The organism is Antribacter gilvus (assembly GCF_003946865.1).
Taxonomy (GTDB): domain Bacteria; phylum Actinomycetota; class Actinomycetes; order Actinomycetales; family Cellulomonadaceae; genus Antribacter; species Antribacter gilvus.
Genome location: NZ_QXTH01000002.1, coordinates 171878 through 287220, shown reverse-complemented (window position 1 = coordinate 287220; position 115343 = coordinate 171878). Strand labels below are relative to the sequence as shown.

General features: G+C 71.1%; 107 protein-coding genes and 2 pseudogenes (2 of these 109 running past the window's edge). 86 read left to right on the top strand and 23 right to left on the bottom strand.

Features of this window, described 5'->3' with window-relative positions:
• Window positions 1-38 carry the beginning of an acyltransferase family protein gene (locus tag D1350_RS04865; RefSeq protein ID WP_164545030.1) on the bottom strand. It extends 1120 nt beyond the left edge of the window, so 38 of the gene's 1158 nt are visible here — the first part of the coding sequence; its start codon is at window positions 36-38; the stop codon falls past the left edge of the window.
• A 147-nt stretch (window positions 39-185) separates the two neighbouring features.
• Here D1350_RS04865 and ahcY point away from each other — a divergent pair, with 147 nt between their 5' ends.
• From ahcY to aroA, 4 genes are all read left to right on the top strand, one after another.
• A complete protein-coding gene (ahcY, locus tag D1350_RS04860; protein ID WP_125774423.1) occupies window positions 186-1751 on the top strand; it encodes an adenosylhomocysteinase in 1566 nt (521 codons plus the stop codon).
• A gap of 187 nt (window positions 1752-1938) precedes the next feature.
• Window positions 1939-3375: a sensor histidine kinase gene (locus tag D1350_RS04855; protein WP_125774422.1), complete on the top strand. Its 1437-nt coding sequence runs from the start codon at window positions 1939-1941 to the stop codon at window positions 3373-3375.
• Window positions 3376-3383: 8 nt separating this feature from the next.
• Entirely contained in the window at window positions 3384-4043 is a 660-nt protein-coding gene (locus tag D1350_RS04850) for a response regulator (RefSeq protein ID WP_125774822.1), read from the top strand.
• 64 nt (window positions 4044-4107) lie between these two features.
• Window positions 4108-5430 (top strand): 3-phosphoshikimate 1-carboxyvinyltransferase, encoded by a 1323-nt coding sequence (aroA, locus tag D1350_RS04845; RefSeq protein ID WP_125774421.1) that lies wholly within the window; start codon window positions 4108-4110, stop codon window positions 5428-5430.
• Here aroA and D1350_RS04840 read toward each other — a convergent pair.
• Together D1350_RS04840 and D1350_RS04835 are read right to left on the bottom strand one after the other, a co-directional pair.
• Window positions 5379-6515: a glycosyltransferase family 4 protein gene (locus D1350_RS04840; RefSeq protein ID WP_125774420.1), complete on the bottom strand. Its 1137-nt coding sequence runs from the start codon at window positions 6513-6515 to the stop codon at window positions 5379-5381. The genes aroA and D1350_RS04840 overlap by 52 nt on opposite strands.
• On the bottom strand, window positions 6512-7441 hold the full coding sequence (locus D1350_RS04835) for an alpha/beta fold hydrolase (RefSeq protein ID WP_125774419.1): 930 nt from the start codon (window positions 7439-7441) through the stop codon (window positions 6512-6514). The genes D1350_RS04840 and D1350_RS04835 overlap by 4 nt, the downstream gene beginning before the upstream one ends.
• 147 nt (window positions 7442-7588) lie before the next feature.
• Here D1350_RS04835 and D1350_RS23575 point away from each other — a divergent pair, with 147 nt between their 5' ends.
• Genes D1350_RS23575 through D1350_RS04825 form a run of 3 tightly spaced genes read left to right on the top strand, consistent with a single transcriptional unit; the run spans window position 7589 to window position 9884 of the window.
• Window positions 7589-7726, top strand: a complete 138-nt coding sequence (locus tag D1350_RS23575) for a hypothetical protein (RefSeq protein ID WP_164545028.1) — start codon at window positions 7589-7591, stop codon at window positions 7724-7726.
• Window positions 7727-8677, top strand: coding sequence for a DMT family protein (locus tag D1350_RS04830; RefSeq protein WP_125774418.1), 951 nt, complete (start codon window positions 7727-7729; stop codon window positions 8675-8677).
• 46 nt (window positions 8678-8723) lie between these two features.
• The gene (locus D1350_RS04825; RefSeq protein WP_125774820.1) at window positions 8724-9884 is read left to right on the top strand and encodes a glycosyltransferase; all 1161 of its coding nucleotides are present in this window, start codon (window positions 8724-8726) and stop codon (window positions 9882-9884) included.
• Between the two features lie 58 nt (window positions 9885-9942).
• On the opposite strand, the gene D1350_RS04820 is transcribed toward D1350_RS04825, so the two are convergent.
• The gene (locus D1350_RS04820; protein WP_125774417.1) at window positions 9943-10770 is read right to left on the bottom strand and encodes an RDD family protein; all 828 of its coding nucleotides are present in this window, start codon (window positions 10768-10770) and stop codon (window positions 9943-9945) included.
• A gap of 92 nt (window positions 10771-10862) precedes the next feature.
• Here D1350_RS04820 and D1350_RS04815 point away from each other — a divergent pair, with 92 nt between their 5' ends.
• The 40 genes and pseudogenes from D1350_RS04815 to D1350_RS04620 all read left to right on the top strand — a co-directional run bounded on the left by D1350_RS04815 (window position 10863) and on the right by D1350_RS04620 (window position 55803).
• The gene (locus D1350_RS04815; protein ID WP_125774416.1) at window positions 10863-11852 is read left to right on the top strand and encodes a stage II sporulation protein M; all 990 of its coding nucleotides are present in this window, start codon (window positions 10863-10865) and stop codon (window positions 11850-11852) included.
• Between the two features lie 137 nt (window positions 11853-11989).
• Window positions 11990-13339, top strand: coding sequence for a DUF7544 domain-containing protein (locus D1350_RS04810; protein ID WP_125774415.1), 1350 nt, complete (start codon window positions 11990-11992; stop codon window positions 13337-13339).
• An 8-nt stretch (window positions 13340-13347) separates the two neighbouring features.
• Window positions 13348-14040, top strand: coding sequence for a DUF4129 domain-containing protein (locus D1350_RS04805; RefSeq protein ID WP_240643884.1), 693 nt, complete (start codon window positions 13348-13350; stop codon window positions 14038-14040).
• On the top strand, window positions 14037-15290 hold the full coding sequence (locus D1350_RS04800; protein WP_240643883.1) for a DUF4350 domain-containing protein: 1254 nt from the start codon (window positions 14037-14039) through the stop codon (window positions 15288-15290). Before D1350_RS04805 ends, D1350_RS04800 begins: the two co-directional genes overlap by 4 nt.
• A gap of 20 nt (window positions 15291-15310) precedes the next feature.
• Entirely contained in the window at window positions 15311-16285 is a 975-nt protein-coding gene (locus tag D1350_RS04795) for an AAA family ATPase (RefSeq protein ID WP_125774413.1), read from the top strand.
• 15 nt (window positions 16286-16300) lie between these two features.
• The gene (locus D1350_RS04790; protein WP_125774411.1) at window positions 16301-17635 is read left to right on the top strand and encodes a DUF58 domain-containing protein; all 1335 of its coding nucleotides are present in this window, start codon (window positions 16301-16303) and stop codon (window positions 17633-17635) included.
• 28 nt (window positions 17636-17663) lie between these two features.
• Window positions 17664-18344 carry an MtrAB system response regulator MtrA gene (gene mtrA / locus D1350_RS04785; protein WP_125774409.1) on the top strand — a complete coding sequence of 227 codons (681 nt, stop codon included), beginning with the start codon at window positions 17664-17666 and terminating at the stop codon, window positions 18342-18344.
• 13 nt (window positions 18345-18357) lie between these two features.
• Window positions 18358-20127 carry an MtrAB system histidine kinase MtrB gene (gene mtrB / locus D1350_RS04780; RefSeq protein ID WP_240643882.1) on the top strand — a complete coding sequence of 590 codons (1770 nt, stop codon included), beginning with the start codon at window positions 18358-18360 and terminating at the stop codon, window positions 20125-20127.
• The gene (locus D1350_RS04775; RefSeq protein ID WP_125774407.1) at window positions 20124-21881 is read left to right on the top strand and encodes an LpqB family beta-propeller domain-containing protein; all 1758 of its coding nucleotides are present in this window, start codon (window positions 20124-20126) and stop codon (window positions 21879-21881) included. Before mtrB ends, D1350_RS04775 begins: the two co-directional genes overlap by 4 nt.
• 93 nt (window positions 21882-21974) lie before the next feature.
• On the top strand, window positions 21975-22694 hold the full coding sequence (locus D1350_RS04770) for a ComF family protein (RefSeq protein WP_125774405.1): 720 nt from the start codon (window positions 21975-21977) through the stop codon (window positions 22692-22694).
• A 279-nt stretch (window positions 22695-22973) separates the two neighbouring features.
• Window positions 22974-23633: a ribosome hibernation-promoting factor, HPF/YfiA family gene (gene hpf / locus D1350_RS04765; RefSeq protein ID WP_125774403.1), complete on the top strand. Its 660-nt coding sequence runs from the start codon at window positions 22974-22976 to the stop codon at window positions 23631-23633.
• Between the two features lie 99 nt (window positions 23634-23732).
• Window positions 23733-24980 (top strand): winged helix-turn-helix domain-containing protein, encoded by a 1248-nt coding sequence (locus tag D1350_RS04760; protein ID WP_240643881.1) that lies wholly within the window; start codon window positions 23733-23735, stop codon window positions 24978-24980.
• 36 nt (window positions 24981-25016) lie between these two features.
• Window positions 25017-26768 carry a cation:proton antiporter family protein gene (locus D1350_RS04755; protein WP_125774401.1) on the top strand — a complete coding sequence of 584 codons (1752 nt, stop codon included), beginning with the start codon at window positions 25017-25019 and terminating at the stop codon, window positions 26766-26768.
• A gap of 92 nt (window positions 26769-26860) precedes the next feature.
• A pseudogene (gene secA / locus D1350_RS04750) lies at window positions 26861-29360 on the top strand (preprotein translocase subunit SecA); the annotation flags it as partial.
• Between the two features lie 35 nt (window positions 29361-29395).
• Window positions 29396-29830: an SEC-C metal-binding domain-containing protein gene (locus tag D1350_RS24960; protein WP_476692384.1), complete on the top strand. Its 435-nt coding sequence runs from the start codon at window positions 29396-29398 to the stop codon at window positions 29828-29830.
• 173 nt (window positions 29831-30003) lie between these two features.
• Window positions 30004-31293 carry a homoserine dehydrogenase gene (locus D1350_RS04745; protein WP_125774397.1) on the top strand — a complete coding sequence of 430 codons (1290 nt, stop codon included), beginning with the start codon at window positions 30004-30006 and terminating at the stop codon, window positions 31291-31293.
• Window positions 31290-32450, top strand: a complete 1161-nt coding sequence (gene thrC / locus D1350_RS04740) for a threonine synthase (RefSeq protein ID WP_240643880.1) — start codon at window positions 31290-31292, stop codon at window positions 32448-32450. Before D1350_RS04745 ends, thrC begins: the two co-directional genes overlap by 4 nt.
• Before the next feature lies 1 nt (window position 32451).
• Window positions 32452-33423: a homoserine kinase gene (gene thrB / locus D1350_RS04735; RefSeq protein ID WP_125774810.1), complete on the top strand. Its 972-nt coding sequence runs from the start codon at window positions 32452-32454 to the stop codon at window positions 33421-33423.
• A gap of 386 nt (window positions 33424-33809) precedes the next feature.
• Window positions 33810-35741 carry a transcription termination factor Rho gene (rho, locus tag D1350_RS04730; RefSeq protein ID WP_240643910.1) on the top strand — a complete coding sequence of 644 codons (1932 nt, stop codon included), beginning with the start codon at window positions 33810-33812 and terminating at the stop codon, window positions 35739-35741.
• 190 nt (window positions 35742-35931) lie between these two features.
• Window positions 35932-36147 (top strand): 50S ribosomal protein L31, encoded by a 216-nt coding sequence (gene rpmE, locus D1350_RS04725; protein ID WP_125774393.1) that lies wholly within the window; start codon window positions 35932-35934, stop codon window positions 36145-36147.
• 111 nt (window positions 36148-36258) lie between these two features.
• The gene (gene prfA, locus D1350_RS04720; protein WP_125774391.1) at window positions 36259-37347 is read left to right on the top strand and encodes a peptide chain release factor 1; all 1089 of its coding nucleotides are present in this window, start codon (window positions 36259-36261) and stop codon (window positions 37345-37347) included.
• Entirely contained in the window at window positions 37340-38254 is a 915-nt protein-coding gene (prmC, locus tag D1350_RS04715) for a peptide chain release factor N(5)-glutamine methyltransferase (protein ID WP_125774389.1), read from the top strand. The genes prfA and prmC overlap by 8 nt, the downstream gene beginning before the upstream one ends.
• Window positions 38255-38258: 4 nt before the next feature.
• Window positions 38259-38924, top strand: a complete 666-nt coding sequence (locus D1350_RS04710; protein ID WP_338068134.1) for an L-threonylcarbamoyladenylate synthase — start codon at window positions 38259-38261, stop codon at window positions 38922-38924.
• Window positions 38921-40087 carry a glycosyltransferase family 4 protein gene (locus D1350_RS04705; protein ID WP_125774387.1) on the top strand — a complete coding sequence of 389 codons (1167 nt, stop codon included), beginning with the start codon at window positions 38921-38923 and terminating at the stop codon, window positions 40085-40087. Before D1350_RS04710 ends, D1350_RS04705 begins: the two co-directional genes overlap by 4 nt.
• Window positions 40080-40544, top strand: a complete 465-nt coding sequence (locus D1350_RS04700) for a Cg1360 family ATP-synthase-associated protein (protein ID WP_164545027.1) — start codon at window positions 40080-40082, stop codon at window positions 40542-40544. The genes D1350_RS04705 and D1350_RS04700 overlap by 8 nt, the downstream gene beginning before the upstream one ends.
• Before the next feature lie 236 nt (window positions 40545-40780).
• Complete coding sequence (atpB, locus tag D1350_RS04695; protein ID WP_125774385.1) at window positions 40781-41578, top strand: F0F1 ATP synthase subunit A; 798 nt, start codon at window positions 40781-40783, stop codon at window positions 41576-41578.
• Between the two features lie 125 nt (window positions 41579-41703).
• On the top strand, window positions 41704-41943 hold the full coding sequence (gene atpE, locus D1350_RS04690) for an ATP synthase F0 subunit C (protein WP_125774383.1): 240 nt from the start codon (window positions 41704-41706) through the stop codon (window positions 41941-41943).
• Window positions 41943-42545: a F0F1 ATP synthase subunit B gene (locus D1350_RS04685; RefSeq protein ID WP_125774805.1), complete on the top strand. Its 603-nt coding sequence runs from the start codon at window positions 41943-41945 to the stop codon at window positions 42543-42545. The genes atpE and D1350_RS04685 overlap by 1 nt, the downstream gene beginning before the upstream one ends.
• Window positions 42545-43360 (top strand): F0F1 ATP synthase subunit delta, encoded by an 816-nt coding sequence (locus D1350_RS04680; protein ID WP_125774381.1) that lies wholly within the window; start codon window positions 42545-42547, stop codon window positions 43358-43360. Before D1350_RS04685 ends, D1350_RS04680 begins: the two co-directional genes overlap by 1 nt.
• Window positions 43361-43414: 54 nt before the next feature.
• Window positions 43415-45043 carry a F0F1 ATP synthase subunit alpha gene (gene atpA / locus D1350_RS04675; RefSeq protein ID WP_125774380.1) on the top strand — a complete coding sequence of 543 codons (1629 nt, stop codon included), beginning with the start codon at window positions 43415-43417 and terminating at the stop codon, window positions 45041-45043.
• 3 nt (window positions 45044-45046) lie between these two features.
• On the top strand, window positions 45047-45952 hold the full coding sequence (locus tag D1350_RS04670) for a F0F1 ATP synthase subunit gamma (protein WP_125774378.1): 906 nt from the start codon (window positions 45047-45049) through the stop codon (window positions 45950-45952).
• 72 nt (window positions 45953-46024) lie between these two features.
• On the top strand, window positions 46025-47509 hold the full coding sequence (atpD, locus tag D1350_RS04665; protein ID WP_125774376.1) for a F0F1 ATP synthase subunit beta: 1485 nt from the start codon (window positions 46025-46027) through the stop codon (window positions 47507-47509).
• Between the two features lie 94 nt (window positions 47510-47603).
• Window positions 47604-47867 (top strand): F0F1 ATP synthase subunit epsilon, encoded by a 264-nt coding sequence (locus tag D1350_RS04660; RefSeq protein ID WP_125774374.1) that lies wholly within the window; start codon window positions 47604-47606, stop codon window positions 47865-47867.
• Window positions 47868-47876: 9 nt separating this feature from the next.
• Window positions 47877-48296 carry a DUF2550 domain-containing protein gene (locus D1350_RS04655; protein WP_125774372.1) on the top strand — a complete coding sequence of 140 codons (420 nt, stop codon included), beginning with the start codon at window positions 47877-47879 and terminating at the stop codon, window positions 48294-48296.
• 47 nt (window positions 48297-48343) lie between these two features.
• Window positions 48344-49039, top strand: a complete 696-nt coding sequence (gene nucS / locus D1350_RS04650) for an endonuclease NucS (protein ID WP_125774370.1) — start codon at window positions 48344-48346, stop codon at window positions 49037-49039.
• 48 nt (window positions 49040-49087) lie between these two features.
• A complete protein-coding gene (locus D1350_RS04645) occupies window positions 49088-49846 on the top strand; it encodes a TetR/AcrR family transcriptional regulator (RefSeq protein ID WP_125774368.1) in 759 nt (252 codons plus the stop codon).
• Entirely contained in the window at window positions 49843-51291 is a 1449-nt protein-coding gene (locus tag D1350_RS24050; protein ID WP_206074421.1) for a YndJ family transporter, read from the top strand. The genes D1350_RS04645 and D1350_RS24050 overlap by 4 nt, the downstream gene beginning before the upstream one ends.
• A 9-nt stretch (window positions 51292-51300) precedes the next feature.
• Window positions 51301-52551, top strand: a complete 1251-nt coding sequence (locus tag D1350_RS04630) for an N-acetylglucosamine-6-phosphate deacetylase (RefSeq protein WP_125774366.1) — start codon at window positions 51301-51303, stop codon at window positions 52549-52551.
• 124 nt (window positions 52552-52675) lie between these two features.
• Window positions 52676-55168: a beta-glucosidase family protein gene (locus tag D1350_RS04625; protein ID WP_125774364.1), complete on the top strand. Its 2493-nt coding sequence runs from the start codon at window positions 52676-52678 to the stop codon at window positions 55166-55168.
• Entirely contained in the window at window positions 55165-55803 is a 639-nt protein-coding gene (locus D1350_RS04620) for a DUF624 domain-containing protein (RefSeq protein WP_125774362.1), read from the top strand. The genes D1350_RS04625 and D1350_RS04620 overlap by 4 nt, the downstream gene beginning before the upstream one ends.
• 122 nt (window positions 55804-55925) lie before the next feature.
• Here the strand turns inward: D1350_RS04620 and D1350_RS04615 are convergent, their stop codons facing one another.
• From D1350_RS04615 to D1350_RS04595, 5 genes are all read right to left on the bottom strand, one after another.
• Complete coding sequence (locus D1350_RS04615) at window positions 55926-57671, bottom strand: type 2 periplasmic-binding domain-containing protein (protein ID WP_125774360.1); 1746 nt, start codon at window positions 57669-57671, stop codon at window positions 55926-55928.
• A 40-nt stretch (window positions 57672-57711) separates the two neighbouring features.
• Window positions 57712-58731 (bottom strand): carbohydrate ABC transporter permease, encoded by a 1020-nt coding sequence (locus D1350_RS04610; protein WP_164545026.1) that lies wholly within the window; start codon window positions 58729-58731, stop codon window positions 57712-57714.
• Between the two features lie 9 nt (window positions 58732-58740).
• Complete coding sequence (locus D1350_RS04605; RefSeq protein ID WP_125774358.1) at window positions 58741-59679, bottom strand: ABC transporter permease; 939 nt, start codon at window positions 59677-59679, stop codon at window positions 58741-58743.
• Between the two features lie 399 nt (window positions 59680-60078).
• Entirely contained in the window at window positions 60079-61083 is a 1005-nt protein-coding gene (locus tag D1350_RS04600) for a LacI family DNA-binding transcriptional regulator (RefSeq protein WP_125774356.1), read from the bottom strand.
• Window positions 61084-61094: 11 nt separating this feature from the next.
• The gene (locus D1350_RS04595) at window positions 61095-63968 is read right to left on the bottom strand and encodes a glycosyl hydrolase family 95 catalytic domain-containing protein (RefSeq protein ID WP_125774354.1); all 2874 of its coding nucleotides are present in this window, start codon (window positions 63966-63968) and stop codon (window positions 61095-61097) included.
• 152 nt (window positions 63969-64120) lie between these two features.
• Here D1350_RS04595 and D1350_RS04590 point away from each other — a divergent pair, with 152 nt between their 5' ends.
• The 13 genes from D1350_RS04590 to D1350_RS04530 all read left to right on the top strand — a co-directional run bounded on the left by D1350_RS04590 (window position 64121) and on the right by D1350_RS04530 (window position 80937).
• Window positions 64121-66298: a beta-galactosidase gene (locus tag D1350_RS04590; protein WP_420807798.1), complete on the top strand. Its 2178-nt coding sequence runs from the start codon at window positions 64121-64123 to the stop codon at window positions 66296-66298.
• Entirely contained in the window at window positions 66295-68598 is a 2304-nt protein-coding gene (yicI, locus tag D1350_RS04585; RefSeq protein ID WP_125774352.1) for an alpha-xylosidase, read from the top strand. The genes D1350_RS04590 and yicI overlap by 4 nt, the downstream gene beginning before the upstream one ends.
• Window positions 68595-70022, top strand: a complete 1428-nt coding sequence (locus D1350_RS04580; protein WP_125774350.1) for a GH1 family beta-glucosidase — start codon at window positions 68595-68597, stop codon at window positions 70020-70022. Before yicI ends, D1350_RS04580 begins: the two co-directional genes overlap by 4 nt.
• Window positions 70023-71510, top strand: coding sequence for a serine hydrolase domain-containing protein (locus D1350_RS04575; protein WP_125774348.1), 1488 nt, complete (start codon window positions 70023-70025; stop codon window positions 71508-71510).
• Between the two features lie 188 nt (window positions 71511-71698).
• Entirely contained in the window at window positions 71699-71941 is a 243-nt protein-coding gene (gene nrdH, locus D1350_RS04570; RefSeq protein WP_125774346.1) for a glutaredoxin-like protein NrdH, read from the top strand.
• 110 nt (window positions 71942-72051) lie between these two features.
• The gene (gene nrdI, locus D1350_RS04565; RefSeq protein WP_125774344.1) at window positions 72052-72501 is read left to right on the top strand and encodes a class Ib ribonucleoside-diphosphate reductase assembly flavoprotein NrdI; all 450 of its coding nucleotides are present in this window, start codon (window positions 72052-72054) and stop codon (window positions 72499-72501) included.
• 38 nt (window positions 72502-72539) lie between these two features.
• Window positions 72540-74660, top strand: coding sequence for a class 1b ribonucleoside-diphosphate reductase subunit alpha (gene nrdE / locus D1350_RS04560; protein WP_125774798.1), 2121 nt, complete (start codon window positions 72540-72542; stop codon window positions 74658-74660).
• 17 nt (window positions 74661-74677) lie between these two features.
• On the top strand, window positions 74678-75658 hold the full coding sequence (gene nrdF / locus D1350_RS04555) for a class 1b ribonucleoside-diphosphate reductase subunit beta (RefSeq protein WP_125774342.1): 981 nt from the start codon (window positions 74678-74680) through the stop codon (window positions 75656-75658).
• Between the two features lie 363 nt (window positions 75659-76021).
• Complete coding sequence (locus D1350_RS04550; protein ID WP_125774340.1) at window positions 76022-77329, top strand: tyrosine-type recombinase/integrase; 1308 nt, start codon at window positions 76022-76024, stop codon at window positions 77327-77329.
• 92 nt (window positions 77330-77421) lie between these two features.
• Complete coding sequence (locus tag D1350_RS04545) at window positions 77422-77649, top strand: excisionase family DNA-binding protein (RefSeq protein ID WP_125774338.1); 228 nt, start codon at window positions 77422-77424, stop codon at window positions 77647-77649.
• Window positions 77650-77793: 144 nt separating this feature from the next.
• The gene (locus D1350_RS23570) at window positions 77794-78357 is read left to right on the top strand and encodes a hypothetical protein (protein ID WP_164545025.1); all 564 of its coding nucleotides are present in this window, start codon (window positions 77794-77796) and stop codon (window positions 78355-78357) included.
• 17 nt (window positions 78358-78374) lie between these two features.
• Entirely contained in the window at window positions 78375-78782 is a 408-nt protein-coding gene (locus tag D1350_RS24865; protein WP_125774336.1) for a relaxase domain-containing protein, read from the top strand.
• Between the two features lies 1 nt (window position 78783).
• The gene (locus tag D1350_RS04530) at window positions 78784-80937 is read left to right on the top strand and encodes an AAA family ATPase (protein ID WP_164545024.1); all 2154 of its coding nucleotides are present in this window, start codon (window positions 78784-78786) and stop codon (window positions 80935-80937) included.
• Between the two features lie 145 nt (window positions 80938-81082).
• On the opposite strand, the gene D1350_RS04525 is transcribed toward D1350_RS04530, so the two are convergent.
• Complete coding sequence (locus D1350_RS04525; RefSeq protein ID WP_125774332.1) at window positions 81083-81907, bottom strand: hypothetical protein; 825 nt, start codon at window positions 81905-81907, stop codon at window positions 81083-81085.
• A 389-nt stretch (window positions 81908-82296) separates the two neighbouring features.
• Between D1350_RS04525 and D1350_RS04520 the strand changes: the two genes are divergently transcribed.
• Window positions 82297-83199, top strand: a complete 903-nt coding sequence (locus tag D1350_RS04520; RefSeq protein ID WP_125774330.1) for a hypothetical protein — start codon at window positions 82297-82299, stop codon at window positions 83197-83199.
• A gap of 221 nt (window positions 83200-83420) precedes the next feature.
• On the opposite strand, the gene D1350_RS04515 is transcribed toward D1350_RS04520, so the two are convergent.
• From D1350_RS04515 to D1350_RS04500, 4 genes are read right to left on the bottom strand one after another with little or no spacing between them, the layout of a single operon-like run.
• On the bottom strand, window positions 83421-83753 hold the full coding sequence (locus tag D1350_RS04515) for a hypothetical protein (RefSeq protein WP_125774328.1): 333 nt from the start codon (window positions 83751-83753) through the stop codon (window positions 83421-83423).
• Window positions 83750-84613, bottom strand: a complete 864-nt coding sequence (locus D1350_RS04510; RefSeq protein WP_240643879.1) for an HAD family hydrolase — start codon at window positions 84611-84613, stop codon at window positions 83750-83752. Before D1350_RS04510 ends, D1350_RS04515 begins: the two co-directional genes overlap by 4 nt.
• Window positions 84610-85011, bottom strand: coding sequence for a hypothetical protein (locus D1350_RS04505; RefSeq protein WP_125774326.1), 402 nt, complete (start codon window positions 85009-85011; stop codon window positions 84610-84612). Before D1350_RS04505 ends, D1350_RS04510 begins: the two co-directional genes overlap by 4 nt.
• Window positions 85008-85277, bottom strand: coding sequence for a hypothetical protein (locus D1350_RS04500; RefSeq protein ID WP_125774324.1), 270 nt, complete (start codon window positions 85275-85277; stop codon window positions 85008-85010). Before D1350_RS04500 ends, D1350_RS04505 begins: the two co-directional genes overlap by 4 nt.
• Window positions 85278-85473: 196 nt before the next feature.
• Between D1350_RS04500 and D1350_RS04495 the strand changes: the two genes are divergently transcribed.
• The 3 genes from D1350_RS04495 (at window position 85474) to D1350_RS04485 (ending at window position 88103) form a co-directional block, all read left to right on the top strand.
• On the top strand, window positions 85474-86565 hold the full coding sequence (locus tag D1350_RS04495) for a helix-turn-helix domain-containing protein (RefSeq protein ID WP_125774322.1): 1092 nt from the start codon (window positions 85474-85476) through the stop codon (window positions 86563-86565).
• Window positions 86566-86581: 16 nt separating this feature from the next.
• The gene (locus D1350_RS04490; protein ID WP_125774320.1) at window positions 86582-87166 is read left to right on the top strand and encodes an HD domain-containing protein; all 585 of its coding nucleotides are present in this window, start codon (window positions 86582-86584) and stop codon (window positions 87164-87166) included.
• A 130-nt stretch (window positions 87167-87296) separates the two neighbouring features.
• Window positions 87297-88103, top strand: a complete 807-nt coding sequence (locus D1350_RS04485; RefSeq protein ID WP_164545023.1) for a class I SAM-dependent methyltransferase — start codon at window positions 87297-87299, stop codon at window positions 88101-88103.
• 223 nt (window positions 88104-88326) lie between these two features.
• Here the strand turns inward: D1350_RS04485 and D1350_RS04480 are convergent, their stop codons facing one another.
• The 3 genes from D1350_RS04480 to D1350_RS04470 are packed head-to-tail and all read right to left on the bottom strand — an operon-like array spanning window position 88327 to window position 90889.
• Window positions 88327-89121 (bottom strand): ABC transporter permease, encoded by a 795-nt coding sequence (locus D1350_RS04480; RefSeq protein ID WP_125774316.1) that lies wholly within the window; start codon window positions 89119-89121, stop codon window positions 88327-88329.
• On the bottom strand, window positions 89118-89933 hold the full coding sequence (locus D1350_RS04475; protein WP_125774314.1) for an ABC transporter permease: 816 nt from the start codon (window positions 89931-89933) through the stop codon (window positions 89118-89120). The genes D1350_RS04480 and D1350_RS04475 overlap by 4 nt, the downstream gene beginning before the upstream one ends.
• Window positions 89930-90889: an ABC transporter ATP-binding protein gene (locus D1350_RS04470; RefSeq protein WP_206074420.1), complete on the bottom strand. Its 960-nt coding sequence runs from the start codon at window positions 90887-90889 to the stop codon at window positions 89930-89932. Before D1350_RS04470 ends, D1350_RS04475 begins: the two co-directional genes overlap by 4 nt.
• A 312-nt stretch (window positions 90890-91201) precedes the next feature.
• On the opposite strand from D1350_RS04470, the gene D1350_RS04465 reads away from it, so the two are divergent.
• The 11 genes and pseudogenes from D1350_RS04465 (at window position 91202) to D1350_RS04415 (ending at window position 101234) form a co-directional block, all read left to right on the top strand.
• Complete coding sequence (locus tag D1350_RS04465; RefSeq protein ID WP_125774312.1) at window positions 91202-92008, top strand: glycosyltransferase; 807 nt, start codon at window positions 91202-91204, stop codon at window positions 92006-92008.
• Window positions 92009-92130: 122 nt separating this feature from the next.
• Window positions 92131-92598: an AAA family ATPase gene (locus D1350_RS04460; RefSeq protein ID WP_125774310.1), complete on the top strand. Its 468-nt coding sequence runs from the start codon at window positions 92131-92133 to the stop codon at window positions 92596-92598.
• Window positions 92591-93592: an ATP-grasp domain-containing protein gene (locus D1350_RS04455; RefSeq protein WP_125774308.1), complete on the top strand. Its 1002-nt coding sequence runs from the start codon at window positions 92591-92593 to the stop codon at window positions 93590-93592. The genes D1350_RS04460 and D1350_RS04455 overlap by 8 nt, the downstream gene beginning before the upstream one ends.
• Window positions 93589-93870 (top strand): PIG-L deacetylase family protein, encoded by a 282-nt coding sequence (locus D1350_RS04450; protein ID WP_125774306.1) that lies wholly within the window; start codon window positions 93589-93591, stop codon window positions 93868-93870. Before D1350_RS04455 ends, D1350_RS04450 begins: the two co-directional genes overlap by 4 nt.
• A 442-nt stretch (window positions 93871-94312) precedes the next feature.
• Window positions 94313-94825: an NUDIX domain-containing protein gene (locus D1350_RS24860; RefSeq protein ID WP_125774304.1), complete on the top strand. Its 513-nt coding sequence runs from the start codon at window positions 94313-94315 to the stop codon at window positions 94823-94825.
• Window positions 94815-95738 (top strand): nucleoside hydrolase, encoded by a 924-nt coding sequence (locus D1350_RS04440; RefSeq protein ID WP_125774302.1) that lies wholly within the window; start codon window positions 94815-94817, stop codon window positions 95736-95738. Before D1350_RS24860 ends, D1350_RS04440 begins: the two co-directional genes overlap by 11 nt.
• Window positions 95735-96574 carry a glycosyltransferase family 2 protein gene (locus tag D1350_RS04435; protein ID WP_125774300.1) on the top strand — a complete coding sequence of 280 codons (840 nt, stop codon included), beginning with the start codon at window positions 95735-95737 and terminating at the stop codon, window positions 96572-96574. The genes D1350_RS04440 and D1350_RS04435 overlap by 4 nt, the downstream gene beginning before the upstream one ends.
• Window positions 96571-97395 carry an HAD-IIB family hydrolase gene (locus tag D1350_RS04430; RefSeq protein WP_164545022.1) on the top strand — a complete coding sequence of 275 codons (825 nt, stop codon included), beginning with the start codon at window positions 96571-96573 and terminating at the stop codon, window positions 97393-97395. Before D1350_RS04435 ends, D1350_RS04430 begins: the two co-directional genes overlap by 4 nt.
• Window positions 97396-97397: 2 nt before the next feature.
• On the top strand, window positions 97398-98597 hold the full coding sequence (locus tag D1350_RS04425) for a glycosyltransferase (protein ID WP_125774296.1): 1200 nt from the start codon (window positions 97398-97400) through the stop codon (window positions 98595-98597).
• 534 nt (window positions 98598-99131) lie between these two features.
• Window positions 99132-99962: a DUF3800 domain-containing protein gene (locus D1350_RS04420; protein WP_125774294.1), complete on the top strand. Its 831-nt coding sequence runs from the start codon at window positions 99132-99134 to the stop codon at window positions 99960-99962.
• A 285-nt stretch (window positions 99963-100247) separates the two neighbouring features.
• Window positions 100248-101234 (top strand): annotated as a pseudogene (locus tag D1350_RS04415) (aldo/keto reductase).
• A gap of 83 nt (window positions 101235-101317) precedes the next feature.
• Here D1350_RS04415 and D1350_RS04410 read toward each other — a convergent pair.
• Both D1350_RS04410 and D1350_RS04405 read right to left on the bottom strand, forming a co-directional pair.
• Window positions 101318-102505 (bottom strand): damage-control phosphatase ARMT1 family protein, encoded by a 1188-nt coding sequence (locus tag D1350_RS04410; protein WP_240643878.1) that lies wholly within the window; start codon window positions 102503-102505, stop codon window positions 101318-101320.
• A gap of 53 nt (window positions 102506-102558) precedes the next feature.
• The gene (locus D1350_RS04405) at window positions 102559-102816 is read right to left on the bottom strand and encodes a hypothetical protein (protein WP_338068133.1); all 258 of its coding nucleotides are present in this window, start codon (window positions 102814-102816) and stop codon (window positions 102559-102561) included.
• Between the two features lie 241 nt (window positions 102817-103057).
• Between D1350_RS04405 and D1350_RS04400 the strand changes: the two genes are divergently transcribed.
• Window positions 103058-103300 carry a DUF433 domain-containing protein gene (locus D1350_RS04400; protein WP_125774290.1) on the top strand — a complete coding sequence of 81 codons (243 nt, stop codon included), beginning with the start codon at window positions 103058-103060 and terminating at the stop codon, window positions 103298-103300.
• Between the two features lie 127 nt (window positions 103301-103427).
• Here D1350_RS04400 and D1350_RS24045 read toward each other — a convergent pair whose 3' ends face one another.
• Complete coding sequence (locus tag D1350_RS24045; protein WP_206074419.1) at window positions 103428-104315, bottom strand: tetratricopeptide repeat protein; 888 nt, start codon at window positions 104313-104315, stop codon at window positions 103428-103430.
• 127 nt (window positions 104316-104442) lie between these two features.
• Here D1350_RS24045 and D1350_RS04390 point away from each other — a divergent pair, with 127 nt between their 5' ends.
• The 7 genes from D1350_RS04390 (at window position 104443) to D1350_RS04360 (ending at window position 111387) form a co-directional block, all read left to right on the top strand.
• On the top strand, window positions 104443-104637 hold the full coding sequence (locus D1350_RS04390; RefSeq protein ID WP_125774288.1) for a hypothetical protein: 195 nt from the start codon (window positions 104443-104445) through the stop codon (window positions 104635-104637).
• Between the two features lie 5 nt (window positions 104638-104642).
• The gene (locus D1350_RS04385) at window positions 104643-104852 is read left to right on the top strand and encodes a hypothetical protein (protein ID WP_125774286.1); all 210 of its coding nucleotides are present in this window, start codon (window positions 104643-104645) and stop codon (window positions 104850-104852) included.
• Between the two features lie 50 nt (window positions 104853-104902).
• Window positions 104903-106888 carry a thioredoxin domain-containing protein gene (locus tag D1350_RS04380; protein WP_125774284.1) on the top strand — a complete coding sequence of 662 codons (1986 nt, stop codon included), beginning with the start codon at window positions 104903-104905 and terminating at the stop codon, window positions 106886-106888.
• A gap of 148 nt (window positions 106889-107036) precedes the next feature.
• Window positions 107037-107678 carry a hypothetical protein gene (locus tag D1350_RS04375; RefSeq protein ID WP_125774282.1) on the top strand — a complete coding sequence of 214 codons (642 nt, stop codon included), beginning with the start codon at window positions 107037-107039 and terminating at the stop codon, window positions 107676-107678.
• A gap of 75 nt (window positions 107679-107753) precedes the next feature.
• On the top strand, window positions 107754-110315 hold the full coding sequence (locus D1350_RS04370; RefSeq protein ID WP_240643877.1) for an ATP-binding protein: 2562 nt from the start codon (window positions 107754-107756) through the stop codon (window positions 110313-110315).
• A gap of 90 nt (window positions 110316-110405) precedes the next feature.
• Window positions 110406-110657 carry a DUF4242 domain-containing protein gene (locus D1350_RS04365; RefSeq protein WP_125774278.1) on the top strand — a complete coding sequence of 84 codons (252 nt, stop codon included), beginning with the start codon at window positions 110406-110408 and terminating at the stop codon, window positions 110655-110657.
• A gap of 181 nt (window positions 110658-110838) precedes the next feature.
• Window positions 110839-111387, top strand: coding sequence for a hypothetical protein (locus D1350_RS04360; RefSeq protein WP_125774276.1), 549 nt, complete (start codon window positions 110839-110841; stop codon window positions 111385-111387).
• A gap of 52 nt (window positions 111388-111439) precedes the next feature.
• On the opposite strand, the gene D1350_RS04355 is transcribed toward D1350_RS04360, so the two are convergent.
• Window positions 111440-111961 carry a phosphoribosyltransferase gene (locus D1350_RS04355; protein WP_125774274.1) on the bottom strand — a complete coding sequence of 174 codons (522 nt, stop codon included), beginning with the start codon at window positions 111959-111961 and terminating at the stop codon, window positions 111440-111442.
• A gap of 95 nt (window positions 111962-112056) precedes the next feature.
• The gene (locus tag D1350_RS04350; protein WP_125774272.1) at window positions 112057-113046 is read right to left on the bottom strand and encodes an FKBP-type peptidyl-prolyl cis-trans isomerase; all 990 of its coding nucleotides are present in this window, start codon (window positions 113044-113046) and stop codon (window positions 112057-112059) included.
• Between the two features lie 138 nt (window positions 113047-113184).
• Here D1350_RS04350 and D1350_RS04345 point away from each other — a divergent pair, with 138 nt between their 5' ends.
• From D1350_RS04345 to D1350_RS04335, 3 genes are read left to right on the top strand one after another with little or no spacing between them, the layout of a single operon-like run.
• A complete protein-coding gene (locus D1350_RS04345; RefSeq protein WP_125774270.1) occupies window positions 113185-113484 on the top strand; it encodes a hypothetical protein in 300 nt (99 codons plus the stop codon).
• Window positions 113485-113497: 13 nt separating this feature from the next.
• Window positions 113498-114241, top strand: a complete 744-nt coding sequence (locus D1350_RS04340) for an alpha/beta hydrolase (protein WP_125774268.1) — start codon at window positions 113498-113500, stop codon at window positions 114239-114241.
• Between the two features lie 42 nt (window positions 114242-114283).
• Entirely contained in the window at window positions 114284-115078 is a 795-nt protein-coding gene (locus D1350_RS04335) for an alpha/beta fold hydrolase (protein ID WP_125774266.1), read from the top strand.
• A gap of 81 nt (window positions 115079-115159) precedes the next feature.
• Here the strand turns inward: D1350_RS04335 and D1350_RS04330 are convergent, their stop codons facing one another.
• Window positions 115160-115343: the 3' end of a coiled-coil domain-containing protein gene (locus D1350_RS04330; RefSeq protein WP_125774264.1), read on the bottom strand. The gene runs 1373 nt beyond the window's last position; only the last 184 of its 1557 coding nucleotides appear in the window; its start codon lies beyond the right edge, outside the window; its stop codon occupies window positions 115160-115162.

Below are 115343 nucleotides of genomic sequence, written 5' to 3'. Positions count from 1 at the left end.
TCGATCAGCGGGAGTCGGGTCTGCGCGGAGAACTTCACCCGATTCAGTTTAGGTCACAAAACGATAACGACGCCAGGCGGCTGACGTCTCGGTAGGCTGGGGGTGCGCACCACCCGTGCGCATCGAGCGCGAACGGGAGCCCCCAGCGCCGCACGACATGACACCCACGATCTCTGAGGAGAAACATGTCCACGACGTCGACGGCCCCCGCACCGAACGCGGCGGGCACGCCCGGTTTCGACGAGGCTCCGGGCCGCTACAAGGTGCGCTCGCTGGCCCTCGCCGAGGCCGGCCGCCACCAGATCCGCCTCGCCGAGCACGAGATGCCCGGCCTCATGGCGCTGCGTGCCGAGTTCGGCCCCTCGCAGCCCCTCGCCGGAGCCCGCGTCGCCGGCTCCCTGCACATGACGGTGCAGACGGCCGTGCTCATCGAGACGCTGACGGCCCTCGGTGCCGACGTGCGCTGGGCGAGCTGCAACATCTTCTCCACCCAGGACGAGGCCGCCGCCGCGATCGTGGTGGGCCCGGGCGGCACGCCCGAGGACCCGCAGGGCATCCCGGTCTTCGCCTGGAAGGGTGAGAGCCTGGAGGAGTACTGGGACTGCACCGAGCAGATCCTCGTCTGGCCGAACGAGGACGAGGGCGCTGCAGTCGACCGGCTGGGCCCCAACATGATCCTCGACGACGGCGGCGACGCCACGATGCTGGTCCACCTGGGGCTCCAGTACGAGCGCGCCGGCGTGGTGCCCCCGGACACCCTGCCGGGCGAGCCCGACCACACGCACGAGATGAACGTGGTGCGTGAGCTGCTGCGCCGCGCGCTCGCGGCCGACCCGCTGCGCTGGACCGGCATCGCCCAGGCGATCCAGGGCGTCACCGAGGAGACCACCACGGGCGTGCACCGCCTGTACCAGCTCGCCGAGACGGGCGAGCTCCTGTTCCCGGCGATCAACGTCAACGACTCGGTCACCAAGTCGAAGTTCGACAACAAGTACGGCATCCGCCACTCCCTGCCCGACGGCATCAACCGCGCCACCGACATCCTCATCGGCGGCAAGGTGGCGTTCGTCGCCGGGTACGGCGACGTGGGCAAGGGCGCCGCGGAGGCGTTCCGCGGCCAGGGCGCTCGCGTCATCGTGTCCGAGGTGGACCCGATCTGCGCGCTCCAGGCGGCGATGGACGGCTTCCAGGTCGCCCGCATCGAGGACGTCGTGGGCCAGGCGGACTTCTTCATCACCACCACCGGCAACAAGGACGTCATCACCGCCGCGCACATGGCGGCCATGAAGGACAAGGCCGTCGTGGGCAACATCGGCCACTTCGACAACGAGATCGACATGGCCGGCCTCGCCGACCTGCCGGGCGTGACCTGCACCGAGATCAAGCCGCAGGTGCACGAGTGGATCTTCCCGGCCGACGGCGCGCGCGCCGAGCGGTCCATCATCGTGCTGTCCGAGGGCCGCCTCCTGAACCTCGGCAACGCGACGGGTCACCCCTCGTTCGTCATGAGCAACTCGTTCTCGAACCAGGTCATCGCGCAGATCGAGCTCTGGCTCGACGCGGCGAAGCCCGAGGCTGAGCGGGAGTACGAGCGCCAGGTGTACCGCCTGCCCAAGGTCCTCGACGAGAAGGTGGCACGCCTGCACCTCGACGCCCTCGGGGTCCGGCTCACCGAGCTCTCGAAGAGCCAGGCCGACTACATCGGCGTCCCGGTCGAGGGCCCGTACAAGCCGGAGCACTACCGGTACTGAGGTTCCCGGCGAGGTCCGCTTCGAGAACGCCATCAGGTATCGCTCCCGCACCGGGGGCGGTACCCGATGGCGTTCTCGAAGCGGACCCGTCGGCCGCCCCGACAGGACAGGCCACGGGGGACATCCCCCCTGCAAGGCGGCGGACCCCACCCTGGGCGGCGACCGGCCCAGCGGGAAGACTGGCGGCATGACCTCGACCTCCGCGTCCGCGCCGCCCGCAGGCGCCGTCCCACCCGCCTCTGCCTCGCCCGCCGTCCCACCCGCCGCCACCGCACCGCCCGTCACCGGACGGCAGACCGTAGCCCCCGAGCCCGTCGGCTTCCTGCGGGCCCCCCTCGCGCGCCGCACGTGGTCGGAGTACGGCTACCTGTGGCTCGTGCTGCTGCTGGCGCCGTTCGCCCTGACGTACACGCTGTTCACGGTGTCGTTCTCCGCGGGGGTCGCCGTCACCGTCGTGGGCCTGTTCGTGGGCGGGGCGCTCGTCGTCGGCGCCCGGGGCTGGGGGGCGGTGTACCGCGGCCTTGCCCGCAGCCTGCTCGCCACCGACGTGCCGGACCCCGTCCCGTTCCGCCGGGGCCGCGGCTTCTGGCGGGCGATCGGCTCGATGGTCGGCGACGCGGCCGGCTGGCGCGCCCTCCTCTTCGGGTTCGTGACCTTCCCCGTCACCCTCGCGGGGTTCGTCCTCAGCACCACCTTCCTCGCCGTGTCGCTGGGCGCGATGACGCACTGGTTCTGGTCGCGCTGGCTCCCGCTGCAGGAGGCGACGGACGGCACCCTGCACCGTGGCGCGCAGTTCGGCACCGACTGGTTCGTGGACACCCCCGAGCGCCAGGCGGCCCTCGCCGGCGCCGGCCTGGTGCTGCTCTTCGTGTGGCCGTGGGTCCAGAGGGTCTTCGTCGAGCTGCTGCGTCTCCTGACGACGGCGCTCCTGGCCCCCACCGCAGCGAGCCTGCGGGTCGCAGACCTGGAGCGCTCGCGCGCCGGCGCCGTCGAGAACGCCGACTCCCGCCTGCGCCGCATCGAGCGCGACCTGCACGACGGCACGCAGGCCCGCCTGGTCGCCGTCGCCATGCAGCTGGGCGAGGCCAAGGAGCACCTGCGCGACGGCGGCGACCCCCGCCAGGCGGCCGAGCTCGTGGACGTGGCCCACGCGTCGGCCAAGGACGCGCTGACCGAGCTCCGGGAGCTGGCGCGCGGCATCCACCCGCCGGCCCTCGACAGCGGCCTGGGCGTGGCCCTCGAGACGCTCGCCGCCCGGGCGCCCCTCCCCGTCGCGGTGCAGGTGGACCTCGGCCCCGGCGCGCGGCTCGCGCCGGCGCTCGAGTCGATCGCCTACTACTGCGTGGCCGAGCTCGTCACGAACGCCGCGAAGCACGCCCGCGCCTCGGTGGTGGACGTCGTCGTGGAGTGCCTCGACGGGAGCCTGCAGGTCCGCGTGACCGACGACGGCGAGGGCGGCGCCGCCGTGACCACCCCCGACGCCGACGGCCGCCGCTCGGGCCTGGCCGGCCTGCGGGAACGCGTGGGCACCGTGGACGGCACGCTGGACGTCTCCAGCCCGGCCGGAGGCCCTACGGTGGTCACCGTGACCCTGCCGACCACGACCCGCCCCGGCCGCCCGTGACGGGAGCCCTGCGCGTCGTCGTCGCCGAGGACTCCGCGGTCCTGCGCGACGGGCTCGTCGCCCTCCTGGGCCGCCGCGGCCACGAGGTGGTCGCGGCGGTGGCCGACGGCGACGCGCTGGTCGCCGAGATCACGCGGCTCGCCGCGTCGGACGCGCTGCCCGACGTCGTCGTGGCCGACATCCGGATGCCGCCCGGCTTCTCCGACGAGGGCCTGCGCGCCGCCCTGGAGCTGCGGACCCGGCACCCCGGGCTGGGCGTGCTGCTCTTCTCCCAGTACGTCGAGACGCGCTACGCGTCGCGGCTGCTGGCCGGGGGAGCGGCCGGCGTCGGCTACCTGCTCAAGGACCGGGTCGCCGAGGTCTCCGACTTCATGGACGCCCTGGCCCGCGTCGCCGCGGGGGAGACGGTCCTCGACCCGGAGGTGGTGTCCCAGCTCCTGGGGGCCTCCCGGTCCGACGACGGCCTCCTCCGCCTCACCCCGCGGGAGCGCGAGGTGCTGGGACTGATGGCCGAGGGCCGGTCCAACGGGGCGATCGCGGAGCTGGTGCACCTGTCGTACGGCGCGGTGGAGAAGAACGTCGCGTCGATCTTCACCAAGCTGGAGCTCGCGCCCGACGCCGCCGACCACCGCCGCGTGCTGGCGGTGCTGCGCTACCTCGGGGCCTGACCCCAGGTCTCACGATGCGAGCGGAAAACATCCGGACCGGCCGCGATGCCATCCTCGGAGCACCATGAGGAACCACAACGAGCACGTCACCGTCTCGGCGATGAGCGACCCGGCCGACGGGTCGGTCCGCGTGCCCGGGAGCAAGAGCTTCACCAACCGGGCGATCATCCTCGCGATGGCCGCCGACGGCGTGAGCACCCTCACCGGACCCCTCGAGAGCGACGACACCCGCTACGGGCTGGCGGCCGCACGCGACCTCGGCTGCGAGGTCGACGTCGGCGCCGGGTCTGTGCGGATCCACGGCGTGGGCGCCCGGCGCCCCGTTCCCGAGGCCACGCTCTACGTCGGCTCGGCGGGGACGGTCGCCCGCTTCCTGCCCTGCCTGCTCGCCTTCGGGGACCCCGGTACGTGGCGGCTCGAGGCGAGCCCGCAGATGACGGCACGGCCCATGAGCGGGCTGCTCGACGCCCTCGCTCACCTCGGCGGACCGGTCGTCCCCGTGGGCGAGCCGGGTCGTTACCCGCTCGAGGTGCGCGGCGGGAAGACCGTGGGGCGGGAGCTCCGTGTGGACGGCAGCATCTCGAGCCAGTACCTGAGCGGCCTGCTCCTCAGCGCGCCGCTGCTCCCCGAGGGACTGCGGGTCACGACGGAGGGCAGCGTCGTCCAGTCCGCCTACGTGGACATGACGATCGACTGCATGCGGCACTTCGGCGCCGAGGTCTCGGGCACCGGCGACCTGGCCGTGATCGACGTGGCGCCCACCGGCTACCGCCCCGCGGACCTCGACGTCGAGGCGGACGCGTCGACCGCCTCCTACTTCGCCGCGCTCCCCGCCGTGGTGGGCGGGCAGGTCACGCTCGAGAACCTGGTCCGCGGGAGCCGGCAGCCGGACACCCGGTTCGTCGAGATCGTCGAGCAGTTCGGGTGCGACGTCGAGTGGCTCGGCGACCGCGGCGTGCGCGTGACCCGGCCCCGGGGGCTCGACCTCCTGCGCGGCGGCGGCGACCTGGACCTGCGCGACTGCTCGGACGTCGCCCTCACGGTGGCGGCGATGGCAGTGTTCGCCGACGCGCCGGTCACCGTCCGCGGCGTCGAGCACATCCGCAGCCACGAGAGCGACCGGATCGCCGCCATGGCCACGGCGCTCCGGGCGATGGGGATCACCGTCGACGAACGACCCGACGGGTGGCGCATCCATCCCGGCTCCCCGCGCTTCGCCGAGGTCACGACCCACGACGACCACCGGGTGGCGATGTCGCTCGCCCTCGTCGGGCTGGGCGGCGACGGCGTCGGGCTGGACGAGCCCCGGTGCGTCGACAAGACCTGCCCGCAGTTCTACGACCTGATCGCCGGGCTCGGCGCCGAGGTCCGCTGGGACGAGGCGTAGCGGCGGGGGGCGCGGGGACGCGCGCCCACCTCGGTCAGCACCTCCGCGAGCACCCGCGCCGACGTCGCCCAGTCGAACAGGGCGGCGCGCTCCCGCGCGACGGCGGAACGGCGGTGCCACTCCGCGTCGTGGTCCAGGGCGCGGACCGCGCTCGCGAAACCCTCGGCGTCGTCCGGGCCGACGTACGCGCCCGCGTCACCACCCACCTCCCGGAACACCGGGATGTCGCTCACCACCACCGGCGTGCCGAGCGCCATGGCCTCCACCAGGGGGATGCCGAAGCCCTCGTCGCGCGACGCCGAGACCAGCGCCGTCGCACCCCGCAGGACCTGCCGGTACTCCTCGTCCGTGGCGCCGTCGTGGAACACGAGGCGCCCTGGCCCCGCGAGCGCCGTGAGGCGCTCGCGGTCGGCCGGCGCGACGCGGCTCATGAGGTGGAGCTCGTGGCCGGGCAGCAGCGCCGCCGCCCGGGCGAGGGTCTCCACGTTCTTGTACGGCATGAACGAGCCCATGTAGACGAGCGCGCCCGTGCGCGGCGCCCGGGGGAGCGAGGCCTCCGCCGCGGGCACGGGGTCGGCGGCGTTCGTCACGACCGTGACCGGGCGCCGGGTGAGGCGGTGGCGGGCGATGAGGTCCTGCGTGGTCCGCGAGACGGTGACGACGTGGTCGGCGCGGTCCAGGAGGAGGCGCTGCGGCCACCACGCGAGGTGGAACAGGCGCCACAGGACCCGGACCGGCGCCGGGAGGTCCCGGGGCGGCGTCGGGTTCCGGTAGTAGATGAGGTCGTGGAGCGTGAGCACCAGGCCGTAGTCGCGGCCCCAGGAGCCCATGGTCTGCATGGGGCTGAACACCACGTCGGGACCGAGTCGCCGCACCTGCCGTGCGACGAGTGGCTCCCGCCAGCTGGTCGGGGCACTGACCAGGTGCCAGGGGAGGTCAGGGAGGTGCGCGAGCTGGCGCTCGTCGCTGACGAGCAGCTCGACGGGCGTCAGCCGGGCGAGCTCGGTGACGAGCCCAGCGGTGTAGCGGCTGATGCCGTCGTGCCGGCCCACCCGGACGTAGCGGCAGTCGACGAGGACCTTCATTGCGGGAGCCCTTCGACACGCCGAAGACCCTCGACGAAGCGGGTGAATTCTCGGGCCACCTGGTCGGGCGTCTCGTAGTGGGTCAGGTGCCCCACACCGGGCAGCATCACGAGGCGCGCGTCGGGGAAGAGGCCGAGCAGCGCCTGCTGCCCCTCGGGCGGCGCCAGGTCGTCGCGGTCGCCGGCGACGAGCAGCGTCGGCACGGCGACGTGCGGCGCGGCCGAGGCGACGTCGCCCGACATCGACGCGTCGAAGGCCTCCAGCAGCGCGTCCCGGTCGGCGAAGCCGGAGAAGTACCTGTCGTGCTCCTCGTGGATCCAGCGACGGAGGCTGCTGTCCGGGGTGGTGGCCATGAGGATGCTCGCCACCCGGGTCAGTACCGGGTGCCGCAGCATCCAGCTGCCCGCCCGCTCGGGCAGCCGGCCCGCCAGGTGGTGCAGCAGCACGGTGCCGCGTGTCGCGATCCTCCGCCGGCCGGCGAGCGCCGACGTGGCGATCGGGTTCACCAGCACGAGCGCCCTCACCGGCGGTGCCGTGGGGGCGGCGAGCGTGGCGGCCGCCACGATCGACCCGAAGGAGTGCCCGGCCAGCACCGCGTCGCCGTCGGGCGCCACCGCGGCCAGCAGCGCGCGCGCCCAGGCGGCGTACCCCGCGACGTCGTGCGCGCCCTCGGGCAGGCACGGCGAGGCGCCGAAGCCCGGCAGGTCGGGGACGACCACCTGGAGGCCCGAGAGGTGGGCGACGATCGGCTCCAGGCCGTGGTGGTCACCGCGGTAGCCGTGCAGGAACACGACCCGCGGCGCGTCGTCGGGGCCGTAGACCCAGAGCTGCGTCGGCACGCCGTGGAGCACGACCTCGTCGCGCCGGACGGGAGTGCCGGCGACGAGCGACGCGTACGGGGAGGGAAGGGCTGGCTGGCGTGGCATCGCCGCCGAGCCTAGCCACCGCGTCGACCTCCTGGGGTCATCCGGAGGGCTGAGACGTCCCCCGAACGAGAGTCGGGGGTTGACCCCGAGGAGTTCGGGGGGACAACCCGATGTACGTGGACGGCCGGGACCTGCCACGGTTGGTCCATGACCACACGCAGCGCCATCGAGCGCCCACCCGAGGACGTCACCTCCGGTTCACCGGACGGTCACTCGCTGGTCTGCTACGGGCGTGTAATGTCCGCCGACATGAGGCCCCACGCCGACCTCCTGCCGGACAGCTGAGTGGGCGACGCGACCTGGGGCCACAGCGCCGCCATCCTGCTCGCCCTGCTGGGCGCCGCGTGCTTCGCGGTGTCCTCGGCGTTGCAGCACCACGCGGTGCGGGCCGGGCACCCGGACGGGCCGGACCATCCCGGTGCGTCCGCCGACGCCGGCCGTTCCGGCCGGGCCCTGACGATGCGCCACCTGATCCGGATCATGCGGCGGCCACGATGGCTCGCCGGGCTGGGGCTCGCGGGCGCCGGCACCGTGGTCCACGCAGTGGCGCTCCTCCTCGCCCCCCTGCGGGTGGTGCAGCCGGTCGGGGTCCTCGCCGTCCCGCTGGCGGTGCTGATCTCCGCGGCACGCTCCGGCCGCCGGCCTGCCGTCGGCGTGGTGGTCGGCGCCGTGGTCAGCATCATCGGGGTCGTCGTCTTCGTGGTGGCGTCGGCCGGCTCCGCGGCCAGCCACTCGCCCACCGGTGGGGCCACGCTCGTGGCGGGCCTGTGCGTCGCCGCAGTCGTGGCGCTCCTGACCGTGGTGGGCCTCGCCCGCTCCGGGACGGTGCGGTGCGTCGCGCTCGCCATGGCGGGCGCCTCCGCCTTCGGCCTCGTGTCGGCCCTCGTCCGCGCGGTGTCGCAGTCGGTGGCCGCGGGCGACGTGGGGATCTTCGACCTGCCGGTGCTGGGCGCCGCCGCGGGCCTCGTCGCCTCGCTCGCGGTGGGGGGCTGGCTCGTCCAGCACGCCTACCACGCGGGCTCGCCCGAGGTCGTGATCGCCTGCCTCACCGTCGTCGACCCCATCGTGGCGGTCGTCCTCGGCGCCGTCCTCCTCGGCGAGGGCACCGCCACCCCTCTGGCGACCTGGGCCCTCCTCGGCGGGGCGGCCGTCGCCGCCACCGCCGGTGTGCTCACCCTTGCCCATCACCACCCCGACGCCGTCGCCGCCCGCGCGGAAGCCGCCGTCGCCGTCTGACCCGTCCGTCCCTCCAGAACCCAACCTCGGGAGTACCCCCGTGAACATGCTCCGGATCCTCGTCGGCGCAGAGACCTATCCGCCCGACGTGAACGGTGCCGCACGCTTCGCCGGCCGCCTCGCCACCGGGCTCGCCGCCCGCGGGCACGACGTCCACGTCGTCGCACCGTCGCCCACCGGACGTCCCGGCGTCGAGATCCTGGACGGCGTCACCGTCCACCGCGTGACCTCGAAGCGGTACCAGCCCCTCGAGGCCCTCCGGCTCTGCATGCCGTGGGACGCCGCGCGCGAGACGGCCGAGATCATGGAGCGCGTCGACCCCGACGTGGTGCACACCAACGGGCACCTCTCCGTCGGGCGCGGCGTCGTGAACGCCGCCCGCCGCACCGGCCGGCCGGTCGTGGCGACGAACCACCTGATGCCCGAGAACATCGTTGGCTACCTACCGTTCCCGGACTTCGTGCGCGACGCCCTCGGCCGGTGGATGTGGCGTGACCTCGGCCGGATCTACTCCCGCGCCCAGGTCATCACCGCCCCCACCCCGCGGGCCGTCGACCTCCTCGTCGAGCGTGCCGGGCTCACCCAGGCCTTCGCCGTCTCCAACGGCATCGACACCGAGCGGTACCGGCCGCGGCCGCACGCCCCCGCGGCCGAGCCCACCGTCCTGTTCGTGGGTCGCCTCGACCCCGAGAAGCGCGTCGACGAGCTCCTCCGCGCCGTCGCGATGCTGCCCGACGGCGTCCGTGCTCGCCTCGAGGTCGTCGGTGACGGGGTGAAGAGGGCCGAGTGGACGGCGCTCGCGGCGAGCCTCGGCATCGCCGACCGGGTGATCTTCCGGGGCCACGTCACGGACGACGAGCTGCTCGAGGCCTACGCCCGCGCCGACCTGTTCTGCATGCCGGGCGTCGCCGAGCTGCAGAGCCTGGTGACGCTCGAGGCCATGGCGGCCGGGCTGCCGGTGGTGGCGGCCGACGCGATGGCGCTGCCCCACCTGGTCCGCCCGGGCGCCAACGGGCAGCTGTACCAGCCGGGCGACGTCGCGGAGCTGTCCGGCCACCTGACCGAGCTGCTCACGGACGTGGCCCTGCGTGAGCGGTACGGCGCCGCGAGCCGCGAGATCGTCGCGGTGCACGCCATCGACGCCACGCTCGGCACGTTCGAGGCGATGTACGAGAAGGTGCTGGACCGGGAGCCGGTCGCGCACTGACCTTCCGCCGAGGTAGTGCCTTCGTCCGACGAAGGCACTACCTCGGCGGTGGGTGGGCTCAGTCCCGCGGGTCCGGGACCGCGTAAGGGAGCCGGTGCAGCAGCACCGCCTGCTCCTTGGCCCGGTTCTGCTCGCGCTGGGCCGACGCCCACTCGCGGTCGCGGCGCTCGGCGAGCACCGCGTGGAGGAACGCCTCCGGGTGCGTGCCGGGCGGCGGCCCCGGGGCGACGTACCGCTCGACACGGGCGGCGAGGTCGACGGCGAGGCGCGCGCGGGACGGCGTCGCCAGGCGGTCGGCGCGGCCGAGGAGCCGGCGGGCCGCGAGGGCCAGGCCGTCCGGCAGGCGGCGCATGTCGGCGGTGTGCGCCCAGCCGGCGAGGTGCGGCGGCATCACCACCGGGGCGGCCACCTGGCGAGCACCCCGGACGCGGATCGCGTAGGTGCCCGCGACGATGTCGCCGAGCCGCTTGCCCCGGTGGTTCGTCAGCGACACCAGTGCTGCGAGGCCCCCGAACGTGGCCCACAGCTCCATGAGTCCCACGAGAGCGCGGACGAACGCGTGCCGGAACCGGACCGGACCGCCGTCGTCGCGGACCACGCGGATGCCCGCGGCGAGCTTGCCGAGGGACCGGCCCCGGGACAGCGTCTCGATGGTCGTGGGGACGCCGATCGTCACCGTCACGGTCAGGACGACGTAGACGATCAGCCCGGCGTCGGTGCCCATCACGACCTCCGGGAGCAGCCACTCGCCGGTCACCAGGACGAAGACCAGCAGGGTGACGCCGATGACGACGAAGTCGAGCAGCCCGGCGAGCGCGCGGGTCACGAACGAGGCGGGACGGGCGTCGAGCACCACGCCCTCACCGATGAGGATGCCGTCCTGCACGTGCGCCTCCTGTTCCTCGCCCGGCGCGGTCCGGACGCCCGGGTCGACGACGGCGCGCCCGTCGCGCGCCCACGTGTGGCAGGGTATCGGCCGTGGACCTCGACGCCTTCACCGCCGTGCACGACTCGGAGTGGGCGCGCCTGCGCGAGCTGTCCCGGCGTCGGCGGCTGGACGGCGCCGAGTCCGACGAGATCGTGCGCCTCTACCAGGCCGTGGCCACGCACCTCTCCACCGTGCGGTCCACGGCGCCCGACCCGGTGCTCGTCACTCGGCTGTCCGACCTCCTGAACGGCGCCCGCACCCGGATCGCCGGTGCGCACGAGCCCGCCTGGCGGGACGTGGTGCGCTTCGCGACGGTGTCGGTCCCCGCGGCGTTCTACCGCATCCGCTGGTGGATCCACGGCGTCACGGCCGCATGCCTCCTCGTCGCCGTCGTGGCCGGGTTCTACGTCGCCACCGACGCCGAGGCGTTGCAGGCGATGGGGCCGCCCAGCTACCAGGAGGAGTACGTCGAGACGGCGTTCGCGGATTACTACGACCCCGGCGCCGGGTTCGCCGGGGTGGTGTGGACCAACAACGCGTTCATCGCCGCGATCTGCATCCTGACGGGGATCACCGGCGTCTACCCGCTGTGGATCCTGTTCCAGAACGCCGTCATGGTGGGCTCGATCGGCGGCATGATGGCCGCCCACGGCGAGCTCGACCTGTTCCTCCAGCTCATCACGCCCCACGGCCTCCTGGAACTGACGGCCGTCTTCGCCGCGGGGGCTGCGGGGATCCGCCTCTTCTGGGCGATCGTGGACCCGGGGCCGCGCAGGCGGCTGGACGCCGCGGCGCAGGAGGGGCGCGCCATCATCACGCTCGTGGTGGGCCTGGCCGCCGCGCTCCTGGTGTCCGGGCTGGTCGAAGGGTTCGTCACAGGGTCGACGATGCCGTGGTGGCTCAAGATCGTGATCGGTGCGGTCGTGCTCGCCGCGTTCTGGGCCTACGTCTACATCCTCGGCCGCCGTGCTGTCGAGGCGGGAGCCACCGGCGACCTCGATGCGCACGAGGCGGGCGAGGTGGCGGTGACGGCCGGCTGAGCCCGTTCGGGCACGCCGCACGCCTTGCCGGGGGTGCGCGCCCGCTGTCACCTGGACGTACTAGGGTTGCGGCGACAGGCACCCGGCGCTCCGCGCGCGGGTCCTGGAGGCCTTGACACCAGCACCGGAGCGAGCCCATGACGACGCCCGACACCGCACCTGACCAGCCTGCACCCGACCAGCGCGGGACCGGGTGGGGCGAGCCGCCGCGCTACGGGCAGTACGCGCCGGGCCACGACGCGCAGTCGGCGGGCGCGCAGCCTCCCGCGGCGCCGTCGGCGTACGGGCAGCCGCAGTACGGCCAGCCGGTGGACGGCCAGCCGGTGGACGGGCAGCCGCAGTACGGCGAGCCCGGTGCACAGCCTGGTGCGGCGCAGCCCAGCCCCGCTGGACCGGCCTACGGCCAGCCCGGGTACGGCCAGCCGCAGTACGGCCAGCCCGGGCACGGCCAGCCGCAGTACGGCCAGTCCCAGTACGGCCAGTCCCAGTACGGCCAGCCGCAGTACGGCCAGCCAGTACAGGGCGTCGCCAGCCCGTACGGTCCCGCGGGGCCCGTGGCCGACAAGCCAGGCATCGTGCCGCTGCGCCCGCTGTCGCTGGGTGAGATCTATGACGGCGCCTTCAGTGCGATCCGGCACAACCCGGCGGTGGTGCTCGGCCTGAGCGCGATCGTGATCATCGTGGCTGCCATGCTCGGCTTCCTGCTCGGCCTGCCTTTCACCGCCATGGTCTCGGACCTCTTCTCCAGCCTCGACGACGAAGACCTCGGCGGCCTCGAGGACATGGTCGGCTTCCTGTACACGAGCGGGATCGGGGCGAGCCTCACCCTCGGCCTCGCGGCGCCGGTGGTGAACGGCATCGTCACTCTCTCCGTGGCGCAGTCGGCCATCGGGCGCAAGATCGGAGTAAGCCAGGCGTGGCGCCAGGTGCGACGCCGGGCCTGGTTCCTCATCGGGTTCTCGCTGCTCCTGGGCCTCGCCTTCACCGTCGTCCTCGTCGTGGTCATCCTCCTCGCCGTCGCCGCGGTCGGCCTGGACGACAGCGGCGCCCTCGCCGGGATCCTCGTGGTCGTCTCCATCCCGGCGTTCCTGGTGCTGACCGTCTGGCTGGGCGTCCGGACCGGCCTGGTCCCTGCCGCCCTCGTCCTCGAGGGGCGCCCGTTCTGGGAAACGGTCCGCCGCGTCTGGGTCCTGACGCGCGGCAGCTTCTGGCGGCTGTTCGGCATCTACCTGCTCGCGTACGTCGTCGTGTACTTCCTGGGCCAGGTGATCGCCGGCGTGCTCGGAGGCCTGGCGGGCGTGCTCTTCGCCGTCGGCAGCGCCGAGGGTGGTGGGATCACCTACGGCGTGGCCATCGTCGCCGCGTACGCCCTGCAGCTCCTGCTGCTCGGCGGCGTCGTAGCCCTCCAGTACATCGACCTGCGCATGCGCCGGGAGGGCCTGGACGTCGAGCTCGCCGCCGCGGCCTCCGAGACCGCGGACCGGTGAGACCCGGCGTGATCCGCCTCGACGTGCCGGTCGACCCCGACCGCGACACAGCCACCCAGTGGCTCCGCCGCGAGCTGGCGAAGCCGGACTACCAGGACGACAGGTCGCTGCTGCAGCGCGCCTGGGACTGGTTCTTCGGCCTCTTCGAGGGTGTGCGGGTGCCCGACATCGGCGTGCCGCCGCTCCAGTTCACTCTCATCCTGGTGGGCGTGATCGCTCTCGTGGTGCTGGTCGCCTGGTGGATCGCCGGTCCCGTCCGGCTGTCCCGCGTCCGGCGGGCCGGCGGGGTCGTCCTCGACGAGGACGACGCGCGCACGTCCGCGCAGATGCGCGCGGCGGCGGACGCGGCGGCCGCCGCGGGGGACTGGTCCAGCGCAGTGATCGAGCGGTTCCGTGCCGTGGTGCGCTCCTTGGAGGAGCGCGTGATCATCGACCCCCGCCCGGGCCGCACGGCGCAGGAGGCCGCGGCCGACGCCGGCGTGCGGCTCCCGGCGCTGGCTGACGCCCTCCGGCGTGGCGCCGGGCTCTTCGACGACGCGGAGTACGGCAAGCTCGAGGCCACCGGGAACGACGACCGCGTGCTCCGAGAGCTCGACGCCGCCGTCACGGCGGCCCGGCCCGAGGTCTCCGCCGCGGTCGGTGCGGCTCCGGGCTACGCGCCCGACCAGCCTGCCCCCGACGCCCCTGGGGGTGCCTCGTGACCGCCATCGCCCCACCCCACGCCTCGCCGACGGCCACCGGCCCCACGGGCGCCCCGCGACCCGGAACCGCTGAGCCGCCCGTCGTCATCGGCGACTCCACCACCGCAGGCTCCCGCGCGCGCGGCCGATGGCACCGCAGCAGGTGGCCGCTCACGGTGGTCGGCACGCTCGTGGTGCTCGTCCTGTTCATGGCCTGGACCAGGCCGCCGTCGTCCGGCGTCCGCTACGCGCCCGACAACGCCGACCCGGACGGCGCCCGAGCCGTCGCGGAGGTGCTCGGCGCCCAGGGCGTCGACGTCACGCACGTGCGCTCGGTCGCGGACGCCGTCCGCGCCGCGGGCCCCGGTACGACGCTGCTCGTCACCCCCCACCCGGGTTACTTCGAGCCGGAGCAGATCGACTCGCTCGCGGCTACGGAGGCGGACGTGGTGCTCCTCGCACCGGACTTCGAGCTGGTCGAGGCCATGACCGACGGCGCCGTCACCACCTCCGGGTGGGGCGAGGCCGGGGTGCTCCAGCCGGGGTGCGACGACCCGGCGGCCGAGGCGGCCGGATCGATCGACCTGGATCCCGGCCTCGCGGGCACCGGACCTGACGCGGTCCTCTGCTGGCTGGATGACGAGGGCGACGCCGCGTTCGCGCGCGTCCGGGCCGACGACCGCTCGGTCGCCGTGATCGACGACCCCGCGGTGATCCTCAACGAGTCCGTGCTGGACCAGGGGAACGCCACGCTGGCGCTGTGGACGCTCGGCGAGCACGACCACCTGGTGTGGTTCGTGCCCGAGATGTTCGACACGAGCACCGGCACCGTGCAGGAAGACCGCGGGCAGCTGACGCCCACCCTGCCGCCGGGCTCCGCCCCCGTCGGGCTGCTGCTCGTGGTGGTCGCGCTGTTCCTGGCGTTCTGGCGGGGCCGCCGCCTCGGCCCGCTCGTCACCGAGGACCTCCCGGTCCTCGTGCGCTCGGCCGAGACGACGCGGGGCCGCGGACGCCTGTACCGCGCCGCCCGCGCCCGCGGCCATGCGGCCGCCGGGCTTCGCGCGTCCGCGGCGGACCGGGTCGCGAAGCGCCTCGGCCTGGCCCGCTCTGCCGACGCCCCCACCGTCGTGGACGCGGTCGTCGCCGCCACGAACCGGCCCACGGAGCAGGTGGCGCACCTGCTCTACGGCCCCCCGCCCGCCGACGACGCTGCGCTGCTCCAGCTGGCGCGTCATCTGGACACCCTGGAGAGCGAGGTCCACCGACCGTGACCAACCCGATCGAGACAACCATGGACGCCGAAACCCCGCGCCCGTCGCAGGAGCTGCGCTCTGCCCTGGCGGCGGTCCGCACGGAGGTGGGCAAGGCCGTCGTCGGGCAGGACTCCGCCGTGACGAGCCTGCTCATCGCCCTGCTGTGCAGGGGCCACGTGCTGCTGGAGGGTGTGCCGGGCGTCGCCAAGACGCTGCTCGTGCGCACCCTGGCCGCGTCGCTGGACCTGGACACCAAGCGCGTGCAGTTCACGCCCGACCTCATGCCGGGTGACGTCACGGGCTCGCTCGTGTACGACGCGCGGACCGCCGAGTTCTCGTTCCGCGAGGGCCCGGTGTTCACGAACCTGCTGCTCGCCGACGAGATCAACCGGACGCCTCCGAAGACCCAGGCCTCCCTCCTGGAGGCCATGGAGGAGCGTCAGGTGTCGGTGGACGGCACCCCGCGCCCCCTGCCCGACCCGTTCATCGTGATCGCCACGCAGAACCCGGTCGAGTACGAGGGCACGTACTCCCTGCCCGAGGCGCAGCTGGACCGCTTCCTCCTCAAGCTGGTGCTGCCGCTGCCCGAGCGCGAGCAGGAGATCGAGGTGCTGGCCAGGCACGCGGCGGGCTTCGACCCGCGCAACCTTGCCGGGGCCGGGGTGCGCCCCGTGGCCGGCAAGCACGTGCTGGACGCGGCGCGGGCCGAGGTGGCGCGCGTGCAGGTGTCGAGCGAGGTGCTCGGCTACGCCGTCGACGTGTGCCGGGCGACCCGGTTCTCGCCGTCGCTGTCGCTGGGCGTGTCGCCCCGTGGGGCCACGGCGCTCCTCGCCACGTCGCGGGCCTGGGCGTGGCTGTCCGGCCGCGCGTACGTGACGCCCGACGACGTCAAGGCGCTCGCCCACCCGACGCTCCGCCACCGCGTGCAGCTGCGCGCCGAGGCCGAGCTCGAGGGCGTCACCGCCGAGGGCGTGCTGGACACGGTGCTCGCCTCCGTGCCCGTGCCCCGCTGATCCCGGGCGCCGCACATGGTCCTGACCTGGCGTGCCGCCGTCCTCATGGCGGTCGGCCTCCTGCCGGTGCTCGTCGTGCCGTCGGTGGGCACGGTGCTGCTCTGGCTCCTCGTGGTGCTCGTGGCCTGCGGGGCCGACGCGGCCCTGGCGGCATCGCCCCGGCGCGTCGCGGTCCAGCGGCGCGTGCCGGCGTCCGTCCGGCTGCGGAACGCCGCCCGGTCGGAGCTGGTGGTGACCAACGTGTCGGGCCGCCGCCTCCGGGCGCTGGTCCGGGACGCGTGGCCGCCGTCGGCCGGTGCCCAGGAGCGCCCCGAGGGCGGCGAGGGCAGCGCGGGGCGGCACGAGGTGAACCTGCCCGACCACGAGTCGGCCCGCCTGGTCACCACCCTCGTGCCGACCCGGCGCGGTGACCGCGTCGCGGGCGGCGTGACCGTCCGGTCGTTCGGGCCGCTGCGGCTCGCGGGGCGCCAGGTCACGCTGCCGGTCCCCGGCCGCCTGCGGGTGCTCCCCGAGTTCTCGAGCCGCAAGCACCTGCCGTCGCGGCTCGCGCGCCTGCGGGAGATGGACGGGCGCGCCGCCGTGCAGATCCGCGGCGAGGGCACGGAGTTCGACTCGCTGCGGGAGTACGTGGTGGGGGACGACGTGCGGTCGATCGACTGGCGCGCCACAGCCCGCCGACGCGACGTCGTCGTGCGTACCTGGCGGCCCGAGCGGGACCGGCGGGTGCTCATCGTGCTGGACACGGGACGCACGTCGGCGGCTCGCGTGGGGGCGGCCGACGGCACCGGCGCGCCGCGCCTGGACGCGAGCATCGAGGCGGCGCTGCTGCTCTCGGCCCTGGCCGGGCACGCGGGCGACCGCGTCGAGCTGGTGGCCTTCGACCGGGCCGTCCGGGCCCGCGTGGCGGGCGCCGCCGGGCCGCGTCTCATGCCCGCCGTGGCCGAGGGTCTGTCGACGATCGACCCGGTGCTGCTCGAGACCGACTGGCCGGGCGTCGTGGCGCAGGTCCGGGCGCGGATGTCGCAGCGGGCGCTCGTGGTGCTGCTGACGGCCCTGGACCCCGCGGTGGTGGAGTCAGGGCTGCTCCCCGTCGTCGACCAGCTGGCGCGCGACCACCAGGTCGTCGTCGCGTCGGTCGCCGACGAGGAGGTGGCCGCGCTGCGCGCCGGCCGCGAGACGGTGGCCGACGTCTACGACGCGGCGGCCGCCGCCCGTGGCGACCTCGAGCGCACGGCCGTCACGACCATGCTGCGCCGGTACGGCGCGGAGGTGGTCGAGGCCCTGCCGGACGACCTCGCGCCCCGGCTCGCCGACACGTACCTCGCGCTCAAGGCCGCGGGACGCCTGTGAGGGCTCTTCGACCTGGCACACTGGGGGCATGAAGGTCCGTGTTCTGGTCGTCGACGACGACACCGCCCTGGCAGAGATGATCGGCATCGTGCTGCGCGGTGAGGGCATCGAACCGGTGTTCTGTGCCGACGGTGACTCCGCGATCGGCATGTTCCGCACCCATCAGCCCGACCTCGTGCTGCTCGACCTCATGCTGCCCGGCAAGGACGGCGTCCAGGTCGGCCGTGAGATCCGTGCGGAGTCGGGCACCCCGATCATCATGCTCACCGCCAAGTCCGACACCGTGGACGTGGTGCTGGGGCTGGAGTCCGGCGCCGACGACTACGTGTCCAAGCCGTTCAAGCCCAAGGAGCTCGTCGCCCGGATCAAGGCGCGGCTGCGTCGCACCGAGGACCCGGGTCCCGAGCGCCTCAAGGTGGGTGATGTCGAGATTGACGTCACCGGCCACACCGTGACGCGCGAGGGCCGGCGGATCTCGCTGACGCCGCTCGAGTTCGACCTCCTCGTGGCCCTCGCCCGCAAGCCGTGGCAGGTGTTCACGCGCGAGGTCCTGCTGGAGCGCGTGTGGGGCTACCGGCACAGCGCCGACACGCGCCTCGTCAACGTCCACGTCCAGCGGCTGCGCTCCAAGATCGAGCGCGACCCGGAGAACCCGGAGATCGTCCTGACGGTGCGCGGCGTGGGCTACAAGGCGGGCGCACCGCAGTGACGGGACCCTGACGGTGCCTGACGACGTCCGGCTCGCTCTGCGTGGTCACGTCCGGTCGGTCTCGGGCCGCCTCCGCAGGACGAGCACGCACGTGCGCGTCCTGGTGGTGCGCGCGTTCCGGCGCGCCGTGGACCGGTGGCGCTCCTCCATGCAGCTGCGGGTCACCGCGACGGCCCTGGCGGTCGGCGTCGCGGCGGTGGCCGTGCTGGGGACGTACCTGTCGTCGTCGATCAGCAGGGGCCTCTTCGAGCAGCGGATCGCCGACGTCGAGCGCGAGAGCGTCGCGTTCACCAACCAGGTGCGCACCACCGTCGCGGAGTCGTCGGCCACCCAGCAGTCCGAGCTGACCCGGCTGCTCAGCGACGTGCCCGGCCGTCTCCAGGCGCAGGGCTCGAGCGCGGTCGACGTCCTCCTCATGCACGAGCTGGGCACGGACCTGCGGCTCGTGGACATCGCCTCGCCCGACGTGCTGCCGCTCCTCACCGACGAGCTGCGGCGGCGCAACCTCGCGCTCCGCGAGGAGGACCCGCGGTCCGACGTGCCGGTGCTGCAGTCGGTGGCGATCCCCCGGGACGGCGAGGTGGTGCCGGGGGTCATGGTCGGGTCCACGGTGCAGGGGACCGCTCTCGGCACGTACGAGGTCTACTTCCTCTACTCGTTCGAGGAGGAGCAGGAGACCCTGACGCTGATCCAGCGGGTCCTCCTCGTCGGCGCGGTGGGCATCCTGGTGCTGATCGGCGTGATCACGCGGCTCGTCACCCGGCAGACCGTCCTGCCCGTGACCCGTGCGGCGACGGTGGCCGAGCGGCTGGCCGACGGCCACCTGTCCGAGCGCATGCCCGTCGGCAAGGGCAAGGACGAGATGGCGTCGCTCGCCCGGTCGTTCAACGAGATGGCGACGAGCCTCCAGGACCAGATCCGCCGCATGGAGGAGCTCTCGACGCTCCAGCGCCGGTTCGTGTCCGACGTGTCGCACGAGCTCCGGACCCCGCTCACGACGATCCGCATGGCCAGCGAGGTCATCCACGCCGAGCGCGACGACCTGCAGCCGGGGGCCCGCCGGTCGGCCGAGCTGCTGCAGGACCAGATCGACAGGTTCGAGACCCTCCTCGCCGACCTCCTCGAGATCAGCCGGTTCGACGCGGGCGCGGCGGTGCTCGACGCCGAGCGGCACGACCTGCGCGACCTCGTGGCGCAGGTGGTGGAGCAGGCGATGCCGCTCGCGGAGCGCAAGGAGGTGGCGGTCTCGTTGCACTTCCCGGAGACCGACGCCGTCGCGGACATCGACTCCCGGCGCGTCGAGCGGATCCTGCGCAACCTCGTGGTCAACGCGATCGAGCACGCCGAGGAGCGGCCCGTGGAGATCACCGTCGCGGAGGACAGGTGGTCGGTGGCCGTCGTGGTGCGCGACTACGGCGTGGGCATGACGCAGCCGGAGGTGGAGCACGTCTTCGACCGGTTCTGGCGCGCCGACCCCGCCCGCGCCCGCACCACCGGTGGCACGGGTCTCGGGCTCGCGATCGCCATGGAGGACGCCCGGCTGCACGCCGGCCGCCTGGAGGCGTGGGGCAGGCCCGGACGCGGTGCGAGCTTCCGGCTCGTCCTGCCCCGCAGGGCCGGCCTCACGGTCACCGAGCCGCCGGTCCCGCTGGTTCCGCCGTCCCACGAGCCGCACGTCTCCACCGGCCAGGTGCCCGTCATCAACCCGTCCGGCGGACCGAGCCCCACCACGATCCCGGACCTCCCGGCGATCGCCGGCGAGGAGCTGGAGGTGCACCGATGACCCGTGTGCGGACGCCGCGCCGCCTCCTCGCCCGCCTGGTCGCCCTGCTGGCCGTTCCCGTGGTGCTGCTGGGCGGCTGTGCCACGATCCCGACGTCGGGGGAGCCCTGGGTGGGCGACGTCGACGCGGCGGCGGAGGCCGACCCCCGGCCCATCGTGTACCTCCCCGCGTCCGGCCCGCGCGAGGGCGCGGGGCCGGAGGCGATCGTGCGCGGCTTTCTCATGGCCGCCTCGACGGGCCCCAACAACCCGGCACGCTTCACCGTGGCGAACCAGTTCCTCGAGCCGCTCGCGGTCTCGGCGTGGAACCCGGACGAGCGGGTCTTCGTGATGCAGGCCGACCCCGTGCTGACGGCCGACCCGGTGCCGGAGGACGCGCTCACGACCACCGTCCGGTTCAGTGCCGAGGTGACGGCGACGGTGGACGAGCGCGGCGTCCTGACCGAGCAGCAGGTGCCCACCCCGGCGCAGGCCGAGTTCACGCTCGTCAAGGGCGCGGACGGCCAGTGGCGCATCAGCGAGCTGGACAACGGCCTGTACCTCCACGAGGTCATCTTCACGAACTCCTACCGGCCCGTGCGGCTCTACTTCCCGACGCCCGACCGGTCCTACTGGGTGCCCGACCAGCGCTGGTTCCCGGAGAACGGCTGGCGTGCCAAGGCGGTCGAGGAGGTCCTGGCCGGACCGCCCGCTTACCTCCAGGGGGCGGCGATCAGCGTCGTGCCGGAGGGGACCGGTCTCTCCATCGGGGCCGTCGCGGAGAACCCCGAGACGGGCGAGCTCGAGATCCCGCTCACGTCGCAGATCTCCGGCGCGTCCGACGCGGACCGCGCGCTCGTGGCCGCCCAGATCGGCGCCTCCCTGGCGCCCGACGGACGGCTCACCCAGCCCGTGGCGCTCTCCGACGGGTCGGCCCGGCTCGAGGTGCGGTCCGGGGCCGGGCCCTCCCTCCCGCGGACCGAGGGCAGAGCCGTCGTCCTGACGGACGGGACGCTCCACCGGGCAGGCGACGACGGCCGCCTCGTGGAGTTCGAGCGCGAGACCGACTGGTCGGAGGTGGGTGACCCGACGGCCCTGGCCGTGGGACCCGCGGCGACCCCGGTCGTGGTGCGCGACGGGACGAGCACCCTCCGGCGGTTGACCGGTGAACCCGCCGTCCTGCTGACCGGGACGGACCTCGCCCCGCCGTCGATCGACCGGTTCAGCATCGTGTGGACCAGCGGGTCGCCGGGCTCGGTCGTGGCCGTCACGCCCGACGGGGCGCAGGTCCCGCTCACCGGCGACTGGCTCACGGGACGCCAGGTCACGGGCGTCCGCGTGTCGCCGGAGGGGGCGCGCGTCGCCGTGGTCAGCCGCAGCGTGTCGGGCGAGAGCCAGGTGCACGTCGCGGGCGTGGTGCGCGACCAGGCGGGCGCGCCGACGGCGCTCGCCGGGGCGGTGCGCGTGGCGGTCACCGTGCCGCACGTCCGGGAGGTGCAGTGGGCGGGCCAGACCTATCTCGGGCTCCTCACCGCCGACGCCGGCGAGACGTCGGTGTGGGTGACGGGCGTCGGGGGGTACGCGCCGGACGCCCTCGGGCGCTCGCGCGAGCTGGCCGGCGTGGTCGGCCCGCAGCGGATCGCCGCCGGGTCCAACGACCAGGGCATCCACGCGGTCGACGACGACGGGACGCTGGTGTTCCGCCGGCTCGGCGAGGGCACCTGGACCGATCTCCTGCCCGGTACAGCCGTGAGCCTGGTCGCGTTCCCCGGCTGAGCCTCGGGGTGGGCCTGCCGCCGAGGTAGTGCCTTCGTCCGGGCCTGTGGACGGCCGCCTGCGGTGGCCGCCTCGGCCGGGCAGGGTAGGGGTGTGAACCCCCTGTCCGAGCTGGCGCGGCTCGTTCTCCCCGTGGCGTGCCCGTGCGGCGTGGCCGACGTGCGGTGGTGCGACTCGTGCGCGGCCGTCCTGAGCGGGCCGCCGGTCCGGGTCGAGAGCGCCGCGCCCCGGCTCGACCGGCTGGACGGGACGCCGCCCCTGCCCGTGTGGGCTCTGGTGCCGTACGTGGGGGTGGTGCGGGACGTCGTCGTGCACTGGAAGGACCGCGGCCGGGCCGACCTCGACGGCCTGCTCTGCCCGGCGCTTTCCCGCGGGGCGGGCGACCTGGCGCCCGTTCTCGCCGCCGCGGCCGGCGGGCCGGTGCTCGTCGTGCCCGTGCCGTCCACCGGGGCGGCGTTGCGAGCACGTGGCCGGGCGCCCGTCGCCGCCCTGGCCGGCGCGGTGGCGCGGGGCCTTCGCCAGGCGGGGGCCGACGCCGCGACGGCCCAGCTCCTGCACCGTCCCGGGTCCGCACGTGACCAGGTGGGCCTCGGGTCCCGTGCGCGGGGCCGGAACCTGGCGTCCGCGGTCCGGTTGACGCGCCAGGGGCGCCGGGCGCTGCCCGGCCCGTGCCTCCTGGTGGACGACGTGCTGACGACCGGGGCCACTTTGGCCGCTGCTGAGAGGACCCTGGAAGGAGTGGGAGCGGCGGTGCTCGGGGCGTTCGTGCTGGCAGCGACGCCACCGCCGGACGCCGGAATCTCGGATGTCTGAGATGTTCGATTGAGGTGACGGAACGACCGATAGATGTCACGTCGTTGGGGGGTCGCCAGGGGTGTCGGGCTCACAGGTTCCGGGGTTAGCCTGAACACCCAGCGGGAGAGGCGTCAGAGCCTCTCCAGCGACCGAGGGGTTCGGTCGCAGGGGTCGAGCCCCCGTGAGGGAGGTGGTCCGAGACACGGGCACCGCGAGGTGCCATCGAGAACCACACACGGGTGCGCGCCGCAGGTGAATGAGCCCGGGCGGCGCCCATGATCCGAGCGGAGCACTCACATGGAGATCGTCGTCGTCGGCAGGCACACGGAGGTCGCGGACAGGTTCCGCCGACACGTGGAGGACAAGCTCGCAAAGGTGGAGCTGCTGTCGCCCAGCGCGATGCGCGTGGACGTCGAGGTGACGCACGAGAACAACCCGCGGCTCGCTGACCGCAGCGAGCGGGTCGAGCTCACGGTGCGTGCGAAGGGCCCGGTGATCCGCGCGGAGGCCAGCGCGGACGACCGGTTCGGGGCTCTCGACCTCGCGATCGACAAGCTCAACGAGCGACTCCGGCGCGCGCGAGACCGGCGCAAGGACCACCGGAACCACACCGTGACACCGCCCGTCGACGTGCGGCCCTACGAGGAGGTCGCCGACGAGGCCCCCGCAGCCGCAGAGGTGAGCGCGCCGGCAGCGCTGGCGCGGCCCGGAGACTCGGTGGAGACCCACCTGGGCGACTCGCCCGTGGTGATCCGCCAGAAGCTGCACCATGCCGAGCCCATGACGATCGACGACGCCGTCTACGAGATGGAGATGGTGGGCCACGACTTCTACCTCTTCATCGACAAGGAGACGTCGCGCCCGTCGGTCCTGTACCGCCGCAGCAAGGGCTGGAGCTTCGGCGTCATCGCGCTCGACAACCCGTGCACCGGCCAGCCGGTCAGCAACCTGACGTAGAACTTTCCGCCGAGCCCCGGCGCGCCCGCGAGTCCCGTGGCGCGCCGGGGCTCGCCCGCGCCCGGGGCCAGTGTCAGTGGCTCGCGGCACCATGGGACGGTGAAGCCGATCTCGCTGTCGCTGTCGCAGGCCCGTCGTGCCGCCCTCGCCGCGCAGGGCCTGCACCGGGCACGCCGTCCCGGGCCGCCCGTCACGATGCGGCACGTCCAGGGCGTGATCGACCGGATCGGGCTCCTGCAGATCGACTCGGTGAACGTCCTGGCGCGCGCTCACCTGCTGCCGGTCTTCTCGAGGCTCGGCCCGTACGACACGGCGCTGCTCGACCGTGCCTCCGGGCGCGCCCCCCGTCGGCTCGTGGAGACCTGGGCGCACGTCGCCTCGTTCGTGCCGCCGGAGACGTACCAGCTGCTGGAGTGGCGGCGCCGCAGGTACCTCACCGAGGCGTGGGGCACCATCGCGGACGTCCCGCTGGCGCACTCCGCCGAGGTCGCCGAGGTGCGGCAGATCGTCGCGGAGAAGGGGCCGGTCACAGCCTCCGCGATCCACGCGCTGCTCGAGGCGGAGGGCCGGACCGCCCCCCGGAACAAGGTCGAGTGGGGCTGGAACTGGACCGTCTCCAAGCGGGTGCTCGAGTTCCTGTTCTTCACCGGAGAGGTCACGTCGGCAGGCCGGAACGCCGCGTTCGAGCGGCTCTACGACCTCCCGGAGCGCGTCCTCCCGCCGCACGTCCTCGCGGCGCCCCTCCTCCCGGAGGACCAGGCGCTGCGTCACCTCGCCGAGATCGGCGCCCGGGCCCACGGCATCGGCACCGCGCGCTGCATCAAGGACTACTTCCGGCTGCGTGGACCGGCCGCTGACAGGGCGCTCGCGGAGCTCGTCGAGGACGGCGTCCTCGTGCCGGCCACCGTCGCGGGCTGGGACGAGCGCACCCTCCTCCACAAGGACGCGCGCCTGCCGCGCCGGGCCGACGGGCAGGCGCTGCTCGCCCCGTTCGACCCGCTCGTCTTCGAGCGCACACGGCTCGAGCGGCTCTTCGGCACGGTGTACCGCATCGAGATCTACGTGCCGGCGCCCAAGCGGGTGCACGGCTACTACGTGCTGCCCTTCCTCGAGGACGAGCGGATCACGGCCCGCGTCGACCTCAAGGCGGACCGGCAGGCCGGGGTGCTCCGGGTGCAGTCGGCCCACGCCGAGCCGTTCGCCACCGCCGCCACCCCGGCGCGGCTCGCGGCCGAGCTCCGGCTCATGGCAGGGTGGCTCGGCCTCCGGGGCGTCGAGGTCGCCGGGCCGGGCGGCCTCGCTCCGGCACTGGCTGTCGAGCTGGTGGGGGAGGAGATCAGCGCCTGACACCGGGCACCGGCTCCGGGCCGATAATATTCGGACATGGCGACCGCGGCGTTGTATCTGGCAGTCACGTTCGCCGCGGGGCTGCTCGCCGTCCTGTTCCGGCTCCCCCCGCTCGTCGGGTTCCTCGCGGCGGGGTTCGTCCTGGGCGCCGCGGGGGCCACCGAGCTCCCGCTCCTCGACACCGTCGCCGACCTGGGCGTCACGCTCCTCCTGTTCGGCATCGGGCTGAAGCTCAACGTCCGCTCGCTGCTGCGGCCCGACGTCTGGCTCACCACCGCCGTGCACATGCTCGTGAGCATCGGTCTGGGCATCGGGTTCCTCGGCCTCCTGGCCGCGATGGGCTTCTCGATGCTCAAGGACGAGTCGCTCGGGGTGCTCGCCCTGATCGGCCTCGCGCTCTCCTTCTCGTCCACCGTGTTCGTGGTCAAGGTCCTCGACGCCCGGAGCGACCACACGGCCCTCTACGGCCGGATCGCCATCGGCGTGCTGATCATGCAGGACATCATCGCCGTGGTGTTCCTGTCCGTGACCAAGGGGACGCCCCCGAGCCCCTGGGCGTTCGCGCTCGTGCTGCTCGTCCCCGGGGCCTGGCTCCTGCGCCGCGTCTGGGACCGGATCGGCCACGGCGAGCTGCAGGCGCTGTTCGGCATCGTCGTCGCGCTCGTGCCCGGCTACTGGCTGTTCGACGCGGTGGGCCTCAAGGGCGACCTGGGCGCCATCGTGATGGGCCTCCTGCTGGCGTCGCACCCCGCCGCCACGGAGCTCTCGCGCTCCCTGTTCACGATCAAGGAGCTGCTCCTCGTCGGTTTCTTCGTGTCGATCGGTCTCACCGGCGCGCTCACGTGGGAGACCGCGACGGTGGGTCTGCTCCTCCTGCTCCTCCTCCCGCTCCAGGCGGTGGTCTACGCGGCGCTCCTCTGGATGATGCGCCTGCGGAAGCGGACGGCGTTCCTCGCCGCCCTGGTCCTGTCCAACTTCTCGGAGTTCGGCCTGATCGTCGTGGCGGTCGGCGCCTCCTCCGGCATGCTGTCCGAGGACTGGCTCGTGGCCCTCGCGGTCGCCGTCGCCGCCAGCTTCGTCGCCTCCGCCGTGGTCAACCGCCGCGGCAACGAGATCGCCCGGATGATCGCCGCCCGCCTGCCCTCCCGCCCGCCCGAGCGGCTGCACCCGGAGGAACGGCCCATCGACGTGGGCGACGTCGAAGCGGTGGTGCTCGGCATGGGCCGCGTGGGTCGCGGCGCCTTCCGCCGGCTGCGCGACAACTACGGGCTCTCGGTCCTGGGCGTGGAGCACGACCCCGTCCGCGTGGCAGCCCTCCAGGCCGACGGTTTCGCCGTGGTCCAGGCCGACGCCACCGACATCGAGTTCTGGGCCCGCGTCCGCAGCGCCGGCCACGTGCGGCTCGCGGTGCTCGCCATGCCCTTCCACGCCGCCAACCTCATCGCCCTCGCCCAGCTCCGCGCGGGAGGTTTCGAAGGTCCCGTCGCGGCGATCGCCCGGTACGACGACGACGCGGTCGAGCTCGAGCGGCACGGTGCCGACGCCGTCTTCCACCTGTACGGCACGGCGGGAACGGCGCTCGCGGACAACGCGGCCGAGGCCGTGTTCGGGTACGACCACGCGGAGGCCATGCGCGATCAGCAGGCCGCACGCACGCGTCTCGCCCCGCCGAGGGAACCCGGCGACACGCCGGGACGTTACCCTCTGGGCGAACCTGGCCGTCCGGCGTCGGGCGACGGGGCCGGTAGCGTTGCCGGACGGCCTACGATGGACGACGGCGTGACCTGACCTGCCTGACCGGCTCCACCGGTCGGACCGGCCGGTGAGCGCCGACCGAACGTCTCCCAGGCGGGGGACGCTACCGATCACGGGAGAAGTGCGTGCCTTCCATCCTCGAGAAGGTCCTCCGCATTGGCGAGGGCCGGATCCTCAAGAAGCTGTCGTCCATCGCGGACCAGGTCAACCGCCTGGAGCCGAGCTTCACCGAGCTCAGCGACGAAGAGCTGCGCGAGGAGACGGCGCGCTTCCGCGAACGGCTCGCCTCCGGGCAGAAGCTGGACGACCTGTTGCCCGAGGCGTTCGCCGCCGTCCGTGAGGCCGCGCGCCGCACGCTCGGCCAGCGCCACTTCGACGTCCAGCTCATGGGTGGTGCCGCCCTGCACCTCGGCAACATCGCCGAGATGCGCACCGGTGAGGGCAAGACCCTGGTGGCGACGACGGCCGCGTACCTCAACGCGCTCGAGGGCAACGGCGTCCACATCGTCACCACGAACGACTACCTGGCCAAGTACCAGGGCGAGCTCATGGGCCGCGTGTTCCGGTTCCTCGGCATGTCGACGGGCATCATCCTGTCGGGCCAGACGCCGGCGCAGCGCCGCGAGCAGTACGCCGCCGACATCACGTACGGCACGAACAACGAGTTCGGCTTCGACTACCTGCGCGACAACATGGCGTGGAGCACCGACGACCTGGTGCAGCGTGGCCACAACTACGCCATCGTGGACGAGGTGGACTCGATCCTCATCGACGAGGCTCGTACCCCGCTGATCATCTCGGGCCCGGCGTCGGGCGAGGCGAACCGCTGGTACACCGAGTTCGCCAAGGTCGTGAACCGCCTGCGCCCCGGCACCGACTACGAGGTGGACGAGAAGAAGCGCACGGTGGGCGTGCTGGAGCCCGGCATCGCCCGGATCGAGGACTACCTCGGCATCGACAACCTCTACGAGTCGCTGAACACGCCGCTGATCGGCTTCCTGAACAACGCCATCAAGGCGAAGGAGCTCTTCAAGCGCGACAAGGACTACGTGGTCCTCAACGGCGAGGTCATGATCGTCGACGAGCACACGGGCCGTATCCTCGCGGGCCGCCGCTACAACGAGGGCATGCACCAGGCCATCGAGGCCAAGGAGGGCGTGGCGATCAAGGCGGAGAACCAGACGCTCGCCACGATCACGCTGCAGAACTACTTCCGCCTGTACTCCAAGCTCGCCGGCATGACCGGTACGGCCGAGACGGAGGCGGCGGAGTTCCAGGGCACGTACGACATCGGCGTCGTCCCGATCCCGACGAACCGCCCGCCGAGGCGCATGGACCAGCCCGACCTCGTGTACAAGAACGAGGACGGCAAGTTCGACGCCGTGGTGGCCGACATCGTGGAGCGTCACGCCGAGGGCCAGCCCGTGCTGGTCGGCACCACGAGCGTGGAGAAGTCGGAGCTTCTCAGCGCCAAGCTGAAGAAGGCCGGCGTGCCGCACAACGTGCTCAACGCGAAGGAGCACGAGCGCGAGGCCGCGATCGTCGCCATGGCGGGCCGCAAGGGCGCCGTGACGGTCGCGACGAACATGGCCGGCCGCGGTACCGACATCATGCTCGGCGGCAACGCCGAGCACATCGCGGTGGCCGAGCTCGACGCGCGGGGTCTCGACCCCCTCGAGACGCCGGAGGAGTACGAGGCCGCCTGGCCGGAGGCGCTGGAGAAGGCCAAGGCCGCCGTCGCCACCGAGCACGACGAGGTCGTGAGCCTGGGTGGTCTGTACGTCCTGGGCACCGAGCGGCACGAGTCCCGCCGTATCGACAACCAGCTCCGTGGCCGCTCCGGCCGTCAGGGTGACCCGGGCGAGTCCCGGTTCTACCTGTCGATGCAGGACGACCTGATGCGTCTGTTCAACTCCGGCCTCGCCGAGGCCATGATGAGCCGCGCGGGCTTCCCCGACGACATGCCCCTCGAGTCCAAGATGGTCACCCGCGGCATCGCCAGCGCGCAGGGCCAGGTCGAGGCGCGCAACTTCGAGATCCGCAAGAACGTCCTCAAGTACGACGACGTCCTGTCCCGCCAGCGCTCCGTCATCTACGCCGAGCGCCGGCGCGTGCTGGAGGGCGAGGACCTGCACGAGCAGGTGCAGCACTTCCTCACCGACGTCATCACCGACTACGTCGACAACGCCACCGCGGACGGCGTGCCGGAGACGTGGGACCTCGACGCGCTGTGGACGGCGCTGCGTGCGGTGTACCCGGTGTCGATCACCGTCGAGGACGTGACCGCGGAGTCCGGCGGCGTCAACAGCCTCACCAAGGAGCTGCTGCTCGAGGAGATCCTGTCCGACGCGCGCGTGGCCTACGAGGCCCGCGAGGAGCAGCTCGGGCACTCGGCGATGCGCCAGCTGGAGCGGCGTGTGGTGCTGTCGGTCCTGGACCGCAAGTGGCGCGAGCACCTCTACGAGATGGACTACCTCAAGGAGGGCATCGGCCTGCGCGCCATGGCGCAGCGCGACCCCCTGGTGGAGTACCAGCGCGAGGGCTTCCTGCTGTTCCAGGCGATGACGGACGCCATCAAGGAGGAGTCGGTCGGCTTCCTCTTCAACCTCGAGGTCAGCGTGCAGCAGCCCGCGGGCTCGACGGCGGACGGCCCGGTCGACATGTCCGGCGGCTCGACGGCCGCCGCACCCGCCGACGCGCCGGTCGGCGGCCCGGTCGCCCCGGCCCCCACCACGCAGATGCCCCTGGTGCCCGCAGCGCTCCCCGCGGCCGCGCGCCGGGCGCCGTCGTCCCCGCCCACGGAGCCGGTCCTCCTGGCCAAGGGCCTGGACGGCCCGGCCCGCCAGGCGCCGCTCACCTACTCCGCCCCGAGCGACGACGGCAGCGGCTCGGCGTTCGTGTCGCGGGGCACGTCCGGCTCGGCGGGCGGGGCCGCCGGCTCCGACGCCTCCCGCCGCTCACGCCGTGCGCTGCACGGCGAGGCCACCGCCGCGGAGAGCGACGGCCGGACCTTCCCGGGTACGCCGCGCAACGCGCAGTGCCCGTGCGGGTCGGGCAAGAAGTACAAGGTCTGCCACGGCGTCAACGACGTCTGACATACCAGAGAGGCGGCCGTCCCCCAGGGGTGGCCGCCTCTCTCGTCCCTCGCCCGGGGCCGAGGAGTGGAACCACCCGACCGGGTGTCGCACGTCACGGCTATCCTGGCCCCGACCGCCCGCACAGGGCGCCTCGTCCCCGGACCCCCGTCGTGACAGAGAGCAGGACCACCGTGCCCGCAGCCAGACCCGCTCCGCTCCGTATCGCCCTGCTCGGCTGCGGGGTGGTCGGCACGCAGGTGGCCCGCGCGCTGCTGGAGCACGGGCCGGACCTGGCGGCCCGGGCGGGCGCGCCGCTCGAGCTGGTCGGCATCGCGGTGCGGAACGCGGCGGTGCAGCGGGACAGCGCGATCCCGCGCGAGCTCCTCACGGAGGACGCGGAGACGCTCGTCGACGGCGCCGACATCGTCATCGAGGTGATGGGCGGGCTCGAGCCGGCTCGCACCCTCCTGCTGCGCGCGGTCGCGGGCGGGGCCGCGGTGGTGACCGCCAACAAGGCGCTCCTCGCGGACGACGGCCCCACGCTGTACAAGGCCGCCGACGCGGCGGGCGTGGACATCTACTTCGAGGCGGCCGTCGCGGGCGCCATCCCGATCGTGCGGCCCGTGCGGGAGTCCCTCGCGGGCGACCACGTGACGCGCGTGCTCGGCATCGTCAACGGCACCACCAACTACGTGCTGGACCAGATGGCGAGCGGCGGCCTCGACCTCGAGGAGGCCGTGAAGCAGGCCCAGGACCTGGGCTACGCCGAGGCCGACCCCACCGCGGACGTCGAGGGCTTCGACGCCGCTGCCAAGGCCGCGATCCTCGCGAGCCTCGCGTTCCACACCCGGGTGGGCCTGGACGACGTGGCACGCGAGGGCATCACGGGAGTGACGGCCGACGACGTGGCGTGGGCCGCGCGCACCGGTCACGTCGTGAAGCTGCTGGCCATCGCCGAGCGCACGGAGGAGGGCGTCTCGGTCCGCGTCCACCCGGCGCTCGTGCCGACCGAGCACCCGCTGGCCAACGTCCGCGGCGCGTTCAACGCGGTCTTCGTCGAGGCGGACGCCGCCGGTCCACTCATGTTCTACGGGCAGGGCGCGGGCGGCCGGCCGACGGCGTCGGCGGTGCTGGGCGACGTCGTCTCCGCCGCCCGCCACCGCGTGCTGGGTGGCAAGGGCCCCCAGGAGTCCACGTACGCCGCGCTCCGCATCCTGCCGCCGGAGGCCGCTGTCACGCGGTACCAGGTCCGCATGGTCGTGGCCGACCGGCCGGGCGTCCTCGCCCAGGTGGCCGGCGCCCTGGCCGACCACGGGGTCTCGATCGACACCGTGCGCCAGGCGGCCCCGGTCGACGGTTCCGCCCAGCTGCTGCTCACCACCCATGCGGCGCGCGAGGCCTCGCTGGCCGCCACCGTCGCCGCCCTGCGCGGGCTCGAGCCCGTCCAGGAGATCACGTCCGTCCTGAGAGTCGAGGGATGACCACCATGCCCGCCACCGTGCCTCCCGCCGCACCCGCCTCCGCCGCCGGCGCGGCCACCACCGCGCCGGGCCCCGGCGCGCACCAGTGGCGGGGCGTGATCACCGAGTACGCCGACCGCCTGCCCGAGCACGTGCGCCGCACCGTCGTGACGCTGGGGGAGGGCGGCACGCCGCTCGTCCCCGCGCCGGCGCTCGGCGACCGGGTGGGCGCCGAGGTGTTCGTCAAGGTCGAGGGCATGAACCCCACCGGCTCCTTCAAGGACCGCGGCATGACGACGGCGATCTCCGCCGCCGCCGCCCGCGGGGCCCGGGTGGTGGTCTGCGCCTCGACCGGCAACACCTCGGCCTCGGCGGCGGCCTACGCGACGCGCGCCGGCATGGTGTGCGCGGTGCTGGTGCCGGACGGCAAGATCGCGATGGGCAAGCTCAGCCAGGCCATCGCGCACGGCGCCCGGCTCCTGCAGGTCGACGGCAACTTCGACGACTGCCTGATCGCAGCCCGCAAGCTCGCCGAGGCCTACCCGGTCGAGCTGGTCAACTCGGTGAACCCCGACCGCATCGAGGGCCAGAAGACAGCGGCCTTCGAGATCGTCGACGCGCTGGGCGACGCGCCCGACATCCACATCCTGCCGGTCGGCAACGCCGGCAACATCACCGCGTACTGGAAGGGTTTCCGCGAGTACGCGGACCCCGCGGCCGGGGTGGTGCGGGCCTCCCGCACGCCGGTCATGTGGGGCTTCCAGGCTGCGGGCTCGGCGCCGATCGTGGCAGGCCACCCGATCGACGAGCCGGAGACGATCGCCACGGCGATCCGCATCGGCAACCCGGCGTCCTGGCAGCAGGCCGAGGAGGCGCGGGACTCGTCGGGCGGCGTCATCGAGGCGGTCACCGACGAGGAGATCCTCGCGGCCCACCGGATCCTGTCGTCGGAGGTCGGCGTGTTCGTCGAGCCGGCGTCGGCCGCGGGCGTGGCGGGCCTGCTGTCCCGGTCCGCGCGAGGGCTCGTGCCCGCCGGGGCGCGCATCACGATCACCGTCACCGGCCACGGGCTCAAGGACCCGGCCTGGGCGCTGCGCACCCCCGACGGCGGCGAGGTGGCCCCCACGCGCGTGAGCACCGACGTGGTCTCGGTCGCGGATGCCCTCGGGCTGGCCTGACGTGCAGCTGGGCGCGGACCACGTGCGGGTCCGGGTTCCCGCGCAGAGCGCGAACCTCGGCCCCGGCTTCGACTCGCTCGGGCTCGCGCTGGCGCTCCACGACGAGGTCGACGTGCGGCTCGTCGCGCGCGACGAGGTCATGGTGGACGTGCAGGGCGAGGGCGCGGGCGAGGTGCCCGACGGCGAGGACCACCTCGTGGTGCGCGCCATCCGCCGCACCATGGAGTACGCGGGCGCGCCGGCCACCGGGCTCCACCTGACCTGCGTGAACGTGATCCCGCACGGCCGCGGCCTCGGGTCGTCCGCCGCTGCCGCGGTGGCCGGCGTGGTTGCCGCGCGGGCGCTGCTCGCGGACCCGCGCTCGCTCGACGCCACCGACGTGCTGCGCATCGCCACGGAGTTCGAGGGGCACCCCGACAACGCCGCCCCGGCCGTGCAGGGCGGGGCGACGGTGGCCTGGACCGGCGACGAGGGTGCGCGGGCGGTGGGCCTGGACCTGGACCCCTCGATCGAGGCCACGGTCCTGGTCCCGGACCATCGCCTCGCGACGGCCAGGGCCCGCGCGGCGCTCCCGGCGCGGGTCGCCCATGCCGATGCGGCGTTCACCGCCGGGCGGGCTGCGCTCCTGGTCGAGGCCCTGGCGCGGCGTCCCGAGCTGCTCTTCGAGGCCACGGAGGACCGCCTGCACCAGTCGTACCGCGCGGCGGCGCTGGGTGCCTCGAGCGAGCTGCTGCGCGCTCTCCGCGCGGAGGGCCTCGCCGCGACGATCTCGGGCGCGGGCCCGACCGTCCTGGTTCTCTCGACCCCCGCCCAGCGAGCCCGGCTCGACGCGGTCCTGGCGGAGCTGGTCGACGAGTCGGCCGGATGGCGTACGCTGCGGCCCGGAATCGACCTGGCGGGCGCACGGGCCAGCCGTGTGCCGTCGGGAACAGCCTCCGGTCCTTCCGTAGTGCGGGGTGGTACGATGCAGTGAGCCTTCTGGGATGCACGGTTCTGCTCAGCGTCCGCTCTCCCGGCACGGTCGTCCGGCCCAGTCATACTGTGGCAGAGTCGATCACACGCCACGGCCCAGGTTCTCCTCCAGGAAGCGGCGGCGTACCCGGCATCCGGGTCGTCCCCAGGGACGACCGGCATCCCGCGTGAAGGCGGACAGCAACCCTCGTCAGCCGACGTCGTCGTACCACTGATGCGAGGTTTCCAGCGCCACGGCCGCACTGCGCCGGGCGCACACCACTGCGCGGCCCACCACCAACGACGCGGCCGCAGATCGAGGGGGAAGGGTCCTTCGTGACAGACACCACCGACACTCAGAGCACCGCAGCACGCCGCAACGGCGGCACCGCGGGCGCACTGAGCAGCATGCGCCTTGCAGAGCTTCAGGCCCTCGCGACCGAGCTCGGCGTGAAGGGCACCTCGAAGATGCGCAAGAGCGATCTCGTCGACACTATCCAGGAGCGCACCGGCAGGTCCGGCGGCGAGGGCGGCGCAACGGCGCGCCGTACGGCGCCGGCGACCGACGAGGGCTCCGAGCAGTCCGGCCGCACGGCCGAGCAGCCCCGCACCCGGGCGCGCCGTCCGGCGGAGGCGACCGAGGCGTCGCCCGCCACCGCGAGCGCGCCTGTCGCCGCCGCGACCACGACCGCCCCGGGCGTCCGCGCCGAGGCGAGCACCACCGAGGCCAGCACCGACGCCGACCGCGAGGCCCGCCTTGCCGAGCTGGCCGACGCTGTCGCCGCGCCGCGCGAGCGCGGCTCGCGCCGCGCCGGTCGCGGCCAGGGTGCGCCGGAGTCCGCCACGGCCCCGGACCAGAACGGAGAGGCCGGCCAGCGCCGTCAGCGCGACGGCCAGGGACAGCGTGAGGGCCAGGGCGGTCAGCAGGCCGCTCAGAGCAACCAGAACGCCAACCGCGGCCAGCAGAACCAGGGCCAGCAGAACCCGCGTCAGCAGCCCCAGCAGGGCGGCGACGCCTTCGGGGACGACGACGAGCGCGGTTCGCGCCGTCGTCGTGGCCGGGAGCGCGGCCGCGACCGCAAGCGTGGCCGTCCGGGCACCACCACCACCCGTCAGGGACCGGACGTGCAGGGCCTCGAGGACGTCGAGGTCCACGAGGACGACGTGCTGCTGCCCGTCGCCGGCATCCTGGACATCCTCGACAACTACGCGTTCGTGCGCACCACGGGCTACCTGCCCGGCGCCAGCGACGTGTATGTCAGCCTCAACCAGGTGAAGAAGGCCGGGCTGCGCCGCGGTGACGCCGTCACCGGCGCCGTGCGCCAGCCCCGCGAGGGCGAGCAGCCCCAGGGCAGCGGCCCGCGCGCGAAGTTCAACGCGCTGGTCCGGCTCGACACGGTCAACGGCATGGCGCCGGACGAGGCGCGCGAGCGTCCCGAGTTCGCCAAGCTGACGCCGCTCTACCCGCAGGAGCGCCTGCGCCTGGAGAACCCGGCGGCGACGCGCCTCACCCCGCGCGTGATCGACATCGTCGCGCCGATCGGCAAGGGCCAGCGAGGCCTGATCGTCTCGCCCCCCAAGGCCGGCAAGACGATCATCATGCAGCAGATCGCCAACGCGATCACCGCGAACAACCCCGAGGTCCACCTCATGGTGGTGCTCGTGGACGAGCGGCCCGAAGAGGTCACGGACATGGAGCGGACGGTCAAGGGCGAGGTCATCGCCTCGACGTTCGACCGCCCCGCGTCCGACCACACGATCGTCGCCGAGCTGGCCATCGAGCGCGCCAAGCGTCTCGTCGAGCTCGGCCAGGACGTCGTCGTGCTGCTCGACTCGCTCACCCGCCTGTCGCGCGCCTACAACCTGGCCGCTCCGGCGTCGGGCCGCATCCTCTCCGGTGGTGTGGACGCCGCGGCGCTCTACCCGCCCAAGAAGTTCTTCGGTGCTGCCCGCAACATCGAGAACGGCGGCTCGCTCACCATCCTGGCGTCGGCGCTCGTCGAGACCGGCTCCAAGATGGACGAGGTGATCTTCGAGGAGTTCAAGGGCACCGGCAACATGGAGCTGCGCCTGTCGCGCTCCCTCGCCGACAAGCGGATCTTCCCGGCCGTCGACGTCAACGGCTCCGGCACGCGCCGCGAGGAGATCCTCATGGCGGGCGACGAGCTCAAGATCGTCTACAAGCTGCGTCGCGTGCTCGGTGCGCTCGACCAGCAGCAGGCGATCGAGCTGCTGCTCGGCAAGCTCAAGGAGACCAGCTCGAACGTCGAGTTCCTGCTGCAGGTCCAGAAGACGACGCCGGGCGGTCTCACCGACGACCACGTCGGCCACACGGTCTGACCCGCCGGGAGGGCGTGACACCGGGCTCCGGCCCGGGCATGACGCCCTCCCGCGCCGGCGCCGTCGCTCGCGTCACACCTCCCGAGGTACCCGCGCGCGGCAGCGTTCTGGCAGAATGGTTCGCTGGCTGGCCGGTTCACGCCCACTGTCCTGTGGTCGACCCGGCGGCAACACCCTCAAGGAGCACTCCATGAAGTCCGGTATCCACCCCGAGTACGTCGTGACCGAGGTGTCCTGCACCTGCGGCAACACGTTCGTCACCCGCAGCACCGAGAAGTCGGGCAAGATCAGCGCCGACGTCTGCAGCGCCTGCCACCCGTTCTACACCGGCAAGCAGAAGATCCTGGACACCGGTGGCCGCGTGGCCCGGTTCCAGGCGCGCTACGGCAAGAAGGCTGCCAACTAGCGTCCCCGCAGCGCCGGTGGTTCCGCCCGACAACCTCTCCAGGGGCAGTCGGAGCCGGGACCGCCGGCGCTGTTGCTTTGTCCGCCCGTGCACGGATCTCCAGGAGCCTTCATGACCGACTCGTTCTCCGGCGTCGAGCCGTTGCTCGAGGAGCATGCCCAGATCGAGCGCGCGCTCGCCGACCCCGCCGTGCATGCCGACGCGGGCCGCGCGCGGACGCTCGGCCGCCGCTACGCCGAGCTCAACCAGGTCGTGGGCGCCTACCGCACGTGGGAGCAGGCGCGTGACGACGCGGGAGCGGCCGCGGAGCTGGCCGAGCTGGACGAGGGGTTCGCCGCCGAGCTGCCCGGCCTGCGCGCCGCGGAGGCGGAGGCGTCCGAGCGGCTGCGCCGCGTGCTGGTCCCGCGCGACCCGGACGACGGCCGCGACGTCATCCTCGAGATCAAGGCGGGCGAGGGCGGCGAGGAGTCGGCCCTGTTCGCCGGCGACCTGCTCCGCATGTACCTGCGCTACGCCGAGCGCCGCGGCTGGTCCACCCAGGTGCTCGAGGCCACGGAGTCCGACCTCGGCGGGTACAAGGACGTCCAGGTCGCGGTGAAGGCGCGCTCCGTCGCCGGGCCCGAGGACGGCGTCTGGGCGAGCCTGAAGTACGAGGGCGGCGTGCACCGCGTGCAGCGGGTCCCCGTCACGGAGAGCCAGGGCCGCATCCACACGTCGGCCGCCGGCGTGCTGGTCTTCCCCGAGGTGGACGACCCGGGCGAGGTCGAGATCGACCCCAACGACCTGCGGATCGACGTCTTCCGGTCCTCCGGCCCGGGCGGCCAGTCGGTCAACACGACCGACTCCGCGGTGCGGATCACGCACCTGCCCACCGGCATCGTGGTCTCGATGCAGAACGAGAAGTCGCAGCTCCAGAACCGCGAGCAGGCCATGCGCGTGCTGCGCGCCCGGCTCCTCGCCGCGCGGGCCGAGGCGGCCGCGGCCGAGGCCGCCGACCTGCGCCGCTCGCAGGTACGCACCGTCGACCGGTCGGAGCGCATCCGCACGTACAACTTCCCCGAGAACCGCATCGCCGACCACCGCACCGGGTACAAGGCCTACAACCTCGACCACGTGCTGGACGGCGAGCTCGACCCCGTGGTCCGGTCCGCGATCGAGGCGGACGAGGCAGCCCGCCTGGCGGCGGCCACGCATGGGTGAGGGTGCCGGAAGCCTGGTGCGCCGGGCTGCGGCCGAGCTGGCCGACGGCGGGGTGGGCACCCCCCGCGTCGACGCCGAGCTTCTTCTCGCGCACACCCTGGGCGTGCCGCGCGGGGAGGTGCGGCGGCTCGCGATCCTGGACGCGCCGCTGCCCGACGACGCCGCGGCCGCCTTCCGCGGTCTCGTCGCCCGTCGCGCCGCCCGGGAGCCGCTGCAGCACCTGACCGGGATGGCGCCGTTCCGCCACCTGGAGCTCGCGGTGGGGCCGGGCGTGTTCGTGCCGCGGCCCGAGACCGAGCAGGTGGCGCAGGTGGCGATCGACGAGGCGGCGCGGGTCGCGGCCGAGCGGGGGAGCGCCGTCGTCGTCGACCTCTGCACGGGTTCCGGCGCGATCGCGCTGGCCGTGGCCACCGAGGTGCCCGGGGCCGAGGTGCACGCGGTCGAGCTGGACGCGGCGGCGCACGCGTGGGCCGAGCGCAACGTCGCGGCCTCCTCCTCCGCCACAGCCGTGGTGCGGCTCGTGCGGGGCGATGCGCGGACCGCGCTCCGGGAGCTCGACGGGACCGTGGACGTCGTCGTCTCCAACCCGCCGTACGTGCCGCCCGGTGCGGTACCGGTGGACCCCGAGGTCGCCGAGCACGACCCCGCCGTGGCGCTCTACGGCCTGGGGGCCGACGGGCTCGAGGTGCCGCGCGGCGTCTCCGCGGCCGCCGCGCGCCTCCTGCGGCCGGGCGGCCTCTACGTGATGGAGCACGCCGAGGTCCAGGCGGAGGCCGCGCGGGACATGGTCGGCGCGGTGGGAGCCTTCGGTGCCGTCGAGACCCGCACGGACCTGACGGGCAGGCCCCGCATGGTGGTCGCCCGTCGTGCTCCGGCTCCGCACCACCCGGCTGACGTGAAAGACTGACGTCGTGAGTGTGCCAGTACGTCCCGTGCTCGACGCCACCGACCCGCAGACCTGGGGTCCCGCCGTCGACGAGGCGGTGAACGCCATCTCCCGCGGCGGTCTCGTCGTGCTCCCGACCGACACCGTGTACGGCATCGGCGCCGACGCGTTCGACGCCCAGGCGGTGAGCGCGCTGCTCGCGGCCAAGGGCCGCGGCCGGCAGATGCCCCCGCCTGTCCTCGTGCCCGACGTGCGGACCCTCGACGGTCTCGCGACGGACGTCCCTGACGACGCCCGCAAGCTCGTCGAGGCCTTCTGGCCCGGCGGCTTCACCATCATCCTGCGGTCGCAGCCGTCCCTGCAGTGGGACCTGGGCGAGACCCACGGGACGGTAGCCCTGCGGATGCCCGACCACGAGGCCGCGCTGGCCGTGCTGCGGCGCACCGGCCCGCTCGCCGTGTCGAGCGCCAACCTGTCCGGCCGGCCCGCGGCCACCGACGTGGCCGACGCCGTGGAGCAGCTCGGCGAGTCCGTCGCCGTCTACCTCGACGGCGGGCGCGCCCCCGGCGGCGTGGCGTCCACGATCGTGGACGCGACCGGCCGGGAGCTGCGGATGGTGCGCGAGGGCGCGGTCGGCCTGGACGCGCTGCGTCAGGTCGCTCCCGTCGTCGCTCCGGAGGAAGACGCGTGAGGGTGTATCTCCTCCTGATGCTTGTGGCCGCGGCGGTCACGTTCCTCACCACGCCCTTCGCACGGTGGGTCGCGCTCAAGACCTCCGCGATCACGGCGGTCCGCGCCCGGGACGTGCACGTGATGCCCACGCCGCGCCTGGGCGGCCTCGCGATGATGCTGGGCATCATCGTGTCGGTCCTGCTCGCGTCGCAGATGCCGTTCCTCGAGGAGGTCTTCGACGACCAGCAGGCGTGGGGGATCGTGGGCGGCGCCCTGGTCGTCTGCCTGCTCGGATGGGCCGACGACAAGTGGGACCTGGACTGGGTCACCAAGCTCGCCGGCCAGGTCCTGGCCGCGGGCCTGCTCGCGCTGCAGGGGGTGCAGCTCTACACGCTGCCGGGGCCCACCGGGCTGTCCGTCATCTCGCCGCGCGCGTCGCTGCTCGTCACCATCTTCGTCGTGGTGCTGGCGATGAACGCCGTGAACTTCGTGGACGGCCTCGACGGGCTGGCCGCGGGGATCATCGCGATCGGCGGCTCGGCGTTCTTCCTCTACACGTACGGCCTCACCCGGGTGGTGAGCACCGACGACTACGCGGGCCTGGCGACCATGATGATGGCGATCCTGGTCGGCGTCTGCGTCGGGTTCCTGCCCCACAACTTCTTCCCGTCCCGCATCTTCATGGGGGACGCCGGGTCGATGGTGCTCGGCCTGGTCATGGCCGGCGCGGCCATCTCCGTGACGGGCCGCATCAAGCCCGACCTGATGCCGAACGACCTCTCCGGGGCCGAGTCGCTCCCGGCGTACCTCCCGCTGCTGCTGCCGGTCGCCGTGCTGCTGCTGCCCCTGCTCGACATGGCCATGGCGGTGATCCGCCGGCTCGCCGCGGGCAAGTCGCCGATGGCGCCCGACCGCATGCACCTGCACCACCGCATGCTGGCCCTGGGCCACTCGCACCGCCGCGCCGTGGTGATCCTCTACGTGTGGACCGGTGTGTTCGCGTACGCGTGCGCGGCGCTCATCTGGTGGCCGTGGCAGTCGGTGCTCGCCGGCCTCGCGGTCGCGGTGGTCGTGGCCCTGGTGCTCACTATGGGACCGCTGCGGCACCGCGGCCGGTTCCTCGACGACGACGTCGCGCTGTCCGGCGCGGTCCCGAAGGTGAAGGAGACGACCCATGGCTGACGCCACGCCGCAGCCCGAGGCCGGTACGCCGGCCGACCGGGGGACCGACCGCGGCGCCGAGCGGGCCGTGTTCCGTACGGCGCTGCGTGACGGCCTGATCCTGGTGGGGTCGCTCGCGGTCCTCGGGGTGGTGGTCGGGGGCCTCGTAGCAGGCCTGCCGGGCGTCTGGGGGGCGCTCCTGGGTGCCGGCATCGCCGCCTTCTTCTCGGCCACGACGGTCTGGTCCATGCTCCGTACCGTGGGCGCCAACCCGGTCACCATGGGCGCGGTCGTGATGGGCAGCTGGCTCGCCAAGATCATCGTCCTGATCGTGGTGCTCGCCGTGATCTCGCGCTTCGACTTCTATGACCGCATCGTCCTGTTCGTCGTGCTCGCGCTCGGCGCGATCGGGTCGGCGCTGCTCGACTACCGGGCGGTCCGGAACGGTCGCGTACCGTACGTCTCACCGGGTTCCTGACCCGCCCGCGGGGCCGTGGTTCGGCGCATGTTTGCTTCTATCTGACGCGGTTTCGCGAGACGCGTCACACCGCCGTCTTCCTCACTGTCACGTGACCGGGTCCGTGCGGAAGATGGGTTAGGCTACTCGCGAATCCATGAAGGCCAGGCCCGACGGCGCGCCCGCACCAGCGTGCGGTGGCGTGCGCCAGGCCGCTGACCAACCGGGGAGTCCTCCTGTCCACGCTTGCGACCTCCATGCTGCTCGCTGCCCCCGAGGCCGAGGGTGAGGGCTTCCATGCGCCTTCGATCGCGGACTTCTTCCCGCCGGCCATCTTCTTCGAGGGCACTCCCTTCCAGATCGACCGCGTCTGGATCATCCGCATCCTGGCCGCGCTGGTCCTGTGCACGGTCTTCGTGATCGCGGCCAACCGCGCGAAGGTGGTCCCGGGCCGGTTCCAGGGCGCGATCGAGTGGATCCTCGACTTCGTGCGCGTCCAGATCGCCGAGGAGATCCTGGGCAAGGAGCACGCACGCCGCTTCCTGCCGATGCTGACGACGATCTTCCTCGCGATCCTCGCGTTCAACCTCACGGGCATCATCACCGGCCTGAATCTGGCCGGTACCTCCCGCATCGGCCTGCCGATCGTGCTCGCCCTGTGGGTCTTCGTGACCTACTGGTACGTGGGCATCAAGAAGCACGGCCTCGGCGGATACCTCAAGGCGAACCTGTTCCCCCCGGGTATCCCCGCGCCGATCTACCTGATCGTGACGCCGATCGAGATCCTGCAGATCCTCGTGATCCGCCCGGCCTCGCTCGCCATCCGACTCATGGCCAACATGGTCGCCGGCCACATCATGCTCGTGCTGTGCTTCGCCGCGACCCACTTCTTCCTCCTCGAGGCCGCCCCGGCGCTCAAGGCGTTCGGCATCCTGACGCTTGGTGCCGGCTTTGCCTTCACGGCCTTCGAGCTCCTGGTCGCCGCGCTGCAGGCGTACATCTTCGCCCTGCTCGCCGCGGTCTACATCAGCCTTTCCCTGGAGGACGAGCACTGAGCGCCTCGCGCTGAGTCTCGCCCTCGCCTCACGCCACACCCGCACCACGCGACGAGCACCACGCGAGTTGCACACAACGCGACGCCGAACCGCCCGGTCCGGCGCCCAACGGAAGGAAGACGCAAGTGGACGTCACCACCCTCGCCGAGGTCACCGGTAACCTCAACGCGGTCGGCTACGGCCTCGCCGCCATCGGCCCGGGCATCGGTCTCGGCATCCTCATCGGCAAGACGATCGAGGGCATCGCCCGTCAGCCCGAGGTCGCCGGCCAGCTCCGCGCCACCATGTTCCTCGGTGTTGCGTTCGTCGAGCTGCTGGGCCTCCTCGGCATCGTCGCCGGCTTCCTCTTCCCCGCCGCCGCGTGATGGTTGCGCTCTCGGGCGCTGCCGGGATCGTGGCAGCGCAGACGGAAGAGGAGCACAGCGGCATCGAGCTGCTGCTGCCCGCGGCCTACGACCTCGTCTGGTCCGCGGTCATCCTTGCGATCATCGCCGTGGTCTTCTACAAGGTCGTGCTGCCCAAGATCCAGGTCGTGCTCGACGAGCGCACCGCGCTGATCGAGGGCGGGATCGAGAAGGCGGCCGAGGCACAGTCGGCCGCCGACGCCGCACTTGCGGAGCAGCAGCGTCTGCTCGCCGAGGCACGTGCCGAGGCAGCACAGGTGCGCGAGGAAGCTCGTGAGGAGGGCAAGGCCATCGTCGCCGACCTGCGGGTCAAGGCGAACGAGGAGGCTGCCCGCATCACGGAGACCGCCAACCGTCAGATCGAGGCCGAGCGTCAGGCAGCGTCCGTGTCGCTCCGTGCCGAGGTCGGTTCGCTCGCGACCGAGCTCGCGTCGAAGATCGTCGGCGAGTCCCTCCAGGACTCGGCCCGCCAGTCGCGCGTGGTCGACCGTTTCCTCGACGAGCTCGAGGCAAGCCAGGGCATCGTGACCGCGGGCACCTCGAAGACAGGTTCGGTGGGCTGATGCGCGGGACGAGCGGAGCATCGCTGACAGCGGCCCAGGAGCGGTTCGAGCCTGTGCTGCGTGCAGCGGGCGAGGGCGCGAAGGCGCTCGGTGAGCAGCTGTTCACCGTGGTGTCGGCGCTCGACGGCTCGGGCGCGCTGCGCCGCTCGCTCGCCGACCCTTCGCGGCCCGGTGAGGACAAGGCACGCCTCGTCGCCGGACTGCTCGCGAGCGGGTTCGACGAGCGCGTGGTGGATCTCGTGTCCGGCGTGGCACGCGCCCGCTGGGCGAGCGACGCCGACCTGGTCGACGCTGTCGAGCGCTTGGCGCTCGACGCGGTGCTCGCCTCCGCGGAGGCGCGGGGCGCCCTGGAGTCCGTCGAGGACGAGCTGTTCCGGATCACCCGGTCGCTCGTGGGGCAGCGCGAGGCGCGCCACGCCCTGTCCGACACAGCCTCCGACCCCGCGCGCCGCACGGCGCTCGTGGACGCGCTGCTCACCGGCAAGGTGGACACGGTCACGCACGCCCTCGCGCGTCGCGCCACCTCGGCGCTGCGCGGACGGCGGTTCGTCCAGACGCTGATCTGGTACGGGGACGTCGCCGCAGAGCGTCGTCGTCGCCTGGTCGCCTCGGTGACCAGCGGGACGATGCTGGACCAGGCGCAGACCGACCGGCTCGCCGCGCTGCTGGAGCGCGCGTACGGCCGAGCCGTACAGCTCAACGTCACCGTGGACCCTGTGGTCATCGGTGGCCTGCGCATCCAGGTCGGCGCCGACGTCGTCGACTCCACCGTCCTGTCCCGCCTCGCCGACGCCCGTCGTCGGCTGGCCGGCTGACACCGTGAACAAGAATTCCGCCGCGGCACTCGCGGCCACGACAGGAGAAGAGCAATGGCTGAGCTGACGATCCGGCCGGAGGACATCCGGGCCGCTCTGGACAGCTTCGTGAAGTCCTACGAGCCCGAGGGAGCGGTCACCGAAGAGGTGGGTCGCGTCGTGTTCGCCGCCGACGGCATCGCTCGTGTCGAGGGTCTTCCCGGGGCGATGGCGAATGAGCTGCTGCGTTTTGAGGACGGCACGGTCGGCCTCGCGCTGAGCCTGGACGTCCGCGAGATCGGTGTGGTCATCCTCGGTGAGTTCACCGGTATCGAGGAGGGCCAGGAGGTCCGCCGCACGGGCGAGGTCCTGTCCGTGCCCGTGGGCGAGGGTTACCTCGGCCGCGTCGTGGACCCCCTCGGCAACGCGATCGACGGCCTGGGCGAGATCGCCACGGACGGCCGCCGCGCCCTCGAGCTGCAGGCGCCCGGCGTCATGCAGCGCAAGTCGGTCCACGAGCCGCTGCAGACCGGCCTCAAGGCCATCGACTCGATGATCCCGATCGGCCGCGGCCAGCGCCAGCTGATCATCGGCGACCGCCAGACCGGCAAGACGGCCATCGCGATCGACACGATCATCAACCAGAAGGCGAACTGGGAGACCGGCGACCCGAAGAAGCAGGTCCGCTGCATCTACGTGGCGATCGGCCAGAAGGGCTCCACCATCGCCTCCGTGCGCGGTGCCCTCGAAGAGGCCGGCGCCATGGAGTACACGACGATCGTCGCGGCTCCCGCGTCCGACCCCGCCGGCTTCAAGTACCTCGCGCCGTACACCGGCTCGGCCATCGGCCAGCACTGGATGTACGACGGCAAGCACGTCCTCATCATCTTCGACGACCTGTCGAAGCAGGCCGAGGCCTACCGTGCCGTGTCGCTGCTGCTGCGCCGCCCGCCGGGCCGCGAGGCCTACCCGGGTGACGTGTTCTACTTGCACTCCCGCCTGCTGGAGCGTTGTGCGAAGCTCTCGGACGAGCTCGGCGCGGGCTCGATGACCGGCCTGCCGGTCATCGAGACCAAGGCGAACGACGTGTCGGCGTACATCCCGACCAACGTCATCTCCATCACGGACGGGCAGATCTTCCTCCAGTCCGACCTGTTCAACGCCGACCAGCGCCCCGCTGTCGACGTGGGTATCTCGGTCTCCCGAGTCGGCGGCGACGCCCAGGTCAAGGCGATGAAGAAGGTCTCCGGCACGCTGAAGCTGGAGCTGGCGCAGTTCCGCTCGCTCGAGGCGTTCGCGATGTTCGCGTCCGACCTGGACGCGGCGTCCCGCGGCCAGCTCGCGCGCGGCGCGGTGCTCATGGAGCTGCTCAAGCAGGGCCAGTACTCGCCGTACCCGGTCGAGGACCAGGTCGCGTCGATCTGGGCCGGCACCAAGGGCAAGCTGGACGACGTCCCGGTCGAGGACGTCAAGCGGTTCGAGTCCGAGATGCTCGAGCACCTGCGTCGCAAGACCGACGTCCTCTCGACGATCGCCGAGACGGGCAAGCTCGAGGACGAGACCGAGGCGGCCCTGGCCGCTGCGGTCGAAGAGGTCCGGGCCGGCTTCGTCAAGGCCGACGGCACCCCGCTGGTCGGCGGCGCCGACGAGTCCGAGGGAGTCGACGTCGAGCAGGAGCAGATCGTCGTCTCGAAGAAGGCCTGATTCATGGCCGGGGGATCCCAGCGCGTCTACAAGCAGCGGATCAAGTCGACGCAGGCGCTGAAGAAGATGTTCCGCGCGCAGGAGCTGATCGCGGCGTCCCGCATCGGCAAGGCGCGGGCGCGTACCGCCGCGGCCTCGCCGTACGCTCAGGCGATCACGCGGGCGGTGTCCGCCGTCGCGGCACACACGACGATCGCGCACCCGCTGACGACGGAGCGCACGAAGACCCACACGGGTCGGGCTGCGGTCCTCGTCATCTCGTCCGACCGCGGCATGGCCGGCGCCTACTCGGCGTCGGTCGTCCGCGAGGGTGAGCGGCTGATCGAGCAGCTGCGGGCCGAGGGCAAGGAGGTCGTGCTGTACGCCGCCGGCCGCCGTGCCATCGCGTACTACTCCTTCCGTGGGCGCGAGCTCACGGGTCAGTGGTCGTACGGCTCGGACGCACCGACCAGCGAGGCGTCCGAGGAGATCGCGGACGCCCTGCTCGAGGCCTTCCTGGCCCCGGCGGACGAGGGCGGCGTCGACGAGCTCCACGTGGTCTCCACGCAGTTCGTCAACATGGTCACCCAGCGCACGCGCGTGGTCCGGATGCTGCCGCTCGAGGTCGTCGAGGGTGTCACGCAGCCCGGCGAGCACGAGGCGTTCCCGCTGTACGACTTCGAGCCTTCGCCCGAAGCCGTGCTCGACGCGCTGCTGCCGCGCTACATCCGGTCCCGGATCTTCGCGTTCCTGCTCGACGCCGCGGCGTCCGAGCTGGCCGCCCGCCAGCGTGCGATGCACACGGCGACGGACAACGCCGAGGACCTGATCCGCACCTACACCCGCCTGGCCAACCAGGCGCGTCAGGCCGACATCACCCAGGAGATCAGCGAGATCGTCTCCGGTGCCGACGCCCTGGCGTCCGCCTGAGCGCCTGACTGCCGACCACCTGACAGAGAATCCGCGCCGGAGGACCCTCCGGCCCACCGAAGCGAGGCAAGTATGACCGCCACCACCGTGGAAGCAGCACGCGGCGCGGCCCCGACCGAACCTGGGATCGGCCGCGTCGCCCGGGTGATCGGCCCCGTCGTGGACATCGAGTTCCCCGAGGACGCGATCCCCGAGATCTACAACGCGCTCACCGTCGAGATCGACCTCTCGTCGCAGGGTGAGAGCGAGAAGAAGTTCGTCCTGACGCTCGAGGTCGCCCAGCACCTGGGTGACTCCCTGATCCGTGCGATCGCCCTGAAGCCGACCGACGGCCTCGTGCGCGGCGCCCTGGTCACCGACACGGGCTCGCCGATCAGCGTGCCCGTGGGCGACGTCACCAAGGGTCACGTCTTCAACGTCACCGGCGAGGTCCTGAACCTCAAGGAGGGCGAGAAGTTCGAGGTCACCGAGCGCTGGCCGATCCACCGCAAGGCGCCGGCGTTCGACCAGCTCGAGTCGAAGACCACGATGTTCGAGACGGGCATCAAGTCCATCGACCTGCTCACCCCGTACGTCCAGGGTGGCAAGATCGGCCTCTTCGGTGGTGCGGGCGTCGGCAAGACGGTCCTCATCCAGGAGATGATCCAGCGCGTCGCGCAGGACCACGGCGGCGTGTCCGTGTTCGCCGGCGTCGGCGAGCGCACCCGTGAGGGCAACGACCTCATCCACGAGATGGAGGAGGCGGGCGTCTTCGACAAGACCGCCCTGGTCTTCGGTCAGATGGACGAGCCGCCGGGCACGCGTCTGCGCGTCGCCCTGTCCGCCCTGACGATGGCGGAGTACTTCCGCGACGTGCAGAAGCAGGACGTGCTGCTCTTCATCGACAACATCTTCCGCTTCACGCAGGCGGGCTCCGAGGTGTCGACCCTGCTGGGCCGCATGCCGTCCGCGGTGGGCTACCAGCCGAACCTGGCCGACGAGATGGGCCTCCTCCAGGAGCGCATCACCTCGACGCGTGGTCACTCGATCACGTCGCTGCAGGCCATCTACGTGCCGGCTGACGACTACACCGACCCGGCGCCCGCGACCACGTTCGCCCACCTGGACGCGACGACCGAGCTCTCCCGTGAGATCGCGTCGAAGGGTCTGTACCCGGCGATCGACCCGCTGGCCTCGACGTCCCGCATCCTCGACCCGCGCTACGTGGGCCAGGAGCACTACGATGTCGCGACGCGGGTCAAGTCGATCCTGCAGCGCAACAAGGAGCTCCAGGACATCATCGCGATCCTCGGTGTGGACGAGCTCTCGGAGGAGGACAAGACGGTCGTCGCGCGTGCGCGTCGTATCCAGCAGTTCCTCTCCCAGAACACGTACATGGCCGAGAAGTTCACCGGTGTCGTGGGTTCGACGGTCCCGCTGTCCGAGACCATCCAGGCGTTCAAGATGATCGCCGACGGCGAGTTCGACCACATCGCCGAGCAGGCCTTCTACAACATCGGCGGCCTCGAGATGCTCGAGGCGAACTGGGCTCGCATCCAGAAGGAGTACGGGGCCTGACGATCGTCAGCCCCGCAGGGCGTGACGCCGTCCGTCGCGGCGGCGTCACGCCCGTATCATCAGGTTTCGACAGGACTCTCAGAGAGGAGCCCTCGTGGCAGAGCTGAACGTGGACCTGGTCTCCACGGACCGCAAGGTCTGGTCGGGCACCGCCGTGTCGGTCAGCGCACCGTCCGTGGACGGTCAGATCGGCATCCTGGCGAACCACTCGCCGCTGCTCGCGGTGCTCCGCCCGGGCACCCTGACCGTGACAGCCGCGTCCGGACCGGCCGTGACGGCCGAGGTCACCGGCGGCTTCGTCTCCGTGGACGACAACCTCGTCACCCTCGTGGTCGACGAGATCACCGCTCTGCGCTGAGGGGCTGGCGTGCCGGGCGTCGTATGGATAGCGATCGCGGTGCTCGTCGCGTTCGCACTGGTCCTCGTCGTGGGCGTGTCCCGTCTGCGCGCCCTGTCCCACCGCGTGGGGTCGTTCCCCTGCGGTGCCCGGGCGGCCGGCAACCCGCAGGGTGCCTGGACGCTCGGCATCGCCCAGTACGGCGTGGGACGGATCGACTGGTGGCGATGCTGGTCGCTGTCGCCCCGTCCCGCCCGTACCTGGCAGCGGGAGCGGCTCGAAGTCACGGGCCGCGTCCCGCTCGACCAGGCGGGGCAGCCGGACCAGTACCTGGTCCAGTGTCGTTACGACGGCCTGGACTTCGAGCTGAACATCTCGGCCGGTGACTACACCGGCCTCGCCTCCTGGCTGGAGGCGGCGCCGCCGGGACGCCGGGACCTCGTCCTGTAGCACACCCCTGCTCGCGCCGGGCCGCAACCACGACCTGAAGGAGACCTGTGCGCCTCGTCGTCGCCGAATGCTCCGCCCGGTACACCGGACGGCTGACCGCCCACCTGCCGCTCGCGACGCGGCTGGTCGTGGTGAAGGCTGACGGGAGCGTGCTGCTGCACTCGGACGGCGGGTCGTACAAGCCGCTCAACTGGATGTCGCCGCCGTGCACGCTGGCGGTCCGCGAGCCGGACGACGAGGCGCGCGGGCGTGGCGTCACCCAGGTCTGGACCGTGCAGCACAGCAAGTCGGACGACCGGCTGGAGATCGAGCTCCACCACGTCCACCACGAGTCGGCGCACGACCTGGGCATCGACCCGGGTCTCATCAAGGACGGCGTGGAGGCGCACCTCCAGGAGCTGCTGGCCGCGCAGATCAGCCTGCTCGGTGCCGGTCACACGCTGGTGCGCCGCGAGTACATGACGGCGATCGGGCCGGTGGACATCCTGGCCCGCGACTCGGCCGGCGCCACCGTCGCCGTGGAGATCAAGCGCCGCGGCGACATCGACGGCGTCGAGCAGCTGACCCGCTACCTCGACCTCCTGAACCGGGACCCGCTGCTGGCGCCCGTGCGCGGCGTCTTCGCCGCCCAGGAGATCAAGCCGCAGGCCCGGGTTCTCGCGAAGGACCGCGGCATCGGCACCCTGGTCCTCGACTACGACGCGATGCGCGGCGTGGACGACGTGGACGCCCGCCTCTTCTGAGGTCTTTCCCACACGCACGAGCGTCTTGTCAGATGGTAATTTCTGAACATGTTCAAAACGGCGAAGGCGGAGGCGACCCGGGACCTCCTGCGCAGCACCGCGCTGCGGCTCTTCCGGGAGGACGGCTACGAACGCACCACGATGCGGCGCGTCGCTGTCGAGGCCGGTGTGAGCACCGGGAACGCGTACTACTACTTCCCGTCCAAGGAGGACCTGGTGCACGAGCTGTACCGGGAGGTCCAGGACGAGCACGCGTGCCTGGTGGCGGAGCGCCTCGAGGGACCCGGCGCCGAGCTGACCCGCCTCGAGGACCGGCTCCGCGTCGCCTGGCAGGCGTCGGTGGACGCGTTCGAGCCCTACCACGCGGTCGGCACCGAGCTCGTGTCCGTCGCGATCCGCCCGGGCGCCCGGACCAGCCCGTTCTCCGCCGAGTCGGCGGCTGCGCGCTCTGCCTCGCGCGCGATCTTCGCCGACGTCGTCACCGGCGCCCACGACGTCCCGCCGCACCTGCGCGCCGAGCTGCCCGAGCTGCTCTGGTACGGCCAGCTCGGCCTCACCCTGTTCTGGGTCCACGACACCTCCCCGGGCCGACGCCGGTCACGCGACCTCGCGAGCCACGCCGCCCGGGTGGCGGGTCGCCTCGCGCGCCTGTCCCGGCTGCCGGTCGCCCGCGGGGTGGTCGACGACGTCCTGGGGCTGGCCCGCCGGTTCGCCGTGCCGGCGGATCCCGCGCCGGCAGACCCCGCGCAGGCAGAGGCGGCCCTGCCCGGTCTCGCGACCGCCGCGACCCCAGGGAGCGGGTCGTGAGCGCCGCGAGCGGCACGCTGCTGGCGCTCCTCACCGCGCTCGGCTGGGTAGTTGTGCTGCCGCTGGGGCTCCGGACGCTGGGGCCCGCGGTCGTCCCTTCCCCGAGGAGTCTCGCCTGGCCTGTGGCCGGGGCGTTCGGCGCCCTGAGCGTGCTCGCGCCGACCGGCTGGGCCGCCGTGGCGCTCGCCCTCCCGGCGGCCGCCGGGACAGCGGTCCTCGCGGTCGTGGGAGCGCGGCACGGGGTGCGCGCGGTGGCCGGAGCGGGGGGAACCGGCGTCGTGCGCACGTCCGGGCCCGACCTCGCGATCGCCGTCGGCCTGGTGTTCCCGGCCGTGGGGGCCACCGCGCTCGTCGCGGAGCGGGGCGGCTGGTCGCTCCTCGGCTTCTCGGCCGGGTACCTCGCGCTCACGGTGCCGCACATGCTGTTCGCGGGCTTCGGCGCGTGCCTGGTCGCCGGGCTGCTCGCCCGGGAGGCCGCGCGCTCCCGCCTGGCGGCGGTCGGCGCGTGGGGCGTCCCGGCGGGGGTCGCCCTGGTCCTGGTGGGGTACTTCGTGTCCGACGCCGCCGAGCTCGCCGGGGCCGTCGTCCTCACCGCGGCGCTCTGGCTAGCTCTCTGGTGCGGCGCCGGGGCTGCCGGGCCGGCCGCCGCCCGGGGAGGGGCGCGCCGCGTCCGTACGTTGCGCCTCACCGCCGCCCTCGCGGGCACGGCGGGCATGCTGCTCGCACTGTGGTGGGCGGTGGGGGAGGCGTTCGACGTGCCGCACCCCGGGATCGGCTGGATGCTCGCCACGCACGGCGTCGCGAACGCGCTCGGCGTGGTGCTCTGCTCGCTCCTGGCGCTGCGCCCCGCCGCCCCCGGCCAGGCTGCCGCCCCCGCCCAGGCCGCCGCCCCCGGCCCGGCCCCCCGCGCCGCCGTCGTGCCTCCGTTCACGTATGCCGAGGTGGGCGCGACCGCCCGCACCGACCTGCCGCCCGGCTACGCGCACCTGCGCGCCCGGCACCGCCTGGGCCCCGGCACGGCCGACGACCTGGCCCGCGTGGGAGAGGCCCTCCTGACCTGGCGCGTCCACGCCGCCGCGCGCGTGCGGCTCGCCACGTCGGCGGCGGTGGCCGCCCCGGGGGTGCGCGTCACCACCCTGCTGGGCGTGGGCGAGCTCCGGCTCGTCGAGCCGTGCGAGGTGATCTGGACGGAACGGACGGACGCCAGGGTGGCCTTCGGCTACGGCACCCTGCCCGGGCACGTCTTCGTGGGGGAGGAGGCGTTCGTGATCGAGCGGGACGCCGACGGGCTGTGGTTCACGGCCGTCGCGTTCTCGCGACCCGCTGTCTGGTGGACGCGCGCCCTGCGTCTCGCCGTCCCGCTGTTCCAGCACGCCTACCTCGCGTGGCTCGCGCGCGGCGCCCGGGCCGTGCTCCGCGAGACCGAGGCCGCCGCACGCCGGTGATCGGGCAGGATGGGCCTCATGCCTGAGACTGTCGTCCTGCGTGGCCGTGTCGTCCTGCCGTCGGAGGTCCTCGACGACGGCGTCGTGGTCGCCACGGGCGACCGGCTCACCTTCGTGGGCACGGTGCCCGACGCCGTCACGGCTGGGCTGGGCGACCTCGTCGCCGTGGTCCCGGCCTCCTCCGCGGTCGTGCTGCCGGGCCTCGTGGACCTGCACAACCACGGGGGCGGCGGGGTGTCGTTCCCTGACGTGCTGACCGCCGACGAGGCGCTGGTCGCGGTGCACGAGCACCGACGGCACGGAACCACGACGCTGCTCGCGTCCCTCGTGTCCGCCTCCCGCGAGACCCTGCTCGCACGCGCCGCCGTGCTGGCCGTTCTCGCCGAGGCCGGCGAGATCGCCGGGATCCACGCGGAGGGGCCGTTCCTGTCGTACGAGCGGCGGGGCGCGCACAACCCCGCCGACCTGGTGCCGGGGGACGCGGGGCTCGTCCGCGAGCTCGCCGCCGCCGCGCGCGGTCACCTGCGGACCATGACGATCGCGCCGGAGGTGCCGGGCGTGCTCGGGACCGGCGGCGCGGCCGAGGCGCTCGTGGAGGCCGGGGCAGTCCCGTCCCTCGGGCACACCGACGGCACCACCGAGCAGGCCGAGGAGCTCGTGGCGCAGGTGGTGGCGGGGCTCGCGGAGCGGGCGCACGGCCGTCCGGGCACAGCCCGGGAGCTCACCGCGACCCACCTCTTCAACGGCATGCGGCCGTTGCACCACCGCGCTCCCGGGCCCGTCGCGGCCTGCCTCGCGGCGGCGGCGCGGGGCGAGATGGTCGTGGAGCTGATCGGAGACGGCGTGCACCTCGACCCGGCGACCGTGCGCACCGTCTTCCGTACCGTGGGCGCCGACCACGTCGTCCTGGTCACCGACGCCATGGCGGCCGCCGGCATGGCCGACGGCGCCTACGAGCTGGGGCCCATGTCAGTCACTGTGCGCGACGGCGTCGCGCGGGTCACCGACCCGGAGGACCCGGACGGCGGCCCCATCGCCGGCGGCACGGCGCACCTGCTGGACGTGGTGCGGTGCGCGGTCGGCGCCGGGGTGCCGCTCGCGGACGCCGTGCGGGCCGCGACCACGGTGCCCGCCCGGGTGCTGGGCCTGGCCGGCGAGCTGGGCGCGCTCGCTCCGGGGCTCCGTGCAGACGTGCTCGTGACCGACGGCGACCTCCACCCGGTCCGCGTGCTCCGGGGCGGCGTGGACGTGATCGGCTGATCCGGTCGCTGTCAGGCGTTGCCCCAGGGCACGGGACCTCGCTACGGTAGGCTGTCGAAGCGCTTCGACGTCTTCGACGACGACCACCGACCGCCGCACCGCCGCGGCGACGAAGGAGTGACCCATGGACGTGCCGGCCTTCCGCGACACCACGCTCTCCGTGCCCGAACGAGCCCGCGACCTGCTCGGGCGGCTCACGCCGGCGGAGCGTGTCGCGATGCTCCACCAGCACGCACCGGTGGTGGAGCGCCTCGGGCTCGGGCCCTTCCACACGGGCTGCGAGGCGCTGCACGGCGTCGCGTGGCTCGGCGTCGCCACGGTGTTCCCGCAGCCGGTGGGCCTCGCGGCCACCTGGGACCCCGGGCTGGTGCGGCGGGTCGGCGACGTCGCGGCCACCGAGGTGCGGGCCAAGCGGGCGGCGGACCCGTCGGTGAGCCTCAACGTGTGGTCGCCGGTGGTCAACTCCCTGCGCCACCCGGCCTGGGGACGGAACGAGGAGGGCTACTCGGAGGACCCGCACCTGACCGCCCACCTGGCCACCGCCTACTGCCGGGGCCTGCGCGGCGACCATGAGCGGGTGTGGAAGACGACCCCCACGCTCAAGCACTTCCTCGCGTACAACAACGAGACCGACCGCTCGTCCACGAGCTCGAACCTCACGCCGGTCGTGCTGCACGAGGAGGAGCTGCCCGCCTTCCGCGAGCCGGTCGAGGCGGGCGTGGTCGCCGCCGTGATGCCCTCGTACAACCAGGTCAACGGGACCCCGGCGCACCTGCAGACGGAGCTGTTCGAGGAGCTGCGGTCGTGGACGGACCAGTCGGTCGCGCTCGTCTCGGACGCCGCCGCCCCGATGTTCGTCGTGACCGTGCAGCGTGCCGCGCCCGACCGGGCCTCCGGCAACGCGGCCCTCGTGCGCGCCGGCGTCGACTCGTTCACGGACGACGACGCCGCGTCGGCGCCCACGATCGAGCGCCTCGAGGAGGCCCTGGAGCGGGGTCTGCTCGACCTGGCGGACGTGGACCGTGCCGTGCTGCGCATCCTGGAGCTGCGGCTGCGCTCCGGCGAGCTCGACGCCGACGACCCCTACGCGGGCATCGGCGCCGACGCGCTCGACCTGCCCGAGCACCGGGCCCTCGCACGGGAGGCGGCGACGCGCTCCGTCGTCGTGCTGCGCAACGAGGACGGGGTGCTGCCGCTCCGGGCGCCCGCGTCCGTCGCCGTCGTCGGCCCGCTGGCGGAGGCCGTGCTCACCGACTGGTACTCGGGCACCCTGCCCTACGCGGTCTCGGCCGCGGACGGGTTCCGTGCCCTCGGCGCGCGCGTGGTCGTGGCGGACGGCGCGGACGTCGTCGCCCTGCGGGCCGCGTCCGGCCGGTACGTGACCGTGTCCGCGGACGGCGCGGCCGTCGTCGCGGACGCCCCCGACGCCGGGAAGGCCAGCCGCCTGGCCGTGACGGACTGGGGCCGGGGCGTGCTCACCGTGCGCTCCGAGTCGTCGGGGCGCCTCCTGACCGGCGCCTGGCCGATGCGGGCCGACGCCACGCGGGTGGGCGGCTGGGAGGTCCAGGAGAGCTTCCGCCGCCACGTGCACGCGGACGGCACCTGGTCGCTGCTGCACCTCGGCTCCGGCCGGTGGGTGCGGGTCCAGCGGGACACCGGCCTGCTGTGCGCGGAGGGCCGCACGCTCGACGACGCCGAGCGGTTCGTGGCGCGGGTGCTGGAGTCCGGCGTGGCCAAGGTGGCGGAGGCGGCCGCGCAGTGCGACGCCGTCGTGGTGGCCGTCGGCAACGACCCGCACCTCAACGGGCGCGAGACGCAGGACCGTCCGGACCTGCTGCTGCCCGACGCGGCCGTGGAGGTCTGGCGCGCCGCCGTGGAGGCCAACCCGCGGGCGGTCCTGACGATCGTGTCCAGCTACCCGTACGTGCTGGGCCCCGGCGTCGCGGACGCCCCGACCGTCGTGTGGACGAGCCACGGCGGCCAGGAGCTCGGCCACGCGCTGGCCGACGTGCTCACGGGCGCCGTCGAGCCAACCGGCCGGCTGTCCCAGACCTGGCCGGCCCGCGAGTCGCAGGCCGGGGACCTCTTCGACTACGACACCCGCCGGCAGCAGATCACCTACCGCCACCTGCCCGCCGACGACGCCGGGGTGCCCGCCTTCGCGTTCGGGCACGGCCTGACCTACTCGACGGTGTCGTACGAGTCGCTGGCGTTCTCTGCCGGCCAGGTGGCGGCGCCCGCGCCGACCCGCGACCACCCGCCGCTGGCGCCCGCGGACCCGGCCGGGACGGGCGTGGTGACCGCGTCGGTGACGGTGCGCAACACCGGCGACCGGCCCGCCGAGGAGCTGGTGCAGGTGTACTCGCTCGGGCTCCCCGCCCCGGCCGCGACCCCGGTCCGGCTGCTGCTCGGCTACCGCCGGGTGCGGCTCGGGCCCGGGGAGCAGGCCACGGTGGACGTCGCCTTCGACGTCGCCCGGCTCGCCCTGTGGGTCTCCGCGGAGGGCTCCGGCCTGCTCGACGGCGACCTGCGCGTCCACCCCGGCACGTACACCGTCGCGGCGGGTACCTCGTCCGTGGACCTGCCGCTGCGGGCGGGCCTTACGGTCGTCGCATGAAGATCGACCCGGAGGGCCGGACCACGCAAGGGCTGACGGTCCTGCTGCAGTTCGTCGCGCTCAACCTCCTGTACGTGGTGTCGTGCCTGCCGGTCGTGACGGCGGGCGCGGCCACGGCCGCGCTGTACGAGGTCACGCTGCGGTACGCGGACGAGGAGCGTGGATACCTGCTCTCCGGGTACTTCGTGGCGCTGCGGCGCAACCTGTGGCGCGGCACCGCGGTCCTTCTCGCGTTCGGCCCGCCGGTCGCGGGGGCGGCGTTCGCCGCCGTGTTCTGGCTGTCGTCCGGCAGCGTGCTCGGCACGGTCGCCGGCGTGCTCGCCGTGCTCATCGCCGTGCACCTCGCGGCCGCGATGCTGTGCGGGTTTGCCCTGGTCGCCCGGTACGACGACCCGCTGGGGCGGACCTTCCGCAACGCGATGCTGCTGCCGCCGGCCGAGCCGTCGCGCACGGGCTGGCTCGTGCTGCGGCCCGTCGCCACGGTCGCCGTGCTGTACGTGGCTCCCCAGGCGATCGTGATCGTCGCGACCATCGGCTTCTCGGTCGGCGCCTACGTCGACGCCCTCGTGCTGCACAACGTGTTCCGCCGGAGGCAGGGCACCGACGAGCCGGTGAGCCCCCACTCGGGGGAGTGACGCGGCGCCGTCGGGCGGCATGCGAGTGGGGCAGCATGCGACGAGGCCCGGGCTCCTCTCGGAGCCCGGGCCTCGTGCTGCCCGGCTGCTACCCGGCGGCGGACGCCGCCCGGGTCATCCGATCACCCGAACTCCTTGGCGACCGACTCGCGCGCCTCGTTCTGGGCCTTCGCGTTGGCCATGTCGACCTCGAGGACCTGCTCGACGCCGAGACCCTCGGCGGTCTCCTGCAGGGCGGCGAGCAGGCTCTCGAACTCGGCCTCGTCCTTGGCGAAGACCATCTTCCAGGAGTGCTCCACGATGCTGGCCTTGACCTGGTTGCGGATCGCCTCGACCTCCGCCTCGTCCGTCGGGGCGGCGTAGCTCGACCCCGGCGCGACGATGAGCTGGCCGTTGTCCTTGAGGTAGTCCATGGTCGTTGCCGCGCCGCCCATGTGCTCGCTCCAGTCCTCCTTCAACGGGTTGGCGACCGTCTCCAGGTAGCTCGGCCAGTACTTGTAGCTGTACGGGAAGTCCGTCTCCGGGTTGACGTCGATGGGCAGCACCGCCGACACGTTGAGCGTCGAGACGCCGTCCTTGTACGCGCCGCCACCCCACTCGGCGGGCACGTCCGCCCCGCCCTGGAGGATGGCCTTGTTGCCGAACTCGCTGAGCTGGGGCTCGCCCTCGACGACCTCCCAGGTGAGGCCTTCGGGCCCCGCGGCGCCCATCGTCTCGGAAGCGCTCGAGTTCACGCCCTCGGGCGAGTAGAGCCAGTCGATGAACGCAGCCAGGCGCGCCGGGTCCTCGGCGCCCGAGCCGATACCGAAGATCTGCTTGCCGCCGTACACCTCGGCTCCGTAGGAGAAGATCTCCTGGTCCTGCATCGGCACGAGCTCGAAGCCCTTGCCGGCGGCCATGTTCTGCTCGGTGTTGTACGCCGACTGGCCGAGCCACGGCCACCAGGACAGCAGCACCTGGCCGCTCTGGTACTTGGAGAACATGGTGTCGTAGTTCTGCGTGGTCGACTCCGGGTCGACGAGGCCCATCTGGTTGGCCTCGAAGTAGAACCGCAGGGCACGCACGTACTCCGAGTCGGAGTCGATGATGCTCTGGTAGTCGGACCCGTCGGCCTTGGCCAGGACGAAGCCCATCTCGTCGTACCCGTAGAGGGTCGCCGGCTGCTTCGCGGTGACCATCATGTTCCCGTCCCAGTCCTTGAACAGGGAGATGGCGTACGTCGGCTTGCCGTTGTCGGCCGTCGGGTGCGCGTCCTGCATCGTCGCCAGGACGGGCAGGAGGTCCTCGAGCGTGCCGATCTCCGGGTAGCCGGCCTCGGCGTAGTAGTCCCAGCGCAGGAACGGGCCGAACGTCGGGTCGACGCCCTCGGAGGACTCGGTCGGCTTGATCGACGAGACCTGGGTCGGGAAGGCGTAGATGCCCTCCTTGCCGTCGTTGAGCTTCTGGACCGCCGGGTCGTAGTCGGGCAGGAACTCCATGGACTCGTAGTAGGGCGAGGCGTCGAGCAGCAGACCGCCCTCGACCAGCTCGTCGAGCTGCTGGCCCTTGTCGACGACGATGAGGTCACCGAGGTCGCCGCCCGCGACGCGGGTGTTGTAGAGCGTGTCACCACCGCCCGCCACGTTCGGGGCGATGATGTTCAGCTCCATGTTGAACTTGTCCTTGACGAGCTTGCCGAACCAGCCGCCCTGGATGCCCATGTAGTTGGCCAGGCCGTCGTAGACGTCGACGGTGATCGGCTCGGCCTGCGACCAGTCCTGGTCGATGGAGGTGTTCGTCTCTTCCGGTCCGGCGGCTGTGCACGCCCCGAGGGACAAGGTCCCCAGCACGGGCGCCATCAGGAGGGCGATGGCCTTTCTGGTCTTCATTGACTCTCCTTGTGTTGTTTTTCTGTGTGCGGGTTCGCTGTCAGCCCTTGACGGCGCCGAGCATGATGCCCTTGACGAAGTACCGCTGGAACATGGGGTAGATGAAGATGATCGGCAGCACGACGATCACGGCGACCGTCATGCGGATCGACGTCGGCGTCTGTGACGTGGCGGCAGAGACGATCGCGCCGAGGTTGCCCTGCGCGTTCTGCGCCGCCTGCGCCAGACTGCTCGCCTGGTTGATGTACGTGTAGAGCGTGTACTGCAGGGGGTACAGGCTCTGGTCCGTGATGTACAGCAGGGTGTCCTGGAACGAGTTCCACTGGGCCACGGCCGAGAAGATCGCCACGGTCGCCAGGATGGGCGTGGTGTTCGGCAGGATGATGCTGAAGAACATGCGGACGGGCCCGGCGCCGTCGATCTCGGCGGCCTCCTGGAGCGACTTCGGCAGCGACTCCACGTACGTCTTGACGAGGATGATGTTGAACGGCTGCACGATCGCCGGGAGGATGTAGACCCAGAACGAGTTCGTCAGGCCCAGGCTCTTCATCGTCACGTACATGGGGATGAGGCCCGCGTTGAAGTACATCGTGAAGATGACGAGCCGGTACCAGAGCGCCCGCTTCCACATGCGCTCCTGCGTGAACATGAACCCGAGGAACGCGGACGCCAGCACCGCGGTCACGGTGCCGATCACCGTACGGGCGATCGAGACGAACGCGGCGTTGGTGAGCCCGCCGAGCCCGAGGATCTGCTCGTAGTTCGACAGGTGCAGGCCCACCGGCCACAGCCGCACGTCGCCCAGCGCGCTGACGTCGTTCGCGCTGACCGAGTTGATGATCAGGTAGTAGAACGGGTAGCCGCACACGAGGGCGAAGACGGCGAACCACACGTAGTTCCAGAGCTCGAACGGCAGGTCGCCGGCTGTGCGCCGGAACTTCGACCCGCCCTGTCCCGAGCGTCGGCGCCGCGGGAGCCGGGTCGTGGGCGTGCCGGCAGGCAGGGTCGTGGTGGGCGTGGCCGTGGCGGCAGTGGTCGCTGGGGTCGTCCGGATGGTCATGGTCCGTCCCTAGAGGATCGAGGTCCCGCGAGCGCGCTTCGCGATCGCGTTGGCGGCCACGAGCAGCGCCACGGAGATGACGCTCTTGAGCATGCTGAGCGCTGTGGCGAGCGAGATGCTGTTCCCGGTGATGCCGACGTTGTAGACGTACAGGTCGAGCACCTGGATGTGCTCCTTGTTGAACGCGTTCTGGAACACGTAGTACTGCTCCATCCCGTTGTTGAGGATGTTGGCGATCGACAGCAGGAGCAGGACGACGTACGTCGGCATCAGCTGCGGGAACGTGATGTGGCGCATGAGCTGGAAGCGGTTGGCGCCGTCGATCCGCGCCGACTCGTACAGCGTGGGGTCGATGCCCGAGATCGCGGCGAGGTACATGATCGCGCCCCAGCCCAGGCCCTTCCACAGGCTCCAGGCGAGCATCGTCAGCCAGACGTGCTGGTCGGAGTCGAGGAACTTCATGGGGATGGTGATCAGGCCCCAGTCGTGCAGCGTCGTGTTCACCAGGCCGCTCGTGGAGAACAGCGAGAACGCGATCATGTAGACGAGCACCCACGAGATGAAGTTCGGGAGCGTCGTGAGGGTCTGCACCGCGTTGCGGAACCAGCTCGCCCGCACCTCGTTGAGGAAGATGGCGAAGAAGACCGGCAGCAGCGACGTCGCGATGCCGAGGAAGCTCATGGCGAGGGTGTTCGCCATGACCTGCCCGATCTGCTGCAGCTGGGTCGGGGACGAGACGAGCATCTCGAACCACTGCAGACCCACGAACTCGCTGCGGCCGAGGCCGAGCGCGGGCTTGTAGTCGTACAGCGCGGTGACCCAGCCGAGCAGCGGCAGGTAGGAGAACAGAAAGACCAGCACCAGGAACGGCGCGACGACGAGGAACGCGGAGACCGAGACGCGTCGCGTCTCGCCCCGGTTCCCCCGCGTCAGTTGCAGGAGACCCACCTGTCACTCCCTCGTGAAGTTGCGCTCGTTGTCGAACGGTATTGAAGCGCTTCGACGGAGAATTGATACCACGGCTGAGTGGTTGGGGGCAATGCTCCGGTCAACCCGCCCGTGGGGCGCTGTGTGCTCTCGAACCGTTACGGCCCTGTCCGGATGTCGGCCGAGCGGTGGACATCCGGCGGTTTGGAGCCCTACGCTGGCGAAGCGCTTCGATGGGCGCTGGCGTGCGGACCCGGAGACCGGCCTGGGTCCGGCGCCCTCAGGGGATGAGAGACGGGGCGACGGGGGAGCTCCCGTCGCCCGCGGCCGGGCGGTGTGTGGGGTCCCGCCCGGCGGTCGGCCGGGGTGCGGGGTGCGCGCACCCGGCCGGGGCCCGACCGGGCGGCGGGGGCCGCCCGGTCAGGGCGCCGTGACGCGGCTGCTCGCCCGCTCCGTGAGGACCGGGGCGAGCAGCCGCGTCTCGGCAGGCTGGTCGCCCGCGAGGCGGGCCATCACCATGTCGATCGCGAGCCGGCCGATGGCCTCGGCGGGCAGGTCGATGCTCGTCATGGGCACCGCCTGGGCGAGGGCCACGTCGGTGGGACAGACGGCCACCACCGCGAGGTCGTCCGGGATGCGCCGGCCGTGCCGCGAGAGCCGGGACAGCACGTGCGGCAGCGCGCTCTCGTTGTGCACCACGAGGGCCGTGGTCTGCGGCGCCTGCTCCAGCAGCGTGTCCACGGCGCGGTAGGCCCCCGCGGGCGTGGGCTCGCACGGCTCGACGACGGCCGACATGCCCGACGCCTCCGCCTGGGTGCGGAACCCGCGCAGCAGGCGCTCCGCGTACGACGTGTGCCGGTCCAGCACCTGTGGCGGCGAGCCCACGAGCGCGATGTCACGGTGCCCCGCCGCGAAGAGGTGACGCACGGCCAGCCGGCCCGCCGCCTCGAAGTCGAGGTCGACGCAGCTCAGCCCGGCCGGGTCCTGGGGCAGGCCGATCAGCACCGCCGGCTGCCGCTGCGACGCCAGGAGCGGCACCCGCGGGTCGACCGCCTCGACGTCCATCATCACGAGCGCGTCCACCATCGACCCGCTCGTCACCCGATCCAGGCCGCCGAGGTCGTCCTGGGTGAGCAGCAGCACGTCATGGTCGAAGTCCCGCGCGCGGGTCACCACACCTGCCACGAACTGCATGATGACGTGCACGTCCACGCCCACCCGCAGGGGCGCCATGAGCGCGATCACGTTGGTGCGGCTCGACGCGAGGGCTCGCGCGCCGGCGTGCGGGCGGTACCCGAGCTCGGCGATCGCCTGCTCCACGCGCGACCGGGTGGGCCCGGAGATCTTCCGCTTGCCCGACAGCACGTACGAGACGGTGGACGCGGAGACCCCGGCCGCTCGTGCGACGTCGTCGATCGTTGCCACGGGTCTGCTCCTCACAGCGGGGACCCGACAGGGTCCGGGGACAGGCACACGGTATCGCCGGGAAGCAGGTGCAGGCGCCGCGGCGCGGCGCCGGGGGCTCGCACCTCGACCTCCAGGGCGGTCGCGGGCCGCTTCGGCCGGGCGTCCGCGGGCGTCTTCGGCTGCCCGATGGCGGGCTCCGGCTGCCCGACGGCGGCGGGCCGGCGCAGCCGGGCGCGGGTCACGCGGCCGTCCCGCCAGGCCACGTCGACGAGGACCCCGCCGGGCGTGCGCAGGCCGGTGACCTCCCCCTCGGGCCAGGCGTCGGGCAGAGCGGGCAGAAGGTCGACCCGCATCCCCGCGCGGGTGGGTGGGCGGGCCTGGACCAGCAGCTCGGCCACGCCTGCCGTGAACCCGCAGTTGCCGTCCACCTGGAACGGGGGGTGCGCGCTGAAGAGGTTCGGATAGAGCCCGCCGCGCTGGCCGAACCCGTCCGTGGCGGGCCGCAGCGCGAGGAGCACCTGCTCGTGGGCCCGGTCGCCCCGGCCGAGACGTGCCCACAGCGCGAGCCGCCACGCGAGCGACCAGCCGGTGGACTCCCGACCCCGCAGCTCGAGGGACCGGGCGGCCGCCGCGCAGACCTCGGGATCCGTGTCCGGCCAGTACGCCCCGAGCGGGTAGACGCCCACCAGGTGCGACAGGTGGCGGTGCTCCGGCTCCGCCTCCACCACCTCCTGCTCCCACTCGAGGAGCTCGCCCCGGGCGCCGGCCCCCGGACCAGGCAGTCCTGCTACCACGTCCTCGAGGCGCAGGAGCCAGGACTCGTCGGCTCCGCCCGGCTCGGCTCCGCCCGGCTCGGTGCCGCCCGGCTCGGCTCCGCCCGGCTCGGTGCCACCCTGCGCCTCCCAGGCCGTGCGGCAGGTGCGGGCCAGGTCGCGCAGCAGCTCGACGTCCATCGTGCTCGACGTCCCCACACCGGTCACCGTGCCGTCCGCCGCCACGTAGTGGTTCTCGGGGGACGTGGACGGGCTGGTCCAGGCGCGACCGGCGCCGTCGGTCCGCACCCAGTCGGCGGCGAACCCGGCGGCCCCGCGCAGGAGGGGGAGCACGCGGTCACGGAGCGCGGCGTCGTCGGGTGCGAAGACGTGGTGGTCCCACGCGTGCCGCGCGAGCCAGGTGCCGCCGAGCGGCCACGACGCCCAGGCTGGGTCGCCGTGCCCGGCGCCCACCGGGGCGGCGTGCCCCCACAGGTCGCTGTTGTGGTGCAGCACCCAGCCGCGGGTGCCGTACAGGCCCCGCGCCACCGCGGCGCCCGGCCCGGCCGCCACCCGGTCGAGCAGGTCCAGCAGCGGCTCGTGGCACTCGGGCAGGTTTGTGGTCTCGGCGAGCCAGTACGTCATCTGCGCGTTGATGTTGAGCGTGTAGGCGCTGCTCCACGGGCCGGGCAGCTCGGCGTTCCAGATGCCCTGCAAGGTGGCCGGCGGCCCGCCCGGCCGTGACGACGACAGCAGCAGGTACCGCCCGTAGTGGAACGCCAGCGCCGTGAGGACCGGGTCGTGCAGCCCGGCGCTGCGCGCCACGCGGACGTCGGTCGGCAGGTCGTCGGAGACCTCGTGGGTGTCGGGGACGGCGGTCCCGAGCCGCAGCTCCGCACGGTCGTAGAGCGCCCGGTGCGCGACCACGTGCGCGGCGCGTACGGCGGCGGTGCCCGACGTCGTCCCGCCCGCCCCGGTCCACCGGCTCACCGCCGTGCGGAGCAGGCCGAGCGCGCGGGCGCGGGCGTCGGCGGCGTCGGCGGTAGCCGTTGCGGCGCGGGCGGCTGCGGTGGCCGTGGCGACGACGACGACGTGCTCGCGAGCCGCCGGCGCTCGCAGCACCCCGTCGCCCGCGCACATTGCTTCGGCACCTTGTCGTCGACTCGGCACTTCGAACTGCCGAGTCGACGACGAACTGCCGAAGCAATGTGCGCCGTCCACCGGGCCGTCCACCGGGCCGTCCACCGCGCCGTCGCCGCTGAGCACCGCCACGGCCACCGCTCCCCGGCGGCCGACGGCGTCGTCGTACCGGACCGGCTCGGGGACGTCCTCGTGACCCGGGGCCACGTCGACGGGCAGGAGGACCTCATGAACGAGGACGGCACCGGGCGGCAGGCCGTCGACAGCCGGCGAGGACCCGCCGTCGGACCCGCCGTCGGACCTGTTGTCCGGCACTGGCGGGGCGTCGCGCAGCAGGCTCGACACCCGCAGGGCGAGCGGGACGGGGCGCTCGCTGCGGACGGTGTGCACCACCACTCCCAGCACGGCGTCGGCCCAGGTCTCGTGGTGCACGCGGCCGGCCCGGGCGTCGTCGTACGTGTGCCAGGCGACCGCCTCGCGCAGGCTCAGCCCCCGCGCGTACCCGGCGTCCGCCCCCACTCCCGGCGCGGCCCCCACTCCCGGCGCGGCCCCCACTCCCGGCGCGGCCCCCACCCCCGCCCCCGGGACCGGCGGCGACGGGGCGTCGGAGACGTCGTCGCCCAGCGTGAGGCGCAGCTCCGCGAGGGGGAGGTACGCCTGCACCCAGGGCGTCTGGAGGTCCTGGAGCAGCTCCTCGGCCCGGTGGACGTCGCCCGCCGTGACCGCCGCCCGCACGGCCTCGAGGTGCTCCGGGCCGCGTGCCCGCGTCCCCGCGAGGGGGTCCGGCGGCGTGGCCGGCCCGGACCAGGCGGTGAGGTCGTTGAGCCAGAGGTGCTCGCCGCCCGGGAGCCCGGCGCACATCGCGGCCCGGAACCCGTTGCCTACCGGAAGCGCTTCGACCCAGGATCGTGCAGGCCCGCGGTACCGGAGCTCGTGGGCGGCGGACGCACCGTGCGCGCTGCGAACATCTACGGCTTCCGGTCCGTGGGGCGCGGCTTCCGGCGCATTCATCGGCGTGTACTCCTCGCAGCGGGTGGCTCGGCGGCGGTGCCGACAGTGCGGGCGGAGGTGCGGACGGCGTTGTCCCACACGCTGGACACCCTGGCCGCCACAGGCTACCTTGTTGAAACGCTTCGACGGAGCCGACGGGCAAGGATGCTCGGGTGGGACAGGTGCAGGGGGGTCGAGTGGTGCGGGGGACAACTGTGGGGTGGTCGGCGTCGTCCGCCTCCCGTACGGCGCCCGGGGGACGTGGCCGGTTCTCGGCGCTGACGCGCGACCTGGGCCTGTGCTTCGGGGGCGACTACAACCCGGAGCAGTGGTCGCCGGAGGTCTGGCGCGAGGATGCTCGTCTCATGCGCGAGGCGGGCGTGAACCTGGTGACCGTCGGCGTCTTCAGCTGGGCGCGGTACGAGCCGAGCCCCGGCATCCGCGACTTCACCTGGCTCGAGGAGGTGCTGGACCTCCTCTACGAGCACGGCGTGGCCGTGGACCTGGCGACGCCGACCGCCTCGCCGCCCGCCTGGCTGGGCATCCTCCACCCCGACACGCTGCCCGTGGACCACGACGGGGTGCGCCTCGTCGCCGGCTCGCGCAACCACTTCAGCCCGGCCTCACGGACGTACCGGGAGCACGCGCTCGCCATCACGTACGACCTCGCGGAGCGGTTCTCGGCCCACCCGGCCGTGCGGATGTGGCACATCGGCAACGAGTTCGGGCAGGTCTGCTACGGCGACGAGGCGGCCGAGGCGTTCCGCGTCTGGCTCAAGGCCCGGTACGGCACGGTGGACCGGCTGAACGAGGCCTGGGGCACGGCGTTCTGGTCGCAGCACTACGCCTCGTTCGAGGAGGTCCTGCCGCCGCGCCGCACGCCGTACCACGTCAACCCGACGCAGGCCCTGGACTTCCGCCGGTACTCGTCCGACCTGCTGCGCGACCTCTACCGCGAGCAGCGGGAGGTCATCCGCGCGGTCGACCCCGAGCGCCCCATCACCACCAACTTCATGGGCTTCTTCCCGCTCGTCGACTACTGGTCCTGGGCGGCGGACCTCGACGTCGTCGCCGACGACGCGTACCCCGACCCGAGCGACCCCCACGCCCCGTCCACCGCCGCGCTGACCCAGGACCTCATGCGGTCCCTCGGCGGCGGCGACCCCTGGGTCCTCATGGAGCAGGCGGCGGGCGCCGTCAACTGGCGCGGCCACAACCTGCCGAAGAGCCCCGAGCGCACCCGCCTGGAGTCGCTGCAGGCAGTCGCCCGCGGAGCCGACGGCATCTGCTTCTTCCAGTGGCGCGCCTCGCGCGCCGGCGCCGAGCGGTTCCACTCCGCGATGCTGCCGCACGCCGGCCCCGACACCCGCGTGCACCAGGGCGTCCGGGCGCTCGGGGCGGACCTCGCGCGCCTGCGCCCCCTCGCGGGGACCCGCGTCCCGGCCCGGGTCGTCGCCGTGTTCGACTGGTCGTCCTGGTGGGCGTCGGGCGAGGTCGGCGGACCCACCGACCGGTTCGACGCGCTCGCCCAGCTCCGCGCCTGGTACCGCCCGCTGTGGGAGGACGGCGTCGCCGTCGACCTCGCCCCGCCGGGGGAGGACCTCGTCGGCTACGACGTGGTCCTCGTGCCGAACCTGTACCTCCTCGGCGAGCACTGCGCGGAACAGCTCCAGGCCGCGGTCCGGCAGGGCGCGCAGCTCGTCGTCGGCCCGTTCTCCGGAGTGGCCGACGACGACGCCCAGGTGCACCCCGGCCGCTCGCCGGCGCTGCTCCGCGACGTGCTCGGTGTGAGCGGCGAGGAGTGGGCGGCGCTGCCCGACGGGGGCGTGGCGCTCGCGGTCGCGGGCGTGCTCCTCGACGAGGCCGCGGCAGGCAGCGGTGCTGCGCCCGGGCGGGCCGCCGCCCCGGGCGGCACGGACGCCCGGGGCGCGCGACCGGCGTCGGGCAGCCGGGCCACCGTGCTCGGCGAGCTGCTGCGCGCCGAGGGCGCCCAGGTCCTGGCGCGCTACACGGACGGCCACCTGGCCGGCGCGCCGGCCGTGACCCGGCACGACGCCGGGGCCGGCACGGCCTGGTACCTCGGCACCCTGCCCTCGCCGGAGCTGCTCGCCGCGGTCCTGCGCGGGGCGGTGCGGCGCGCGGGCGTCGAGCCGGCGCTGCCCGGCCTGCGCGGCACGGGCGTGGAGGCGGTGCGACGGGGTGACTCCCTGTTCCTGCTGAACCACGCCGACACCCCGGCCCGGGTCGCTGTGCCCGGCCGGTACACCGACCTGCTGACCGGCGTCGCCGTCGACGACTCGGTCGAGCTCGACCCGTGGGGGGCCGTGGTTCTTATGGAGAGGAACGCATGAAGTTCACGGATGGCTACTGGAAGCTGCTGCCCGGAGTCGCGATGCTGCGGCCCCGCTGGGTGGACGAGGCGGTCGCTGACGGCGACCGGCTCGTGGTGCACGCGCCCACGGCGCCGATCCACGACCGTGGCGACACGCTCAACCGGCCGCTCGTCACGGTGACGTTCGACGCGCCGATGGACGACGTGATCGGCGTGCGGATCGAGCACCACCGCGGCCGCCGCGACCGGGGGCCGCACTTCGCCGTGCGGCGGGAGGCGGCCGACGTCAAGGTGGTCGCCCCGGGACCGGGGGACGCGGCGGCGTCGATCACGTCGGGCGGCCTCACGGCCCGCGTGTCGGTGGACGCGCCGTGGCAGGTGGACTTCGAGGCGGGCGGGCAGGTGCTGACGTCGTCGTCGGACCGGAGCGTCGGCGTCGCGACCACGGCGGAGGGCACGTTCGTGCACGAGCAGCTCAGCCTGGACGTGGGCGAGCACGTGTACGGCCTGGGCGAGCGCTTCGGCGCGTTCGTCAAGAACGGCCAGAGCGTGGACGTCTGGAACGAGGACGGCGGCACCGCCAGCGACCTGGCGTACAAGAACGTGCCGTTCTACCTCACGGACCGCGGGTACGGCGTGTTCGTGGCGCACCCGGAGCGGGTGTCGTTCGAGGTGGGGACCGAGGTGGCGTCCCGGACGCAGTTCTCGGTGCCGGGGGAGCACCTGCAGTACTACGTGATCCACGGGCCCACGCCGGCCGACATCCTGCGCCGGTACACGGCGCTGACCGGCCGGCCGCCGCAGGTCCCGGCCTGGTCGTACGGTCTGTGGCTCTCGACATCGTTTACGACCGACTACGACGAGGCCACCGTGACCTCCTTCGTGGACGGGATGGCGGAGCGCGGAATCCCGCTGAGCGTCTTCCACTTCGACTGCTTCTGGATGCGGCAGTTCCACTGGTGCGACTTCGTCTGGGACCCGGCCACCTTCCCCGACCCCGAGGGCATGCTCGCGCGCCTGCACGACCGCGGGCTCCGGGTCAGCGCCTGGATCAACCCCTACATCGCGCAGCGCTCGCACCTGTTCGACGAGGGCGCGCGCCTGGGATACCTGGTCCGCACGGCCGAGGGCGACGTGTGGCAGTGGGACCTGTGGCAGGCGGGCATGGGCCTCGTGGACTTCACCAACCCCGAGGCGACGGCCTGGTACCAGGGCAAGCTGCGCGAGCTCCTGCGGCAGGGCGTGGACTGCTTCAAGACGGACTTCGGCGAGCGCATCCCCACCGAGGTGGTGTGGCACGACGGGTCCGACCCGCAGCGCATGCACAACTACTACGCGTACCTCTACAACCGTGCCGTCTTCGAGGTGCTGGAGGAGGAGCGGGGCGCGGGCGAGGCCGTCGTCTTCGCGCGGGCGGCGACCGCCGGGACCCAGCAGTTCCCGGTCCACTGGGGCGGCGACTGCGAGTCCACGTTCGCGGCGATGGCCGAGTCCCTGCGCGGTGGCCTGTCGCTCGCCCTGTCGGGCTTCGGTTTCTGGAGCCACGACATCGGCGGCTTCGAGGGCACGCCCGACGCCGCCGTGTTCAAGCGGTGGGTGGCCTTCGGCCTGCTCTCGTCGCACTCGCGCCTGCACGGGTCGAGCTCGTACCGCGTGCCGTGGGCCTTCGACGAGGAGGCCGTGGACGTCACGCGCGCCTTCACGCGCCTGAAGATGCGGCTCATGCCGTACCTGGGCCGGGTCGCGGACGAGGCCACCGAGCGGGGCCTGCCCGTGATGCGGCCGATGCTGCTCGAGTTCCCGGCCGACCGCACCGCCGCGACGGTGGACACCCAGTACCTGCTGGGCGACTCGCTGCTGGTGGCGCCGGTGTTCCGCGTGGACGGGCGGGTCGAGTACTACGTCCCGGAGGGCACCTGGACGCGCTTGCTGCCCGACGGCGAAGGGCTGCTCCCGCGCACCGTGTCGGGACCGCGGTGGGTCACCGAGGAGCACGGCTTCGACTCCCTCCCGCTGCTGGTGCGGCCGGGTACCGTCCTGCCGGTCGGCGGGCGGGACGACCGCCCGGACTACGCCTGGGCGGAGGGCGTCACCCTGCGGTTGTTCGAGCTCCCCGACGGCCATGACGAGGTCGTGACGGTGCCGGGAGGCGACGGGGCCGCGGCGACGTACCGGGTGAGACGGGAGGGCGACGTCGTGCGCGTGTCGTCCGACGACGCGCCGGGGCCCTGGGCGGTGGAGGCCGCGGGTCTCACAGAGCGGACAGAAGGCGCGGGAGCGCTCTCTCTGTCAGTGTCGACGGCTAACCTGACGGCATGAGCACCCCACGCACTTTCCCCGACGGCTTCGTCTGGGGCTCGGCCACCGCGTCCTACCAGATCGAGGGAGGCGCCACCGAGGGCGGCCGCGGCCCGTCGATCTGGGACACCTTCTCGCACACGCCGGGCAAGACGCTGAACGGCGACACCGGCGACGTCGCGGACGACCACTACCACCGGTGGCAGGAGGACGTGGAGCACATCAAGAACCTGGGCCTCGGTGCCTACCGGTTCTCGATCGCCTGGCCGCGGGTCCAGCCGGGCGGCAGCGGGGAGTTCAACCCCGAGGGCATCGCGTTCTACTCGGGTCTGGTCGACGCGCTGATCGAGGCCGGCGTGAAGCCGGTCGTCACGCTCTACCACTGGGACCTGCCCCAGGAGCTCGAGGACCAGGGCGGGTGGGCCAACCGCGAGACGGCGTACGCGTTCGCGCGCTATGCCCGCCGCATGGCGGAGGAGCTGGGCGCGCGCATCGACACGTGGACCACGCTCAACGAGCCGTGGTGCTCGGCGCTGCTCGGCTACGCCTCCGGCGTGCACGCGCCCGGTCTGACCGACCAGGTGACGGCCCTGCGCGCGATCCACCACCTCAACCTGGCCCACGGCCTGGCGGTGCGGGAGATCCGTGACGTCCTGGGCGAGCAGGCCAAGACGTCGCTCACGTTGAACCTGCACGTGATCCGGCCGGACGACCCGTCGTCGGACGCTGACGTCGAGGCCGTCCGGGAGGCGGACGAGATCGCGAACGGCGCGTTCCTCGGTCCGGTGCTCGACGGTGCCTACCCGGCCGGGCTGATCGAGCGCACCTCGGGCCTGACCGACTGGTCCTTCGTCGAGGACGGCGACCTGGAGATCACCAACCAGCCGCTCGACGTGCTGGGCGTGAACTACTACTCCACCGCCCGGGTGCGCCGGTACGCCGGCTCGGGCGAGCGGCAGCAGGCCGACGGCCACAAGGACTCCGAGGGCTCGCCCTGGATCGGGGCCGACGACATCGAGTTCCTGCAGCAGCCCGGCCCGTACACGGCGATGGGCTGGAACATCGAGCCGCAGGGCCTCACGGACCTGCTGCTCTCGCTGCACGAGTCGTACCCGGACCAGCCGCTCATGATCACGGAGAACGGCGCGGCGTTCGACGACGAGGTGTCGGCCGACGGCCGGGTCCACGACGACCTCCGGGTCGCCTACCTGCACGACCACGTCGAGGCGCTGGGCCAGGCTCTCGACAAGGGCGTGGACGTGCGCGGCTACTTCGCCTGGTCCCTGCTCGACAACTTCGAGTGGGCCTACGGCTACGACCGTCGCTTCGGGATCATCCGCGTGGACTACGACACGCAGTTGCGCACCTGGAAGGACTCCGCCCACTGGTACCGCAAGCTCGCGACGACGAACTCGGTGCCGGCGGTCACGGACATCGAGGCGTAGGTGGAGGCGGCGGCCGGCCGCGTCGTCGGGTCCGGGACCTCCCGGGCGCTCGACGCGCACCTGGACGCGCTGCGCCTCAGATCACGCGTACCCGCCCTGTCCGCGGCCGTCGGCCGCGGCGGGCGGGTCGTGTGGTCGCGCGTCGCGGCGGCGCCGGGCGCGGTCGTGGGCGACGACGGCGCGGGCGGGCCGGTGCGCGGGCCGGTGCGCGGGCCGGTCGCGGCCGGCGCCTTCGGTTCCGGTGCCGCGCCGGGGCTCGCGTTCCGGATCGGGTCGATCACCAAGCCGATGATCGCCGTGGCGGTGCTGCGGCTCGTCGAGGCGGGGCGCGTGGGCCTGTCCGACCCGATGGGCCGGCACGTGCCGGACGCGCCGGTGCCGGGCGCGACGCTCCGCCACTACCTGACGCACACGAGCGGCCTCCCCGCCGAGCCGGCGGGGCCCTGGTGGGAGCGCCACGGCGGCTGCTCCTGGGACGACCTGGTCGCCATGCGCCTGCCCGCCCTGTGGGAGCCGGGCGAGCGGTACCACTACTCGAACACCGGGTACGCGGTGCTGGGCCGTCTGGTGGAGCAGGCGCACGGCAGGTCGTGGGACGAGGTGCTGCGCGACGAGCTGTGGGCGCCTCTCGGCATGGCGTCCACCGCGCGGACGCCGGCCGGGGCGCGTGCCGTGGGGTACGCGGTGCACCCGCACACCGACCTCGTGCTCCGCGAGCCCGTGCCCGGCTACCTCGCGATGGGTCCGGCGGGCGAGGTCTGGTCCACACCCGCTGACCTGGTGCGGTTCGGCGCGTGGCTCGTCGGCGTCGGCCCGGCCGAGGTGGACCCCACGGTGGCCGACGGCGTGCTGTCCCTCGCCGCCCGCCGGTCCCTCGCTGTCCCGCGGGTCGTGGTGGACGACGACGGGCCTGCGGGCGGTCCCTGGACCACCTCGCACGGGCTCGGGGTCCGGGTGCGTCAGGACGGCCCGCTGCGCACGGTGGGCCACGGTGGCTCCGTGCCGGGCTTCACGGCCGACCTCCGGGCGGACGTGGCCACGGGGGACGTCGTCGCGGTCTGTGGGAGCTCCACGGGCGGCTTCGGCAACGGCGCGGGGTTCCTCCGCCTGCTCCAGGACCTGGAACCGCCCCTCCCGGCGCTCCTGGACCCTGTGGAGGAGGTCTGGGACCCGGCGCTCACGGGCACGTGGTACTGGGGTCCGAGCCCGTACACGCTGAGCGTGGACGCCGCCGGGCGGGTGGTGCTGCGCTCGTCGTCGGACGGCGGGCGAGGTTCCGTGTTCGCGCCTGTGGCGGACGGCACCTGGGTGGGCGTGGAGGGCGGCTACTGGCTCGGCGAGCGGCTGCGCGTGGTCCGTTCCGAGGGCGGCGCGGTGGCGCTCGACGCCGGGACCTTCCACCTCTCACGGACTCCGTACGACCCCGCGACACGCCCGCCCGGAGCGCTCGACGGGACGGCCTGGATGGGGCTACCCTCTGCTCTCTGATGCTGACTCCAGAACGTGTCGACCACTACATCTCGTAGGCGCGCGCCTGTCAGACACTAGGTGTAGTGTTTGAGGCATCGGGAGCCGCAGGCTCCCAGGTAAAGAACATCGGCGTAGTTCCACGCGTGTTCTTCGAGGTCACAGGCCGTCGGAGACGCCGTGGAGGGGACACAAGGGGAGGCGAGGACATGAGCGTCACGGTGTACAGCAAGCCGGCTTGCGTCCAGTGCGACGCGACGTACCGGGCACTGGACCGCAAGGGTATCGAGTACACGGTCGTCGACATCACGCAGGACGCGGCGGCGCTCGAGATGGTCCGTGGCCTCGGCTACCTGCAGGCCCCGGTCGTCGTGGCTGGCGAGACCCACTGGTCGGGCTTCCGCCCGGACCAGATCGGCGCGCTCGCCGCGCTGCAGACCGCGCGCGCCTGACGCGCCGGCGCCGCAAGGCGCCCACCAGCCGGCGACACGCCGCCGGGCTCCGGCCCGGCGGTGTGGGCTCCCGGCAACGGCCCCGGAACGACGGCTAAGGAGGTCGGGCGATGGGTTCTCTCGTCTACTTCTCCAGCGTCTCGGAGAACACGCACCGATTCGTGCAGCGCCTCGGACTCGAGGAGCTGGGCATCTCTGTGCACCGGATCCCGTTGCGGCCGGCCGACGGTTTTCTGACGGTGGACGAGCCCTACGTCCTCGTGGTCCCCACCTACGGCGGGGGCAACGAGGGCGGGTCCGTGCCCCGGCAGGTGAGGAAGTTCCTCAACGACGAGCACAACCGGTCGTTCATTCGTGGCGTCATCGCCGCGGGGAACACCAACTTCGGAGCGGCGTACTGCATCGCCGGGGACATCATCGCTGCCAAGTGCAGCGTCCCCTACCTGTATGCGTTCGAGCTCCTGGGTACAGCGGAGGACGTCTCGCGCGTCCGCGACGGATTGGGACGATTTTGGCAACGACAGTCACAGAACTCGGGACTGACCCGGCTCTCGGCCTGAGCGGGGACGCCGCGCAGGCTCCCGTCGCGCCGCTCGAGCTGGGCGGGGTCCAGCTCGACTACCACGCGCTCAACGCGATGCTCAACCTGTACGGCGCGGACGGGAAGATCCAATTCGACCGGGACCGTGAGGCGGCGCGGCAGTACTTCCTGCAGCACGTCAACAAGAACACGGTCCAGTTCGAGACCCTCGACGCCAAGCTCGACCACCTCATCGAGAACAAGTACTACGACCCGACGGTGCTGGCGAAGTACTCGCGCGCCTTCGTCAAGGAGCTCTTCCAGCTCGCGTACTCCAAGGACTTCCGCTTCGACACGTTCCTCGGCGCGTTCAAGTACTACACGTCGTACACGCTGAAGACGTTCGACGGGAAGAAGTACCTGGAGCGCTTCGAGGACCGCGTGTCCATGGTGGCGCTCGGCCTGGCCGACGGCGACGAGCAGACCGCCCGCGACATCGTCGAGGAGGTCATCTCCGGCCGGTTCCAGCCGGCGACGCCCACGTTCCTCAACGTCGGCAAGGCGCAGCGCGGCGAGCCCGTGTCCTGCTTCCTGCTGCGCATCGAGGACAACATGGAGTCCATCGCGCGTGGCATCAACTCCGCCCTGCAGCTCTCCAAGCGCGGTGGCGGCGTGGCCCTGCTGCTCTCGAACATCCGCGAGCACGGCGCGCCGATCAAGCACATCGAGAACCAGTCGTCGGGCGTCATCCCCGTGATGAAGCTGCTCGAGGACTCCTTCTCCTACGCCAACCAGCTGGGTGCCCGCCAGGGTGCCGGCGCCGTGTACCTGCACGCGCACCACCCGGACATCCTGCGCTTCCTCGACACCAAGCGGGAGAACGCGGACGAGAAGATCCGCATCAAGACGCTCTCCCTGGGCGTCGTGATCCCGGACGTCACGTTCGAGCTCGCCAAGAAGAACGCCGACATGCACCTCTTCTCGCCGTACGACGTGGAGCGCGTGTACGGCGTGCCGTTCGCCGACATCAGCATCACGGAGAAGTACGACGAGCTGGTCGCCGACGGCCGCGTCCGCAAGACGACCATCAAGGCGCGCGACTTCTTCCAGACGCTCGCGGAGCTGCAGTTCGAGTCGGGCTACCCGTACGTCATGTTCGAGGACACGGTGAACCGCGCCAACCCCATCGAGGGCCGCATCACGCACTCGAACCTGTGCTCGGAGATCCTGCAGGTGTCGACGCCGTCCACGTTCAACGAGGACCTGTCGTACCAGACCGTGGGCCGCGACATCTCCTGCAACCTGGGCTCGCTGAACATCGCGCGCACCATGGACTCGCCGGACTTCGCACGCACCATCGACACGGCCATCCGGGCCCTCACGGCGGTGTCCGACCAGACGAGCATCGAGTCCGTCCCGTCGATCAAGCTCGCCAACGAGATGGGCCACGCCATCGGCCTCGGCCAGATGAACCTGCACGGCTACCTCGCCCGGGAGCGCATCTACTACGGGTCCGAGGAAGGCATCGACTTCACGAACATCTACTTCTACACGGTCGCCTTCCACGCGATCGCGGCGTCCAACCGCCTCGCGATCGAGCGGGGCCGGGCGTTCGGCGGGTTCGAGAAGTCGACGTACGCGAGCGGCGCCTACTTCGACAAGTACACCGACCAGGTGTGGGAGCCGGCCACCGACCGCGTGCTCCAGCTCTTCACCGAGTCCGGCGTGCGGATCCCGACGCAGGCGGACTGGAAGCAGCTCAAGGCGTCGGTCATGGAGCACGGCATCTACAACCAGAACCTGCAGGCCGTGCCGCCCACCGGGTCGATCAGCTACATCAACAACTCGACGTCGTCGATCCACCCCGTGCCGGCCAAGGTCGAGATCCGCAAGGAAGGCAAGATCGGCCGCGTCTACTACCCCGCTCCGTACATGACGAACGACAACCTGGAGTACTACCAGGACGCGTACGAGATCGGGTACGAGAAGATCATCGACACGTACGCCGCGGCGACGCAGCACGTGGACCAGGGCCTGAGCCTCACGCTGTTCTTCCCGGACACCGTCACGACCCGCGACGTCAACAAGGCGCAGATCTACGCCTGGCGCAAGGGCATCAAGACGCTGTACTACATCCGCCTGCGCCAGATGGCGCTGGAGGGGACCGAAGTGGAAAACTGCGTCAGCTGCATGCTCTGAGCGCGAGAGAGAAGAAGATGTCACCCACAGGAAAGCTCAAGCTCATCGATCGCGTCAGCGCGATCAACTGGAACCGTGTCGAGGACGAGAAGGACGTCGAGGTCTGGGACCGCCTGGTCGGCAACTTCTGGCTGCCCGAGAAGGTCCCGGTGTCCAACGACATCCAGTCGTGGAACACCCTCTCCGCCGCTGAGAAGGTCATGACCACGCGGGTCTTCACCGGCCTCACGCTCCTGGACACGATCCAGGGCACGGTCGGCGCCGTGTCGCTCATCCCCGACGCGCTCACCCCGCACGAGGAGGCGGTGTACACCAACATCGCGTTCATGGAGTCGGTGCACGCCAAGAGCTACTCGTCGATCTTCTCCACGCTGATCTCCACCAAGGAGATCGACGAGGCGTTCGCCTGGTCGGAGGAGAACCCGTACCTGCAGAAGAAGGCGGAGATCGTCCTCGAGTACTACCGGGGCGACGACCCGCTCAAGCGCAAGGTCGCCTCGACCATGCTCGAGTCGTTCCTCTTCTACTCGGGCTTCTACGCGCCGATGTACTGGTCCTCGCGGGCGAAGCTCACGAACACGGCCGACCTGATCCGCCTCATCATCCGCGACGAGGCCGTGCACGGGTACTACATCGGCTACAAGTACCAGAAGGGCCTGCAGCTGGTCACGGAGGCCGAGCGCGAGGAGCTCAAGGCGTACACGTTCGACCTGCTCTTCGAGCTGTACGAGAACGAGGTCTCCTACACGGAGTCCCTGTACTCCGAGCTCGGGCTGGTTGAGGACGTCAAGGCGTTCCTCCGGTACAACGCGAACAAGGCCCTGATGAACCTGGGCTACGAGGCGCTGTTCCCCAAGGAGGACACCGACGTCAACCCGGCGATCCTCGCCTCGCTGTCGCCGAACGCTGACGAGAACCACGACTTCTTCTCGGGGTCGGGCTCGTCGTACGTGATCGGCAAGGCTGTGGAGACTGAGGACGACGACTGGGACTTCTGATCGTCTGATCGGAGCCCGAGCCCGGAAGGGCTGGTGAGGGGCCCGGAACCGCGGAATTCTGCGGTTCCGGGCCTCTTTGCGTGCCGACATCCAGAGACATGGGAGGTCGGAGATGGACAGGAATGGCCGTTCGAAGTGGCACGTGGGTGGCACGCGCACACCTGACCAGGGAGCGCCGGGTGGCTCGACGGGCCGAGTTTCGGCTCGCCGGGTCGCCGGTGCCGTGCCATTGCGTGCCACAGCAAAGGGCCGGGAGGTGCTGGGAACCGCGGTATCTCGCGGGTCCGGCCCTCTCGACTGTGCCAGTGGCACGGAGTGGCACGACTGGGCTCAGGAGTCCGTTCGAGGCCACCGGAGGGCACGATGAGTGCGACGACGAAGCAGCGGAGCCGGGAGACGTGGGGGAGCCTGCGCAAACTCCCGTCAGGCAGATGGCAGGCGCGCTACACGGCGCCCAACGGCGAGGCGTACTCGGCGCGGACCGAGGACGACAAGCCGCTGACGTTCCAGACGAAAACCGACGCGCGGGCCTGGCTCGCCGGGGTGCACACGAAGATCGCTCGCGGGGAGTGGGAACCGCCGGCTGTGGCGGCCGAACGGCGTCGTGCGGAGAAGGTCGCCGCGGAGGCGCGGGCGATCGGCTTCCGCGAGTACGCGGAGCGGTGGCTCGCGATGGTGCGCGAGCAGCCGAACCGGAGCGGGAAGATGCGGGCCGCTGGCACGATCCGGTCCTACCGGAGCAAGGTCGACGGCTACCTCGAGCCCGAGTTCGGGGACACACCCGTCCGGCACATCGACGACGCTCGGATTCAGAAGCTGAAGGTGCGGCTGGGCGCGATCCCGGCAGTCGCGAACCTCCGCTCGCCGAACAACGGGGTGACCCGGCCGGTGCTGATCGTGCTCATGATGATCCTGCGGCAAGCCGTGCGCGACGGGATCATCGCGGCGGTGCCGAACGTGTCGATCCCGCAGCAGAAGCCCGTGCGGCACGGGCCCGGTCATCGTCCCGGTGAGGATGTGCTGGAACCGCAGCAGGTCGAGGAGCTGTGGCGGGCGACGCCAGCTCCGCACGCCATCGCGATCCTGCTGGCCGCGTGGTGCCAACTCCGGCGTGGGGAGGTCCTGGGTCTGCAGCGCCGGGACATCGAGTGGCACGACGACGGGACGGCGACCCTGCACGTGAGCCGCCAGCTCAACGCGAACACGGGCGACTACACCGGGCCGAAGAGCGACGCGGGCAACCGCGCGCTCAGTGTGCCGAAGATCATGCGTGACCGACTGAGGGAGCATCTGCGAGACCACGTGGCGCCCGAGGCGAAGTCGCCCGTCGTCCCGACCTCGTCGCGGGGGAGCGTGCCGCTGTCGAACACGCGGTGGGGCTACATGTGGGGCGACGCACGTGACGCCGTCTCCGGCCTGCCCAAAGGATTCCGGTTCCACGATCTGAGGCACACCGGGCTGACGATCTTCGCGCAGGAGGGTGCGACGCTCGCCGAACTGATGCGGCGTGGCGGTCACTCGGACATCCAGGTCGTGCTCCGGTATCAGCACGCCACGATGGAGCGTGACCGAGAGCTCGCTGAGCGGATGAGTGAGCGGGCGGCGGCGAAGATCGCTGCGGCTGAGGCGGCTGCGACGACCGCGGCGGCCCAGGAGCGCGGCGAGGGCTGAGGGGCCCGGCGGCGGCGCAGCGATCCACTGCGCCGCCGCTCTGGCGACCGGTGCGCACCTGATTCCTGAGGACAGGTCTCGGGAGGTGCGACATGTCAGCTCGGAGGAACACGCCGCGAGGCGGCGCTGACGGCGCGCCCGCGTCGGGGCGGCTCGTTGCCCTCGACGAGGCGGCTGAGGCGTTGAGCGTGTCGGTCAAGACGCTCCGTCGCAGGATCGCGGACGGCACCGTTCGCGGCTACCGGGTAGGACGCCTCGTGCGGGTCGACGTCGACGAGGTACGCGAGGCGCTGGTCGTCGTCATCCCGACGGTGCGCTGACCCGTGTGCAGACCGGCTGGCGCTCGCGGCGGGGCCGAAGCGACCGGTATGTCCTGGGGCCGGTTCGGCGCCGGACAGCGTCCGGCACCGCGGAAATCCGCTTCGCGCAGATCCTCCGGTCCCGTTGATTCAACGGCTCCCACGATGACCGAATCATCCGGTCCCCGGCTGACCCGACGCCCATCGCGGCGGTGCCGTGACGAGGTGGCGGGCGCTGATCTCGCCGGTCCCAAGGTAGCAGCGCGCAGGTCTGAGCTTGGTGCCATTGCGCGGCGTGCCGCCTACGCGGTCGCGGCGGACGGCCGCCGCGACGCGGCTCGGCCCTCTGCCGGGCGGCTCGCTGAGGGGCCGGCGCGGCGGCCTGGCCCGCCGACCGCGGTGGCGCGAGCCACCACCAGCCCCATCGCCATCACCACTACATCCATCACCATCCACATCTACTTCAACATCACCTACTTCAACATCACCTACTTCAACATCACCTACTTCAACATCACCTACTTCAACATCACCTACTTCAACATCACCTACTTCAACATCACCTACTTCAACATCACCTACTTCAACATCACCTACTTCAACATCACCTACTTCAACATCACCAACCCATCAGCCACACCTCAGGCAGTTGAGGGCGGGGCTGCGGTTGCAGTGGATGTCACCGCCCTCGGCAGCGCCGGGCGCCGACCCGGGGGTGGTTCGCGGTGACGGTCTCGGTGCGGAAGATGAGTGCGGGCAACGGGTACGAGTACCTGGTGAAGTCGGTCCGTAACGCAGACCTCGACGCCCCCGCCCCGCCCCTCGCTGAGGGGTTGGCGGGTTCATGGGTGGACCCTGTCGCGGCGTACTACGCCGAGGCGGGGACCCCGCCGGGGTTCTGGCTCGGCGCCGCCGTCCAGGACCTCGGGCATGGCGAACTCGCCCCGGGGGATGCGGTCACGGCGACGCACTTGCAGCGGCTGCTCGGCGCGGGCGTCGACCCGATCGGACCTGGCTCCCACGCCGCAGTTCCTGCTCCGCGCCGACGGGACCACTACCCTGCGACCGAAGCACGCGACCGTCTACACCTCCGAAGCCGTCCTTCAGGCCGAGGAGCGGCTGCTGACCCTGTCGGCCGACACGACCGGCCCTGAGATGGCCGGGTCCCTCCTGCGGTCCGTCATCGGCGACGCGACCGGCCAGGGGATCGTCTCGGCGGCGCAGGGGGAGGCGGTGCTGTCGGTCGCGACGTCCGGCAGGGTGGTGGACGTGCTGGTAGGTCCGGCCGGGACCGGGAAGACGACCACGATGCGGTTGCTGCGCGCCGCGTGGGAGCACGCCCACGGCACCGGGTCGGTCGTCGGCCTCGCCCCCTCCGCCGCCGCCGCCGAGGTCCTGGCCGCCGAGCTGCGGATCGGGTGTGAGAACACCGCCAAGTGGCTCACCGACCACGCCGCCGGTCTCGTCGTGTTCCTGCCTGGGCAGCTCGTCATCATCGACGAGGCGTCCCTGGCCGGCACCCACACCCTGCACGCGATCACCGCCCACGCCGCAGATGTGGGGGCGAAGGTGCTGCTGGTCGGTGACCCGGCCCAGCTCTCCGCCGTGGAGACCGGCGGAGCGTTCAACCTCCTGGTCACGGAGAGACGCCGCACCACGGGCGAGGTGCCGGAGCTGACCGAGGTCCACCGCTTCACCCAACCGTGGGAGAAGACCGCCAGCCTGTGCCTGCGCGACGGGGACGCCGGGGTGCTCGCCGTCTACGAGGAGCACGACCGCATCCACGCAGGCACCACCGAGGAGATGACCCGGGCCGCCTACGAGGCATGGAAGACCGACGCCGACGCTGGGAAGGTCTCGGTGCTGATCGCGGCGGACGGGGCGACGGTCACCGACCTGAACCGTCGCGCCCGCGCCGACCGCCTCCTGGCCGGGACCGTGGACGACGGGCGCGCCGCCCGCCTCGCTGCCGATGTCGAGGCGTCGGCCGGGGACGTGATCGTGACGCGTCGCAACGACCGCACCCTGCGCCACGGACGCGATGGATGGGTCCGGAACGGCAACCTCTGGCAGGTGCTTGCCGTACACCGGGACGGGTCGGTCACCGCCCGCCGCATCGACCCCGACCAGCAGGCTCGTAAAACGCCCACCAGCGGAAACACGTCCCGCGGGAACCGCATCGGGGAAACCGTGCACGCCCAGCGCGGAACCGCTCACGCTCGGCGAGCAAACGCGCACACCGGCGCCGGGACGGTACGGCTGCCCGCCGCCTACGTCGCCCAGCACGTCGACCTCGCGTACGCAATCACCGCCCACCGCGCCCAGGGCCTGACCGTCGACACCGCCTACACCGTCGCCACCCCGACCATGACCCGCGAAGCGCTGTACGTCCCGCTCACCAGAGGACGAGACACGAACGTGGTGTTCGTGCCGGTCGACCAGCCCGACCACGACCAGAACCACGACCACGCAGCCCCCGGGCACCCCGACCACGAGATCCCCGACCTCGCGCGGGCACGGGCGGTCCTCGCCGGCATCCTCGCCCGCCCCGGCGCCGAGCCCACCGCTCACGAGACCCGCCACACCGAACACGAGAAGTACGCCTCGATCGCCAGGCTGGCCGGGGAGTACGACACCATCGCCACCCTCGCCCAACGACCCCGCTGGCATCGCCTCGTCACCCGCACCCTCCATGCGGAAGGCTTCACCGAGGCAGAGATCGCCGCAGTGGTGGAGTCCGAGGCGTTCGGACCCCTCTGCGCCCAGTTACGCCGCGCCGAAGCCAACGGCTACCAGGTCGATGCCCTGCTCCCACGCCTCGCCCGAGACCGCACGCTCTACGATGCGGACGACGTCGTCGCCGTCCTGCACCAGAGAATCGAGCACGCCACCACCCGCCCAGCAACCCACCGGTCACACCTGGTCGCTGGCCTGATCCCTCAGGCCCTCGGCCCCCTGCCCGACGACGTCCGTGACGCCCTCCATGCTCGCGCCAACCTCATCGAACAACGCGCCCGGGACCTCGCCCAGCAGGCCATCCGAGACGGTGAGCCGTGGATACGGCACCTGCCACCTCGACCGGTCGGGACTGCCGCCTACCACGACTGGAAGCGACTCGTCGTCGCCGTCGCCGCCTACCGCGACAGGTACGCCATCACCAGCGACATCCCGCTCGGTGACGCTCCCACCAGCCTGCTGCAGTGCGACCACGCACGACACCTAGCCGGGACGCTGCGCACCGTTCCGGCCATTCAACACGAGCGGCACCGACGTTCCCACCGCTCTGGGCGCGCCGGGCCAACGATCTGACATTCGGCGAGCAAAGGCCACCCCCGCGTATTCGTCAGATGCGTAGGGCCGCGGTGGATCGTCGTTGCATGGTAGCCGCCGGAGACAACCGATTCCGAGCGACGACAGGCTGGTGACGAGGTGTCATGTCCCGAGTGGCTATGTCCTACGCAACATCGAATGCCTTGCTTGTCGCAAATTGCACAAGAGCTGCAGCAAGGTGGACAGCCGTTCTTGCCTCGGCGTCCGTCTCTGCCCGTGTGGGCGTGAGTCCACCATGTCGAGATGTCTGTCCATCCCAGAGGGTCCTCATCATCGTCAATACGGTGGCAACTCCGCTGCTGCCCGTGTCCGCCACGGAGAAGTTCCACTTGCTTGGCTTAGCACTTATATCTCGGATCATAGTGCCGAGAGTTTGTTTGACATTGCTAGGCGATACGAGTGGCGCTAGTGCGGCTTCGACAGCTTTGATCGACTCGCTGTAGGCCTTTGGCGCATCCTTCTTGCGCCCATAGGCAGAATTCCAGGCCGCGACAAGGTGTTCGCTAGCCGATCCCTTCGCGCGCTCGGCAGTCTCGGTGACAGCGTTGCGGACCCCCGGTGCGAGGCGGAGCTCGAGCCCTCGGCCGTCGCTGCGCACGGTGTAGGCCGAATTGCCCGCCGCAAGGACCGTCCCGAGCATGTCCGACTTCGATACCCAAGGATCGAGTCGCTCCAGCAGAAGTTCCACGACGTCGAGCATCAAGCCCCGGTCGTTGAAGCACTTGCGGGCGAGTTCTTGCATCATGGTCTGCCAATCAGAACCAGGCAGGACCAGTCGGAGCTCTACTGCGAGCATCCGCAGGCGGACCTCGGTCTCGGTCTCGGAGTGAAAGTTGACCGCCGCAGACTGCACCCACTCCCAAACCTCCCGGACAAGGTGGTCGGGGACATCGTCGAATGGTTCTTCAAGATTCAGTCGCGCACGTCGGCGACCCGGCATCCAGCTCACGAGCGCAGACTACGCACCGCTCAGCTGCCGTCCCACCCGACACGCTCGAACAGTCGTTCGCCTATGTCGGCCGCCGCGAAGTTCTAGAGGGACGGGCGTGAATCTCGTCCGACACAGTTGTTGAGGAGAGATGCGGGACCGCCCGCAGTCCTACCGAGATCGGCGACGATCTCCGCCACGCGCCGACCGAGCAACCATGGATGGGTAGCCCGCACGGCTGGTCAGCACCCGCCCAAGTTGGGCTAGGCTTCAGCGGCAACGGCAGAGTCACTGGTAGCGCCATTGACTCACCGGCGGAGGAGGGCCCGACAGCATCGGGTGCTCACCGGCACCTACCGTCATGGCACGCTCGCCCTGGGGCTTGAGGTGCCGCCAGCATCGGAGTCTTGATGACCCAGTACAGCGTCATGTCCACAGGCGGTCGCGCAACCATGCTCGCCACGTGGCCCAACAACCCAGCAAGCACCACTATCAAGGTCACCACCTTGGCATCCTTCGACGCCGCATCAGATCTTGCTGAGGCGCTGACTGCAATGTCGGAGGCAGCCTGGTACGCGGCAGCCTGGCTCGACACCTGGCCTGCCATCGGCGATTACCAGATGCGGCTCGCCGAGTGGCTGCGTCGGCCGTCGATTGATTGCGGTGCCCCGGATCTGGACCTGTCTGCCTACCGGCATGACACCGCCGACGCTTCCAACGAGTACCTCGGTGCCCAGAGTTACGCGACCGAACTACTCAGCGACCTCGCGCACCCTCAGAGATTGGCGATCGCCGACGAGGTTGAGGTCGATGCAATCGCGGCCCATGAAACCTTGGCGGTCTTCGGCCGCGGGGGCGACGTTCCTACTGAGCGGGGCTGGCAGCTGCTCGAAGTGACGCGGGTGGAGCAGTTCGGCGGGGACCTGAACTACCTGCCCGACGGTGCTGCGGGTTGGGCTACGCGTTGGTTTCGGGCCGAAACCATCGCTGAACGGTGGGCGGCCCGGGGACATCTTCTTCGGATGGAGCAGCTGGTTGCCGCTTGCCTCGCGGTGGGTGGCAGGGCGGGTGCTCACCAAGAGCCTGTCCAGGCCCACTGCGTCTTCCCGGCCGAAGATGCCAAGGACACGGTCATCGTTTACGCCGAACCCCTGAGCGAACGCTACAGCGGCTACCGTGCGACTCCGCCGATGCGGGTGCGAATCCAAGAGGGCGGCTTGCCGACACGTACCCGAGAAATCGACCCGTACAACACAGCCGAATTTGCGGACTTTCTCGGTGATTGGGTACGTGCGGCTCAGTCGCGAATTTGATCAGCACGGGAGGCCCGAACTGGCGGGTGCAGGCAGGATGACGGCCATGCGTGAGGTTGAGGTTGCAAGGTCATCGCTGCTCTAGTTTGTCGCTGTCAGAGCGTACGCAGAGCGTTGCCGTGCCGGGCCCCCAGGAGGAGGGCCCCGGCACGGGAGATTCCCGTAGTCGACGGCGGGCTCGCGGCCGGGCGGGGCAGTCGCCCGGCCGCAAGATCAGGGGGTCATAAGGGCCGGGCGACGTCGAGGATGTAGAGGCCGCCGTGGTTTGCATCGTAGCGCCACTTGGGTCGGCCGTCCCTGGTCAGGGCGTATGCGTACCCGCCGGCCACGAGGGCGCGTTCGAGGTCGAGCATCGTCGCCCCGACGGCGGCCGGAAGGTCGGTGTGGTGGGCGATCATCGCGTCACCGTCCCCGGTCCAGACCTCGCAGGAGGCCAGCGCCGGGCCGGTGCCGTCGAGCCGGACCCGTACGGAGACGGGGTGCAGACGCGGGTGTAGTTCCTGCGCGAGGTCGCGGACCGCGTGCAGGAGTTCGACCGGTGGGGCGGTGGTCATGAGCCTGCTCCGGCTAGGGCCTGCGCCTCGACGGCGCGCGCGGTGGCTGGGCCGGTGAGCAGGTCCTGGAGCACCATCGCTGCGCCGTGCTCGGCCAGGGTTCCCGTGACGTGGTCGGCGGCGTCCTGTACGACCATCGGCGCGTGGCCCATGGCGTAGGAGCGGGCGGCCCACTCCATCGCCTCCAGGTCGTTCACGCCGTCGCCAACGAACACCGTGTGCTCGGGTGCGACGTCGACCCGGCGGCGGATCGCGTCGAGGGCAGAGGCCTTGGACAACCCGGCCGGAGTTACGTCCAACCACGACGGTGAGGCGGGGTTGACGGTGACCCCGAGGCCCCCGACCGGATCCAGGAGGAGTGCGGTGGCGTTCGGGGCCGACAGGATCACCCGTGGTACAGGCTCGGCGGTCAGGTCGTCGTCGGAGACCACGATCTGACGCCCGTTGACGTCAGCCCGGTCGAACAGCTCCGAGACGTGGTAGCCCCAGCCGACCTCCTCGACCGCGACCCGCACCCCAGGGCACAACCGGCGCGCCAGGCGAAGGACGGGGGCGACGTCGAGGGTCTGGCAGGACTCGACCCGGTACCCGCACGGCCACGTCCGGTCCAGCCGGGCCGTCACCGCCCCGTTCGATGCGACGACCCACGACCCGTCCAGCCCCAGAGCTTCCGCCACGGGGAGCACGCCGACGAGGGATCGGCCGGTGGCTAGGACGACGACGTGCCCGGCCGCCACGATCTCAGCGACCGCCTGGCGGGTGACGTCGGGGATGGTGTTCGTCCCGTCGGGGCAGAGGGTCCCGTCGATGTCGAGCGCGACCAGCAGACGTTCCCGTGCCATGTTCTGCGTGGTGTTCATCGTGTCGTCTCCGTGGGTTCTGCCGCCGCATCACTCGGCGCGGCTGTGCTGGTGGGCGGGATACGGCGTGGCAGTGCCTCGGTCAGCCGTGGCCGCCGTTCTTTGCCTGGTGGGGAGTTGCCGATGATGATGCAGGCCCCGCCCTCAGTGGCGAGTTCGTGAGCTACCCGGCTACGCATCGAGGCGAGGCGGGCCTGGGCGGGGACGATGACCAGGTGGGCGTTGTGGAACTTCGCGGTCTGGACGACCTGGCTGATCGTGAAGGTGTCGAACCGGTCGGTCACGATCTGCGCCAGCGCCAGGCCCTCGACCCGGGCGTAGTCGGTCACCGCATCCCGCTGGCCGTCCAGTGCCTCGCCCTCGGGAGCGCAGACGTAGCCGACCGCGACCGGGTTCACCGCACGACTCCGGCGTTGCGCAGCACGGACCGGACCTGGACCTCGAGCCCGTCACGCACCCCGGTCCACAGCGTGTGCCCCGGGACGAACATCCGATGATCGAGCGGGACGTCCAGATCGAGCGCTCGTGCGATCGCCTCACCATCGGCCAGCACCATCGGCTGGAGGCAGACCCGATCGCGGGTCACCGTGACCAGCTCGATGCGGTCACGCCCGACGGCGTCGACAATCCGAGATGCTGCTTGAAGTCCGTGATCGATACCCATCGGGCACCACCTCTCGTTGCTGGTGGCGGGACCAGGGGCGTCCCACCTACTGTTGTGAGCGGCATCACGCCGGCTCGGTCTTAACCCTCGGGGAATGCGCCCTGGAGTTGGACTGACAGGGGGTACGCGTTTCGGCGTACAGGCGCGGGCAATCGACAGGGGACGTCGCGTGGCAGCTCGGTCAACACTGACTCCGGTGCAGGGTGCAGCCCCGCACGGGGACGTCGGCGTGGTCGCGGCGTTCGTGTTCAAGCTGCTGCGGAGCGCGGTCGGGCGCCGTCAGACCGACATCGCCGAGTACCTGCGTGTCGACGTCAGCACGATCCAGGGATGGGAGAGCGGACGACGTCCGCTGTCAGCGCTGAGTGGTACGAGCCTGCTGCGGGTGCGCAACAGCCTGATCGCTTTGGGCGCACCGGCGGCGGCAGCCAACCTGCTCACGCCGGCCGTGGAGGCCGACGTGATCCTTTCGACGGCAATCAACGCGGGCCCCGTCGCCATCGACTCCCGTACTCACCCGCTCGGGGTTGCCGTCGTGCGCCGATCGCTGCTCGCCTTGGTCACCTGGCCGTTCACGGGCGTGGCGCCCGAAGCGCTGCGGGCGCTCGGGGCGCCGATGGGTCGAGGCCCAGCACCGAGGCACCCGCAGCTGAGCGTGGCGATGAAGGAGCGGTTCTTCGACCACCTGCTCACGGCGGCGGACTCAGCGCGCGGGACTGACGGCGCACTCCTACGTAGGCAGGCCGTCTACCTCCTTGGTTTCGATCACCGGCCGAGCACCATCGCGTGGCTCATCGGGGAGTTCCACCGGATCGTGCGGAGCAACAGCCTGACCCACGCCCCATCAGGTCTCCTCCTGGGCAGAGGGGCCGCCCTCGGGCTGGCGCGGCAGGGTGACCTCGACCCTGTTCGCCGGTTCATCGGGACCGACTTCACCGACCAGCAGCAGGTCACGGCGAACCTCGTCTACTGGGCGTACTGGCTTGGCGAGATCCCCGACGCCTACTCCTCGGACGGCGACATGCTCGCAGGGGGCGAGGTGGTCTGGACCGGGCACCGCGTGCTGGAGCACCTGCTGAACCATCTGAAGGAGCCGATGGGCGCTGACCTGAACGCCCACAGCCTGTGGGCGCTTGTCCAAGCCCGACCCAACCTGCTCGACGCGGGTCTGGTTCACCGTCTCGACGCATCGACAAAGGTCCAGGACGCCATCCATGATGGCCTGGACCAGCGTGCCCACCGTGAGTTGTCCGATGTGTACTTCGCCATCCGACTCGCCGGGCGATGACCAAGGAGGCACCCGCATGACCGACCACGTGACCGACCCGGAAGCTGCGAGCGTCGCGAACTTCGCCCATGAGATGGGTGTGCTCAAGCGTCTGCGTCGTGCCGGGTGGTGGCAGGCCGGTGTGCGTGACCCCGAGTCGGTCGCCGAGCACAGCCTCCGCGTGGCCCAGCTCGCCGCTCTCATCGCGGCCGAGGAGGGCGCCGACCCCGCGCGCGCCGCGTATCTCGGTCTGTGGCACGACTCGCAGGAGACCCGGATCACCGACCTCCCGCACTCGGCTCGTCCCTACCTCGGCAAGGCGAACAACGAGACCATCACCCGCGACCAGGTCGCCTACCTGCCCGACGCCGCCGCCAAGACCGTCAGCGAAGCCGTCGTCGAGTACGAGGCGCAAGAGACGCTCGAAGCCCGGTGCGCCAAGGACGCCGACAAGCTCGAATGCCTCCTCCAGGCCCTGGAGTACCGGGCCGCCGGCCACCAGTACGTCCAGAAATGGATCGACAGCTCACGCGCCGGACTCGGCACAACCTTCGCCGCACGCATCGCCGACGCCGCCCTCGCGGGCAGCCCCATGGCCTGGCACGACCAAGCCCAGCCCTGAATCCGGCGGTTCGCAACCAGCCGAGGTGTTGCAAACCCAAGTCTGAGTTGGTCAAGAACTGGGCGCGAATCTGCCTCGAGTTGTTTGAACCATGTTTCCGTCATCCCTACATGGAAGGATGTGTGACCCATTGATCGGACGTCGCTGGCTCTCCGACGAGTACGCTGCATGGAACGAGACCTGGGGTGCTCCATTTGGTCACGGCATCGAGAGATCCCACGCACATTGGAAACTTGTAAGTGAATATCAGGGCCGCTACGGCGGCGGCGGCGGGGTAGAACTTGTCCGACGGTTTGGCCCGTTCGCGATGCAGCTAAACTCCACGAACCGGCGCCTAGAGTATCCGTGGGCGTACGACCAACTTCGCAAAATCGGCGCCGAGACTATCCTCGAAATCGGCGGCGGTTTGTCAGGACTTCAGTTTGCGCTCGCATCTGAGGGCGCGACGGTAGTTAACGTTGACCCTGGTGAGGCCGGGTTCTCGATTGAGGCTGAGTGGTTTGAATCTGTCAATCGAATGCTTGAGACGAGGGTTGTCCACCACCGAAGCCGTCTCGCGGATGTCGAGTTGCCTGACAACTCATTCGACGCCGTTCTCTGCGTTTCGACCCTTGAGCACCTCAGTGACCCTGAAGTCGACCAGATTCTTGCGGGCGCGCACCGGCTGTTGACGGTGGGCGGACGCCTCATTCTCACGGTCGATCTCTTCCCAAATGTCGCCCCCTTCACCAGCAAGCCTTCGAACAGATTCGGAACTAACATTCGTCTGTGGCAGAAGCTGATCGATGCCGGGTTTCTCATCGAGGAGGGGGTTTCGGAAGAGATTTGCGGCTCTCCAGATTTTGACCCGGAGCGGGTGCTGGCTGAGTTGGAAGAATTCATGATAGGTGAAGACTATCCTGCGCTCGTTCAACTCATTGTTGCGCGCCCAACGTGAGGATATTGAGAATGTGATCGATTTTCATGCAGGGGCGTCAGGGTGGCTCTGGGCGGATGAGAGTGTCCCTGTGAGCAGCGGGGACGCTCGGGAACCTCGGCTTGAGAGGTCCGAGAGCCATGCGCAGTAGCAGAACTCGTGGCGGTCACAACGTGGGCAGGAAGGAGACGCCCATGGCTCGACCGAGCCGATGAAGATCGCACGAGACCCGTGCCCAAGGCCCTCAGCTGCTTGCGCTGTTGTACCGGACCAACCCGAATTGCCAGATGAGCGCGGTGAGAGAACACGACACGAGGACGACGGCCGGGGCGAGCACGAGGCCCGCGGTCGGGTCCAGGAGCTGTTCGGCGGGGAACGAGCCGATCAACGCGGCGGGCGCGAACGAGACGAGCACGATCTGCATTGTTCGCGGGAAGAACTGGCGCGGGTACTGGCCGGCGCCTCGCCAGGCGGCGGCCAGGTCGTTGACAGGTTCGATCGAGCGCACCCAGAAGGCGAGCAGGGTCAGGTCGGCCCAGAAGGCGCAGTAGGCAATCGTCCCGGCGAAGGCCCAGGCGATCATGGCGAGTACGCCTTCCGGTCCCAGCCCGAGGTCGAAGGTGGAAGCGGCGACGACCAGTATGGCCGTCCCGCTCACGCACCGCCCGAGTTCGGTGGGCTGGATCCAGCGCAGCACCGCGTAGAAGAAGGTGGGCACCGGCCTGACGAGCGCGAGATCGAGCTCGCCCTTGCGGATCGCCGAGTCGAACCGCCGCAGGCCGGGCGTCACGAAGCAGTCCATCAGCCCGGTGGTGATGGCGAAGACCCCGACCGTGAGGACGGCGGCCTCCGGACGAGCCGAGTCGGTTCGGACGTAGGTCGTCAGGATCAGTACCGGAAGGATGCCGACGATCAGCTCGCCGATGCCGGCGAACAGGTGGAGCCACGCCTGGGAGCGGAACTGGAGGTCTCGCATGACTGCCTGCCGGAAGAGGTTCAGCCAGACCAGGATGGTGACGCGTGCGGTCCGCGCGTTCATGCTCCGGCCCCGCTGTACCGGCGCAGGCCACGGACCCAGACGAATCGGGCGGCGACCAGCGCTAGGAGGACCCAGGCGGCTTGGACTGCCAGTCCGGTTCCCAACGTCGTGACGTCTGGTGCGAGCAGCGTCTCGATGGGGAACGCGACGGCGTATCCGAAGGGCTGGACCTGCAGGAACGGGCCCCAGGCGGCGGGCATGACCGACAGCGGGATCAGCGCGCCCGACAGGAAGGAGGCGGCCAGCTGGCGGAAGCGGTCCATTGCCGCGACGTCGTCCCACCAGAAGGCCAGCGAGCCGACGATGACGTCGAAGCAGAACATCATCGTGGCGCCCATGATCAGTGCCCAGAGGAACAGGAGCCAGCGTCCGGGATGAGCGGGCAGCTCGATATCGCGGTGGAAGGGGACCGCCAGGATGGCAACCAGCGGCAGGAGGGTTGCGAGCTTGGCGAGCTTCTCGGACACGTTGTTGGCCACCGCGGCCAGGTGTGTGGAGCAGGGGCGGACCAGCCAGGCGTTCAGGTGTCCCAGGCGGATGCTCTCGGCCAGGAACCGGGCCGTCCAGCTCGACGTCAGCATGGTGACCAGGCTGACCAGGACGAGATAGGTGGTGAGGTAGTCGCGGGTGACCGGTGGCTCCGCGCCGTTCGCCATCGCCCCACGCCACACCAGCAGCGAGATCAGCGGCACCGCGACCACGCTCGCCTGCATTGCCACGAGCCACCAACGGTACTGCGCGATCATCTGGAGCTCCTGGCCCACCAGGCTGCGGAGCACCGAGCCGGCACGCCGTGCGGTGTGCGCGCTCATGGCCGCACCGTGCTCTCACTGAACACCGCGGACATGACCTCGTCGAGTCCTGGTTCGACGACCTTGACGTCGACCAGCTCGCCGGATCGCGCCGCGGTCTGGACGAGCGTGCCGATCGGCTCGTCACCGATCGGCATTCGTTCGATGCGGCCGTCGCGGTAGGTGAAGACCGCCTCCTTCGGCAGATCAGCACGCGTCCGGAGGTCGGCGAGGTCGCCGTCAAAGGTCGCCCGTCCTCCCGTGACGATGACGACCCGTTCGGTTAGCGCTTCGACGTCGGCCATGTCGTGGCTGGTCAGGACGATCGTGGTGCCGAATGCTCGGTTGATCTCCTGGAAGAGGCTGCGCACAACCAGCTTTGCCTGGACGTCCAGCCCGATGGTCGGCTCGTCGGCGAACAGCAGCGTGGGCCGGTGCAACAGCGCCAGAGCCAGCTCGCACCGCATCCGCTGGCCGAGAGACAGGTTGCGGACGGGCGTGTCCAGGATCTCGGCGATGCCCAGAAGTTCACCAAGCTCGCCCACGGTCGTAGCGAACTCGGTCCGCGGAATTTCGTACATGCTGCGGTGGATCTTCAGCGACTCGCGGGTCGACACGTCCCACCAGAGCATCGCCTTCTGCCCGAAGATCACCGAGATCTGCGACAGGAACGGATAGGAGCGAGCCGCCGGCCGATACCCGCACACGCGAAGCTCACCAGCGCTCGGCACCAGCAGGCCGCTCATCATCTTGACGATGGTCGTCTTGCCGGCACCGTTCGGCCCGAGCAGGCCGATGATCTCGCCGCGCTCGACGGTCAGGTCGAGGCCGACGACCGCCTGAACACTGGTCAGCTCCCGGCTGACCAGACTCCGCAGGGCGTTCAGGAACCCTTGAGGTTGGCGATAGAAGTCATACCGCTTGCTGAGGCCTTGCGCCGAGATGACTGGCTCAGAACCGAAGGTGGGGGAACGCACGACGACTCCTCACCGACCACGCAGGGCAAGGGGGTCGGTAGAAAGTCGGACGTCGAGCGCTCCAGCCCTGAGGGAGCTATGTCGCGAGCCTAGCCATGGATATCGCCGACCAGCAACTGTTTCCAGGTGTGAACTGGCCGGCTGCCTGGGCCACGAGGGAGCGCCGATTGTGAAGCCCTCGCGACGGACCGGAGCCTGACCCGCTGAGGGCGGCGAAGGCCGTATAACCGATAAGTCGGATATGCTTGATCCCGGCGGGACTGAGCGGTAGGGTCAAGCGAGGACGCTGGCCACCAGAACCAGGGGGTAGCAATGGTCGTGCCCAATGTCGTTCACTTCGCCTATACCTCACCGCCCGACGGTACCGGAATTGACTTCTCGCTGCTGCACTACTGTGCCGTCGCTGCCGCATATCATTACGGCCGTGCAAGCGAGATCCTCATTCATGCGACTACGATCCCTGGTGGTTATTGGTGGCAGCGCGCAGAGAAACTCGCGCGGATTATCCCGGCGACGGTTCCAGAAGAGCGGTTCAATTCTCGGTTTCGCCATCCTGCACACCAGGCCGATGCCATTCGATTGAGTGTTCTCGAGGAACGGGGCGGCGTCTTTCTCGACCTCGACGTCATTACCCTTCAGTCTTTCGAGCCGCTGCTGAGATCGCACGGCGTCGTAGTCGGCATGGAGGACCATATCGCCATCTGCCCAGCAGTCATCCTCGCGGCACCGGAGGCACCCTTCTTGTCTCGCTGGATTGCTGGCTACGACCCGCGAACGTCGGATTGGTTCGGGTTCCGTTCGACCGGCCGCGACGAGCATTGGGGTGAACTGTCGACTCGGTACCCGCTGTTTCTGGCGGACAGGCACCCGAGTGAGGTCGAGGTACTGCACCCTTCGGCATTCTATCCCGTGCACTGGCGGCGAAAGGATACCGAGCGGCTCTACCGATCGCCGGAAAATGGAGGATTGCGTTCCGACGAACTGGCCGAAAGTTTCACGCTCCACCTCTGGGAGACTGGGCAATGGGCTGGGCGGCTCCAGAACCTAACAGTCTCGGCCGTGCGTGCCGGGGAAACGACACTCGCCACGTTAATGGCGCCGCTGCTAGCAAGGGAGTGATTCCGATTCCGGTTAACAGATGGCAGAACGACCCCTGGGCAAGTACCACCAGCTTGCACGGTATACCGTGCGATGAACTCATTTCTGCGCTGCAGAAGTACATTCGTCGAGGTAATCTCGATGTGGCCGCACTTGTCGCCCGGGAGATGTTCGCGACGAGCGAAGAATTAACTTACCACTTATGGGATCGGCTCACAACGATCGCCTGTTCAGATGTCACTGACGATCTGTTCGCCGCCCCAGTCATAGTCGAAACTCTGCGTACACAATGTCTCCGTCAGGATAGAGAGTCTGGAGACGGTTGGGTCTACCTGGCCCATGCGGTGCGTTACCTATGTCAGGCGCCAAAGGATCGCACAACTGACGAACTGTGCATGTGGCTGGTGCATGCCATGGACGAAGAGGATCGTCGCCCATTTATTCCGGACTGGGCCCTGGACAATCACACGCGGCGCGGACAAGAGATGGGCCGTGGTGTGCGCTTCTTTCTAGACGAGGGCTGCCTTGTCAATAATCCTCGTGAGGACGCGGATCACACATACCGGCAACGGGTCATGAAAATCGTCGAAGAAGGCGATTGGCGTGAGTAGCGAGCGCGGGCGAATCGTCGTTACCGGCACCGGCGGTGCCTCGGGCTACGCCGTGGCTCTCCAAGCCGAGCAGTACGGATACGAGGTGCTCTGGACTGATGCAGATCCGCTGTGTCCCGCGCTCCTGATGCGACCGGACCGGGCGTCGGTCGTGCCCCTTGCTGCGGAGGGGCGCGGCTATCTCAACGTGCTTGCCGAGGCGGCCGCGGCGTTTGGCACAACGGTGGTCAGCCTCAACACCGACGCTGAGGTCCGCTATGCCGCTTCCGAATCGGAGGCCATCGCGCTGGCGGGGTTGACCGTGTGGACGCCGGACACATCCACGGTGAACATCTGTCTGGATAAGTTCTCGTTCACGGAGCGGGTGGCTCGCATCGGAGGATTCAGAACACCGAGGATTCTTGACTATGGTGACGTGTGCCGGGATTTCCCGAGCTCCGGCATTTTTGTAAAGCGGCGAGTTGGCAGCGGCGGAACCGATGCTGTGCTCTGTTTGTCCCGCCTGGAGTTGGACGCGTGGATGGCCCGCAACCCGGACGGGCTGATCCAGGAGGTGCTGGTCGGACAGGAGTTTTCGGCCGATTGTCTCTACACCGGATCGGGCTCGCCGATGGTGGTACTCCGCAAGCGGTTGCGGACACGGGCGGGCATGTCGACCGTCAGCGAGACATTCCATGACGACCAGCTTACGAATTCGGTAGCTGACCTCGTGCAGGCACTGGATGTCCGGGGGCCTTCCTGTGTCCAGGGGTTCTTGGAGTGGGACGGAGTCCGCTTCACCGAGGTGAATGTGCGCTTTGGGGGCGGATGTGCGGCGGCGACTTGGGGCTCCAGCCACCTAGTTGAAATATACCTCTCAATGCTTACTACCGGTGACCGGCGAATCCCAGACGGTGTGCCCGGCCGACGTCCACGCTCCGACATCAGGTTGATCCGGCCGCTCAGTTACGTGGTACTTGCATTGCCGACAGTTCTAGGGAGCAAGGGACTATGACCAGAGCTAGCGCGCTCGTCGTCGCACCTCATCCTGACGATGAGACCTTTGGCTGTGGCGGTACAGTAGCCGCACTAGCGGCGTCAGGTGTGGATGTCTTTGTTCAGGTAATCGCGCAGCACTCGATCAATACAGGCGGGCCCGACACAGTAATCCTGCCGGCCGAACGCGGCGAGGAGTTGTCCCGAGCCTGCAAGAAGCTCGGCGTGGCCGACCATCATGTCATGTACGAGAAAGCCGACTACCAAAGCGTACTGCACTCTGATCTCGCGAACTAGTTGCGTTTCTGGAGGAGGATTCACCGATCGCCATCGACCGGGTCCGGCCTCAGGTTGTTCTGTTGCCCGCCCGTGGCGCCTTCCATCAAGACCACAAGATCGTGCATCAGGCCGCGTTTGCTGCGTGTCGTAACCGCGGAACCGGCCATTATTCACCGCCCGTGGTTCTCGGGTATCAATGCCCGGAGGACTCATGGAGCTCGGAACTGGAGCCTGCGACCTGTTCGGTTGACGTGACCGCGCACTACAGCTCGAAGCAGGCCGCCATCGAGTGCTATCACCGGCAGGTCAAGCCGGAGCCTCATTTGCGATCAATGAGCTCGATCGAACGGTCTGACGCATTGCGTGGTGCCGCCGTCGGTGTTTCTTATGCGGAGTCGTTCATCACGTACCGGACGAGCTTGGCCTTGTCCTTCAGGCCCGATCGGCTGTGGTAGCCGCCATGCATGGATTCCTGGAGGACTGGGACTGGGCGCAGACTGTCGTGCGGTTCACGGATCAGCGCCCACCTGACGAAATCGTGCAGAGCGTTCGGGCCATCGCACTGGTGGACGACCGCGTGGTCGTCTGCGCGCAGGCAGAGGGCGGGATCTTTCTGCCCGGCGGTACGCGGGAGCCCGGGGAGACCGTCGACGGGTGCTTACGTCGGGAGTTACTCGAGGAGGCCGGCTTCAGGGTGGACGGGGAGCCAAACTGGTTCGCCGCGCACTGCGGCGTGTCCTATCACTCAATGCGTTATCGGCCACATTGCCCTTTTCCACTGAAGTCCTGGCTGTGGGGCAGTGTGCATGGAGAGTTCGTGAGTCCGCCAACCAATCCACCGGGCGCCGAGCAAGTTGTCTTGGTAACCACTCTGCCGCCACGGCAGGCAGTCGAGGCACTGGCACCCCTTGGTCGGGGCTACTCACAGGCGCTTGAGTACTGGCTGACGATGGGAGGCGCGAATGGTGCGTGACCTGGTGGTTGACACCGATGCCACCGAACTCAACGACGATGCCTTCGCGCTCTATTACCTCGTTGGCGCTGGCCGAGTGCCTAGCCTGATCACGACGGTGTTCGGCAACTCCACGGCGCGAGTGTCGGCCAGAGTAGCGCGTGAACTCACCCATGCGCTCGGTCACAGCATTCCGGTGGCAGTGGGCGCCGAGCGACCACTGCGTTGGGACGATCAACAGCGGGAGGAACTGCGCAAGGCGATCACGTCGTTGCCCGCTGACATCTATCTCGCCTCGCTCAACGTCGCCAACGATCCCTTCTGGGGGGAATCACCCGACGATGGTCCTGCTGCGGCGGAACTCGCCGCGTTTCTAGAAGCCTCACCGGCGTGCGACGTACTGGCGCTCGGCCCGGTCACGAATATTGCGCGGGCGGTGGCGATGCTCGACTCCGCCGTGCTCAGTCGACACCACCTGTGGTTCTCGGGCGGAGCCCTCCACACCGGCAACGTGACCGGCGTGGCCGAGTTCAACGCGTTCGCCGACCCGGACGCGCTGCGGGTGTGCCTGGGATCGGCCTGGGCACGGGTCACGGTTGTGCCCCTCGACGTGACCGTAGAACCACGGCTGGGGATTGCCGAGGTCGAGAGGATTCGGCGGGCGCCGACGCCCTTCGGCAAAGCACTCGACGATCTTGAGAGCCGATCGCCGCGAGGAGCCGCACGGGATCGGGAACCGATTTGGGACGTGGTCGCGGCGGTCCTGCTCGACGGATCCGTTTCGGCCACCGTCGGGCAGGGTCGGCTCACTGTGCAGACGGAGCTGGCCCGGCGCGGTTCTATCAAGTTCGCAACTGGTTTCGACGTGCATGACGTAGTGACGGCCGTGGATGCCAGTGCGATCGTCCTGCGCTTCGAAGAGGCTGTCTCATGAGGGCGGCCGACACCGAACGGATAACCGTTGTGATTCCCGTGTGCGACGATCCGCTGATCTTCCGGTGCTTGGCGTCCATTGACCTGCCGTGCCGCGTGATCGTGTCGGCCAACGGCTCGCCGCCCTGGTTCCTCGATGCGCTGCGCAGGTACGCCCAAGCCACGCCCCGGATCGCGGTGCTCAGCCGCGCCGGCAAGGGAATCGGTGGGGCATACAACCACGCGATCGACCATGTCAGTACGCCGTGGATTGTCCTGATGGACTCGGACTGTGTTTTTGAACCCGGCGCGATCTCTCGCCTGATGGCCAGGAGCGCCGACGCTGATGTGGTCAAGGGCAGGGTGTGCTTCGAATCTAACAACGCCGTTTCGCGGTTGGTGGCCAGCGCGCGCCGACTTACCGAGGACCCCGTGCTAACCCACAAAGTGAGCGCCTACAGCCCGCCACTGCTCTACCGGATCGAGGTGGTGGGACAGATGGGCGGTTACCACTTCGATTCCCGGCTTGCATGGCGCGAAGATCGAGACTTCGAGCTCAGACGGCGCCGGGCCGGTATCCCGGTCTGTGCTGCGCCGGACGCGGTGATATGGCATAAGCCGCTCAGCCTGCGGGACGACCTTCGCAGCGTGTGGGCATACGGCACCGGTCAAGCAATGGGCGAACGCCTCGGAGTTTTGCCACGGTTGTCTTTCGCACATGAGTTGCGCAAGGCATGCAAGGTCTTGGCCTTGGGATTGCGTCACGGTGCGGTCGGCGCCGCGTTGTACGGCACTGTGCGAGGCGCGGTCCTGTGCATCGGGCGCGCGGCCACCCTTCAAAAGGAGCACAAAGCGTGAGGGTCATCAACGCGGTTGTCTGCGACCTGGACGGCACACTCGTGAGAACCGGTAACGTCGTCCTGTCGGAGGACGTCGACATGCTCCGCGCTGTGCGAGCTCAAGGCATCCGGACCTTGCTGATCACCGGCCGCCCTTCGCGCTGCCTATGGGATATGCCCGCTGAGCTGTGGCCGCTGTTTACGACGATCTTCACGTCAAACGGCGCGTCTTGCTTCACTGCTGGCCAGTTGAACATCGTCGCTCCACTTGACGCCGATCGGGGCCTGCGCTTCGCAGTGAAGCTGCGGGCCATTGATCCCACGGTGGTGTTTGCAACGGAATTCGAGAATACATTTGGTCACGAGCCCAAGTATGCCTGGTGGCCCGCGACCGACACAGACCCGGCCGCCCTTTGCGGTGGCATTGATGATCTGTTCGGCTATCGCAGCCTTGTGACCAAATTGCTCTGCCGCAGCGCGGTGCTCAATGCCCGCGAACTCGCTCGCGTCGCGGAGGCCGTCGACCCGGGGGTGACCGTCACCTATTCCTGTCGGCCAAGCGAGGGTGGGCCGGTCGAGGTGATGGCCCCAAGCGCCTCCAAGGGTCACGCGGTTCATCGCGATCTCGACTTTGCCGGGATCGACCCACGTACGGCGGTCGCCTTCGGTGACCGATATAACGATTTCCCAATGCTGGACACCGTTGGCCGCGGGATAGCGATTGGCGTGTCGATCGACCCCCAACTGTCGGCGTTCGAATCGGCGCTTTCGGTAGGTCAATGGCTCGCAGCCAATCAGAAATCGTGGAGTAAAACTGATACCAATGGGGTGAATCATTGAGCATGAAATCCAAACCGTTCGGCTTCGATAAGGTGCTCCGCCAGGATCCGCGAGCGGAAGACGGCCCACGCCTTCTGATTCTGTTGGCGCGCTACGACGAGGGAGTTGCCGAGGGTGGAGCCGAACTCCGGCAGGCCGGATTGGTCTCTGCGTTACGCCGGTTGTTCCCGGCCGACGTCCTGTCAATTGCCGATCTTCGAGAGCTGAAGGGTTGCGGCAACCGATGCGTTCAGTCGGGCACCGATCCCTGCAACCCTGAACGCCCGTGGCCGTATTGCGGCATCGCTGAGGTCGCGCTTGGCCAGTTACTGGACGGCTCCAAGTACGCGGCGGTGATGCTCAGCCACGTTCCGACACACCAGTATATCCGGGCCGTCCGAGAGCACTCCGACGCACCGCTATTGATCGACTTTCATAATGCTGAGGCCGATTTGGAGCAGGAGATCATGGCCCATCCAGATTACTCGTTGCTGCGCGCGGATGACGCCGATGAGTGGACCGGAATGGAAGGTGTCGAGCGGTTCATGGTCGAGTCGGCTGACGCGGTTACAGTGCCGTCTGCGGTGGACCTTCAACGCTTCATCCGGCGATACGGAGAGCGTCGCGTGGAGGTGGTGCCGAATGCGGTCGTCGTGCCGGCCAGCATGCCGCAGGAGCACCACTTCACACCCAGCTCCTGCTTCTTCCTGGGTGTCCTGGACTACTTTCCAAACACCCGGGCTGCACTGGAGATCATCGAAGGGATCGGCCCCGCGATCGCGGAGGAATTCCCCAGTATGCGCGTTCAGGTGGCTGGCCGACGCCCGCCCGAACAACTCACCAAGGCGGCTTCGGTCAGCCCGGTGGAACTGATCGCGAACGTCGCCGACGCCCGGCCATTGTTCAAGGACTCGGTGCTCCTGGTACCCCTCGATTGCGGCGGGGGCACCCGGCTAAAGGTGCTCGAGGCGTTCGCGGCTGGGTGCCCGGTGATATCGACGGCGAAGGGGATGGAGGGGATCGCCGCAGATCCTGGTGTCCACTATCTGGAGGCCGAGGACATTGACTCGTATGTGTCCGCCCTTCGCCAGATCATCGCTGAGCCGTCGGAGGATCTGAGGCGCCGCCGCAACGCCTTCGGGTTGGTGCGGTCTACCTACTCCTGGGAGGCGCTCGTCGGGCCACTGAGTCAGGTTCTGGCGTCGGTATCCATAGACGCGTGACGTCGACCTGTGATGTGGTTGGGGTCTCGCGAGGTCGTTGTCGGTACCACGCTCATGGAGACGGATCGGGTTGTACGAACGTCGTCGCCGCCGTACGGCACCCAGGTGGAACGCCCCCGATGCTAAACCCAGAACCAACGGGACCCGCATTCCGAGCTCTCCCGGCCGGACGATCGATGCTTGACGGGTGCAGACGGCGGCTGAAGCGTAACCTGATGCCGCGAGTTCAGGTCGGCAGCAACTAGTCGGACCGCGCCCAGTGCAAGTGGCACGCAGAGGGCACGCCGCCCACGGCGAGACCGCGAATCCGCAGGATTCCGCCCCTCCCAAACCCTCCGGGCAAGTACTGGGACTTCTGATCCTGGAGTGCTAACAGGGCACCATCGGCGACGCAGGGGTCGTGTTCTTTCCGGGACACGACCCCTGCGGCGTCAGCAACCTCCCGCTCGCTGCAATGCCGATCTCCTCTATCTAGGAGACGATGTTTACCCGCGTCGCGTCGACGCGTCTGACAAGACGGAGCGTGGCTCAGGTATGGATCTCGTTGGTGCTGCGACCTCGTCCCCCTCGAGCGTCATCCCTCCGTTCACGCCAGGTGAGCTTGCCAGCCTCCCCCAGGTCGAGGTCTACGTCGACGAGAGTGGTGACCGAGGATTCTCGACGACGTCGAGCGACTGGTTCGCGATGGGGGCGGTCTTGGTCCCGTGGGAATCTGCTGCTCACGTCCGGGTCGTCATCGGAGGTCTTAGACAGGAGATCGGGACGAACAAGCCGCTCCATTGGACCGAGCACTTTGGCGCAAAGCGCGTTCTGCGGAGACGCCTTGCATCAGACCTGGTTGCAGCAATCCCGGACCTGCGGGTGATCTATGTCGTCGCACACAAGCCGACGCTTCGCGCCAGTGCTGCTATGCGCGCCGACGGCGAGATGTTCTACCACTGGATGACGTGGCTGCTCTTGGAACGCGTCGCCCACGAGACGCGCGGCTCGACGGGCGGAGCGCGAGTAGCTCGAGTCCGCCTTGGTGCGGTCAAGGGTATGGACCATGCGCGAAGCCAGGCGTACTTGAGCGGCACCCGGGATCGCGACCAGGGGTCCGTGCCCTGGGAGCACCTGTACTGGCCGCCTAAGTGGCATGGCACGGACGAGTACGACGGGATCCAGCTGGCGGACATCTACCTGGGCATGTTCCGGGCTGCGCTCGTCGGGGATGCTCAGGACATGCTGTGCGCCGAGATGCTTCTCCAGCACCGTCACCAGATCCGGCGAAGCACCGACGGCAGGCTCTTGGGGTTCGGGATCAAGGTCTACGGGCAGTCTGCGTTCTTGTGTGATCGCGTCTGGTGGCCTGAACTCCACTCCTAGCAACACCGGAGCCCGTTGGAGGGATTCCGGGGGCCGCACTCCACCTCGAGGATGGAGGGATCTGGTTTCCCAGTTCCGGCTGGTCCCGGCAACCCCACCAACGGGCTCCGATGGGACCAGTTCACCACGTGTTGGCCCCCGCCGCTAGGGCGGAAATCACATCGTGACACGTGGAGCGCGTGAAGGATCATCACTACCGCTCGACCTCGCGGGCGTCGAGGTCCCCGCGCCGTAGTGTGGAACGGCTCCACCACTGCCCACACCGTGACCCAGGGGGGACTGATCATGCACACCCGAACCCTCGGGCAGGGTCTTCAGGTCTCGGCGGTCGGCTTCGGCGCGATGGGCATGTCGCAGAGCTACGGGCCCAACCCGGGCGACCGCGAGGACATGGTCGCGGTGCTGCGCTCGACGATCGAGGCGGGGGTGACGTTCATCGACACCGCTGAGTCCTATGGCCCGTATGCCAACGAGGAGCTCGTCGGCGAAGCCCTCGAACCGCTCCGCGACCAGGTCGTGATCGCCACCAAGTTCGGCTAGGACATCCGAGCAGGCAAGACCGTCGGACTGAACAGCAGGCCGGAGCAGATCCGCCGCGTCGCGGAGGCATCCCTACGACGGCTGCGTACCGACCGGATCGACCTGTTCTACCAGCACCGTGTGGACCCCGGCGTGCCGATCGAGGACGTCGCCGGCACCGTCGCCGAGCTGATTATCGAGGGCAAGGTCGGGCACTTCGGCCTCTCGGAGGCGTCCGCCGCCACGATCCGTGCCGCGCACACTGTCCACCCCGTCACGGCACTGCAGAGCGAGTACTCGCTCTGGACCCGCGATCCGGAGGCCGAGGTGCTTCCCACCCTGGGGGAGCTGGGGATCGGGTTCGTGCCCTTCAGCCCGCTGGGCAAGGGCTTCCTCACCGGAACCGTCGCCACCGGCACCACGTTCAGCGACGGGGACATCCGGGCAACGATCCCGCGTTTCAGCGAACAGAACCGGGCCGCGAACCAAGCGATCGTGGACCACGTCGCACAGCTCGCTGCGGCCAAGGGCGTCACCCCAGGACAGGTCGTCCTCGCCTGGTTGCTCGCCCAGCAGCCGTGGATCGTGCCGATCCCGGGCACGCGCCGCACCACCCGCATCCGCGAGAACGCCGCCGCCACCCAGGTCGCCCTGTCCGCCGACGAGCGCGCCGACCTCGACACACTCGCCCGACGCATCGGCGTCCACGGCGACCGCTACAACGAGCAGCACCTGGGATACGTCGGACGATAAGGAGCCAGCTCTCAGCGGCCGGACGAGCGCAGCACCGGGGGTGCGCGTGCGGTGCGGACGGGCTTTGCCCTGGGGGTTGGTTGTCAGTCTCTGACGTGGATCACCGCGTGAGTGCCGTTGGTGCGCCAGCCCGGTGTGGCGTTCTCGAGTCGTTCGAGCCGGTCGGGTGTGACGCCGACCGCGACGTCGGACTTCAAGGTCCGCAGGGCGGCGACGGGGGCGGGGAAGTACGCCACGACGTCGGCGAAGGGCGTGGTCGGGTCCCAATGCAGGTCGCCGACGAGCCGACGGTAGTTCAGGTCGCCCTTGACGATCACGACGGCCGCGCCGGACAGTTCGTCGACCAGGTCGGTCGGCAGCTCGTGGAACGTGCCGGGGGTGCACCAGAACTCGTGCGCGCGCACCTGGAGGCGGTCGGTCGCCAGTGCTGCCCGCAGCCGCGCCGCGATCCCTGCCGCCGCCCCCGGTGTAGCGGTGAGGCGCCGCAGCACCGTCAGTAGGTCGGACACGGTCGCGTCGGAGACGTAGTACGGGTGCGGCTTGAGGTGCAAGACCACTGTTGACGCGCGATCCGTCGCCAGCAAGCGGTCGACCAGGACGAGGTCGGCGGTGAGCTCCCGGCCTGCGTTGTCGGCGACCAGGTGCACCGTCCCTGGCTCCGAATCCAGGAGCCGCCACAGGGTGGCCGAGTCGTCGGCGACGAGGTCGTCGACCTGATCGCGGGCGGTCGAGGACGGATCGGAGAGCCGGAATCCGAGGTCGGCACGGTTGCCCCACAGGGAGGCCGCCACCGCCGCGAGCAGCCCTTCTGCCGGTGGCGCATCCACGAGCGCGTCGAGGTTGGTCAGGTCACGGGCCAGCTCGGAGGAGTCGAGCTCGGCGAGCTTCTGCGGGGCGAACGGGTCCACACCGCGCCACGGGCCATCCTGGAAGTAGCCGGTCGCCTCCAGCAGCAGCCGGTAGAAGTACGACTCGGCCCACAGGAACGGCACGTCCACCCAGCGCTGCCCGACGTAGCCGGCGGCGGAGTCGCGCCACAATGTCGCGTCGTGGGCGTCCTCGGGAAGCTCCGGGATCGCGCCGTCGAGCGTGGCCAGCAGCCCGTCGACCGCTTCCTGTACCGCGCGTGGGAAGGGCACGAGACGCCGGACGGTCGCCACGATGTCGGGATGGCGCCGCAGCAGAACCCCCTCCGGGAACGAGCCGGGCAGGTTCGAGAGGATCGGCTCCGCCTGGGCGGCCGTCGTCGGCAGGCCGCTGGCCTGGGTCACGTGCTGGTCCTTCCGTTCGGAAATCGGGAGGGGCGCCTTGCCAGTGAATGTGTTCACGGGTTGACGGCGCTGTCGGGTGCGTCGGTGTACTCCACCGGCTTTCCGGTCTTGTGTGCGTAGTGGATCTCACGTCGCGTGGACTCCCCGATGTACCCGCCTGGGTTGACCACCATGACGCGGTCGGCGAGGTCGATCGTCGCGAGGTGCAGTGCCCCGAGCGCAGCCTTCTGCTCGTCGGTGATCTCGTCGGCGTGCTTGAACTCAGCGGGTGCGACGACGATCGTCCCCGCGAGGGTGAGATCACGATTCACTTCGCGGAACTCCGGGGCGAACCGGGTTGAGCCACACAGGCACACGATCTGAGGGCGGGCTTCCAACGAGGCCTCCTTCTTCGACGTTTCCGAAGTCTGCCGCAAGTGTGATGCCCTCCGGGCCCGGCTGGCTTCCCGGTGAGCGATGCTGACTATCCGCGGGCTACGCCCGTCGGGCGCAGACCGGAGCACGTGTGGTCCCTCCCTGGCTCCGATGCGGGACGCGTGGAACACTCGCGACATGGCTGCTGAAGCGTCGCACCCGAACCGGATCGCGATGGACCCCAGCGTGGCGCACGGTAGGCCCCGGATCCGTGGAACGCGGGTGACGGTGCAGGTCATTCTGGAGTTGCTTGCTGCTGGCGAGACCTACGAGGAGCTTCTCCAGGAGTACGACGAACTGTCCCGCGAGGACCTTGTCGCGGCCCTCGAGTACGCGGCCTCAGTCGTTGGTGGTCTCCGGGTGCCGCCCCTTGTCGCCTGAGTTGGACCAAGCGGAACGCTTCATCGAGGATGCGCAGCTTCTGAAGTCTCCCGCCGACCGGCTGAAGGAGAGCTCGGCTTTCGGCGGGTGTGAACCCGAGCCGTTCGTAGAAGGGTCGACCCAGCGGTCACCCCACCGGGTGGAGGTCGATCCACACCTCAGTAGGTTGGTGCCAGGTGTTGTCGACGTGGCTGATCACCACCCTGGTGCGGGCGCCCGAGACCGGGAGGAGGATCTCGTCCTCGGCGTCGCCGAGGCTCAGCGAGAGGCTCGGGGTCTCCAGCACGACGTCGACCACGACAGCCCGCTCAGGAGGCGTGAAAGCTCCCGGCCTGTCCAGGCGGATGGTGACGAGCGCCGGGCCTTCCTCCCCGGCCTGCCAGTCGCAGTCCTGCCCGTGGCGAACCCCGATACCGAGCCCGAGCGGGGTGACGGTCACGGCATCGCTGGTGTCGACGTCCGGGATCTCGCCCTCGACAGAGTCCTGCCGGAACGCGACGCCCCATCCCCAGTCGCGGACGTGGGCGAACGATGGCGCCACCAGGTCCAGGGCTCGGTCCAGGGCTCGTCGTGAGGAGGTGACGAGCGCGTCGTCGGCCCCTGCGGTGGTCCGCAGGTCGAGCGCTCGCCGGAAGTATGCCGCGGCCCGCGCGTGGTCCCCGGCTACGAAGTGCGCCTTGCCCAGGTGCTGGACCAGCACCGCTCCGCGGGTCGTGTGCCGATGCTGGTGGTGCAGGGATTCCAGGATCTTGACGGCGGTGGCGGTGTCGCCACGGTCTCGGGTCACGTCAGCCGCCAAGGCCTGCAGGCGCCACGACGGGTCGGCCACGACCAGCGGCTCCAGGAGGCGTGCCGCGCGGTCCGGGTTCCCCGACCAGAGCGCGACGAGGACGTCGAGCGCCGGATCGCTCGGGTTCGCCGCACGGAAGGTGTCCTCGTTGTCGAGCACGGGGAGCAACGTGGCGGGGTCGATGTGCCAGCCCGGACCGCCGTCGATCACGTCATCGCTGCTCATGCCACGGATTCTGCCTGACCACCTGGACAGGTTTGGGACACGGAGTAGCGTCATGCACGTGGCGGCGCCCACCTCAGATATACCGAACGCAGCGAGATCAGCGTGGACGAGCCACGCGGCTACGACCATGCGTCGCGCACTGGTGTCGTCGCTCGCCGTCGTCCTGGTGGTCGCTGCCGACGCTGCCTGGAGGATGCCAGGCCTGCCGGGGCTCGTGTTCGTCGGCTATTCAGTACTGATCTGGGCGGTCCCGCCTGCACTGGCGACGCTCGGGATCGCGGGCTTTACCGCACTCTCGGGCGTAGAGCTCCCCCGTGGGTGACGGGTGTGATCGCTGCGCTCGCAACGGCCGCATGGGTCTCGTGGGGCGTCGGGTATCAGTACGGAGGACTGGTCTACGGGTCGCTGCTCGGACTGGGCGTCGTCGGTGCGAGCCTGGTGCTCGGAGCTGGTTGGCGGAAACGCACGCGCATCGTGGTGGCAATCGCGATCGCCGCCGCATCGGCTACGGCCGCGCTTGTTGTCCTCACCCGGTGAGCTACGCCGCGACGGCACCGCCGGACCGCCATCGGTGCGACGCTAGTGAGATGCCGAACCGTCTCTCAGCGGCGATGAGCCCCTACCTCCTCCAGCACGCCGACAACCCCGTCGACTGGCGGGAGTGGGGCGAGGACGCGTTCGACGAGGCCCGGCGGCGCGGCGTACCGGTCCTGCTGTCCGTCGGCTACGCGGCCTGCCACTGGTGCCACGTCATGGCGCACGAGTCGTTCGAGGACGACGGCGTGGCCGCGGCGATCAATGCCCGCTTCGTCGCGGTCAAGGTCGACCGGGAGGAGCGTCCCGACGTCGACGCGGTCTACATGGCCGCGACGACCGCGTTGACAGGGCAGGGCGGCTGGCCCATGACGTGCTTCCTGACTCCCGACGGCGAGCCGTTCTACTGCGGCACCTACTATCCGCGCGAGCACTTCCTCGCGCTGCTCGACGCGATCACGCAGGCGTGGGCGGAGCGCCGGGACGCCGTCGTGCAGCAGGGGGCGGCCATCGTCGACGCGATCGCGAGCGGGTCGTCGCGGTTGGCTCAGAAGGCACCCGACGCGCTCGACGCGCCTGCGCTCGACCGTGCCGCGCGTCTGGTGGCGCGAGACGCCGACCTCGCCCGGGGCGGGTTCGGCGGAGCGCCCAAGTTCCCGCCCTCGATGACGCTCGAGCACCTGCTTCGCCACCACGCCCGCACGGGCGACCCGGAGTCGCTGCGCCTCGTCGAGCGCACGTGCGAGGCCATGGCCCGGGGCGGCATCTACGACCAGCTCGCAGGCGGGTTCGCGCGCTACGCCGTCGACGCCGCCTGGGTGGTGCCCCACTTCGAGAAGATGTTGTACGACAACGCCCAGCTCCTGCGCGCCTACCTGCACCTGTACCGCGCGACCGGCTCGGCGCTCGCGGAGCGCGTCGCCCGCGAGACCGCTGACTTCCTCCTGGCGGACCTGCGCACGTCCGAAGGAGGCTTCGCCTCCGCGCTTGACGCCGACACCGACGGCGACGAGGGGCTCACCTACGTCTGGACCCGCGAACAGCTCGCGGACGTCCTCGGGCCGGCCGACGGCGCCCGGGCGGCAGACCTCCTGTCCGTCACGCCCGAGGGCACGTTCGAGCAGGGCGCCTCGACCCTCCAGCTGCGCGAGGACCCCGAGCCGGGCTGGTGGGCCGGGGCGCGGGCCCGGCTGGCCGAGGCCCGGGCCACGCGACCCCAGCCGGCCCGTGACGACAAGGTGGTCAGCGCCTGGAACGGGCTGGCGATCGCCGCCCTCGCCGAGGCGGGCGCCCTGCTCGGCGTGCCGCGATACCTGGACGCGGCGCGGAGCTGCGCCGACCTCCTCCTGCGCGTGCACGTCGTGGACGGTCGGTTGCGCCGGGTGTCGCGCGACGGCGTGGTCGGTGCGGCGCCCGGCGTCGCCGCCGACCACGGCGACCTTGCCGAGGGACTTCTCGCGCTGCACCAGGCCACGGGGGAGCCGCGCTGGCTCGAGGCTGCGGGCGACCTGCTCGACGTCGCGCTGGCCCGGTTCGGCGATGGAGCGGGCGGCTTCTTCGACGTGGCCGACGACGCCGAGCGTCTCGTGAGCCGGCCGAAGGATCCGACCGACGGTCCCGAGCCCGGGGGACAGTCAGCGCTCGCCGGTGCGCTCTGCACCTACGCCGCGCTGACCGGCTCGCCCCGGCACCGGAAGGCCGCCGAGGCGGCCGTTGCCGCGGCGGGTGAGCTGGCCCGGCAGGCGCCACGTTTCGCCGGCTGGACGCTCGCCCTCGCGGAGGCCCTGGTCACGGGCCCGTTGCAGGTCGCCGTCGTAGGGCACGACGACGACCATCGGGCCGCGCTCGCACGTGTGGCCCGCGGCGCGTCGTCGGCCGGGCTGGTGGTTGAGGTCGGAACGCCGGACGCACCGGGCGTGCCCCTGCTCGCCGACCGCCCGCTCGTCGACGGGCGGGCAGCCGCGTACGTGTGCCGGGGCTTCGTGTGCGACCGCCCGGTGACGACGGCCGAGGACCTCGCGAGGGTGCTCGGAGAGTGACGCGCCGCTGAGGCCCGCCGCCCGGCGCAACCTGGTACCTCAAGAACGCCATCAGGTGATGCTTCAGGGCGGGAAGCAGTACTTCGGGACGTTCTCGAAGCGGACGTCCGCTGGTCGATGGGAGGTGGCCCTCCGGTATCGTCCGGCTGTGGTCGACTACGAGGCGTCCTGGGCGGCTGTACGGCTCGACGACCGCACACAGTGGGCGGCCACGCTTCTCGACCTGCTCTCTGTCGAACCGCGGACCAGGGACCTGTCTCCAGGTTGCAGCATGGGTGTGATCCGCTTCTGGTCGGACGACACCGCCTCTGCACGTGACATCTTCCTGATCCGCAGGGACTATGCCGCGGCCGTGCCGACCGGCCGCATCCAGGTCCTCGTACCTGCACCGGACGAGCTGTGGAACGCGTGGGCCCCGTGGGGCTCCTGGCGGACAGCGGACGATCACGACGAGGCCCTCGCCGTGATCTGCGAAGAGCTCGACAACCTGCCGGCCAAGATCGTCGATCCGATCGTGTGGACGTTGCACGATGCCGGGGTCGTCGTCGCCCGCCTTGTGGCGACGAATCTCGACGACCCCGTGCTGGGTGGCCGGCTCGAGCCCGCCGACAGGTTCGAGGCCTGGGCCCCCATCTTCGCCGTCGGGGCGCGGTTGGTGGACGTGCCTGGGCTGACGATGGCGGACCACAACGGTGTCCGCGTGTCGTCGTACGGGATCCGCGTGCATCCCGACCACGTCTACTGGTTCCCCGCGGACCAAGCCGGCCGCCCCGCACGGCACCGGCCATGACGCGTGCTCTGCTCGCGCGGACCCAGTCGCCGCACAGGGGCAATCCCGGGAGGCATGGTGCGTAGCATCAGGTCCATGGGGCTCCTGGAGCGGGAGGGTCCGCTGCGCGTCGTGGCGGGGTACCTGGCCGAAGCCGCCGCTGCCCGGGGCCGGATGGTCTGGGTGGCCGGCGAGGCAGGGATCGGCAAGACGACGTTCGTGGACGCGTGCACGCGCGATGCGGACGTGCACGTTGCGGTGGGCTGGTGCGACGGGTCGGCCACGCCACCCCCGCTGGGACCGTTGTCAGACATGCTTCCGGACCTACCGTCGTCGGTGTGGCCGCCGGACGCCTCGCGCGGCGAGGTGTTCACGCGCCTGGTGAACGCCCTGCGGACGCCGACGTCTCGCCCGTACGTGCTGGTATTCGAGGACGCGCACTGGGCGGACGAGGCAACCCTCGACCTGCTGCGGCACCTCGCACGTCGGATTCACCGGTGTGCGGCGTTGGTACTGGTGACGTACCGGCCTGAGGATGCCGGTGCAGGTGAAGGGCTGCGGCTGCTGCTCGGCGACACCGCCTCGGCTGACGGCACCCGCCGCATCGACCTGGGACCCCTGTCCCCGGCGGCGGTCGACCGGCTGGCGACCGAGCACGGCGTGTCCGCGGCGGGACTGTACGAGGTCACGGGTGGCAACCCGTTCTTTGTCACCGAGGTCCTCGCGGACGAGACGGGCGCGATGCCACCGACCGTGCGGGACGCCGTCCTGGGCCGGGTCTCCCGGCTCGGCGAGGTCGGGCGGTCTGCGCTGGAGGTCGTGGCGCTCGCGGGCGCTCGGGTCGAGGCGGACGTCGTGGACGACCTGCTGAACGCCGGGCTGACCGCGCTCGACGAGCCGCTGGAGCGCGGCCTGCTGCGGGCGTCCGGAGACGGTGTCGTCTTCCGGCACGAGCTGGCGCGCCAGGTTGTCGCTGCACAGGTTCCGGCGGGCCGACGCCTGCACGTGCACCGCAGGCTGCTCGCCGCCCTGAGCGCTCGTGGCGCGGACCCGGCGTGGCTGGCCCACCACGCCGAGGCGGCGGGCGACCGCGAGGAGGTGGTGCGGCACGGACGGGTGGCGGGGGCGCGGGCGGCCGAGCTGGGGTCGCACCGGGAGGCGGTCGGCCAGTACCGGCGCGCGCTGGCACACGCGGACGCGCTTCAGCCGTCCGAGCGGGCGAACCTGCTGTGGGACCTGGGTTACGAGCTCTACCTCACCGGTGGTATCGACGCCTCGATCGAGGCGATCACTCAGGCCCGCCAGATCTGGGAGGGTCTCGGCGACACCGTGCGGGCCGGTGACGCCTGGCGGTGCCAGTCCCGGCTGCACTGGTTCGCCGGCCGTAACGACGTCGCCGAGGCTCAGGCGCAGACGGCGATCGACCTGCTGGAGGGCACGGGCACCGTGGCCCAGGCGATGGCCTACAGCCACCGCGCCGGCCTCGAGATGCTGCGTACCGACCTCGAGGGCACTCGCACGTGGGGACGGCGCACCCTGGCGCTGCTCGACATCCTGCCCCCGTCCTCCGAGCGGGAGGAGGTGCTGGTCAACGCCCTGGGGACGCTCGGGACGATGGAGGCCGTGGCCGGCGACCTGGCCGAGGGCGAGGCGATGCTCACCGACTCCCTGGCCGCGGCCAAGCGCCTGGACCGTCACGAGCAGGCCGCTCGTGCCCTGCACAACCTGGCTGCCTGCGCCGTCGCCCAGCGTCGGCTCGACGCCGCCGCCCGGTACCTCGAGGAGGGCTACGAGTACTGCGTGGATCGCGACCTCGACTCCTGGACGGTCTACCTGCTCGGGCTTCGCGCTGAGCTCCTCCTCCACCAGGGCAGGCACGACGACGCCGCAGCCGTCGCGCAGCAGGTCGTCACCCACCGGGACGAGGCCTCCGCCATGGCGCAGCTCGAACCGCTCCTCGTCCTGGGCAGCATCGGCTCCCGTGCCGGGGACCCCCGCGGGGCCGCGCTGCTCGACGAGGCGGCCGAGATGGCCCGACGGACCGGGGAGAGCCAGCGGATCGCGCCGACGGCGGCGGCCCTGTGCGCCCGCGCCTGGATCGCCGGCACGGACGCGGCGGACGCCGCGGCCGAGGCGTGGCCGCTCGTGTCCCGGGCGGACTGCCCGTGGAGCAGGGGTGCGGTCGCGACCTGGCTGCCGGCCGACGTCGAGGTGGACGTCCGCGTCGCCGAACCGTACGCCCTCGAGCGTGCCGGCCGGTGGGCCGAGGCGGCCGCCTGGTGGGGACAGGCAGGCTGCCCGTTCGACCAAGGCCTCGCGCTGGCACGCAGCGGTGAGCCGGCATTGGTCTCCGACGCCGTGATCGTGTTCGTCCGGATCGACGCGGCCGCGGCGGCGGACCGTGCCCGCGCCGTCGTGCGCAGCCTGGGAGGCGCGCCGCCACGCATCACGGAGGCGCGCCGCCGAGCGCACGGGCTCACTGCCCGCGAGGCGCAGATCCTGGCACTGCTGCGCGAAGGCCTCACCGACGCCGCCATCGCCCAGCGCCTGGTGATCTCCCGCCGCACCGCCGAGCACCATGTGGCGTCGGTCCTGGCCAAGCTCGGCGTCGGGCGCCGTACGGAGCTGATGGAAGCGGGCGACCGCACATCTGGGTAGCGGCTACCCATGCGCCGCCCCGGCGTCGTCGGACAGCCTGGAGGTGTCGCCGTCGCCACCGGGCCCGGCACCAGCCGAAAGGGAACCGACATGCCGCTGTACATGGATGTCCACTCGCTGGGTGACGGCGTCACCATGGACGACGTGGCCAAGGCGCACCAGGCCGACCTCGCCACCCAGGGCGACCACGACGTGAACTACCTGCGCTACTGGGTCGACGAGTCCAAGGGGCAGATCTTCTGCCTCGTCGAGGCCCCGGGCCCCGAGGCCGCCAACACCGTGCACCGCGAGGCCCACGGGCTGGTGGCCGACGCCATCTACGAGGTCCAGGAAGGAAGCTGAGCACTCCCACCGCCCGGAGTCGGCGTGGTCAGGTTCGAGAACGCCATCAGGTGATGCTTCAGGGCTCGAGGCACTACCTGATGGCGTTCTCGAAGCGGACCCTCCGTCAGGAGGACGTGGAGGTCGGTAGGGTCCGCCTGACGACGGTGTGCCGCGAGGCCGACGCAGGACAGGGAAGCCGATGGGAACGTACTTCCAGTGGATCGCCGACGTCGACGCCACCACCGAGGAGGCGCCGCAGCTCGCTGCGGCACTGACGCAGCAGCTGGTCCGACGGGGCATCATCCTGCGCGACATCGTGGACGGGGCCGCCTACGGTGACCCGGGACACGAACCAGGACCACGCTTCCTCGACGCAGGCAAGGACCCGGGGTGGGCGAGGGGGGTCGACGGTGTGCGGGTGATCTCGACCCGGGAGGCGTTCTGGGGGGCCCAGGGCGATTGCGACTGGGCTGAGTGCCCTCGGTGCTCCCACCGGTTCGACCCCGGTGCAGAGAGGCTGCTCGACAGTCTCGACGGCTGGATCGCTGGCGAACCCGCGACAAGCTCCTGTCCCGGTTGCCTGGATGACGTCGCCCTGCCCCAGTGGCGTTGGTACGAGAACTGCTTCGCCTTTGCCAGCCTCGGCCTCTGGTTCTGGCAGTGGCCCGAGCTGGGGCCGCTCGTCACCGACGTCTTCCGGGAGGTCGTCGGGAGCCACCGTCTCGTGTACCGCTACGGCAAGCTGTGACCCGGATCAGGGAGGGCCGAGATCAGCCCGGGCCCGACGCCCCAGCCGGAACCTACGCGTCGATCGAGCGCACGCCCGTCACCGGCGGCTCCGCCGACCACGGGAACGTGATCCAGAGGTCGGTGTCCCGCCAGGAGAAGTCCGGCTGGATGATCGTCCGCGGCTTCGTGTAGAGCACCGCGGAGCGGGCGTCGGCGCCGTGCTTCTCCAGCATGTCCATGACGAGCGCGAGCGTGCGGCCGGAGTCGGCGACGTCGTCGACCACGAGCACCTTCGCTCCGGGGAGCTCCGACGTGTCCATGAGCGGCGGCAGCACGCGCGGGTCGTCGAGCGTCTGGCCGATGTCCGTGTAGAACTCGATGTTGAGCGTTCCCACGCCCTTGGTGCCCAGCGCGTACGCCATGGCGCCGCCCGGGACAAGACCGCCGCGGGCGACGGCGACCACCACGTCAGGGACGAAGCCGCTCGAGACGACCTGCACGGCCAGCTCGCGGACGGCGACGGGGAAGATCTCCCACGTGAGGACCTCCCGCAGGGGAGGGGCGTCGGGCGCCGGGGCCTCGGGTGAAGTCATGGCATGACGATACGGCGACGGCGGGCCCCCGGGAACCGGGAACCCGCCGTCGCAACCCTGTTGATCAGGGCCGATGCCTCAGAGCGTGCCCAAGGTCACGCGCCGCCGGTGGCGTCGAGGATGTCCACGACGAAGACGAGCGGGGAGTTCGCCGGGATGCTGCCGCTCTCCTGGTCGCCGTAGCCGAGCTCCGGCGGGATGACCAGCAGCACCTGGCTGCCGATCTTCTGCCCCGAGAGGCCCTCGGCCCAGCCCTTGATGAGCTGGTCGAGGGGCTGCGCCATCGGAGCGCCACGGCTCCATGAGGAGTCGAACGACGTGCCGTCCAGGAGGCAGCCCGCGTACTGGACGGTCACCGTCTGGTCCGCGGAGACCTCGGCACCCGAGCCCTCGATGAGGGTCTGCGACACGAGCTCCGTCGGGGCCTCGTAGCCCTCGGGGATGGTCACGGTCGGCGCGCCGTCCTCGGCGAGCTCGACGGTGGGCAGGCCCTCCTCGGGCTTGACCGGCTCACCCTCGGCGCGCTCGGCCACGTCCTTGGCACCCTCGACCTCGATCAGGCTGACCTGGAACGCGCCGTCCTGACCCTGGCTGGCGAGGAGCAGGCGCGTGCCGACCTTCTGGCCCTCGAGGGGAACGTTCAAGAGCTGGAAGTTCGGGTCGCCGAACGTGAACGTCTCGGGCTCCTGGCCCTCGTCCCACTTCGAGAACACCTTCTTGCCGTCGGCGCCCGCGATCGCCACGTACCGGATGCTGACCTGCTGGCCGTCCACGAGGTCGGCGCCGGTGCCCGGGTTGACGACACGCGACGTCGGTGCGGTCACGGTCAGCGGCGGCGTGAACGTCACGGTCGGCTCGCTGCCCGGGTCGCCCGCGACCTGGATCGCTTCGACAGCGGCGACGTCCTCGGCCGACGGCGTCGGCAGGGGGCTGCTGCTGGCCTCGGCAGGAGCCGCGGCCGGGGTGCACACGGCGGCGCCGGACGAAGCCTCGGAGTCGGGCGCGTCGTCGCTCGCACAACCGGCGAGGGCGAGGGCAGAGCCGAGGGCGAGGGCCGCCAGGCCTGCAGTGGTGCGGTGCTTCACGAGAAAGTCCTTCGGTCGGGGCGCCTTGCGCGGACCGCCACACTCTAGCGGCAGGTCTTGAGAGGCATTCCCAGGCTTTCACAGGTTTCCCCGCCGGTGCTCGGCGGCCGCGCATCCCGGTGCGGGAGAATGGGAGACATGCCGCCCAAGCGCCCCTCCAAGCGCCGGCCCTACGGGGCCGAGCATCGACCGCTCGACATCGACCGCGCCACAGGCGGGCGTCGTAGCGAGTCGGCAGCCGACGGCGAATGGGTGGTCCAGGCGATCCGCTCCTCCGACAAGCCGTACATCTGCCCGGCCTGCCGGCAGACGATCCCGCCCAGCACGGCGCACGTGGTCGCCTGGCAGACGGACGCGATCGGCGGCCCGGACGCAGGCCTCGACTTCCGCCGGCACTGGCACAGCTCGTGCTGGCAGCGCCGTTCGCGCCTTCGCTGAGAAGATGGGAGAGATGACTGCCGAGACCGCACACCAGATCCGTTCCCTCACGGTGCTCCCTGCCCGGCGGGAGGACGTCGAGCTGCACACCGCCGACGGGCTGACGCTCGTGGGCGAGCTGGCGCTGCCCGTGGAGAACGACCCGGCCGCGACGCTGCTGACCCTCCACCCGCTGCCGACCCACGGCGGCTTCATGGACTCCCACGTCTACCGCAAGGCGGCCTGGCGCCTGCCCGCGCTCGCGGACCTCGCGGTCCTGCGTTTCAACACGCGGGGTACCTCGTCCCCGCGGGGCACGAGCGAGGGAGCGTTCGACGAGGGCCAGGGCGAGCGGTACGACGTCGCGGCCGCGATCGAGCTCGCCGAGTTCCGCGGGCTGCCGCGACCGTGGCTCGTGGGCTGGTCCTTCGGGACGGAGCTCGTCCTCATGCACGGCGCGGACCCGGCCGTCGAGGGCGCGATCCTGCTGTCGCCGCCGCTGCACCGCGCCACCGACGCAGACCTCGACCGCTGGGCCGCGACCGGCAAGCCCCTCGTCGTCCTCGTCCCCGAGCACGACGACTACCTGCAGCCGGACGAGGCCCGGCGCCGGTTCGCGCGCGTGCCGCAGGCCGAGGTCATCGGCGTCGACGGCGCCAAGCACCTGTGGGTGGGGGAGCCTGCCGTCCGCCGGGTCCTCGACGAGATCGTGGGGCACGTGCTCCCCGGCCACCCGCTACCCCTTCCCACCCACTGGGACGGGCCGCTCGACGCCTGACCCGAGCTGCCCGCCCCGCAGACCCGACCCTGGAGGACGACGATGACGACTCCCCACCTCGCGACCTACACGCTGCGGGAAGGCGGCGGCCTGCCGCTCGTGCTGCTCCACGCCTACCCGCTCGACCACCGCATGTGGACCGAGTGCGCGCAGGCGTTGCCGCCCGGGATCCGCGTGCTCGCCGTCGACCTCCCCGGTCAGGGCCACAGCGACCTGGCCGGGCGGGCCCCCACCATCGAGGCGGCGGCCGACGCTGTCCACGCCACGCTCACCGCCCAGGGCGAGGGCCACGCGGTGATGGCCGGCATCTCGCTGGGCGGCTACGTCGCGCTGGCGCTCGCGGAGCGGCACCCGGCGAGCGTCCGCGGGCTCGGTCTGGTGGACACGCGCTCGACCGCCGACACGGAGGAGGCGCGGGCGAACCGGCTGCGGATCGCCGACGAGGCGGAGTCCACCCAGGCGATCGACGCCGTGCTGGGCATGCCCGCCAAGCTCCTGGGCGAGACCTCGCTGAAGAACCGGCGCCGCCTGTTCCCGGTCCTCGAGGCGTGGATCCGTGCACAGTCCCCGGCCGGGATCGCCTGGGCCCAGCGGGCGATGGCCGCACGCCCGGACCGCACCGAGGTCCTGCGCGGCTTCACCTACCCGGTCGCCGTGGTGGTGGGCGCGGAGGACAGCATCACTCCTGTGCCCGACGCCGAGCACATGGCGCAGGCAGCACCGGACTCGGCACTGAGCGTCGTGCCCGAGACCGGTCATCTCAGCGCGGTGGAGGACCCGCAGGCCGTCGCGGACGCGCTCGCCCTGCTGCACGGCCGGGCGGCGGGCCGGCACTGACCTCGCGTCCCGCTGTGGGTACGGATATGGCGTGAGTCCCGCCCGGGACTCACGCCATATCCGTACCCACAGCGAGAAGGGTCAGCGTGAGGCGGGTGCCTCCTCGGCGACGCCGTCCTCGCTCTCGGCGCCGGTCGGCTTCGCGGCGTCCTCCGCTTCCGCAGGCTCGTGGGCGTCCTCGTCCTCGTCGTCGGACATCTGGCCCGCCTTCACGGCGGGGATGACGATCGTCGCCGTGCCCACCGGCACGGGCGCGGGGTTGACC

What these genes read in the sequence shown, in the direction of transcription:
- D1350_RS04670 (WP_125774378.1), top strand. Translation starts at nt 45,047, where the DNA reads ATGGCCGGGGGATCCCAGCGCGTCTACAAGCAGCGGATCAAGTCGACG.
- atpD (WP_125774376.1), top strand. Translation starts at nt 46,025, where the DNA reads ATGACCGCCACCACCGTGGAAGCAGCACGCGGCGCGGCCCCGACCGAA.
- atpB (WP_125774385.1), top strand. Translation starts at nt 40,781, where the DNA reads ATGCTGCTCGCTGCCCCCGAGGCCGAGGGTGAGGGCTTCCATGCGCCT.
- D1350_RS04370 (WP_240643877.1), top strand. Translation starts at nt 107,754, where the DNA reads ATGGGGCTCCTGGAGCGGGAGGGTCCGCTGCGCGTCGTGGCGGGGTAC.
- D1350_RS04365 (WP_125774278.1), top strand. Translation starts at nt 110,406, where the DNA reads ATGCCGCTGTACATGGATGTCCACTCGCTGGGTGACGGCGTCACCATG.
- D1350_RS04500 (WP_125774324.1), bottom strand. Translation starts at nt 85,277, where the DNA reads ATGGGTATCGATCACGGACTTCAAGCAGCATCTCGGATTGTCGACGCC.
- hpf (WP_125774403.1), top strand. Translation starts at nt 22,974, where the DNA reads ATGGAGATCGTCGTCGTCGGCAGGCACACGGAGGTCGCGGACAGGTTC.
- D1350_RS24865 (WP_125774336.1), top strand. Translation starts at nt 78,375, where the DNA reads ATGAGTGCGGGCAACGGGTACGAGTACCTGGTGAAGTCGGTCCGTAAC.
- rho (WP_240643910.1), top strand. Translation starts at nt 33,810, where the DNA reads ATGCGCCTTGCAGAGCTTCAGGCCCTCGCGACCGAGCTCGGCGTGAAG.
- yicI (WP_125774352.1), top strand. Translation starts at nt 66,295, where the DNA reads ATGAAGTTCACGGATGGCTACTGGAAGCTGCTGCCCGGAGTCGCGATG.
- D1350_RS04390 (WP_125774288.1), top strand. Translation starts at nt 104,443, where the DNA reads ATGCGTCGCGCACTGGTGTCGTCGCTCGCCGTCGTCCTGGTGGTCGCT.
- D1350_RS04465 (WP_125774312.1), top strand. Translation starts at nt 91,202, where the DNA reads ATGGTCGTGCCCAATGTCGTTCACTTCGCCTATACCTCACCGCCCGAC.
- D1350_RS04435 (WP_125774300.1), top strand. Translation starts at nt 95,735, where the DNA reads ATGAGGGCGGCCGACACCGAACGGATAACCGTTGTGATTCCCGTGTGC.
- D1350_RS04490 (WP_125774320.1), top strand. Translation starts at nt 86,582, where the DNA reads ATGACCGACCACGTGACCGACCCGGAAGCTGCGAGCGTCGCGAACTTC.
- nrdF (WP_125774342.1), top strand. Translation starts at nt 74,678, where the DNA reads ATGTCACCCACAGGAAAGCTCAAGCTCATCGATCGCGTCAGCGCGATC.
- D1350_RS04475 (WP_125774314.1), bottom strand. Translation starts at nt 89,933, where the DNA reads ATGAGCGCGCACACCGCACGGCGTGCCGGCTCGGTGCTCCGCAGCCTG.
- nrdH (WP_125774346.1), top strand. Translation starts at nt 71,699, where the DNA reads ATGAGCGTCACGGTGTACAGCAAGCCGGCTTGCGTCCAGTGCGACGCG.
- D1350_RS04825 (WP_125774820.1), top strand. Translation starts at nt 8,724, where the DNA reads ATGCTCCGGATCCTCGTCGGCGCAGAGACCTATCCGCCCGACGTGAAC.
- nrdI (WP_125774344.1), top strand. Translation starts at nt 72,052, where the DNA reads ATGGGTTCTCTCGTCTACTTCTCCAGCGTCTCGGAGAACACGCACCGA.
- D1350_RS23575 (WP_164545028.1), top strand. Translation starts at nt 7,589, where the DNA reads ATGACCACACGCAGCGCCATCGAGCGCCCACCCGAGGACGTCACCTCC.
- atpA (WP_125774380.1), top strand. Translation starts at nt 43,415, where the DNA reads ATGGCTGAGCTGACGATCCGGCCGGAGGACATCCGGGCCGCTCTGGAC.
- D1350_RS04345 (WP_125774270.1), top strand. Translation starts at nt 113,185, where the DNA reads ATGCCGCCCAAGCGCCCCTCCAAGCGCCGGCCCTACGGGGCCGAGCAT.
- D1350_RS24960 (WP_476692384.1), top strand. Translation starts at nt 29,396, where the DNA reads ATGTCCGGCGGCTCGACGGCCGCCGCACCCGCCGACGCGCCGGTCGGC.
- D1350_RS04545 (WP_125774338.1), top strand. Translation starts at nt 77,422, where the DNA reads ATGTCAGCTCGGAGGAACACGCCGCGAGGCGGCGCTGACGGCGCGCCC.
- D1350_RS04630 (WP_125774366.1), top strand. Translation starts at nt 51,301, where the DNA reads ATGGGCCTCATGCCTGAGACTGTCGTCCTGCGTGGCCGTGTCGTCCTG.
- D1350_RS04580 (WP_125774350.1), top strand. Translation starts at nt 68,595, where the DNA reads ATGAGCACCCCACGCACTTTCCCCGACGGCTTCGTCTGGGGCTCGGCC.
- D1350_RS04380 (WP_125774284.1), top strand. Translation starts at nt 104,903, where the DNA reads ATGCCGAACCGTCTCTCAGCGGCGATGAGCCCCTACCTCCTCCAGCAC.
- D1350_RS04440 (WP_125774302.1), top strand. Translation starts at nt 94,815, where the DNA reads ATGGTGCGTGACCTGGTGGTTGACACCGATGCCACCGAACTCAACGAC.
- prfA (WP_125774391.1), top strand. Translation starts at nt 36,259, where the DNA reads ATGACCGACTCGTTCTCCGGCGTCGAGCCGTTGCTCGAGGAGCATGCC.
- D1350_RS04620 (WP_125774362.1), top strand. Translation starts at nt 55,165, where the DNA reads ATGAAGATCGACCCGGAGGGCCGGACCACGCAAGGGCTGACGGTCCTG.
- D1350_RS04795 (WP_125774413.1), top strand. Translation starts at nt 15,311, where the DNA reads ATGGACGCCGAAACCCCGCGCCCGTCGCAGGAGCTGCGCTCTGCCCTG.
- D1350_RS04480 (WP_125774316.1), bottom strand. Translation starts at nt 89,121, where the DNA reads ATGAACGCGCGGACCGCACGCGTCACCATCCTGGTCTGGCTGAACCTC.
- D1350_RS04510 (WP_240643879.1), bottom strand. Translation starts at nt 84,613, where the DNA reads ATGAACACCACGCAGAACATGGCACGGGAACGTCTGCTGGTCGCGCTC.
- D1350_RS04335 (WP_125774266.1), top strand. Translation starts at nt 114,284, where the DNA reads ATGACGACTCCCCACCTCGCGACCTACACGCTGCGGGAAGGCGGCGGC.
- D1350_RS04810 (WP_125774415.1), top strand. Translation starts at nt 11,990, where the DNA reads ATGACGACGCCCGACACCGCACCTGACCAGCCTGCACCCGACCAGCGC.
- D1350_RS04530 (WP_164545024.1), top strand. Translation starts at nt 78,784, where the DNA reads ATGGCCGGGTCCCTCCTGCGGTCCGTCATCGGCGACGCGACCGGCCAG.
- D1350_RS04515 (WP_125774328.1), bottom strand. Translation starts at nt 83,753, where the DNA reads ATGACCACCGCCCCACCGGTCGAACTCCTGCACGCGGTCCGCGACCTC.
- D1350_RS04595 (WP_125774354.1), bottom strand. Translation starts at nt 63,968, where the DNA reads ATGAATGCGCCGGAAGCCGCGCCCCACGGACCGGAAGCCGTAGATGTT.
- D1350_RS04425 (WP_125774296.1), top strand. Translation starts at nt 97,398, where the DNA reads ATGAAATCCAAACCGTTCGGCTTCGATAAGGTGCTCCGCCAGGATCCG.
- D1350_RS04840 (WP_125774420.1), bottom strand. Translation starts at nt 6,515, where the DNA reads ATGAAGGTCCTCGTCGACTGCCGCTACGTCCGGGTGGGCCGGCACGAC.
- prmC (WP_125774389.1), top strand. Translation starts at nt 37,340, where the DNA reads ATGGGTGAGGGTGCCGGAAGCCTGGTGCGCCGGGCTGCGGCCGAGCTG.
- D1350_RS04550 (WP_125774340.1), top strand. Translation starts at nt 76,022, where the DNA reads ATGAGTGCGACGACGAAGCAGCGGAGCCGGGAGACGTGGGGGAGCCTG.
- D1350_RS04520 (WP_125774330.1), top strand. Translation starts at nt 82,297, where the DNA reads ATGACCCAGTACAGCGTCATGTCCACAGGCGGTCGCGCAACCATGCTC.
- D1350_RS04645 (WP_125774368.1), top strand. Translation starts at nt 49,088, where the DNA reads ATGTTCAAAACGGCGAAGGCGGAGGCGACCCGGGACCTCCTGCGCAGC.
- thrC (WP_240643880.1), top strand. Translation starts at nt 31,290, where the DNA reads ATGACCACCATGCCCGCCACCGTGCCTCCCGCCGCACCCGCCTCCGCC.
- D1350_RS23570 (WP_164545025.1), top strand. Translation starts at nt 77,794, where the DNA reads ATGACCGAATCATCCGGTCCCCGGCTGACCCGACGCCCATCGCGGCGG.
- D1350_RS24045 (WP_206074419.1), bottom strand. Translation starts at nt 104,315, where the DNA reads ATGAGCAGCGATGACGTGATCGACGGCGGTCCGGGCTGGCACATCGAC.
- ahcY (WP_125774423.1), top strand. Translation starts at nt 186, where the DNA reads ATGTCCACGACGTCGACGGCCCCCGCACCGAACGCGGCGGGCACGCCC.
- aroA (WP_125774421.1), top strand. Translation starts at nt 4,108, where the DNA reads ATGAGGAACCACAACGAGCACGTCACCGTCTCGGCGATGAGCGACCCG.
- D1350_RS04400 (WP_125774290.1), top strand. Translation starts at nt 103,058, where the DNA reads ATGGCTGCTGAAGCGTCGCACCCGAACCGGATCGCGATGGACCCCAGC.
- D1350_RS24860 (WP_125774304.1), top strand. Translation starts at nt 94,313, where the DNA reads ATGCATGGATTCCTGGAGGACTGGGACTGGGCGCAGACTGTCGTGCGG.
- D1350_RS04835 (WP_125774419.1), bottom strand. Translation starts at nt 7,441, where the DNA reads ATGCCACGCCAGCCAGCCCTTCCCTCCCCGTACGCGTCGCTCGTCGCC.
- D1350_RS04355 (WP_125774274.1), bottom strand. Translation starts at nt 111,961, where the DNA reads ATGACTTCACCCGAGGCCCCGGCGCCCGACGCCCCTCCCCTGCGGGAG.
- D1350_RS04700 (WP_164545027.1), top strand. Translation starts at nt 40,080, where the DNA reads ATGGCTGACGCCACGCCGCAGCCCGAGGCCGGTACGCCGGCCGACCGG.
- D1350_RS04775 (WP_125774407.1), top strand. Translation starts at nt 20,124, where the DNA reads ATGACCCGTGTGCGGACGCCGCGCCGCCTCCTCGCCCGCCTGGTCGCC.
- D1350_RS04360 (WP_125774276.1), top strand. Translation starts at nt 110,839, where the DNA reads ATGGGAACGTACTTCCAGTGGATCGCCGACGTCGACGCCACCACCGAG.
- D1350_RS04340 (WP_125774268.1), top strand. Translation starts at nt 113,498, where the DNA reads ATGACTGCCGAGACCGCACACCAGATCCGTTCCCTCACGGTGCTCCCT.
- D1350_RS04450 (WP_125774306.1), top strand. Translation starts at nt 93,589, where the DNA reads ATGACCAGAGCTAGCGCGCTCGTCGTCGCACCTCATCCTGACGATGAG.
- D1350_RS04610 (WP_164545026.1), bottom strand. Translation starts at nt 58,731, where the DNA reads ATGACCATCCGGACGACCCCAGCGACCACTGCCGCCACGGCCACGCCC.
- D1350_RS04680 (WP_125774381.1), top strand. Translation starts at nt 42,545, where the DNA reads ATGCGCGGGACGAGCGGAGCATCGCTGACAGCGGCCCAGGAGCGGTTC.
- rpmE (WP_125774393.1), top strand. Translation starts at nt 35,932, where the DNA reads ATGAAGTCCGGTATCCACCCCGAGTACGTCGTGACCGAGGTGTCCTGC.
- D1350_RS04615 (WP_125774360.1), bottom strand. Translation starts at nt 57,671, where the DNA reads ATGAAGACCAGAAAGGCCATCGCCCTCCTGATGGCGCCCGTGCTGGGG.
- D1350_RS04855 (WP_125774422.1), top strand. Translation starts at nt 1,939, where the DNA reads ATGACCTCGACCTCCGCGTCCGCGCCGCCCGCAGGCGCCGTCCCACCC.
- mtrA (WP_125774409.1), top strand. Translation starts at nt 17,664, where the DNA reads ATGAAGGTCCGTGTTCTGGTCGTCGACGACGACACCGCCCTGGCAGAG.
- D1350_RS04685 (WP_125774805.1), top strand. Translation starts at nt 41,943, where the DNA reads ATGGTTGCGCTCTCGGGCGCTGCCGGGATCGTGGCAGCGCAGACGGAA.
- D1350_RS04755 (WP_125774401.1), top strand. Translation starts at nt 25,017, where the DNA reads ATGGCGACCGCGGCGTTGTATCTGGCAGTCACGTTCGCCGCGGGGCTG.
- D1350_RS04790 (WP_125774411.1), top strand. Translation starts at nt 16,301, where the DNA reads ATGGTCCTGACCTGGCGTGCCGCCGTCCTCATGGCGGTCGGCCTCCTG.
- D1350_RS04420 (WP_125774294.1), top strand. Translation starts at nt 99,132, where the DNA reads ATGGATCTCGTTGGTGCTGCGACCTCGTCCCCCTCGAGCGTCATCCCT.
- D1350_RS04625 (WP_125774364.1), top strand. Translation starts at nt 52,676, where the DNA reads ATGGACGTGCCGGCCTTCCGCGACACCACGCTCTCCGTGCCCGAACGA.